Origin of the sequence: Marisediminitalea lipolytica (assembly GCF_001758465.1) — a bacterium.
In the GTDB taxonomy this organism is placed as follows: Bacteria; Pseudomonadota; Gammaproteobacteria; order Enterobacterales; family Alteromonadaceae; genus Alteromonas; species Alteromonas lipolytica.
The window spans coordinates 692058-807400 of the sequence record NZ_MJIC01000010.1; the positions used below are offsets into that span (position 1 = coordinate 692058).

96 protein-coding genes are annotated in these 115343 nt (G+C 48.2%); 73 read left to right on the forward strand and 23 right to left on the reverse strand.

Annotation, left to right across the window (positions count from 1 at the left end; translation table 11 throughout):
• Positions 1-630: 630 nt before the first annotated feature.
• From sohB to BFC17_RS08555, 4 genes are read left to right on the forward strand one after another with little or no spacing between them, the layout of a single operon-like run.
• Positions 631-1653, forward strand: coding sequence for a protease SohB (gene sohB, locus BFC17_RS08540; protein WP_070176290.1), 1023 nt, complete (start codon positions 631-633; stop codon positions 1651-1653).
• The gene (locus tag BFC17_RS08545; RefSeq protein ID WP_070176014.1) at positions 1654-2295 is read left to right on the forward strand and encodes a TetR/AcrR family transcriptional regulator; all 642 of its coding nucleotides are present in this window, start codon (positions 1654-1656) and stop codon (positions 2293-2295) included.
• Positions 2296-2298: 3 nt separating this feature from the next.
• Positions 2299-3051: a Nif3-like dinuclear metal center hexameric protein gene (locus tag BFC17_RS08550; RefSeq protein ID WP_070176015.1), complete on the forward strand. Its 753-nt coding sequence runs from the start codon at positions 2299-2301 to the stop codon at positions 3049-3051.
• Positions 3052-3055: 4 nt separating this feature from the next.
• A complete protein-coding gene (locus BFC17_RS08555; RefSeq protein ID WP_070176016.1) occupies positions 3056-3802 on the forward strand; it encodes a methyltransferase in 747 nt (248 codons plus the stop codon).
• Positions 3803-3810: 8 nt separating this feature from the next.
• On the opposite strand, the gene BFC17_RS08560 is transcribed toward BFC17_RS08555, so the two are convergent.
• A complete protein-coding gene (locus tag BFC17_RS08560; protein WP_070176017.1) occupies positions 3811-4818 on the reverse strand; it encodes a 2-hydroxyacid dehydrogenase in 1008 nt (335 codons plus the stop codon).
• Positions 4819-4940: 122 nt separating this feature from the next.
• Here BFC17_RS08560 and BFC17_RS08565 point away from each other — a divergent pair, with 122 nt between their 5' ends.
• A complete protein-coding gene (locus tag BFC17_RS08565; protein WP_070176018.1) occupies positions 4941-5822 on the forward strand; it encodes an NAD(P)-dependent oxidoreductase in 882 nt (293 codons plus the stop codon).
• A gap of 2 nt (positions 5823-5824) precedes the next feature.
• On the opposite strand, the gene BFC17_RS08570 is transcribed toward BFC17_RS08565, so the two are convergent.
• A complete protein-coding gene (locus BFC17_RS08570; protein ID WP_070176019.1) occupies positions 5825-7468 on the reverse strand; it encodes a response regulator in 1644 nt (547 codons plus the stop codon).
• Between the two features lie 211 nt (positions 7469-7679).
• Between BFC17_RS08570 and BFC17_RS08575 the strand changes: the two genes are divergently transcribed.
• The 4 genes from BFC17_RS08575 to mmsB are packed head-to-tail and all read left to right on the forward strand — an operon-like array spanning position 7680 to position 12354.
• Complete coding sequence (locus BFC17_RS08575; RefSeq protein ID WP_070176020.1) at positions 7680-9170, forward strand: CoA-acylating methylmalonate-semialdehyde dehydrogenase; 1491 nt, start codon at positions 7680-7682, stop codon at positions 9168-9170.
• Positions 9171-9178: 8 nt separating this feature from the next.
• A complete protein-coding gene (locus BFC17_RS08580) occupies positions 9179-10333 on the forward strand; it encodes an acyl-CoA dehydrogenase family protein (protein ID WP_070176021.1) in 1155 nt (384 codons plus the stop codon).
• A 9-nt stretch (positions 10334-10342) separates the two neighbouring features.
• Positions 10343-11461: an enoyl-CoA hydratase/isomerase family protein gene (locus tag BFC17_RS08585; RefSeq protein WP_070176022.1), complete on the forward strand. Its 1119-nt coding sequence runs from the start codon at positions 10343-10345 to the stop codon at positions 11459-11461.
• On the forward strand, positions 11461-12354 hold the full coding sequence (mmsB, locus tag BFC17_RS08590; RefSeq protein ID WP_070176023.1) for a 3-hydroxyisobutyrate dehydrogenase: 894 nt from the start codon (positions 11461-11463) through the stop codon (positions 12352-12354). The genes BFC17_RS08585 and mmsB overlap by 1 nt, the downstream gene beginning before the upstream one ends.
• A gap of 53 nt (positions 12355-12407) precedes the next feature.
• On the opposite strand, the gene BFC17_RS08595 is transcribed toward mmsB, so the two are convergent.
• Positions 12408-13922 (reverse strand): DUF3413 domain-containing protein, encoded by a 1515-nt coding sequence (locus tag BFC17_RS08595; protein ID WP_070176024.1) that lies wholly within the window; start codon positions 13920-13922, stop codon positions 12408-12410.
• A gap of 5 nt (positions 13923-13927) precedes the next feature.
• Positions 13928-14149: a YejL family protein gene (locus BFC17_RS08600; protein WP_070176025.1), complete on the reverse strand. Its 222-nt coding sequence runs from the start codon at positions 14147-14149 to the stop codon at positions 13928-13930.
• A gap of 137 nt (positions 14150-14286) precedes the next feature.
• Here BFC17_RS08600 and yejK point away from each other — a divergent pair, with 137 nt between their 5' ends.
• The 3 genes from yejK (at position 14287) to BFC17_RS08615 (ending at position 17104) form a co-directional block, all read left to right on the forward strand.
• Positions 14287-15327 (forward strand): nucleoid-associated protein YejK, encoded by a 1041-nt coding sequence (gene yejK / locus BFC17_RS08605; RefSeq protein ID WP_070176026.1) that lies wholly within the window; start codon positions 14287-14289, stop codon positions 15325-15327.
• Positions 15328-15432: 105 nt separating this feature from the next.
• Positions 15433-16308: a 6-carboxytetrahydropterin synthase gene (locus BFC17_RS08610; RefSeq protein WP_070176027.1), complete on the forward strand. Its 876-nt coding sequence runs from the start codon at positions 15433-15435 to the stop codon at positions 16306-16308.
• Entirely contained in the window at positions 16301-17104 is an 804-nt protein-coding gene (locus BFC17_RS08615) for a M23 family metallopeptidase (protein ID WP_175439550.1), read from the forward strand. Before BFC17_RS08610 ends, BFC17_RS08615 begins: the two co-directional genes overlap by 8 nt.
• A 27-nt stretch (positions 17105-17131) precedes the next feature.
• Here BFC17_RS08615 and BFC17_RS08620 read toward each other — a convergent pair whose 3' ends face one another.
• Positions 17132-18913: a M61 family metallopeptidase gene (locus BFC17_RS08620; protein ID WP_070176029.1), complete on the reverse strand. Its 1782-nt coding sequence runs from the start codon at positions 18911-18913 to the stop codon at positions 17132-17134.
• 125 nt (positions 18914-19038) lie between these two features.
• Between BFC17_RS08620 and BFC17_RS08625 the strand changes: the two genes are divergently transcribed.
• From BFC17_RS08625 to BFC17_RS08640, 4 genes are all read left to right on the forward strand, one after another.
• Positions 19039-19698, forward strand: a complete 660-nt coding sequence (locus BFC17_RS08625) for a flagellar brake domain-containing protein (protein WP_175439551.1) — start codon at positions 19039-19041, stop codon at positions 19696-19698.
• 93 nt (positions 19699-19791) lie between these two features.
• Positions 19792-20253: an Mpo1 family 2-hydroxy fatty acid dioxygenase gene (locus BFC17_RS08630; protein ID WP_070176031.1), complete on the forward strand. Its 462-nt coding sequence runs from the start codon at positions 19792-19794 to the stop codon at positions 20251-20253.
• 144 nt (positions 20254-20397) lie between these two features.
• A complete protein-coding gene (locus BFC17_RS08635) occupies positions 20398-21495 on the forward strand; it encodes a sensor histidine kinase (protein WP_070176032.1) in 1098 nt (365 codons plus the stop codon).
• A gap of 2 nt (positions 21496-21497) precedes the next feature.
• Complete coding sequence (locus BFC17_RS08640) at positions 21498-22325, forward strand: LytR/AlgR family response regulator transcription factor (protein WP_070176033.1); 828 nt, start codon at positions 21498-21500, stop codon at positions 22323-22325.
• A gap of 70 nt (positions 22326-22395) precedes the next feature.
• On the opposite strand, the gene BFC17_RS08645 is transcribed toward BFC17_RS08640, so the two are convergent.
• The gene (locus tag BFC17_RS08645) at positions 22396-23409 is read right to left on the reverse strand and encodes an ATP-dependent 6-phosphofructokinase (protein WP_070176034.1); all 1014 of its coding nucleotides are present in this window, start codon (positions 23407-23409) and stop codon (positions 22396-22398) included.
• Between the two features lie 224 nt (positions 23410-23633).
• On the opposite strand from BFC17_RS08645, the gene BFC17_RS08650 reads away from it, so the two are divergent.
• On the forward strand, positions 23634-24482 hold the full coding sequence (locus BFC17_RS08650) for a DUF6279 family lipoprotein (RefSeq protein WP_070176035.1): 849 nt from the start codon (positions 23634-23636) through the stop codon (positions 24480-24482).
• Complete coding sequence (locus BFC17_RS08655) at positions 24483-25400, forward strand: DMT family transporter (protein WP_070176036.1); 918 nt, start codon at positions 24483-24485, stop codon at positions 25398-25400.
• Here the strand turns inward: BFC17_RS08655 and BFC17_RS08660 are convergent.
• Both BFC17_RS08660 and BFC17_RS08665 read right to left on the reverse strand, forming a co-directional pair.
• Positions 25397-25702, reverse strand: a complete 306-nt coding sequence (locus tag BFC17_RS08660; protein WP_070176037.1) for a hypothetical protein — start codon at positions 25700-25702, stop codon at positions 25397-25399. The genes BFC17_RS08655 and BFC17_RS08660 overlap by 4 nt on opposite strands.
• Positions 25703-25732: 30 nt before the next feature.
• Positions 25733-27382: a response regulator gene (locus BFC17_RS08665; RefSeq protein WP_070176291.1), complete on the reverse strand. Its 1650-nt coding sequence runs from the start codon at positions 27380-27382 to the stop codon at positions 25733-25735.
• A gap of 99 nt (positions 27383-27481) precedes the next feature.
• Between BFC17_RS08665 and BFC17_RS08670 the strand changes: the two genes are divergently transcribed.
• From BFC17_RS08670 to BFC17_RS08680, 3 genes are all read left to right on the forward strand, one after another.
• Complete coding sequence (locus BFC17_RS08670; protein WP_070176038.1) at positions 27482-27982, forward strand: VC2046/SO_2500 family protein; 501 nt, start codon at positions 27482-27484, stop codon at positions 27980-27982.
• Positions 27983-28088: 106 nt separating this feature from the next.
• Positions 28089-29087, forward strand: coding sequence for an oxygen-dependent tRNA uridine(34) hydroxylase TrhO (gene trhO, locus BFC17_RS08675; RefSeq protein WP_070176039.1), 999 nt, complete (start codon positions 28089-28091; stop codon positions 29085-29087).
• A gap of 58 nt (positions 29088-29145) precedes the next feature.
• A complete protein-coding gene (locus tag BFC17_RS08680; RefSeq protein WP_070176040.1) occupies positions 29146-29388 on the forward strand; it encodes an EF-hand domain-containing protein in 243 nt (80 codons plus the stop codon).
• Positions 29389-29456: 68 nt separating this feature from the next.
• Here the strand turns inward: BFC17_RS08680 and BFC17_RS08685 are convergent, their stop codons facing one another.
• From BFC17_RS08685 to BFC17_RS08695, 3 genes are all read right to left on the reverse strand, one after another.
• On the reverse strand, positions 29457-30785 hold the full coding sequence (locus BFC17_RS08685) for a DEAD/DEAH box helicase (RefSeq protein ID WP_070176041.1): 1329 nt from the start codon (positions 30783-30785) through the stop codon (positions 29457-29459).
• Positions 30786-30910: 125 nt separating this feature from the next.
• Positions 30911-31570, reverse strand: a complete 660-nt coding sequence (locus BFC17_RS08690) for a CoA transferase subunit B (protein WP_070176042.1) — start codon at positions 31568-31570, stop codon at positions 30911-30913.
• A 9-nt stretch (positions 31571-31579) separates the two neighbouring features.
• A complete protein-coding gene (locus BFC17_RS08695; RefSeq protein ID WP_070176043.1) occupies positions 31580-32278 on the reverse strand; it encodes a CoA transferase subunit A in 699 nt (232 codons plus the stop codon).
• 101 nt (positions 32279-32379) lie between these two features.
• Here BFC17_RS08695 and BFC17_RS08700 point away from each other — a divergent pair, with 101 nt between their 5' ends.
• Positions 32380-33273, forward strand: coding sequence for a LysR family transcriptional regulator (locus tag BFC17_RS08700; protein ID WP_070176044.1), 894 nt, complete (start codon positions 32380-32382; stop codon positions 33271-33273).
• Between the two features lie 65 nt (positions 33274-33338).
• Positions 33339-33731, forward strand: a complete 393-nt coding sequence (locus BFC17_RS08705) for a GlcG/HbpS family heme-binding protein (protein ID WP_070176045.1) — start codon at positions 33339-33341, stop codon at positions 33729-33731.
• A 43-nt stretch (positions 33732-33774) separates the two neighbouring features.
• Here the strand turns inward: BFC17_RS08705 and BFC17_RS08710 are convergent, their stop codons facing one another.
• The 3 genes from BFC17_RS08710 to BFC17_RS08720 form a co-directional block, all read right to left on the reverse strand.
• Positions 33775-34731 carry a sugar phosphate isomerase/epimerase family protein gene (locus tag BFC17_RS08710; protein WP_070176046.1) on the reverse strand — a complete coding sequence of 319 codons (957 nt, stop codon included), beginning with the start codon at positions 34729-34731 and terminating at the stop codon, positions 33775-33777.
• 139 nt (positions 34732-34870) lie between these two features.
• Positions 34871-35629 (reverse strand): hypothetical protein, encoded by a 759-nt coding sequence (locus BFC17_RS08715; RefSeq protein WP_070176047.1) that lies wholly within the window; start codon positions 35627-35629, stop codon positions 34871-34873.
• A gap of 55 nt (positions 35630-35684) precedes the next feature.
• Positions 35685-36410, reverse strand: coding sequence for a sensor histidine kinase (locus BFC17_RS08720; RefSeq protein WP_070176048.1), 726 nt, complete (start codon positions 36408-36410; stop codon positions 35685-35687).
• Positions 36411-36586: 176 nt separating this feature from the next.
• On the opposite strand from BFC17_RS08720, the gene cysB reads away from it, so the two are divergent.
• Positions 36587-37561 carry an HTH-type transcriptional regulator CysB gene (gene cysB / locus BFC17_RS08725; protein ID WP_070176049.1) on the forward strand — a complete coding sequence of 325 codons (975 nt, stop codon included), beginning with the start codon at positions 36587-36589 and terminating at the stop codon, positions 37559-37561.
• Between the two features lie 19 nt (positions 37562-37580).
• Here the strand turns inward: cysB and BFC17_RS08730 are convergent, their stop codons facing one another.
• The 3 genes from BFC17_RS08730 to pabB all read right to left on the reverse strand — a co-directional run bounded on the left by BFC17_RS08730 (position 37581) and on the right by pabB (position 41069).
• Positions 37581-38951 carry an L-serine ammonia-lyase gene (locus tag BFC17_RS08730; protein WP_070176292.1) on the reverse strand — a complete coding sequence of 457 codons (1371 nt, stop codon included), beginning with the start codon at positions 38949-38951 and terminating at the stop codon, positions 37581-37583.
• A gap of 125 nt (positions 38952-39076) precedes the next feature.
• A complete protein-coding gene (locus BFC17_RS08735; RefSeq protein ID WP_070176050.1) occupies positions 39077-39655 on the reverse strand; it encodes a CoA pyrophosphatase in 579 nt (192 codons plus the stop codon).
• A complete protein-coding gene (gene pabB, locus BFC17_RS08740) occupies positions 39648-41069 on the reverse strand; it encodes an aminodeoxychorismate synthase component I (protein WP_070176051.1) in 1422 nt (473 codons plus the stop codon). Before pabB ends, BFC17_RS08735 begins: the two co-directional genes overlap by 8 nt.
• 173 nt (positions 41070-41242) lie before the next feature.
• On the opposite strand from pabB, the gene BFC17_RS08745 reads away from it, so the two are divergent.
• Together BFC17_RS08745 and BFC17_RS08750 are read left to right on the forward strand one after the other, a co-directional pair.
• The gene (locus BFC17_RS08745) at positions 41243-42772 is read left to right on the forward strand and encodes a fumarate hydratase (RefSeq protein ID WP_070176052.1); all 1530 of its coding nucleotides are present in this window, start codon (positions 41243-41245) and stop codon (positions 42770-42772) included.
• A 97-nt stretch (positions 42773-42869) separates the two neighbouring features.
• Positions 42870-44315 (forward strand): DNA recombination protein RmuC, encoded by a 1446-nt coding sequence (locus BFC17_RS08750; RefSeq protein ID WP_070176053.1) that lies wholly within the window; start codon positions 42870-42872, stop codon positions 44313-44315.
• Here BFC17_RS08750 and BFC17_RS08755 read toward each other — a convergent pair.
• The gene (locus tag BFC17_RS08755; protein ID WP_070176054.1) at positions 44312-45499 is read right to left on the reverse strand and encodes a GGDEF domain-containing protein; all 1188 of its coding nucleotides are present in this window, start codon (positions 45497-45499) and stop codon (positions 44312-44314) included. The two genes, BFC17_RS08750 and BFC17_RS08755, sit on opposite strands and share 4 nt — an antisense overlap.
• Positions 45500-45593: 94 nt before the next feature.
• Between BFC17_RS08755 and BFC17_RS08760 the strand changes: the two genes are divergently transcribed.
• The 4 genes from BFC17_RS08760 to BFC17_RS08775 all read left to right on the forward strand — a co-directional run bounded on the left by BFC17_RS08760 (position 45594) and on the right by BFC17_RS08775 (position 48512).
• Positions 45594-46499, forward strand: coding sequence for a prenyltransferase (locus BFC17_RS08760; protein ID WP_083271650.1), 906 nt, complete (start codon positions 45594-45596; stop codon positions 46497-46499).
• Positions 46484-47200: an SOS response-associated peptidase family protein gene (locus tag BFC17_RS08765; protein WP_070176055.1), complete on the forward strand. Its 717-nt coding sequence runs from the start codon at positions 46484-46486 to the stop codon at positions 47198-47200. The genes BFC17_RS08760 and BFC17_RS08765 overlap by 16 nt, the downstream gene beginning before the upstream one ends.
• A gap of 190 nt (positions 47201-47390) precedes the next feature.
• The gene (locus tag BFC17_RS08770; RefSeq protein ID WP_070176056.1) at positions 47391-47969 is read left to right on the forward strand and encodes a DUF6624 domain-containing protein; all 579 of its coding nucleotides are present in this window, start codon (positions 47391-47393) and stop codon (positions 47967-47969) included.
• 21 nt (positions 47970-47990) lie between these two features.
• Positions 47991-48512 carry a flavodoxin family protein gene (locus BFC17_RS08775; protein ID WP_070176057.1) on the forward strand — a complete coding sequence of 174 codons (522 nt, stop codon included), beginning with the start codon at positions 47991-47993 and terminating at the stop codon, positions 48510-48512.
• A gap of 56 nt (positions 48513-48568) precedes the next feature.
• On the opposite strand, the gene BFC17_RS22910 is transcribed toward BFC17_RS08775, so the two are convergent.
• The gene (locus tag BFC17_RS22910; protein ID WP_280513545.1) at positions 48569-53368 is read right to left on the reverse strand and encodes a S8 family serine peptidase; all 4800 of its coding nucleotides are present in this window, start codon (positions 53366-53368) and stop codon (positions 48569-48571) included.
• A 320-nt stretch (positions 53369-53688) separates the two neighbouring features.
• On the opposite strand from BFC17_RS22910, the gene BFC17_RS08785 reads away from it, so the two are divergent.
• From BFC17_RS08785 to rmf, 28 genes are all read left to right on the forward strand, one after another.
• A complete protein-coding gene (locus BFC17_RS08785; RefSeq protein WP_070176059.1) occupies positions 53689-54879 on the forward strand; it encodes a thiamine pyrophosphate-dependent dehydrogenase E1 component subunit alpha in 1191 nt (396 codons plus the stop codon).
• Positions 54879-55856, forward strand: a complete 978-nt coding sequence (locus BFC17_RS08790) for an alpha-ketoacid dehydrogenase subunit beta (RefSeq protein ID WP_070176060.1) — start codon at positions 54879-54881, stop codon at positions 55854-55856. The genes BFC17_RS08785 and BFC17_RS08790 overlap by 1 nt, the downstream gene beginning before the upstream one ends.
• Before the next feature lie 8 nt (positions 55857-55864).
• Entirely contained in the window at positions 55865-57439 is a 1575-nt protein-coding gene (locus BFC17_RS08795; RefSeq protein ID WP_070176061.1) for a dihydrolipoyllysine-residue acetyltransferase, read from the forward strand.
• 148 nt (positions 57440-57587) lie between these two features.
• The gene (locus BFC17_RS08800) at positions 57588-58445 is read left to right on the forward strand and encodes a 23S rRNA (adenine(2030)-N(6))-methyltransferase RlmJ (RefSeq protein WP_070176062.1); all 858 of its coding nucleotides are present in this window, start codon (positions 57588-57590) and stop codon (positions 58443-58445) included.
• The gene (locus BFC17_RS08805) at positions 58442-60286 is read left to right on the forward strand and encodes a protein kinase domain-containing protein (protein ID WP_070176063.1); all 1845 of its coding nucleotides are present in this window, start codon (positions 58442-58444) and stop codon (positions 60284-60286) included. The genes BFC17_RS08800 and BFC17_RS08805 overlap by 4 nt, the downstream gene beginning before the upstream one ends.
• A 58-nt stretch (positions 60287-60344) precedes the next feature.
• The gene (gene tesB, locus BFC17_RS08810; RefSeq protein WP_070176064.1) at positions 60345-61211 is read left to right on the forward strand and encodes an acyl-CoA thioesterase II; all 867 of its coding nucleotides are present in this window, start codon (positions 60345-60347) and stop codon (positions 61209-61211) included.
• Positions 61212-61714: 503 nt separating this feature from the next.
• On the forward strand, positions 61715-62836 hold the full coding sequence (locus tag BFC17_RS08815; protein ID WP_229680900.1) for a pyridoxal-phosphate-dependent aminotransferase family protein: 1122 nt from the start codon (positions 61715-61717) through the stop codon (positions 62834-62836).
• A gap of 217 nt (positions 62837-63053) precedes the next feature.
• Positions 63054-64283 (forward strand): nucleoside recognition domain-containing protein, encoded by a 1230-nt coding sequence (locus BFC17_RS08820; RefSeq protein ID WP_070176065.1) that lies wholly within the window; start codon positions 63054-63056, stop codon positions 64281-64283.
• A gap of 90 nt (positions 64284-64373) precedes the next feature.
• Positions 64374-65051: an SIMPL domain-containing protein gene (locus BFC17_RS08825; protein WP_070176066.1), complete on the forward strand. Its 678-nt coding sequence runs from the start codon at positions 64374-64376 to the stop codon at positions 65049-65051.
• 87 nt (positions 65052-65138) lie between these two features.
• Positions 65139-65597, forward strand: coding sequence for a GAF domain-containing protein (locus tag BFC17_RS08830; RefSeq protein ID WP_070176067.1), 459 nt, complete (start codon positions 65139-65141; stop codon positions 65595-65597).
• Complete coding sequence (locus BFC17_RS08835; protein WP_070176068.1) at positions 65594-65878, forward strand: hypothetical protein; 285 nt, start codon at positions 65594-65596, stop codon at positions 65876-65878. The genes BFC17_RS08830 and BFC17_RS08835 overlap by 4 nt, the downstream gene beginning before the upstream one ends.
• Positions 65879-65899: 21 nt before the next feature.
• Positions 65900-66562 (forward strand): RNA chaperone ProQ, encoded by a 663-nt coding sequence (gene proQ, locus BFC17_RS08840; RefSeq protein WP_070176069.1) that lies wholly within the window; start codon positions 65900-65902, stop codon positions 66560-66562.
• Between the two features lie 4 nt (positions 66563-66566).
• Positions 66567-68606, forward strand: a complete 2040-nt coding sequence (prc, locus tag BFC17_RS08845; RefSeq protein ID WP_070176070.1) for a carboxy terminal-processing peptidase — start codon at positions 66567-66569, stop codon at positions 68604-68606.
• A gap of 125 nt (positions 68607-68731) precedes the next feature.
• Positions 68732-70066 (forward strand): sodium-dependent transporter, encoded by a 1335-nt coding sequence (locus BFC17_RS08850; RefSeq protein WP_070176071.1) that lies wholly within the window; start codon positions 68732-68734, stop codon positions 70064-70066.
• Between the two features lie 10 nt (positions 70067-70076).
• Complete coding sequence (gene nhaC / locus BFC17_RS08855) at positions 70077-71540, forward strand: Na+/H+ antiporter NhaC (protein WP_070176072.1); 1464 nt, start codon at positions 70077-70079, stop codon at positions 71538-71540.
• A 20-nt stretch (positions 71541-71560) separates the two neighbouring features.
• Positions 71561-74161 (forward strand): aminopeptidase N, encoded by a 2601-nt coding sequence (pepN, locus tag BFC17_RS08860; protein ID WP_070176073.1) that lies wholly within the window; start codon positions 71561-71563, stop codon positions 74159-74161.
• Positions 74151-74387 carry a DUF2835 family protein gene (locus BFC17_RS08865; RefSeq protein WP_229680912.1) on the forward strand — a complete coding sequence of 79 codons (237 nt, stop codon included), beginning with the start codon at positions 74151-74153 and terminating at the stop codon, positions 74385-74387. Before pepN ends, BFC17_RS08865 begins: the two co-directional genes overlap by 11 nt.
• Positions 74388-74586: 199 nt before the next feature.
• Entirely contained in the window at positions 74587-76650 is a 2064-nt protein-coding gene (locus BFC17_RS08870) for a DUF1302 domain-containing protein (RefSeq protein WP_070176075.1), read from the forward strand.
• 18 nt (positions 76651-76668) lie between these two features.
• Complete coding sequence (locus BFC17_RS08875; protein ID WP_070176076.1) at positions 76669-78036, forward strand: DUF1329 domain-containing protein; 1368 nt, start codon at positions 76669-76671, stop codon at positions 78034-78036.
• A gap of 70 nt (positions 78037-78106) precedes the next feature.
• Positions 78107-79141, forward strand: coding sequence for a WD40/YVTN/BNR-like repeat-containing protein (locus BFC17_RS08880; protein WP_070176077.1), 1035 nt, complete (start codon positions 78107-78109; stop codon positions 79139-79141).
• A 9-nt stretch (positions 79142-79150) separates the two neighbouring features.
• Positions 79151-81472 carry an efflux RND transporter permease subunit gene (locus BFC17_RS08885; RefSeq protein ID WP_070176078.1) on the forward strand — a complete coding sequence of 774 codons (2322 nt, stop codon included), beginning with the start codon at positions 79151-79153 and terminating at the stop codon, positions 81470-81472.
• Between the two features lie 198 nt (positions 81473-81670).
• Positions 81671-86506, forward strand: coding sequence for an NAD-glutamate dehydrogenase (locus BFC17_RS08890; protein WP_070176079.1), 4836 nt, complete (start codon positions 81671-81673; stop codon positions 86504-86506).
• A 143-nt stretch (positions 86507-86649) separates the two neighbouring features.
• A complete protein-coding gene (gene pyrD, locus BFC17_RS08895) occupies positions 86650-87657 on the forward strand; it encodes a quinone-dependent dihydroorotate dehydrogenase (RefSeq protein ID WP_070176295.1) in 1008 nt (335 codons plus the stop codon).
• A complete protein-coding gene (gene rlmKL, locus BFC17_RS08900) occupies positions 87657-89774 on the forward strand; it encodes a bifunctional 23S rRNA (guanine(2069)-N(7))-methyltransferase RlmK/23S rRNA (guanine(2445)-N(2))-methyltransferase RlmL (protein ID WP_070176080.1) in 2118 nt (705 codons plus the stop codon). The genes pyrD and rlmKL overlap by 1 nt, the downstream gene beginning before the upstream one ends.
• On the forward strand, positions 89753-90007 hold the full coding sequence (locus BFC17_RS08905; RefSeq protein WP_373287123.1) for a glutaredoxin family protein: 255 nt from the start codon (positions 89753-89755) through the stop codon (positions 90005-90007). The genes rlmKL and BFC17_RS08905 overlap by 22 nt, the downstream gene beginning before the upstream one ends.
• Positions 90004-91929: an ATP-binding cassette ATPase Uup gene (uup, locus tag BFC17_RS08910; protein ID WP_070176081.1), complete on the forward strand. Its 1926-nt coding sequence runs from the start codon at positions 90004-90006 to the stop codon at positions 91927-91929. The genes BFC17_RS08905 and uup overlap by 4 nt, the downstream gene beginning before the upstream one ends.
• 21 nt (positions 91930-91950) lie before the next feature.
• A complete protein-coding gene (locus BFC17_RS08915; protein ID WP_070176082.1) occupies positions 91951-93672 on the forward strand; it encodes a DUF3466 family protein in 1722 nt (573 codons plus the stop codon).
• Positions 93673-94123: 451 nt separating this feature from the next.
• Positions 94124-94300 (forward strand): ribosome modulation factor, encoded by a 177-nt coding sequence (gene rmf / locus BFC17_RS22240; RefSeq protein WP_083271652.1) that lies wholly within the window; start codon positions 94124-94126, stop codon positions 94298-94300.
• A gap of 45 nt (positions 94301-94345) precedes the next feature.
• Here rmf and fabA read toward each other — a convergent pair whose 3' ends face one another.
• Complete coding sequence (gene fabA / locus BFC17_RS08920; RefSeq protein WP_070176083.1) at positions 94346-94864, reverse strand: 3-hydroxyacyl-[acyl-carrier-protein] dehydratase FabA; 519 nt, start codon at positions 94862-94864, stop codon at positions 94346-94348.
• Between the two features lie 223 nt (positions 94865-95087).
• Between fabA and BFC17_RS08925 the strand changes: the two genes are divergently transcribed.
• Positions 95088-95345 (forward strand): hypothetical protein, encoded by a 258-nt coding sequence (locus tag BFC17_RS08925; RefSeq protein ID WP_070176084.1) that lies wholly within the window; start codon positions 95088-95090, stop codon positions 95343-95345.
• A 9-nt stretch (positions 95346-95354) separates the two neighbouring features.
• On the opposite strand, the gene BFC17_RS08930 is transcribed toward BFC17_RS08925, so the two are convergent.
• A complete protein-coding gene (locus tag BFC17_RS08930) occupies positions 95355-96623 on the reverse strand; it encodes a DASH family cryptochrome (RefSeq protein ID WP_070176085.1) in 1269 nt (422 codons plus the stop codon).
• Positions 96624-96808: 185 nt separating this feature from the next.
• On the opposite strand from BFC17_RS08930, the gene BFC17_RS08935 reads away from it, so the two are divergent.
• The 4 genes from BFC17_RS08935 to BFC17_RS08945 all read left to right on the forward strand — a co-directional run bounded on the left by BFC17_RS08935 (position 96809) and on the right by BFC17_RS08945 (position 101086).
• Positions 96809-98236 carry a cryptochrome/photolyase family protein gene (locus BFC17_RS08935; RefSeq protein ID WP_070176086.1) on the forward strand — a complete coding sequence of 476 codons (1428 nt, stop codon included), beginning with the start codon at positions 96809-96811 and terminating at the stop codon, positions 98234-98236.
• A complete protein-coding gene (locus tag BFC17_RS08940; RefSeq protein ID WP_070176087.1) occupies positions 98236-99768 on the forward strand; it encodes a cryptochrome/photolyase family protein in 1533 nt (510 codons plus the stop codon). Before BFC17_RS08935 ends, BFC17_RS08940 begins: the two co-directional genes overlap by 1 nt.
• Positions 99761-99910 (forward strand): DUF2256 domain-containing protein, encoded by a 150-nt coding sequence (locus BFC17_RS22245; protein WP_083271653.1) that lies wholly within the window; start codon positions 99761-99763, stop codon positions 99908-99910. The genes BFC17_RS08940 and BFC17_RS22245 overlap by 8 nt, the downstream gene beginning before the upstream one ends.
• 99 nt (positions 99911-100009) lie before the next feature.
• On the forward strand, positions 100010-101086 hold the full coding sequence (locus BFC17_RS08945; RefSeq protein ID WP_070176088.1) for a zinc-binding metallopeptidase family protein: 1077 nt from the start codon (positions 100010-100012) through the stop codon (positions 101084-101086).
• On the opposite strand, the gene BFC17_RS08950 is transcribed toward BFC17_RS08945, so the two are convergent.
• Positions 101058-101819 (reverse strand): proteasome-type protease, encoded by a 762-nt coding sequence (locus BFC17_RS08950; RefSeq protein WP_070176089.1) that lies wholly within the window; start codon positions 101817-101819, stop codon positions 101058-101060. The genes BFC17_RS08945 and BFC17_RS08950 overlap by 29 nt on opposite strands.
• Before the next feature lie 167 nt (positions 101820-101986).
• On the opposite strand from BFC17_RS08950, the gene BFC17_RS08955 reads away from it, so the two are divergent.
• The 7 genes from BFC17_RS08955 to BFC17_RS08990 all read left to right on the forward strand — a co-directional run bounded on the left by BFC17_RS08955 (position 101987) and on the right by BFC17_RS08990 (position 110195).
• The gene (locus BFC17_RS08955) at positions 101987-103441 is read left to right on the forward strand and encodes a circularly permuted type 2 ATP-grasp protein (RefSeq protein ID WP_070176090.1); all 1455 of its coding nucleotides are present in this window, start codon (positions 101987-101989) and stop codon (positions 103439-103441) included.
• A gap of 2 nt (positions 103442-103443) precedes the next feature.
• A complete protein-coding gene (locus tag BFC17_RS08960; protein ID WP_070176091.1) occupies positions 103444-104364 on the forward strand; it encodes an alpha-E domain-containing protein in 921 nt (306 codons plus the stop codon).
• Between the two features lie 184 nt (positions 104365-104548).
• Positions 104549-105376, forward strand: coding sequence for a transporter substrate-binding domain-containing protein (locus BFC17_RS08965; RefSeq protein ID WP_175439552.1), 828 nt, complete (start codon positions 104549-104551; stop codon positions 105374-105376).
• A 128-nt stretch (positions 105377-105504) separates the two neighbouring features.
• A complete protein-coding gene (gene acuR, locus BFC17_RS08970) occupies positions 105505-106128 on the forward strand; it encodes an acrylate utilization transcriptional regulator AcuR (RefSeq protein ID WP_070176093.1) in 624 nt (207 codons plus the stop codon).
• 24 nt (positions 106129-106152) lie between these two features.
• Entirely contained in the window at positions 106153-107136 is a 984-nt protein-coding gene (gene acuI / locus BFC17_RS08975; RefSeq protein WP_070176094.1) for an acrylyl-CoA reductase (NADPH), read from the forward strand.
• 721 nt (positions 107137-107857) lie between these two features.
• Positions 107858-109306: a sensor domain-containing protein gene (locus BFC17_RS08985; RefSeq protein ID WP_139142031.1), complete on the forward strand. Its 1449-nt coding sequence runs from the start codon at positions 107858-107860 to the stop codon at positions 109304-109306.
• Between the two features lie 109 nt (positions 109307-109415).
• Complete coding sequence (locus BFC17_RS08990; RefSeq protein ID WP_070176097.1) at positions 109416-110195, forward strand: RMD1 family protein; 780 nt, start codon at positions 109416-109418, stop codon at positions 110193-110195.
• A 17-nt stretch (positions 110196-110212) separates the two neighbouring features.
• Here BFC17_RS08990 and BFC17_RS08995 read toward each other — a convergent pair whose 3' ends face one another.
• Complete coding sequence (locus BFC17_RS08995; protein ID WP_070176098.1) at positions 110213-111679, reverse strand: amidohydrolase family protein; 1467 nt, start codon at positions 111677-111679, stop codon at positions 110213-110215.
• 237 nt (positions 111680-111916) lie between these two features.
• Here BFC17_RS08995 and BFC17_RS09000 point away from each other — a divergent pair, with 237 nt between their 5' ends.
• The 3 genes from BFC17_RS09000 (at position 111917) to BFC17_RS09010 (ending at position 115222) form a co-directional block, all read left to right on the forward strand.
• Positions 111917-112792 (forward strand): DUF3737 family protein, encoded by an 876-nt coding sequence (locus BFC17_RS09000; RefSeq protein WP_070176099.1) that lies wholly within the window; start codon positions 111917-111919, stop codon positions 112790-112792.
• On the forward strand, positions 112792-113967 hold the full coding sequence (locus tag BFC17_RS09005; RefSeq protein WP_070176100.1) for a MalY/PatB family protein: 1176 nt from the start codon (positions 112792-112794) through the stop codon (positions 113965-113967). Before BFC17_RS09000 ends, BFC17_RS09005 begins: the two co-directional genes overlap by 1 nt.
• 328 nt (positions 113968-114295) lie before the next feature.
• Positions 114296-115222, forward strand: a complete 927-nt coding sequence (locus tag BFC17_RS09010) for a catechol 2,3-dioxygenase (RefSeq protein WP_070176101.1) — start codon at positions 114296-114298, stop codon at positions 115220-115222.
• The last annotated feature ends 121 nt before the right edge of the window (positions 115223-115343 follow it).

Here is a 115343-nt window from a genome sequence, read left to right on the forward strand (position 1 = left end):
GTGCTACAAGGAGTTTAACTAATGAAAAAGTTTTCGATAGTGTATTTCGTTACCCTTTCATCTGTAGCCCTATCGGGGTGCACTACGCTCGATAGTGAGTCTTTGGATTTAGAAAATATTGTTGTCAATTCTGTCTTGCCAATCATTACAGGTGTCAAAGTTTACAGAGGTAATCGGTCTCAGTGCAATCAGCTTAAGATGCAGTGTCCTGCATCAAGGTATAACGAGCACACTCTTAATGGCGAACTCAGATGTTCCTGCAGAAATTGAATTTTTGATTGGAGCAAGCATCTTTTTTTAAACTAATCGGCACAGAACAAATAAATTATGGCGTGAGCCAAAACACGCTTTGATGATAAAACGCACTCGAATTCGCCATTATTGACTTCGCTTTTGCGCCCCGTATTTGTGCCCTTTCTCTATTTCCGCTCGAAGGCTTCCGGGACACAACAGTCACCGCCGCCAATGATACCGCTCCTCAATTTGTTATCAGCCTAAGCCAGGCTGGCCATTTTTACATCTGCTTACGACACAACAGCCGGGGGAGTGGCATTGTGTGTCGTCACGGCAGGCGATCGCTGGTATGATTCAGCAAGAAAAATCAGACAGACCATAACACAAGAGGCATTTGTGGAATTCTTATACGAATACGGACTATTTTTAGCTAAAGCCGTCACCCTGGTAGCGGCAATTGTTATCATACTGGCGGTTGCGGCGGGCGCTGCGGCCAAACAAAAACAAGGTAAAGGCCAGTTAGAAATACACTCTATCAGTGAGCAGCTAAAAGATATCACCCATTATGCGCAGCAAGTTACCCTGGATAAAGCCAGTCTGAAAAAACTGGCTAAAGAACAGAAGAAAAAGCAAAAAGAGAAGAAAGAACCCGCTGATGATGCCGGTAAGCTTTTTGTTATCGATTTTAAAGGCTCCATGGACGCCCATGAAGTTGAAAAGTTACGCGAAGAAGTTACCGCTGTGCTGTGTATCGCTACGGACAAAGACGAAGTACTGGTAAAAATTGAGAGTGGCGGTGGCGTGGTACATGGTTACGGACTGGCCGCAGCGCAGTTACAGCGGATCCGTGATAAAGGCCTGAAACTAACCGTCGCCGTGGATAAAGTGGCGGCAAGTGGTGGTTACATGATGGCCTGCGTAGCAGACAAGCTGATTGCCAGTCAGTTTGCTATAATCGGCTCTATAGGCGTGCTGGCGCAGTTACCTAACTTCCATAAGCTGTTAAAGAAAAATGATATCGATTATGAGCAACACACCGCCGGTGAATACAAACGCACTCTGACGGTGTTTGGTGAAAATACCGATGAAGGCCGCGAAAAATTCCGGGAAGAACTGGAAGCCGTGCATGTGATGTTTAAGGACTGGGTCAGTACTAATCGTAAGGATCTGGATATCGCCAAGGTAGCCACGGGTGAATACTGGTATGGCAGTCAGGCCCTGGCCCTGGGCCTTGTAGACGGTATCAGTACCTCTGATGATTACATTATGGGCGTGTACCCTGAGCGGGATATTTTTGCTGTTAAGTTTATGCAAAAGAAAAACGTGGCAGAAAAATTAGGTATGTCCTTTGCGCAGGGGGCCGAGCGAGCGCTAATGCGTATGGTGAGTCAACTACCACAGTGGTTTAAAAAGTCGTAAATGAGCAAGCAAACCAAAACGCGAATTATTGAAGCCGCCGAGCAACTCTTTGCCTTGCAGGGATACGGCCAAACTTCAATGCGTGAAATCACCGCCAGAGCAGATGTTAATCTGGCGTCGGTTAATTATCATTTTGGCAGTAAGAAAAATCTGATCCAGGCATTACTCAAACGTTATTTTGATGTCATGATGCCGCAAATTGATACCGCCCTGGAAACCCTTATTCCCAGCGTTGGCCGTCGCGGTGTGGATCAGGTACTGCAGAGCCTGAAGGGGCCCTTGCTAAACCTCAACGAGGTTCAGCCCAATGGCACCGAAATGTTCGTGCAGTTACTGGGTAAGGGTTATACCGAGTCACAGGGCCATTTACGCCGGTTTATTATGGGTAATTACGGCGACACCGTGCATACCATTCTTGCCATGCTGCGTACCGCATTACCAGCAATCCCGGCCGATGAGCTGTTTTGGCGATTACACTTTGCTATTGGCAGTTTTGTCTTTTCCATGGCGTCAAGCCAGGCCTTAAAAGATATTGCCAAAGCGGATTATCAGCAGGACATTGACATTGCCGATGTTATCGAGCACTTGTTTCCCTTCGTCGCCAAGGGGATCAGTGGCGATGGCTACCAGAACGAGTTTTAAACCATGTTAACCAATCAGTTAGTCAGCTATCTTAATCAGGAGTTACAGGTAGCTGCCATCAAGGATTATTGCCCTAACGGCCTGCAAATCGAAGGACGGCCGGTTATCGAGCACCTGGTCACCGGTGTTACGGCCTCTCAGCAACTTATTGATGCGGCCATTGCGGTGAATGCGGATGCCATTCTGGTCCATCACGGCTATTTCTGGAAAGGGGAAAGTGAAGTCCTCACCGGCATGAAAAAACGTCGCATTGCTAGCCTGCTGAGCCATGATATCAACTTACTGGCCTACCATTTACCCATTGATGTGCACAGCCATTGGGGAAATAACGCGCAATTAGGCAAAGTATTTGAACTGGAAGACATCGAGCCGCTGGCTACGGTCAGCCCAGCCGGCATTGTCTATCAGGGTAGGACCAACACAACCCTGGGCGAGTTTGCTGCCTTGGTAAGCAATAAACTTGGCCGTGATTTGGTGGTTTGTGAAGGTGACACTCAAAAGTCAATTGGTCTGGTTGCCTGGTGTACCGGTGGTGGCCAGGGTTTTATTGAGCAGGCTGCTGCTGCCGGCTGTGATTTGTTTATTAGCGGTGAAGTATCTGAGCAAACTATTCATGTGGCCAGGGAAATGGGGATCGCGTTTATTGCCGCGGGTCATCATGCTACCGAGCGATATGGCGTTAAAGCCGTAGGCGAGCATCTTGCTGAAGAGTTCGATTTAACCGTTACCTTCATCGATATCGATAATCCGGCCTGAGGTCATGGCGTTGAAAGATCAGTCGTTTAACGGTCTGGCCCATAAGTTTAACCGTAACATTTACGGCACCACCAAGGGCCAGCTCAGGCACACACTGTTATGTGAAGTACTCAGCGAGTCGCTGTCAGGTTTACCACCGCAACGCATTATTGAACTGGGCGGCGGTACCGGCGTGATGTCTGCTTTTCTGGCCGCGCAGGGGCACCATCTTACCCTTACCGATATTTCTGAGGAGATCCTGGCTCTGGCCCGTGAGCAACTGGATAGCGCCATTGATATCCGTCAGGCCGATTTGTTCTCGGTCAATGAGCTTGGCGACTTTGATGTAGTGGTATGTCACGCGGTACTGGAATGGCTGGCACACCCCTTTGACGCACTGGCCCATCTTGGCACACAAATGGCCCCTGGGGCTAAACTCAGCCTGACGTTTTTTAATCGTGATGCGGCGCTTTTCAGTAATGCCATTTATGGCAACTTTGACTACATCGCCCGCGGTATGAAAGTAAAAAATCAGGTCCGTTTAAACCCCCAGCAACCGCTGTCACCGAAAGTGGTTATTGACCGGTTGGAGCAACTCGGGTTTAGCATTAAATCCATGCGAGGGATACGTTGCTTCCACGATTACCTCAGGGACAAGGACATGGCAGCCTCCCATTATGAAGAGCTACTGGCGTTAGAGCGACAGTACTGCACGCAGGAGCCGTATCTGTGGCTCGGCAAGTATTTTCATCTGTGGCTTGAAAAAAACTAAGGCCGCACTCAGGGTTTTACCACAAAGCGCTCTTTACTTACTTTACCCGTATGCCAGGAAACAATGTTATCCAGTGTCACACCGGCAATTTGGGTCAGGGCCTCAGCGGTAAAAAAGCCCTGATGCCCAGTGATCAGCACATTATGAAAGGTTTGCAGGCGTTCAAACACATCGTCCTGAATAATTTCACTGGAATGATCGTGAAAAAATAACTCTGATTCCATTTCGTAAACATCCAGCCCCAGATAGCCAATCTTATGTGTTTTTAGCCCTTTGATCACGGCATGAGTATCTATCAGGCCGCCACGAGAGGTGTTTATCAGCATCACGCCATCACGCATTATCGCCAGTGACTGCTCGTTGATAAGATGGTAGCTCTGTTCATTGAGCGGGCAGTGCAGGCTGATAATATGGCACTCAGATAACAGGGTGTTCAGTGAGGTGTAAGTAGCCCCTGTTTCTGTTAGCTTTTCGTCAGTGTAGGGGTCGTAACAATAAATTTCACAACCAAATCCACTGAGCAAACGGACCAGCGCGGCGCCAATATGACCGGTGCCAACCACACCGACCTTTTTACCATGTAAGGTGAAGCCCAGCAGACCATTGAGGTTAAAATTACCTTCTCTGACACGATTATAGGCTTTATGGGTTTTGCGATTGAGGGTCATAATTAACGCCAGCGCGTGTTCGGCCACGGCCTCGGGGGAATACGCCGGTACCCTTGATACGGCCAGCCCTAAGTCGTTTGCCGCGTCGGTATCAACATTATTAAAACCCGCGCATCGCAGCGCAACATGTGTAACGCCCTGAATTTTAAGGTGCTGTAGAATCGCTCTGTCCAGTTCATCGTTTACAAATGCGCATACCACATCGGCTTGTTGACACAGTGACACGGTTTTATGGTCCAGCTGCGTTGCAAACGTTGTCAGCTCAATTTGCTGACAAAGCGGGTGCTGTCTGAATGATTCAATATCATATTGCTGTGCGCTGAACATCGCTACGCGTGGAAGGGTCATAGGATTCTCAATCGGTAATCTGTGTATTTCTAATAGTATTATCCTGTCCAGAACCGTCAAGTTTAGGTTATTCGTGATAGCCGCGGGCATGTTACAATAAACGGCTAAAAGCAGTCATCGCAATGGAGAATAAAACAATGAAAGTCAGCTTTATCGGTTTGGGTGTCATGGGGTTTCCTATGGCCGGTCATCTGCAAACCAACGGCTACGATGTGTGTGTCTACAATCGCACCAGTGCCAAAGCGTCTGATTGGCAGGCTCAGTATCAGGGCCGTATGGCTGCAACACCGGCTGAGGCCGCCAGCGGGGCCGATATGGTGTTTGTTTGTGTGGGCAACGATGATGATGTGCGTCAGGTTGTTTATGGCGAAACCGGTATACTGGCCGGACTTGCTGCGGGTGCACTGGTGATTGACCATACTACGGCTTCGGCAGAACTGGCCAGGGAACTTGCAGAGGCCTGTAGTAAACAGGATATTGGCTTTCTGGATGCACCGGTATCCGGTGGACAGGCCGGCGCCGAAACTGGTCAGTTAACCATTATGGTGGGTGGTGAGGAAACCGACTACGCCCAGGCACAACCGGTAATGGATGCCTATGCCCGCCATAGTCAGTTACTTGGCAAGCATGGCAGTGGTCAGTTAGCTAAAATGATGAATCAGATCTGCATTGCCGGGATTGTTCAGGGTCTGTCAGAAGCACTACATTTTGGCCAGCAGGCGGGCTTGGACTGTGCTGCTGTGATTGATGTTATCAGTAAGGGCGCGGCCCAATCGTGGCAAATGGAAAACCGGGCTGCCACTATGATTGACGGCAAATACGAATTTGGTTTTGCTGTGGACTGGATGCGTAAAGACTTATCGATTGCGCTGAACGAAGCGCGCCGTAATGGTTCTACCTTAGCGTTAACAGCACTGGTTGATCAGTATTACGCCGATGTACAGAAGCTTGGTGGCGGACGCTGGGATACGTCCAGTTTATTAACCCGGCTACACCAGAAATAAGATTAACGCGGATGGGTGCTGTGGCTGGCCGCGTGCAGCACCTCGTTAATCTGAGCGTACTGCCTTTTCAGGCGGGCAAAGCGCTGTTGGTTACTTTCCGTTAGCTCACTCTGATTAATTTGCAGCACTAAATCCCGCAATAGCAGGTTGCGATAGCTGGTTTGTTTTTCTACCAACAGCGTTTGTAACATGTTCAGCGCTATGGCCGGCACCTCCGGCTGCAGTTGTAACGCATAGTAAAAAGCTGCCAGTGCTTCCTGATAGGCTTGCTGAATAAACAGCTTCTGACCTTTCTCGTTAAATACATCTGCCCGACTGGCAGCCAGTCCTGATTCTTGCTCAGCACTAACAAGCCGGCTTTGCAGGGTTTGTTGTTCGGTGGGCATTTCGCCGGTATCACTTTTTTGTTTGGCGAAATCCATAAGCTGAACAGCCAGGGTTTCATTGTCCAGCGCACTGTACACCCGCGCTGCGGTAATCAGCGTGTTGGCAGAGCTGCGGTTAAATACCTGCATATGTTCCCGTTGGGTAAGGCTTTCGGCTTTATCGGGTTGATCTTCCAGTATGTAGCTATAGGCCAGCAGATAATCGTGGCGTTGCCTTATCTGCGAATCGCCATTGCTGCGGGCGGCAACACCAGCCAGCTTTCGCGCCTGGCTTAAACTTTCAGTACGGTTACTGGCCGGACTGTTTTGTGCAATGCTCAGATAAAATTCCGCCAGTTCAAATGTAAACTCATCAAACCGTTCTTTGGTTGAGCGATTGTATTCACGCTTTTTTTGAAGCAAATCAATACTCTCTATTGCCCGGTTTTGCTTCTGATAAGTCATGGTTTTAAGGCGCGTGGCCGGTAAACTTAAATCGCTGTCCTGAATATGGTCCAGGTAATATTCGGTTTTTTCATAGGCGGCTTGTTCGAATGACAGACACGCCAGCCATTCAAATGCTTTATCCCGGGTAAGCAGGGTGTCGAGCATGGTATCCAGAGACGTCTGGCAATCTGGCCAGTTGCCCATCAAAAACTGACACTTCAATTTGCCCCATTGTGCCCATAATACTTTATCGGACTGTTGTAACACCTGCTGGTAAATTGTCAGTGCATCTGCATATTGATGTTGTTGAAGTAACAGGCGGGCCTGTAGTTTTTCCAGATCCGACTTTACCCTTGAAGACTGGGGCTGACTCAGTTGATTTTTCAGGTAGGCAATCGCTTTGTCGCACAAGCCATCATCAAGATACGTCAGCGCGCGTCCTGCCTGGCGCCGGTACTCCAGATAATGCTTTAATCCCCGTTGCAGAGAGTTAATGGTATAGGGTTTTAATAGCAGCAGATCAGGGTGGATATCGATTATCTGACCAATAGTTTGGGGCATACGATCGGCGGTTAAAAATATAATGCCGGTACTTGGCCGTAAAAAGTCAGATTGTCTTAATGATTGTACCCACTCCACGCCGTTGCGGCGCTGACCCAGATGAAAATCAAATATGAGCAGCTCGAAATGCTGCTTGCGCAACACATTTTTGAGTTCGCCGCCGGTACTGAAGCTGGCGACCTCTAAATTTCCCATGTTTATAAGATGACTACGAATGGTGGTTCTGGCAGTTGCATTATCCTCGATAATTGCAACTCTGAGCTTTTGTACCATTCGTGCACCGTTAAACCTGATTGTTCCCTGACTATTAGCATATTAGCAGGGTTCTGAAATTTAAAGGGCAAATTATCAAATAGGTATGTAATCGGATAATTTTGTCACAAATAATTTACATTTACTTTCGATTCTTTTACTTACCTTACGTTTACGTAAAGGGAGTCCTGTTATAGCGTTAGATCAAACAACGACAGAGAATCAGACGGTAATGCACAACGTTAAACTTTTCATTGATGGTGAATTTAAAAACTCAGCCAGCCTGAACCGGATACCAGTGACTAATCCGGCCAGCGCGGAGATTATTGCTTATGTCCCCGATGCCCTGGCAGAGGAAGCCGACCAGGCAGTAGCAGCGGCGAAAAAAGCGTTTCAGAGCTGGAAAGCGGTGCCGGTGACAGAACGTGCCCGGGTAATGATGCGCTACCAGGCAATTCTAAAACGTGAACAAACCCGGATTGCCAGCGTACTGGCGGCCGAAACCGGCAAGGTCTTCGATGATGCTATGGGCGACGCCTGGCGAGGGATTGAAGTGGTAGAACAGGCCATGAATGCACCGGGCATGATGATGGGTGAAACGGTGGAAAATGTCGCCCAGGGTATTGATACCTACAGTATGATCCAACCTTTAGGCGTGTGCGTGGGCATCACACCGTTTAATTTCCCGGCGATGATCCCGCTATGGATGTTCCCGCTTGCCATAGCGTGCGGCAATACTTTTGTCCTTAAGCCGTCAGAACAGGATCCGCAGACGCCTATGTTACTGGCCGAACTCTTTGTTGAAGCCGGTGCACCACCGGGTGTGCTCAATATCATTCATGGCGGACGGGAGCGGGTAGATCAACTTCTTCATCATGATGATGTGGCGGCAGTTTCGTTTGTCGGCTCAGTACCGGTAGGACAACATGTTTATCGTACGGCTACCGCCAATTTAAAACGCGCGCAGTGCTTTGCCGGCGCTAAAAATCATACGGTAGTCATGCCAGACGCCAGCAAAAACCACGTTATCAACAATCTCGTCGGCGCTTCAGTTGGAGCGGCTGGCCAGCGTTGTATGGCCATTTCTGTGGCGATTTTTGTTGGCGAGTCCCAGCAATGGATAGATGAACTGGCACAGGCTATCGCTGCGGTTAAACCGGGGCTGTGGAACGATAAAGAGGCAGGATTCGGCCCGCTGATCAGTGCGTCAGCAAAAGAGCGTGTTGTGGCGCTGATTGAGTCCGGCAAAGCGCAGGGGGCGACTTGTCTGGTTGATGGCAGCGATTTTACCGTAGCAGGCTATGAACAAGGACACTGGATAGGACCGACGGTATTTCGTGATGTCACCACAGATATGCGTATATACCAGGAAGAAATTTTTGGGCCGGTGCTGTGCTGTCTTTGTGTTGACTCTCTCGATGAAGCTCTCGCTATTGTAAACGCTAATCCGTACGGCAATGGCACATCAATCTTTACTGCCAGTGGCGCTGCTGCCCGTAAATATCAGTCTGAAGTGAGTGTGGGGCAGGTGGGTATAAATGTGCCTATTCCGGTTCCTTTGCCGTTTTTCTCTTTCACCGGCTGGAAAAATTCGTTCTTCGGTGATCTGCATGCCTATGGTAAGCAAGCGGTGCGTTTTTACACTGAAACCAAAACCATTACCTCGCGATGGCCGGAAGACAGCATTCCAGCCGGTCCAAACCTGACCATCAATTTACGTTAGGAGGCGTTGTGGATTTTAATTTAACTGAAGATCAGCAGGCATTTGCCGATGTGGCATCGCAGTTTGCCCGCCAGGCATTGGCCCCCTTTGCAGCAGAGTGGGACAAAAACCATATATTTCCCGTGGATACGTTAAGACAGGCAGGCGAGCTGGGCTTTTGCGGTTTGTATACACCACAGGCGGATGGCGGACTGGGCCTAAGCCGGTTAGATTCTTCAATTATTTTTGAGCAGCTTGCAATGGGTTGCACCGCTACTACGGCGATGTTAACTATTCATAATATGGCCACCTGGATGCTGGCAAGTTATGGTCGTGAATCGGTAAAAAACGCCTGGCTGCCTGATCTGGTGAGTGGTAATAAACTGGCATCTTACTGCCTGACCGAACCTGGTGCTGGCTCTGATGCTGCCAGCCTGATGACCCGGGCAGAAAAACAAGGCGAAACATATACGCTAACTGGCGCTAAAGTGTTTATTTCCGGCGCCGGCAGTACGGATGTGCTGATCGTGATGGCACGTACCACGAATGAAGGCGCTAAAGGGATCTCAGCGTTTGTGGTTCCTGCCAATGCGCCGGGCATTACATACGGTAAACCCGAAGAAAAGATGGGCTGGAATGCTCAGCCAACCCGCATGATCTCCTTTGACAATGTGGTTGTTCCGGCTGATCACCTGCTCGGCGAAGAAGGCCAGGGTTTTACTTTTGCCATGAAAGGGCTCGACGGCGGTCGTATTAATATTGCAACCTGTTCCATTGGCACTGCACAGCAAGCCCTGAATACGGCGCGCAACTATATGCATGAACGCCAGCAGTTTGGCAAGCCACTGGCTGCCTTTCAGGCCCTGCAGTTTAAACTGGCAGATATGACCACCGAATTAGTCGCCGCCCGCCAGTTAGTCAGGCTGGCCTCCTTTAAGCTGGATCAAAATGATCCGCAGGCTACCGCCTATTGTGCGATGGCCAAGCGATTAGCTACCGACGTGGGTTTTATGGTGTGTAACGAAGCGCTGCAAATCCACGGCGGTTACGGCTATATCAAAGAATATCCTCTTGAACGTCATGTCCGGGATGTCAGGGTGCATCAGATTCTTGAGGGGACTAATGAAATCATGCGGCTCATTATCAGCCGCAGCGCACTGCAGGAAGGCAGTGAACTTGTTTAGGAGTGAACCGTGACTGAAAAACTCAGGATAAATCTCATCCCGACACAATGCGGCCGTTTTGTTGGCCATGTTGAGCTGAATAAACCAAAAGCACTGAATGCACTGGATCTAGACATGGCCAGGGCTATGCAGGCGCAACTCGATAGCTGGCGTAATGACGAATCTGTGTTACTGGTCCTTATCAGTGGGACAGGAGAGAAAGCGTTTTGTGCCGGCGGAGATATTGTTTCGATGTATCAGTCGATGCAAACAAACAAACAGGAAATCCCGGATTTCATCAGCGAATTTTTTACCCGGGAATATCGCCTCGATTACACTATTCATAGCTATCCTAAACCTGTCATTGCCTGGGGTGAGGGTATTGTTATGGGCGGTGGTATTGGCTTGTTAGCCGGTGCCAGCCATCGCATTTTTACTCCGGCGACCCGCCTTGCCATGCCAGAAATTACCATTGGTTTGTATCCCGATGTCGGGGCCAGTTATTTTCTGCCACGCGCCCCCGGGCATACCGGACTATTTCTGGGCTTAACCGGTGCATCTGTGAATGCAAGCGATGGCTTGTTTGTGGGACTGGGTGATTATGTTGCTGCTTCGGGCGCTTTGCCCAACCTGATTAAAGCCCTTGGGGCAAGGTCCTGGCGAGATAGCGATATTGCCAGTCAGCTTAGTGAGCTTTGCCAGGCAATGAGCGTCGCCGAAGATGAGCTCCCTCCGATGGTATTAGCGGCTCATCAGTCAACCATAGATGAAAGCCTGGGGCCTTGTAACAGTGCGCCAGAGGCGGTAAAGGCTATTTTGTCCATGCCAAGTGCTGACGATGAGTGGCTGGCAAAAGTGCAGCACTCATTGCGTCAGGGCTCACCAATTACCATGCATCTGGTGTGGGAACAAATACAGCGTGGCCGGCATTTGTCGCTGGCAGAGTGTTTTAAAATGGAATTGATCATGTCCTGTCGGTGTGCTGAATCCGGCGAATTTGCTGAAGGCGTCAGGGCGTTACTTATTGATAAGGATAAAACGCCGCACTGGCAATTCAGCCGCGTTGAAGAAGTACCCGAGGCGGTAGTGAAGCGGCATTTTGCCAGCCCGTGGGAAACACATCCGTTAACACTAACCGGAGAAGAATAATGACACAGATCGCCTTTATCGGACTGGGTAATATGGGCGCACCAATGGCCCGTAACCTGTTAAAGCATCAGCAACAAGTCATCGTGTTTGACCTGGTTCCAGCCGCCGTAGATGCGCTGGTTAAAGCGGGAGCTACACGCGCAAATTCGCCGCAGCAGGCGGTAGCAACTGCCGATGTGGTGATTACCATGTTGCCCACGGCTAATCACGTTAAATCGCTGTATTTGGGGGATGAGGGATTACTGACCAACGTGCCCGCACACTGCCTGTTAATCGATTGCAGTACGATTGACTCAGGTAGTGCTATTGAAGTGGGCCAGCAAGCTCGGAAGATGGGACTGGCATTTATCGATGCGCCGGTTTCTGGTGGTGTCGGTGGCGCGGCGGCGGGCACCCTGACGTTTATTATGGGCGGCGATACCGCAGACGTTGAGCGAGCCAGACCGATTTTGGCGCTGATGGGCGCAAATCTCTTTCATGCTGGCGCACTTGGCGCAGGGCAGATTGCCAAGGTCTGCAACAACATGCTGTTGTCTGTGCTGATGGCTGGCACCTCAGAGGCTTTGCAACTGGCCATCGCTAATGGGCTTGATCCAAAAGTCATGTCGGACATTATGCTACAAAGTTCAGGCTGCAACTGGAGTCTGCAAAAGTACAATCCGTGCCCGGGCGTCATGGATAATGTGCCCTCCAGCAATGACTATAATGGTGGCTTTATGGTTAAGCTGATGAATAAGGATCTGACCCTTGCTATGGATACCGCGGCGAAAGTTGGTGCTGCTACGCCAATGGCGTCTGCAGCACAGGCTTTGTACCGGTTACATCAGGCTCAGCAAAGCGGCAATGGCGAAAAAGATTTTTCGAGTATTTTTACCTTGTTTGCGAAACACTGATTTAATGATAAAAGGCTTTGATACGAAAAAGGCAGCCTGAGCTGCCTTTTTTATTACTGAGAAAAACGGGTGAGGTGCTTTATGGCCCGGCTAAGCAAGTCCACATTGAGCGCATCGTCGCTGCGCATCTCGTTACTGATATGGGTAATATCGTAACTACCATTACTTAACACGTCGATTCGCTGATCGGCGTAAATCACCACAATTTTTTCACCCGAGGTACTCACCAGCCAGTCACGTTTCGGTGCCAGCAGGTTCTGACCCGTTGAGTAGTACTGGACCGGCGCACTGCATCCTAAAGCACTAAGCAGTGTCGGCACTAAATCTTCCGTACTGGCCAGTTCACTCGTTACCGGCAGGTTGGTGTATAAAATGCCTTTGGGCTGCTGATATCCGCTGGCAACCATAACCAGCGTGTTAGTTAAATCACTGCGCTGCATTAACTGGCTGATGGTGGCGCCGTTGGCGAAGGCTATCGTAATGTTAGCCGAACCAGTAATACGTTCACTTAGCTGAACATGAGTAAACTGACGTTGCAGCTGATTGTTAGCGCCGGCATAAATCTCGGTGCTCAGACCGTAAGCTTCACTGAGACCCGACAGCACCGGTTGCTTGCTCTTCAGGCTTTGTTGATACAGCTCTGGTACGGCATAGAGTGTACTTGTCAGCAGACCATCCAGTGAGGTAGAGGTAGTAAAGTAATTATCAATATGGCGCAGGTCGGCTTCTTTCATCAACTCACTGATATCACTATTGTCAGTTTGAATAAGCAGCATTGCCTGTTTATCTGACTCCAGTGCACAGTAAACCGGATCAGACGGGTAGTTAACCTGGTGAATGTCGGGGTCAAACTGCAATTGTTTACGCTGCTCGTAGCGTTCTATATCCAGTAAACCGTATCGCGACATAGTGGTTTTAGCGGTGGCCGGGTAGGACAGCGGGAACATATTATCCTGCTTGATGATCGGCTGATAAAGCTGGGCGTCGGCCCATACATGGATGGCGTGGCCAGCTACAAAGCACACCACAAAAAAGCTCACAACACGGCGTCCAATACGATAATTGATCAGACGGTCAATGCGTTTCCAGACCGCGTTAGCCAGAATTAACTGAAAACCAAACCACACAACAAACAATAACAGCAGATAAAGCGCCTGTTGCCAGCCAAACTGAAATAGCGGTGACTCAGCTTCATTTTTTATTAAAAATGCGGAGTTATGACTTAAGTGGAAACCGGTGCGGTTATACAGCAGCGCGTCAAAGGCCATTAACGCCAGCCCTAAGGCTGATACTACAGAGGCTATGGTTTTAATTACCCGTTGCGACACATCCAGATAACACAGTGGCAGGATAAATATTACAAAGCCGAAAAAGGTCAGAAAACTAATATGACCAAACCAGTTGGCGAACAGGTAAAACGTACCCAAAGCGGTCCCCGGTGCGGGTGACGAGATCACAAACACCGAAGCGATAATAATGGCAATAACAATGTTGGCCAGGGCAAACCAATGCCCCCAGTTAACCAGTTTGGTAACCCGTTGACGCCTGGGTGATTCAGCTAAAATCATGAGTGTCAGGCCGTTCCTTTCACACTTTTAACCAGTACACTGGCAAATTGCTCAGCCATCGCCTGGCGATTTGCCGGCGGTACCTGATGTTCAAAAATATGGGAAATCACATTTCCCAATACCATTAAAGAAAGATCACGACTTGCACCGTGTTTTTCGAGTACCATAATAACGTCGTTCATCAGACGTTCGAATTCAGCATCACTGTATCGGCTTTGTTGGGGCATTTTACGCCTCTTATCGTTAAATCGCTTGAAAAAGCAAAGTTTTTGGCAATAGAGCGATTATAATCGTTGTGCATCTGATAACAATCATTCATTCAAAAAACTGCATCATTCATCAACAAATTGGACACTGGTAATTCATGAGTATATTGATTCATCATTTTGTTGTGCATCAGCTTATCGTTAATAACGAAGGTAAAATGCAACTGATCCCACGGGAAGGCTGTCTGCCCGTTACCCCGGCGCTGGAACAACTAGGCCAGCAATTACATCACACCTTTGTGAGTAAACCGGGTAAGGGCGTTGGTCACTTTATCGAAGCAGAACAAGAAGATGGTAGCTTTGCTCAGTCCTTAAATGGTTATATTGCCCATCACGAAGCGTCGCCGTCAGACAGTGATACGGTATTTCTGCCGTTTACCAAAAGCGCGGGCGATCTGTTGTTAAAGTCGCTGGTGGATACCGGGCAGGTAGAAACCGGCTTTGTTTTGTTTGTGCATTATGAATATCTGGCTACCCAGTATTTGTTGGTTACCTTGTTAAACACCAAGGCGCACGTTGAAATTAATCAACAGCTGGAATTAAGTAGCCGCGAGCATCTGGATTTAGCCAAAATGCAGCTGGCAGTGCGGGTCGACCTCACCCAATACCGTATTCAGCCCGAGCAGGAACGCTACATCAGCTTTATCAAAGGTCGCATGGGCCGCAAAGTGTCTGACTTTTTTATGCAGTTTGTCAGCTGCGAAGAAAAAGTCGACGTGAAGCAACAGAATAAACAATTAATCAGTTCTGTTGAAACCTATCTGGCCAGCGAAGGACTTGATGCAGAAGAGAAAACGGCTCACCGCGACGAAGTGTCTAACTACTTTAAACAACAAATCGAAAGTGGTGACAGTATTAAAATCAGTGAATTGGCGGAAAAGCTCCCCCGTGACGAAGACAGTCAACGGGACTTTATGCAGTTTACCCAGGGGCTGGAAACGCCAATTGAGCCGGAAGTGCAGCCAGATCCGGCAGCTATTCGACAACTGGCCAAATTCAGCGGTCAGGGTGGTGGCGTTTCGTTAAGTTTTGATCGTAAATTACTCGGTGATCGCATTATTTATCACCCGGATTCCGATACGCTGACGATTAAAGGCATTCCGCCTAATTTAAAAGACCAGCTTAAACGAAATGGCTAAGCCAACTTAAGCGCTACAGTAAGCTTAAGCAGACTGTTATACTGACAGAAAGTAAGCAGCACAGCCGTTAATGTGCTGCCAGAATAAAAGATAAAACGAGAAACAATGCAATTATTTGTAAACGACCTGACCGTCATGGATTTCTCCTACCTGTGCCCGCAGCGTGGCATGGTAGGCGAGAGCTGGATTGTGGATGTGCTGCTCGACGGCACCTTAAATGAAGAAAGCATGATCCAGGACTTTGGCGTAGTAAAGAAAAACCTTAAACGCCTGATAGACGGTTATATCGACCATAAACTGCTGGTACCGGCAGAATGCGAAAGCGCGTTTATCCGCCACGATGAAAACACCGAGCAGGTGGAAGTGCGTTTTGATTTAGGCGCTGACAAGGCCATACAGATGTATTGTCCGGCGGAAGCCTACGCCTTTATTTACGCGCCTACCATTACCATGGAATCGGTGAGTGAATATTTGCGCGAGGTCATTGCCACCCATTTACCGGATAACGTGGATAACCTCACCATTAAACTGCGCACCGAGGTAATCACTACACCGTTTTACCACTACACCCACGGTTTAAAGAAGCACGATGGCAACTGTCAGCGAATTGCCCATGGTCATCGCTCGCGGGTAGATATTATTACCGATGGCAAGACCGATCTGGATAGCGAGGCTTATTGGGCAAACCGCTGGGAAGATATTTATATTGCCTCCAGGGAAGACCAAATTGAACCTGACGCATTACAGTGTCAGCATAAACTGGTCAGTTATGCAGACCATGTGTGCTTTGCCTATGAAGCGGCGCAGGGCTATTTTGAGATAGTGTTGCCAGCCAGCATCTGTGAAATTATTGACACTGACTCCACCGTAGAGTGTTTAGCGCAGCATATCTATAACGAGCAAAAACGCCGAATACCGGCGCAATCCTGCTGTGTGATGGCCTACGAAGGCGTGGGTAAAGGGGCCATGGTTGGTGATTAAGTTTTCCCGCTGGTTGCTTGCTGTTTTCTGCCTTACTACCACGGCTCAGGCACTGGAACTGCAAGGCGAACTGACACAGGGCAGTTTATTGCGTAGTGAAGTACCCGCCGGCGCCTCGGTGTGGCTCGATGACAAACCGGTAAAGGTGCTGGCTGACGGTAAATTTGTTATCGGTTTTGGCCGCGATGCCGAACTTACCCATGTTCTGCGCTGGCAGTTACCGGGCGAACCTGCACAAACCAAAACAATCACACTCAGTGCCCGTGAATACCCGACGCAGCGAATCGAAGGCGTGCCTCAGGCTATGGTCACACCGCCCGAAAGTGTGCTGGCAAGAATTAAAGATGACAACTGGCGGGTAGCGAAAGCCCGTAAAACCAGCAGCGAACTCAGCTACTTTGCCAATGAATTCAGGTGGCCGGCAGAAGGGCCGATCACCGGAGTTTACGGCAGTCAGCGTATATTTAACGGTGTGCCAAAGCGCCCGCATTATGGCGTAGATGTTGGTGCCCCTAAAGGAACAACGGTAGTTGCCCCGGTAGGCGGCATAGTCACCCTGGCAGAGCCGGACCTGTATTACTCTGGCGGTACGATTATTATCGACCATGGCCTTGGGGTAAATTCTACTTTTTTGCACCTGAGCAAACTCACGGTTAAAACCGGCGACAAAGTTACTCAGGGGCAGAAAATAGGGGAAATCGGTGCTACCGGCAGAGCGACCGGGCCCCATCTGGACTGGCGGATTAACTGGTTTAGTGAACGCCTGGATCCGGCACTGTTAGTACCGGCCCGGTAGATATCAGACTAAGCGCGGCTTAATGGCTTAACAGCCAAGCCACGTCGCTGCTTTGTTGTTGTCAGTAATTTGCAGCACACAGCTTTGTGGTGGCGCTGCCACCAATGGCATGGCCAGTTCCATGATTCGTCCATCACGGATAACCGTTAATAACATGGTCCCACTGCGCTCTACACTAAGCATGCGCTGTAGCAATTTTGTGTTAACCACGTATCCATCTGCTGCAATCAGTTTATCGTCAATTTGCAGGCCCGCTTGTGCGGCGGCAGAACCTTCCTGAACAGACTGAATAAGCAACCCGGTATCCAGGTCTTTACTGACTGCGCCAAAATCAAAGCGTGGAGCAACCTTACCGGAGGGTAAGGATTCGCCGCCTTTATCCTGCAGCGACAACGGCGCTTGCAAGCTATGGCTTACACCAATGGATTCAAGCAACGTAGTCAGATTAACGTCTTCGGTGCCGTACACCACGCTGGCCAGATAATCACTGACATCTACCTTAAGGTTTTCGCGACATAACCGGTCTATAACGTCGGCAGGTGTGCCACTCTCATCGCCAAATTCTGCCCACAGTAAACGCATTAAATCATCAAGGTTACAGGTGTTCCCGCTGCGTTGTCGTAACAGTAGATCCAGCCCCAGCGCCACAATGCCGCCTTTATTGTAGTAACTCACAATGTTATTGACTGAGCCCGCATCCTGCTTGTAAAACTTATTCCAGGCATAAAAGCTCGACTCGGCAATACTTTGTTTAAAACGACCGGCATTGCGATAAAGACGGGTCAGATTCTGCGCGACGATTTTAAAGTATCGCTCTGGTGGGATAACGCCGACGCGGGCGAGGGTGACGTCATCATAAAAGCTGGTAAATCCTTCATAAATCCACAGCTGGTCGGTATAGGTTTCCTGGCTTAAATCCGGCTTAACCATGACATCGGGCTTGATACGCTTAACATGCCAGGTGTGAAATAATTCATGGCTGCACAGGCTGATAAAATTAACATAGCTGTCGTTGAGTTCGTCTGGCTCGCCCTGTAGAGGTAATTCAAAGCGCGGAAACAGCAGGGCGGTGGAGCTGCGATGCTCAAGACCACCATAGCCTTGATCGGCAATCAAGGTCATAAACAGATAATGCTTAACCGGATAGGGTTTACCAAACAGATTAAGGTGATGGGCACAGACTTTTTCCAGATCGCTGCAAAGGCGTGGCATATCGTACTGCGTTTTACCACTGAACATCAGAGTGAAAGTTACACCGTCAACATCGAAATCGGCGCTGGTACACACCCCCATAAAGATGGGGTGGTCAATTAACTCGGCATAATCTTGGCTGCTAAACTGATTGTCTGCTACATGGGGCAGTGTCGTCTTTATTTGCCAGCCGTGCCGGTCTGCAGGCACATCAATAAAGACTTCACAGGGTAAGGATTCAAATCCTGATACGCTGACAAACACACTGGTCCCGTTACAAAACGCATATTCATCATTGATGTAGGCGCTTCGCACAGACAGGTCGAAGGCATACACCTGATAGTGAATTTCTACTGCTTGTCCCTGAGTATCAAGTTGCCATTGCTGCTTATCGAGTAAGGTTACTTTTATCGGGGCTCCGGTTTTATCCTTAGCTGAAAAATTTACCATGTTGCGGGAAAAATCCCTGACCATGTAGCTACCCGGGATCCAGGTTGGCAAACTTACAGTGAGCTGCTGCTCGTTATGCGCAGGTATTGACACGTTCACAGCAAACAAATGCTGACTGACTGAATCAATGGATAAACTGTATTGCAGGGCGGGTGATTGTTGCGCCATTCCAAGTACCTCTGACTTCATGTCGTTATGTGAATGCACATGAATAAGTTGTGAAATATTTAAAATATGATTATATAGCTATAGTGATTGCGATTCAGTTTTAAATGATGGCCGTAGCAAAAAACATGTCTCTAAACAGCGCCGATATCCATAGTTTACAGTCTCTTATGCCTGGCAGCGTGGTGGATTTACAGATCTCCACACCCACTGCGCCTAAACGTGTAAAAACGGGCTATATTGGCGGTGACTTTCCTCATTGCTTGCTTTTTCAGGTGCCTGCTGAATCTCGCTGGGGCTATCTCGGCGATGTGTTGGTGCCAGACAACGAAGTCGTGATCCGCTATGTGCTTGAGGGCGGCGAAGGCAAGGTGATTGCCTTTCGTTCCAAAGTCATCAAGGTCATCAAACACCCTGTTGCCATTCTTTTTGTCCAGTTGCCGACGATGTTGCAAACCCTGGCGTTACGTAAGCACAAGCGCTGGACACCGGGTATTCAGGCGCAAATCAATACGGTGGGCGAAAAAGATACCCTCAGCAGTGGATGTATGATTGTGGATGTGTCATTGCAAGGCTGTCGTTGTGTGTTGGAATCCAGAGATGATTTTCCGCTACTGGATAATGGTAAAACCATTCATTTAAGTCTGGCCAGCGAAACCGATCAGAATATAAAAGGGATTATCAAGAATAGCCGCTCCACTGAGGATAAGGCGTTTTACGGCGTTCAGTTTACGGCTAACGAAGAAGTTGTTAAAAAATTGTTGGATCGTTTCATCATTGACCTATAGGATAGTGCAGTGGCTGGTTGTACCAGCTGCCAACTGAGGGGCAGTCGGGCCTTCAAATTCCTTACGCTATTACGTCAGACAATGGTGAAGATAATGCGCGATATAGAAAGATTATTTAACGAATATTCAGAAAGCCATATGAATCCGACCAACAAACTTATTCATTCGCTTGCTGTACCTGCCATTTATTTCTCGGTCATCGGACTCATCTGGTCAATCCCGGTGCCTGACTTTGTTGCTCAGTACGATATCAATTTTGCTCACATTATCGCTGTACCGGTATTGTATTATTATTTTCTACTGTCTGGTCCTATTGGTGCAGCCATGACCTTACTGACCATAGCCTGCTTTCTGTTACTGGAACAAATAGCGGCTTCGACGGTGGCGGTCTGGCAGGTAAGTGTCGGTGTATTTATCATCATGTGGATCCTGCAATTTGTCGGCCACGCTATCGAGGGTAAACGCCCCTCGTTTTTTACTGATTTACGGTTTTTGCTGATTGGTCCGGCCTGGGTGTGGGGCGGCTGGCTTAAGCGATTTAACATCAATTATTAAAGCGGGCGGGTGTATGGCAATTGTTTAAAATATAGACGTCATAAACCACAACAACCTCTTACCAGCCACACAAGTGCGATAAATCGTAAGCCAATTACGACTAAGTCCTTATTCACTCGATGTTTTACACGTATAATGCGATAGATGAATAAACTATCTGGTACCTTTGTGCTGAAGTGGCAGCGACTTTTCGAAAATAATGAACGCCTGTTTTGGGTGCTGCATACCGCCGGTTGGGCAGGGTTTGCTGTTGTCTATTATATCGGGTCGTTTTTGCACGAAGTGCGTCCGATCTTTCTGTTTATTATCATCCTGAATTCCTATGCTGGCTGGATTTTAACCATTCCGCTGCGCTATGTGTATCGCTGGGCGCGAAATCAAAGTGCGGTCAGGCTGCTGGCGACTGTGCTGGTGTCATCGTACATTGTGGCGTTACTTTGGGCGGTTGTTAAAAACGTCAACTACTGGGAAATCTATAAACACGGGTTCCGTCCGGATGCCTGGTACATGTATTTCAGTAACACTATCGATTCAATGATCATGATTGGGTGCTGGAGCGGTCTGTATTTTGGCATTAAAAACTTTGAAATGTTGCAGCGCGAGAAGCAAAATGCGCTGAAAGCCAGCACTATGGCGCATCAGGCCCACCTCAAAATGCTGCGTTACCAGTTAAACCCGCATTTTTTGTTTAATACCCTCAATGCCATTTCTACTTTAATTTTGATGAAGAATAACGATACCGCTGAAGCTATGGTGTCGCGCCTGAGTGACTTTTTGCGTTATTCACTGGATAACGATCCCATAAAAAAAGTGGCATTGGGACAAGAAATCAAAGCCTTACGTTTATATCTTGAGATTGAAAAAGTTCGCTTCGGGGAACGCCTGGAAGTCATCTGGAACATTGAAGAAGATTGCGAAAGCGCAATGGTTCCCAGTATGATACTGCAACCTATCGTGGAAAATGCCATAAAGCATGCTATCTCTAAATTAGAGCACGCAGGCAGGCTGACTATTGATGCCCGGCGGTTCGGGAACGAGTTGTTGCTGGATGTGGCAGATAACGGTCCCGGAGCAGATATTGTCGATGGTCAGCTAAGCCGCACTGGTGGTGTAGGCTTACCCAATATCAAAGAGCGCCTGCATGCGCTGTATAACAGAAATTTTGCCTTTACTGTCGAGCACAATCAGCCCCAGGGCGTGCGGGTCAGTTTACGAATTCCTTATGATGTAAAGGATTGTTAATAATGAGTCAGTCAAAAATTAAAACTATCATCGTTGATGACGAACCTCTGGCCCGTGCCGGGTTGCGCATTCGTCTGGAAAAATTTGACGATGTTGAAGTGGTGGTAGAGTGTCAGAATGGCCTGGACGCCGTTAGCATGATTTCTCAGCACCGCCCAGATCTGGTTTTCCTGGATATCCAGATGCCCGGATTAAATGGTTTTCAGGTAATTAATAAGCTTAAAGAGCTTAAGCAACCAATTCCTATGATTATCTTCGTTACGGCCTACGACAGTTATGCCATCAAGGCCTTCGATGTTCATGCCCTGGATTATCTGTTAAAACCCGCTGATGATGAGCGCCTGAGCACGGCGATCAGCAAGGTTCGTGAGTATTTTTCAACCCAGAATCAGGATGAGCAGTCCCGCAAGCTGGTTAATCTGGTGGCAGAACTGACCGGCGATGATTGTGAAGAAATTTTACGCAAGCTGGCTAATGGTGAAGCCGTAGAGACCAATCCTTACCCGGATGTGCTGGCAATTAAAGATGGGTCTGAAGTGACCCGGGTGAATGTAGCGGATATCCAGTGGATTGACGCTGCCGGCGACTACATGTGCGTGCATGCACTGGATGGCATGCACATCATGCGTAAGACCATGAAAGAACTGGAACAGGAATTAAACCCACAGTTGTTTGTACGGGTCCACCGGTCGGCGATTGCCAATATTCGCTACGTTAAAAAGCTGGTCAGTCATATCAGTGGTGAATATCATCTGATCCTGAGTAATGACACCGAATTAAAAGTCAGTCGCAGTCATCGCGATAAAGTTAAAGCCGCGATGAAAATGTAACATCAGGCTTTTCAAAAGCTAACAAAACGGCGCTAAAATGAAGCGCCGTTTTTTATGCCCGGTTAAGTCTTCAGCCCAGGCCCCAGTGATGACGTTCGTTAAGCATGGTCAGCATGGTGTGGGTGAGGGGAGACGACAGTGCCTTTTTGTTTTCCCAGGTCTGTTCCAGCGGAATTTCTACCGGTTCGTTATTGTGCACGCCCACCATAATACCGCTCTTATCTTCTTCCACGCATTTTACCGCATGCACACCCAGCAACGTCGCCAGCATACGGTCCTGACTCACCGGTGAACCGCCCCGTTGAATATGCCCCAGGGTAACCGGGCGTACTTCGCCGCCGGTAAGGGTTTCCAGCTGCGTGGCTAAATCGCTGATGCCTGCTGGCCAGAGGTTTTCAGTTAGCACGATAATAAAGCTTTCATGTCCGTAACGCTGACGGTGAATAGCGAGCTGCTGATGGATGTTATCCAGCGTGGTTTGCGTATCCTTAAACAGCTCCGGCAAAATGACATAGTTTGCCGCACCGGCTATGGCTGCGCAGGCTCCCAGAAAACCGGCGTGACGGCCCATTACTTCCACCAGAAAGATACGTTCGAAGGCATCGGCAGTATCACGGACTTTATCTATGGAATCCATCGCGGTTTCGATAGCGGTGTAATAGCCAATGGTGGCATCAGTGCCGTAAATATCGTTATCAATAGTGCCCGGCAGACCAATTACATCACCGTTCCAGTAGTTGGCCAGATGCCTGGCCCCATGAAAAGAGCCATCGCCACCAATAACCAGCAAGGCGTCAATGGCCAGTTCATCGAGATGTTTGGCTGCCAGTCGGGCGGAGGCCTCTTCCTTGAACTCTTTACATCGGGCACTGCGTAAGATAGTGCCACCACGCTGAATAATGTTGTGCACTTTTTTGCTGTCCAGTTTTCGCCAGTCTGCACTGAGTAAGCCGTTGTAGCCATGCTCAAAGCCAATTACCGAATGGCCCTTACCCTCACTGGCAACCACTATGGCGCGAATACAGGCGTTCATGCCTGGCGCGTCGCCACCGGATGTCAGCACCGCTATTCTTTTGTTGGTCATAGGTGTTCCTTTTACAATTTGAAACAAATCCAACCGGGAGGTTGATTGAATTTGTTATCGCTTCTGGCGTCCAAGTTTGAGTATGATATTTAACGTTAATCTTCAGAATTGTGCTTTTGTGGTGTTTACAGGGTTACTGCGATCGTGAATAAACACTGGCACGTAAGTACATAGATTGTCAGTTAAATCACACGGTGCCAAGCGTATTTTGACAGGAAGTGATAATGAAAAAAAGTTTGTTGATTGCGATCATCTTTTTACTGGGCGGATGTTCGACAAAATTTACCTACAATAACCTTGATTGGATGGTCCACTGGTACATTGATGACTATGTTTCCTTGTCAGACAATCAGGAAGCGGTGTTTGATGAGTATTTTGCCAACTGGCAAAACTGGCATCGAAACGAGGAACTGGAAAAATACACTGCCCACCTCAAAGCCTTAAAAGCAGACCTTGAGCGTGACCAGTTAACCGCCGCTCAAATTGAAAAGCACTTAACCGACAGCCGTCAGCATTGGGAAAGAGTGCGCGACCATGTCAGCCCGGAGCTGGCCAGACTGGCCCTCGAGCTTACTGACAAGCAGGTTGATTCTTTGTTTGCCGAACTGGCAGAAGAAAATGACGAAATACGTGAATCCATCGAAAAATTCAGCGAGAAGTCTGCAGCAGAACAACTGGAACAGCGCTTAGATGATGCTGAAGACAGTGTCAGTGATTTTATTGGTCGTTTGAATGATGACCAGGTCACTATTATCGAGCGCTATGTAGGTGAATTTGGCAGTACTCGTAAGTTATGGCTGAAATACCGTGAAGAGTTTCAACAGGCTGCCAGAACCATGATTGACGGCCGGGCTTCTAATCCGAATTTTGTAGTCGATTTTGTGGCGTTAATGACACATCCTGACAAGTTTCGCAGTGAAGCCTACGTGCAGTTGCAACAGCAAAATACCAAGGTGTATTCGCGCATGGCAGAAGAACTGTTTTATACCCTGAACAACAAACAAAAAAGAAAGCTAATCAGTAAGATTGACGATATGATTGACGACTTTGAGTACCTCATGAGTAATGATTAGTTGGAAAGTAGTTACCGGCCTGTTCTGGGCTTTAGTTTATCGCTGATTACCGCCGTTCTGTGGGGCGTGTTACCGCTCTTTTTAAAAGTTTGCCTGGCGGTAATGGATAGCCAGACCATCACGTTATATCGTTTTGTTGCCGCCGCCGTTTTGGTGGGGGCAATGCTGTTTTATCGCCGTCAGTTACCGGCTTTTTTTAGCTATCCGAAAGCCGTTAAGCAATTAGCTGTTGCCTGTACCCTGATGCTGGTGATCAACTATGTGTTTAACGTGCTGGGGCTTAAATACCTGAGCCCGGGTAGTGTGCAGGTGTTTATGCAGCTCGCGCCATTTACCTTAATGATCGGCGGCATCGTGTTGTTTAAGGAAAAATTCAGTCGCTTACAGCTTTGGGGGGCCACTTCCTTGCTGATTGGTCTGGGGCTGTTCTTCAATCAACGCCTGCCGCAAATCATTGCCTCCGAAAGTGAAGATACCCTGGGTGTTGTGTTTATTGTTATTGCTGCGGTGACCTGGGCTGGTTATGCGCTTTGTCAGAAGCCGCTGATGAAAACCATGTCAGCTATGCAACTAACCCTTATAATCTACCTGATTGGCAGTGTAATGTTGCTACCTTTTACGCACCTTGGGGCAATTACACAAATGAATACGGTACAAGCGTGGTCTTTGGTCTTTTGCTGTTTTAACACCTTTATTGCTTATGGCGCGTTTACCGAAGCCATGCGGGTTTGGTCGGCATCGCGGGTCAGCGCTGTTATCGCTACTGCGCCTATTTTTACTTTTATTTCCATGGCCGTGGCTGAAGTGTTATTTCCTCACAGCTTTACCCAGCCAGAACTGGGTTTACTGGCAATTACTGGCGCTATTTTAGTGGTTAGTGGTTCTGTAATGGCGGCGCTCGGACGCGACGCCCGTTAGTTGTCCCTTGTTGGCGTTGACGGCACGGGTTGGCTGATGGGTTCTTCGCCTTTTTTACACACGGTGTCGTAATCATCGCGATAGAAGCGGAAATTCACACACTCATTTTCATATCGTTGACGGGCGGTCAGGGCCATTTGCGGATTTTTAGGATTCTGAATGGCCTTTTGTAATACCTTACATTGTTGGTTCTGCGCTTTTATCTCCAGGATATCCTCGCAAAGATTGGACTGACTGGCACAGCCTGTCAGTGCCTGCAGAGAAGTGGTAATAGTTGCCACTAACAGGGTGTGTTTTAGCATGATTGGCTTTCCTTACGGGACAATTAAAAATTATGCTGGCGCAGTGATGCCAACACGGGCCAGCTCGCCTTTTAAACCATCGAATTTGCTTTGATGCTGCTCTCGCATTGGCGCATTACTCAGTATCTTATACACCTGTCGCGCTTCTTTGATCAAAGCGGCATCATCTTCATCCGGATTGCCGACCAGTTTAATCAAACACTGAAGCAGGTTTAATGCAATCCCGGCATTAACCGGAGAAAGAGCCAGAGCGCTGTTAAACGCGGCTTTGGCGTCGGCAAACTTCTCTTGCTGGTAAAGCTGAATTCCACGGCGGTTAATGTGCGTGTATTGTTGTTCGCTTGCCTTAACCTGCTTAGTCATTTTACGCACCAGCAGGCGACTGCTGTCTTCCAGCTCTGTTTGTTGGTTAGCCAGGGTAGTGAGTAAGCGGTTTACCTCGTCAAATTCACCTAAATCGACCATTAACTGCAAACTGGAAGGCGCCAGGGATGCCGGGTAAAGCTCAAATTCCTTATCAATGGCATTCTGGCAATCCATTAGCGTGCGTTTAGCGTTTATTAACTTGCCATCAATAGCGTCCATTCGTGCGTGCACAATCTGATCAAAAATGTCCAGGCTAAAGGGTTCATCCAAACGGTTAAGCGCTTCATCCTGAGGCGCTCGCTGGAGCTGTAACAGGGCTTCCTGCTGATACCGGTGACGATGGTTTTTACTTTCTGCCGCTTCAGCTGCATCGAGTAAAGAGGAAATATGATTACACCAGTAATTGACGTTTTTAAAGATGGTATTTTTGGATAGCTGCCAGGTGGCCCTGGTGGCTTCGGTTAATAACTCATAATCGGCGCTATCCCGGGCAATGCGGGCGGCCAGCATTTGTCTTTGCAGGGAATAGGGCGAATTTTTAATGGCCTGTCGTATATGTTCCAGCGCTTCGTCAGGATGTTGTTGGGCCGATTTTGCCTGGGCCAGAATATCCAGCGCTTCGGGATCAAACTGATTGAGCAACAGCACTTTTTTGGCGCATTTAATGGCGTCATCAAATTGCTGCATCGCCAGGTACGTTTTACCCAGGGCCAGTTGTGCCCATTGCGAGGGAAGCTGTTCGGTTTGACCTTGCAGTAACGCCAGTGCTTGCTGATAACGCTGCTGGCGCCATAATATTTCAAGCCGGATTTCCAACGCAACACGTTGATATGGCGCAGGCATATTGTGCATTGCATCCAGTTCTGCCGTTGCACTGATATAGTCCTGTTTGCTTAACGCCAGCAGCACTTTTTTAAAGTACTGTTTGCGCTGCCATGAGCGATTGAGGCGGCTTTTAAGCTGGGCCTGAGAAAAAGGCTTGAGCAGGTAGTCGTCGGGTTTGTGCTCTATTGAGCCCAGCACTACAGGACGGGTCGCATCGGCACTGATCAGCAAAAACACGGTGCCGGGACTGATCAGTTTGCGGTGCATTAATTCTTGATAAAGTTCGAAACCGTTTTTTTTGTTATTACCCAGGTGTAAATCACACACCACAATGTCTACCTGGTGATTACGACAGAACCGAACCGCCTGTTCGGCCTGATTGGCGGTCATCACGTCCTTGGCACCGAGATTGGTTAACAACCCTTTTAACAAAATAAGAAAAGGACGCTGATCTTCTACGACGAGAATATTTACATCCGTATAGGGCACACCCAATGTTCGCTCCTGTCAATCGCGAATCAATTCGATAATAGACTAAAGGATAATGGGTATATGCCGATTAAGCTAGTAAGTCGTTAATACCTATGAATGAATTTGCAGTCAGATACGGTTTCACCTCATCAGTTTGATATCGCAGTCAATAGCTCAACACTGGCGTTAAATAAGGCAGCCGGTGCGGGAGCGGCTGTTTTTCAATTGTATCTGGCGTTTAGTGAGGCAAGGGGCGATACGCCGGTTAAGTGGCAGGAACCGATAACGGATGTGGTCGAGGATGATTTTCCTGCTCGCCTTAATCAGTACCGGCGAAGTCCACTGGCCAGCAGTGAGAGGGACATCAACACGTACCTGCACTGGCAACAGGGCCTGAATCAGGCTGCCAGTAATGAGCATATCCGGTTATGGCAGGCCATCAGCCCTGATCCGCTGAGTTTTTATAACGATAAAAAGCGCCTGCCGCCCGAGGTTAAACATAATTGTCCTTACCATACTCAACTGGGGTTGCTTGCACCCCGACCGGATCCCGTTAGGGAAGCGGATGCTACCTTACTGGCTGATATTATTCCGTCTGCCCGCTCAATGACGGTCTAGAAATCCTTCTTTAGCGTCTCATGGGTTTTCGCCCCGCGTTTTTTTTGCTATATTCCGCGCGCATTTTGCTCTGGTTTTACGTTCCAACTCGCAAAGGTGAAAAAATATGAGTCAGTACGTTGTATGCGCGCTATACAAATTTGTCGCGCTTGAAGATTACAAAGCTATCCGTCAACCGCTTACCGACGTGATGGAAGCGAATCAAATTAAAGGTACCTTACTGCTTGCCGCAGAAGGTATAAACGGCACCGTTTCAGGTACGCAGGAAGGTATTGATAACCTGCTGGCCTGGTTAAACAGCGATGAACGTTTTAACCCAATCTCTTATAAAGTGTCATATCACGACACCCAGCCGTTTTACCGCACAAAAGTAAAACTGAAAAAAGAAATCGTTACCATGGGTGTCGAGGGTATTGATCCACGCCGTACCGTAGGTACTTATGTTAAGCCTAAAGACTGGAATGCATTGATTAGCGATCCGGACGTGGTGTTAATTGATACCCGTAATGATTACGAAATCGAAATCGGTACGTTTAAACACGCGGTGAACCCAAACACCAAAACCTTCCGTGAATTTCCTGATTACGTTAAAGAGAATCTGGACCCGGCTAAAAACAAAAAGGTTGCGATGTTCTGCACCGGTGGTATCCGTTGCGAAAAATCTACCGCTTATTTAAAAGAGCAGGGTTTTGAAGAGGTGTATCACCTGGAAGGCGGCATTCTGCAATATCTGGAAGATGTGCCGAAAGAAGAAACCCTGTGGGAAGGCGATTGTTTTGTGTTTGATAACCGTGTGGCGGTGAATCATGACCTAGAAAAAAGCGCTTATGACCAGTGTTACGCCTGTCGTTTACCTATTACCGAAGCAGACAAGCAGAGTGACAAATACGAAAGCGGTGTAAGTTGCCCGCATTGTTTTGGTTCGCACAGCGAAGAGCAAATCGAACGATTCCGTGAGCGTGAAAAGCAAATTAACCTGGCCCGTGAGCGTAACGAAGAACACGTAGGCACCGAAGCTCGTGATGTCATGGAAGCACGTCGTAAAGCCAAGGCAGAAGAACAGCGTTTACGCGCATTGCAGGCGCAAAAACAGGCTAAGGCATAGACTTTCATTACGGCTGGGGTTAAACTCCGGCCATTAAGAACAGACAGGGAATCAGACAGTGTCTACTGAATTAACACCTGAAAAAGTAGCAGCGATTCAAAAAGACTTCAGCTTCTTTGACCGTGACGGTAACGGTCAGATCGATCTGCAGGAATTTATCGAATTACTGACAGTTATCTCGCCAAAAACCAAAGCCAGCCATGTGGAAGAAGGCTTTAAACTGATCGATGAAAACCAGGATGGCTTTATCGACTTCGAAGAGTTTCTGGCCTGGTGGCAGGAATGTTGGTGGGAATACTAAGTTTCTGCTGTACCTTGTACTGAAAAAGCCGCTGATATCAGCGGCTTTTTTGATCGCATAAACGCGGGTTAATCTTCACTCTCATCGGTATTTCGTGGTTTTTTTCGCATTGGCATATGGCCAATATCATCACCTGTCATGGTGCGCACTCGCTGCGTCTTTTTCACCGGCTTGTCGGCAGCATCCGCGTCACCTTTTTTGGCTTTAACGGCTTTTTTCGGTTTTACGGGTTTGTGCTTAATGCCCGTGAATTTAGACGCCAGCGTTTCGTGTTGTTGTGGTTCCAGCGGATAGGCCAGCTGCGCTTTTAATGCCGTAAAGCTCTGCCAGTCCCGTTTGCCCACAAAGGATACCGCAGCCCCCCGATTACCGGCGCGGCCTGTACGGCCAATGCGATGGATATATTCTTCCGGATGCTTCGGCATATCATAGTTGATAACCAGGCCAACTTTAGATAAATCCAATCCCCGTGAAGCTACATCAGTCGTTACCAGAATATCAAACTGGCCCCGGGCAAATTCATTCATTACCAGCGAGCGTTTAGATTGCGCGTAGTCACCACGCAGCGGCTTTGACGAGCGTTTGGGTAACGCAGTTTCCAGCAAGGTGCTGATGCGCTCTGCGTCATCGCGGGTGGCCGTAAACACAATGGCCTGATTGTAGGTGTTATTTTCCAGCTGATCGCAAAGCAGGGCGTCTTTGTGCTCAATGCTTTCTGCAAAATACAATGTCTGTGTGATATCAGTATGTTCTGCCGTGGCACTGCCAATGGCTACGCGAACGGGGGCTTTCAGCAATTTATCCAGCACCATGTTCAACTCAACGTGGTCCATAGTGGCAGAAAACAGCATGGTCTGGCGTTTGCGATGATCGGCTTTGTTATTAATCAGTGAAATCGCCTTGGCGAAACCTAAATCCAGCATGCGGTCGGCTTCGTCAAAAATCAGCATTTCAAGCCCGTTAATAAAGAAGCTTTTATCTTCCAGGTGGTCGGCAATACGGCCTGGTGTGCCAACAATGATATGCGGATTACGACGCAAGGCTTTGGCCTGGTCGTTATAGTTGTCACCACCCACAACCAGTGCGGTTGCCAGGTTTTTCTTTTGACACAGCCATTTGGCTTCGCCAAAGACCTGTTTGGCCAGTTCGCGGGTCGGGGCCAGAATTAACACTCTGGGATCTTGCCGACTAAGCGCTTTCTGCGTTAATAACCGGTGTACAACGGGGATTAAAAACGCCAGTGTTTTACCTGAACCTGTTTTTGATGAAGCAATAATATCTTTACCCAGCAGCGCCGGCAGAATGGTTTTTTCCTGAACTTCGGTTAATTCAGTAAAGCCTTTGTCCTGAATTCGGCTTACAAGGGTATGGTGAACAGGTAAATCAGTAATTAACAAGGTTGATGCGCTCCGCTTAAGATTCGCGCCTATTATCCCTGATTAATGACCTGAGTAAAGCGACAAGGAAAAAAGAAAGGGGCAATACGACACGACCGTATTGCCCCTTTGTGATGTATTAAACCTTAAGCGAAGGTCATTTCTGGTACATCGCCTTCAACTACCAGTTTACCAGCGGTTTTTTGCTGGATTTCTTCGACCGAAACGCCCGGTGCGCGTTCGCGCAGGTAGAACGCACCGTCTTTCACTTCCATTACCGCTAAATCAGTAATGATACGGGTAATGCAGTTAACACCGGTCAGCGGCAGGGTACATTCCTGCAACAGCTTGGAGTTTCCGTGCTTATCGGCGTGGGTCATGGTAACGATAATGTTTTTCGCACCTGCCACCAGGTCCATTGCGCCGCCCATACCTTTAATCAGTTTGCCGGGGATCATCCACGACGCAATATTGCCGTTAACGTCGACTTCAAAGGCACCTAATACCGTAAAGTCAACGTGACCACCACGGATCATGGCAAAGCTTTCTGCCGAACTGAAAATAGAAGCGCCGGTAATTGCGGTAACGGTTTCTTTACCCGCGTTAATCATGTCGGCGTCAATTTCATCCTCGGTTGGGTAGGGGCCCATGCCCAGCAAACCATTTTCAGACTGTAGCATTACGCTTATCCCTTGCGGCACATAGTTTGCCGCTAAGGTAGGAATACCGATACCCAGGTTTACGTAATTGCCGTCCTGAAATTCCTGCGCCACGCGCATTGCAATCTGATCTCTTGTTAATGCCATGACTGCCTCCTATTTAGCCGTTACGCGACGTTCGATACGTTTTTCAAACGTGCCCGGGATAACCCGATCCACATAAATACCCGGAGTATGAATGTGTGCTGGATCTAATGTACCCGGTTCTACGATTTCTTCCACTTCTACTACGGTAATTTTACCCGCAGTTGCCGCCATAGGGTTGAAGTTTTGCGCAGTATGGCGATAGATACAGTTACCATAGCGGTCTGCTTTCCAGGCTTTAACAATCGCGAAATCACCGGTGATAGACTCTTCCAGAATATACGGACGACCATTAAACTCTTTCACTTCTTTACCTTCGCCTACGGGGGTGCCGTAGCCGGTTGCGGTATAAAATGCCGGGATACCGGCACCACCAGCGCGCATTTTTTCGGCCAGTGTACCCTGTGGCGTTAATTCTACTTCCAGTTCGCCGTTCAGCAACTGTTGCTCGAACAGGGCGTTTTCACCCACGTAGGAAGAAATCATCTTTTTGACTTGTTTGTCTTCGAGCAGAATGCCCAGGCCAAAACCATCAACACCACAGTTATTCGATACGATTGTCAGCCCTTTGGTACCCATTTTTTTAATTTGGGCAATGCTGCCCTCAGGGATACCACAAAGGCCAAATCCACCAGCAATGACGGTCATATTATCTTCTAACCCTTCCATTGCGGCATCAAAACTGGATACGACTTTATCGAAACCAGACATAGCGTGCTCTCCTTTAATTAATGAACAAAACTAGTATTAATCAGCGTTAAAAATTTGTAAAATTGATTAAATATCACTTTTGATAAATAAAATTTATTAATATGAGTATCTCTTACCGCAATATGCAGGCATTTTTATGCGTGGCCGAGTCCAGTACCTTTGCCGAAGCCGCCGAAAAACTCTTTGTTACTCAGCCGGCACTGTCCAGTTCCATTAAAAAAATGGAAGAACAATTGGGCGGGCAGCTGTTCAGTCGCACCACCCGCCGGGTACAGCTCACGCCGGAAGGTGAAACCTTTCTGCCACAGGCGAAACGTTTAATGCACGAATGGGATGATGCCGTAGAAGGGGTACAAAATCTGTTTGCCATGGCCCAGGGGCGCTTATCCGTAGCAGCCATGCCATCTTTTGCTGAATCCAAGTTACCCGGTATTCTGGTGCAGTTTCATCAGCAGTTTCCTAATATCCGGGTGCGGGTACACGATGTCATCATGGAAGAGACGTTACAGGCTGTGCTCTCTGGCCGCGCTGATATCGGCTTTTGTTTTGAGCCGGAAAGCAAGGATAATCTGGAGTTTTTTCCCTTATTTAACGACAGGTTTGTTGCTGTGATGCCAGCCGATCATCCTCTGGGGGCCAGCCGCACGATTACGCTGGAAGACATTGTCAGCCAACCCTTTATCTCGCCGAACCGAGGCTCAAGCGTACGGCAGTGGACCGAAATACTCACCGCAGAGTACGGGCCGCTGAATATCGTGGCGGAAACCGGTCAGTACGGCACCATTGGCCAGTTAATTGCCCACGGGCTGGGCATTTCTGTAGTTCCTTCTTTATGTTTAGAACAAATGCTGCGCAAAGGGTTAATTTGTCGTGATATCGAAAACAGCCCCTTAGTGAAACGGGTAGGGATGGTAAGAGCGAATCGCGGTACGACCGCGGTGGCTGCACAAACCCTCTGGCAGCAGGTAGTATCCAATCACTCTACAAACTTGTAAGTTGAATCAGTAAGTTAATTTAGGCAAGGTTGAGAAAATTAAATCAGTCGTAAGGATTCAAGGCTATGACAACACAAATGACACTGGACAAAGCGAAACAATGTATCGCAAATGCTGTCATCGAGGCTGAGAAAACAGGGATTAAAGTGTGCATTGCCATTGTTGACAGTGGTGCACATCTGGTTGCCTTTGAACGCATGGATGGCGCTTTTCTGGGGTCGGTAGACATTGCCATCAAAAAAGCGCGGACATCAGCTCTGTTCCCTTTGGAATCGGGTAAGTTGGGTGCATTAATACGCAGCGAACAGCTAACGGGATTTGAGCTGTCTAACGAAAACCTGATGGCTTTTAATGGGGGCGTGCCGATTTTTGCCGGGCGAACTCAAATAGGGGCCATTGGCATTTCAGGCGGCAGTGCAGAGCAGGATTTGGCCATTGCTAAAGCGGGCCTGAAATAGCAATGCGAAAATGCCGGCGCGCTGTTTCACCGGCACTTAACTATCAACTACAGATTTGCTGTAAATGCGCTAAACCAAATTTAGCATCCTCAAATGGCGCCGCAGTCACATCTACTTCAACATAACGGTTTTGGATATTCTGCTTGTCCAGATAAGCAACAATGCTGGCAAAATCGAGGTCGCCCTGGCCCGGCGCTTTTACTTGCAGAGCTTCAGGCATTAGCTCATCGGTGTCCTGAGAATTTACCTTAATACTGTAGTCGCGGTCTTTCATATGGCAGCCTATCACGCGTTTACCATATTGTTTCAATACAGCGAGGGGATCGGCATCGGCGACAGCGACCCAGCCTAAATCCAGTTCCAGCTTGACATAATCAGGATCGGTATTTTCCATAATCAAATCCAGAATGGTGTTACCTTCTACCGTAGCAAACTCCATATGATGATTGTGATAAGCAAAACCATGGCCTGCATCATGAAATTTTTTGCCGCGTAAATTTATTCGCTCGGCCATGCGCATGATTTCATCTTGGCTTTGAGGAATGGAGATAGTCACACCCGTGTCAGTAACAGACAGTAATTCCCGGGCCAGTGGTTCGATAAAGTAATCGATATTCAGTTTACCGGCCAATGCATCAGTGTAGTGGGGATCATTCAATTCGCCGCTCACATGGGCGGTGGGGGTTTTTAAGTTTACCGCTTTTAAAGCTGCCGCCATTTGCTCCAATGACAACCCAAAAAAGGGGGCTTCAGGGATTCCTGGAAAGCCGCCGAGACCAAATGGCTCCACTGAGTTAAAGCCCATCGCCGCAATTTGTGCCAGTGTTTCCTGCGGGGCTTTGGCAAAGCTTTCCCTGAACATATACAACTGCACGCCATATTGCCCTGCGCCTGAGCAAGCTGCGGGTTTACGGCTGGCACAGGACCACAGTACAGGTGTGCCAGCCAGCAGGGCAAACGCGCTGGCTGATGTTAAAAACTGACGTCGGTTAATGGCCATTTACTACTCTGATCTACTTGTGTAAAACGCCGACCATACCACAAGAATAATGTTGCGAAAATGTAAATGTTAGGCGGGTTAACAAAAGGGCGGGAAATTACACGCCAACACCATAAGCAGGCGTGTAACTACAGGTGGATTACCATTTTTTCTTAGGCGCAAACAGTTCGTCGAGTTCGTCCCGTTCTTCCTCCCGGCGCTTAGCCCGGTCTTCAGCGTTGGCGTTTTTCAGGTTTTCCTGAATTTCTCTTAACTGTTGTTTTAACCAATCCAGTCGGGTTTGGATAAATTCATCGGGTTGAGTCTGAGCCTCGAGCGCCGTGATGGCTTTTTCAAAATACTGGCGCGCCGACCCTAACATGCTGGTTTGCTGCGCAGCGCGGCCCCGGCGGATCAGTGTCTCTACATTCACTTTTAACTGCAGACGTTCAAGTAATTTGTCCTGTTCTAAATAACTGCTGCCATCCACTTTGCCTTTACTGCGTTCTGAACGCAGCATAATGCGCAGCTTTTTTACCGCCTGAATATACTGAATAATCATTTTATCGGTTTCAGGCAGAGAAAACTGGTTGTTATTGTCGGGCTCAATATCAATGGATTTTATACGCGCGTTCATGTCTTCCAGGTTTTGTTTTATATCGGCGGTTGGATTGAGTTCGGCCGTCACCTGTAACGCCCGCTGAATTCGCTTGAGCAGTATTTTTATCAGGCCCTGGGAGAGTGGCATTTGTGAAGTCGCCATCAGGACATTTTCTGTTTCGTCAATGATGGTACGCTGTTTGGCTACTTCAGCCCGTCTTTCAGCATCCATTTTGGCTTTGTACTGTTGATAGGCGTTAACCACAATGGCTAATACTACCAGCACAACAATCAGTACAATGATGATTATAAATGTCATTCAGTGCTTCCCGTCATTCTTTTACTACTGTCGTTATCGTTTTATCGGCTAAAGTTCATGGGATTTTAACTTCAAACACGCCGCCGCCCAGCGCGCCGCCATTTGAGAGGCTGATAAATCCTTTTTTGTCATTCTGGGTATGAGCCCGGGCAATCAGATGCGCAAAATACAAACCCAATCCGGTGCGGCCCTGTGTCACGTTAAAATCGGATGGTTTCGTATCAACATTAACCAGCATGTGTTCTGGGTAACCAGCCCCATCGTCTTCGATTTTAACCACTAAAAGACCGTCTTGCTGATACGCGTTTATAATAATGTCTGATTTACCATATCGTAAGGCATTGATCAAAACATCATTAATTAACAAGTACATGAGGTCGGCATCGAGATACCAGGCCAGTTCCTCGTGACACTGATTATTAATGGCGATATTTTTTTGTGCAGCGTACATCTGATTGGATGCCACGATGTCTTCGAGCAGCTCGTCAATAAAGCACTGGTCTATCATCACCGGTAAATTATCGCGCTTGGCACGGTATAGCGAGAGTATTTGCACCAGCCCGGTATTCATACGGTTTGCTTCGTAGTGAAGGTCGACAATCTGATTACGGGTTTCGGTTAATTCTGGTGGCAGTGAAGCCACTATCTGTTCTACAGACTGCACTAATAAATTCAGTGAATTTTTCATGTCGTGCACGGCGGCAGCCAGCACGGTCGAAAAATCAAACTGCGCATCGTCAGAAAGTGCGATGTTAGAACTGTCTTCAGAACGAGTCGTCATTACTATAACTTCCAATTGTGATCAGACTTGCTTATGCTAGTATCCAACATAATAATAACTAATTCCTCTACTTTTGCATAAGCATGCGATTTAGTCTGCCTCTGTTAGCGTGATTTGGCGCGGCTGTATTGAATGAGTGTGCCCTGGCGGTTGTCAGGTTAACGCGTGGATATACAATGAAATTACAACAATTAAGATACATTGTCGAAGTACAGAACAATAACTTAAACGTATCGGCCACCGCTGAAAGCTTATACACCTCACAGCCGGGGATCAGTAAACAGGTTCGAATGCTCGAAGACGAACTTGGCGTGCAGATTTTTGGCCGCAGCGGCAAACATTTAACCCATGTGACCCCGGCCGGTAACGAAGTGATTAATATCGCGCGCGAAATTCTTAATAAAGTCGAAAGTATTAAAGCTGTCGCCCGCGAGCACAACCTGCCGGATCAGGGCAAACTGAACATTGCCACCACCCATACCCAGGCCCGGTACGCACTGCCGGATGTGATTAAAGGGTTTATGAACAAATATCCAAAGGTGTCTTTGCATATGCACCAGGGTACACCGTCGCAAATTAGCGATTTAGCGGCCAAGGGCGAGGCGGATTTTGCGATTGCCACTGAGTCGTTACATTTATACAACGATCTGGTGATGCTGCCGTGTTATCACTGGAATCGCAGCGTAATCGTCAATAAAGATCATCCGCTGGCTAAGAAAACCTCTATCACCATAGAAGATGTCGCTCAGTACCCACTGGTCACCTATGTATTTGGTTTTACCGGGCGCTCAGAGCTTGACCATGCGTTTGAAAAGGCCGGTCTTACGCCTAAAATTGTTTTTACCGCCACCGATGCGGATGTCATTAAAACCTATGTCCGGCTGGGCGTCGGCATTGGCGTAATTGCGTCTATGGCGGTGAGTGATGAACTGGATTCCGATTTAGTGAAAATCGATGCCAGTCACATGTTTGAATACAGCACCACCAAAATTGGTTTCCGCAAAGGCTCGTTCTTGCGTAGCTATATGTTTGATTTTATCGAGCGTTTTGCGCCGCATCTGACCAAGGATAAGGTCGAAAAAGCCATGATGCTGAAAAACAACGATGAAGTAGAGCGCATGTTTAAAGGGCATACGCTACCGGTTAAATAGCGCAGCCCGCAAATTCAGCTCAGCACTCAATAATATTTACTGCGAGACCGCCTCTGGCGGTTTCTTTGTATTTGGTTTTCATGTCGGCACCAGTCTCTCGCATGGTTTTAATAACTTTATCCAGCGAGACTTTCTGCTCACCGGTGCCGCGTAACGCCAGACGCGAAGCATTAATGGCTTTTACCGCCCCCATGGCATTACGTTCGATGCACGGCACCTGTACCAAACCGCCAACCGGGTCACAGGTGAGCCCTAGGTTATGTTCCATGCCAATCTCTGCCGCGCACTCTACGGCGTTAATGCTGCCGCCCAGAATTTCAGTTAGCGCGCCGGCGGCCATGGAACAGGCTACGCCAACTTCGCCCTGACAACCCACTTCAGCGCCAGAAATCGATGCATTCTCCTTATATAAAATACCAATAGCACCGGCGGTAAGTAAAAACCGGCTGGCCATATCCTGATCAACCGGTCGGACAAATTTATCCACGTATTTGAGCACCGCCGGAATAATCCCTGCTGCGCCATTCGTTGGCGCTGTAACCACCCGGCCACCGCCTGCGTTTTCTTCGTTTACCGCCAGAGCAAACAAATTAACCCAGTCAAGTGGTTGCATGGGGTCACCGCTGTACTCGGTCATCAGGCGATGGTGCAGGGCGGGCGCCCGACGCCTTACCTTAAGGCCGCCTGGCAGAATACCTTCACTTTCAATGCCCCGCGCTATACAGGCATCCATTACCTTCCACAGGTCATAAAGGTGTGCTTTGATATCTTTTGCGGGATGCAGTGCCTGTTCGTTTTTCAGCATCAGGCCGGAGATACTCAGCCCTTGCGCTTTACACAAATCTAAAAGTTTTTCGGCAATACGAAAGCTAAAAGGTACATTATCACTGATGGCTTTGGCTTCCTGTTTAACTTTATCCCACTGGTCATCGCGCACAATAAAGCCACCGCCAATAGAGTAGTAGGTTTGTTGTAGTAGCAGGTTGTCGTTAGCAAAAGCGTGTAAAGTCATGGCGTTGGCATGTCGTGCCAGGGTTTTGCGCCGATGAAAAACAATGGCTTTGGTGCGGGGAAATCTGACTGGCTGTTGGCCCCCCAGTAACAGGGTTTCGCTGGCTTCGATATCAGCCAGCCAGCTATCTATGTTATCCACATCGATGGTGTCAGGGCGTTGCCCCAGCAAACCCAGAATCACCGCTTTGCCACTACCGTGACCCACACCGGTTTGCCCCAGCGAGCCAAACAATTCAGCGGTGACATGGGTGACTTTATCGAGCATGTTCCGGGTCTTAAGCTCGTCAGCAAATTCGGCGGCGGCACGCATCGGGCCTACCGTATGGGAGCTGGACGGGCCAATACCAATGCTGAACATATCAAATACACTAATCATCAGAAGGGTAACCATTATTATTATTGACCCGTTATGGTGCCTGACCGTTTGGGTGCAAACAAACTAGTTAACCTAATGTTAACATGAGAAAATCTATTGAGATGGAGCAGGCGGATACTATGGCGTTACGGGGTGTCAGTAAAAATTGACGCAAGATTACGCAAAATGGCTGCGGTAGCGCCCCAAATCATGCGGTTATGCCAGGGAATAAAGTGAACCGGATTTACCAGCGTGCCGCGATGAAAATGCTCCGTTACGTAATTATTAGTATCCAGTAAAAATGCCAGCGGGACTTCAAAGGCGTCGCTGACTTCATTGGTGTCGTATTGCAGGGTAAAGTCTGGATCGACAATGGCGACCACTGCAGTAATACAAAAGCCGGTAATGGTTCGATGCTCTGGCAGAAGACCGATGACGTTGCAGTTTTGCCGGGGTAAATTAATTTCTTCCCAGGCCTCCCGCAACGCGGTATCAATGAGATCCTTGTCTTGTTCTTCCTGTTTACCGCCGGGAAAACTAATCTGACCGGGGTGGTGGGCCAGGTGTAATGCCCGTTGCGTTAATAACACGCTTAATCCTTCCGGCCGGTCTATCAATGGTACCAGCACACCGGCAGCGCGTCCGGCATGCTTCAGCGGGTAATCATCGCCTCCAGCGAGCGGTGGCGACGAATGAAAGCGCTGAAGAAAGGCGGTTTTATTCACGTACTGACCCCAGTACCGGCAGAATTCTGGCCACTTTATCAAAGGTTTCCTGGTATTCTTCTGCGGCATCAGAGTCCAGTACAATACCGCCCCCGGCCCAGCAATAGAGGGCGTTATGCTCACCCAGCAGGGTGCGGATGCAAATGCTTGAGTCCAGATCGTTTTTCAGGCCCAGGTATAAAAAACTACCACAGTAGATACTGCGCCGATTGGGCTCGAGCTCTTCAATAATTTCCATCGCGCGGATTTTTGGGGCTCCGGTGATCGATCCGCCGGGAAAACAACCCGCCAGTAAATCCAGAGGATGGCTGTGCGGGGCCAGCCGACTGGTGATTTTAGTTACCATATGATGTACCGCAGGATAACTTTCCAGCTTGAACAGCTCTGGTACCTGCACACTGCCAGGAACACTGTGTTTACTGATGTCGTTGCGTAATAAATCCACGATCATCAGGTTTTCCGCCCGATCTTTCTCTGCGCTCAGTAAGTTTTCGGCACTGGCTTTGTCCTGCTGAGGATCATCAAATCTTGGCCGGGTGCCCTTAATGGGTTTGGTTTCAATGATGCCATCACGACACTGGATAAAGCGTTCCGGCGATAAACTTAAAATATGGCTGTCATCTACCCGCATATAGGCTGAAAAAGGCACCCGGTTAGTGCGGGTCAGGGTTCGATAAGCTGTCCACAAACTCCCTTCGTAGCGGGTGTTGAAGCGCTGGGCAAAGTTAACCTGGTAACAGTCACCGGCAACCAGATAATTGTGTACCGCAGCCAGTGCGCTGACATATTGATCACGGCTCAAGTTACTTTGCCAGCTCTCTTTTACGGCAAAAGGCAGCGCGGACTGCTGTAACCACTGATTAAAATCCGGCACTGGCACATCATTGCGGTGGCAAAAGTACCAGCGCCCCTCCGTTACATCATGAATAAGTGCCTGAGCGTAAATCCCCAGTGCCATATCAGGACACTGATACTCATTCGGATTCACCGCGGGGAGTGTTTCATAGTCGCGACCGAGGTCGTAACTGCAAATGCCCGCCAGACCGACTACCAGTGGCAGGCGATTAAACAAGGTCTGGTCAACCGCTGAATAGTCGGTACTTTGCTGAAAGGCGGTCAGGTAGCGTCTGGCGGTAGCCAGGGGGCGTTCTTCGGCAGTGGTTATGGTTTCAATGCAGCTACTTTGGTTGTGCACGCTGGTAGTGCCATTTTTACTGCTGATCCTCAGCAGGGGAGCCCACAAGGCAATATCATACCGGCTGTTGCTTTGAGTTGAATTGGAAGAGTCATAGAGCAGGCTCCAGTTATCCTCGGCAACAGACTGAAAAACATCCTGAATGGTGGCATTGGCCGGTAACTCTACCGGTGTGATACACAATGCAGCAGGGGCAAATGAAAAACTCGGTTGTGGCATTAAATTGTTTCTTAAATTTAGTGTTATCACAGTACTGGCAGCAACAGGAGCAATAGTTTTTATTTACTCCACCAAAGTCGCAGATGGTTTTATATGGTGCCAGTTGTCGACATGCGTTAGTATACGGTTTCTTCGTCTAGATGACTATGTGAGCCTAAAAATAAGAGGACGCCATGACCGTAATTCGTCAACAAGACTTTATCGATAGCATCGAAGATGCGCTGCAGTTCATTTCTTACTATCACCCACTCGACTATGTGAAGGCCGTTGAACAAGCCTATCTCAAGGAAGAAAGCCAGGCGGCAAAAGATGCCATGGCACAAATCCTGATTAACTCACGTATGTCAGCAGAGGGTAAACGTCCACTGTGTCAGGATACGGGTATTGTTACCTGTTTCGTGAAAATCGGTATGGGCGTAAGCTGGGATAAAACCGACATGACCGTTCAGCAAATGGTTGATGAAGGTACCCGTCGTGCTTATCTGAATCCGGATAACCCGCTACGTGCGTCAATTGTAGAAGACCCGGCCGGTGCGCGTAAAAACACCAAGGACAATACGCCGGCGGTGGTGCATATCGACACCGTGCCCGGTGATAAGATTGAAGTGATGATCGCAGCGAAGGGCGGCGGCTCAGAGAACAAATCTAAAATGGTAATGTTAAACCCCAGCGACGATATTGTTGAATGGGTGCTGAAAACCTTACCCACCATGGGCGCTGGCTGGTGTCCGCCGGGCATGTTAGGCCTGGGTATTGGCGGTACTGCTGAAAAAGCTGCTGTTTTGGCCAAAGAAAGCCTGATGGATCCGGTGGATATTCAGGAACTGATTGAGCGTGGCCCGCAAACCACCGACGAAAAACTGCGTGTTGAAATTTACGAGCGGGTGAATAAATTAGGTATTGGTGCCCAGGGCCTGGGTGGTTTAACCACCGTGGTTGATGTAAAAATCAAATCCGTACCTACCCACGCAGCGTCTAAGCCAGTAGCGATGATCCCTAACTGTGCCGCTACCCGTCACGCCCACTTCTATTTAGATGGCAGTGGCCCGGCAGAGCTTAAAGCGCCTAAGCTGGAAGAATGGCCGCAGGTGACATGGGAAGTCAGTGAAAATACCCGTCGTGTTAATATGGACGAGGTAACCAAAGAAGATATCAAAGAATGGAAAGTGGGCGAAACCGTACTGCTGTCTGGTAAGATGCTTACTGGCCGTGATGCAGCGCACAAACGCATTCAAACCATGCTGGATAATGGCGAAGGCCTGCCAGAAGGGGTAGATTTTAACGGTAAGTTTATCTACTACGTTGGCCCGGTTGATGCTGTAGGTGACGAAGTAGTAGGCCCGGCAGGCCCGACAACAGCTACTCGTATGGATAAGTTCACCGACATGATGCTGGAAAAAACCGGTATCGCCGGCATGATTGGTAAAGCAGAACGTGGCCCGGCTACGGTTGAGTCTATTGCCAAACATCAGTCAGTGTACCTGATGGCAGTTGGTGGTGCGGCTTACCTGGTTTCTAAAGCTATTAAGAAAGCCCGCGTGGTGGCCTTTGAAGATTTAGGAATGGAAGCTATTTACGAATTTGAAGTAGAAGATATGCCGGTTACCGTTGCCGTAGATTCTACCGGCGCGAATGCTCACCAGACTGGCCCGGCTATCTGGAAAGCCAAAATTGCTGAACTGGACGAAGTACTGTCTAAATAAACAGCATTCAAACACGAAGAAACTAATCTTCACTTAAATTAATGCCAAAAACGGGTAACATGAGTTACCCGTTTTTTTTAAGTGACTTAGGTTGGTAATGGAACACCTGGATATCATTATTCCCAGTGCTACGGCAGTAGTCGCGCTGGCTGTTGGCCTTGCTATTGGCCGTAGCCAGGGCAAAATACAGGCACATAAAGCCGAAGCCGAACAACAGCTGCTGGCCCAGCAATTACAGCAAACGCAACAGTCGCTGGATGCCAGTGAGCAACGTGCCGCACACACCATCAGTGAACTCAAACAACAGTTAACGACTTTTCAGCAGTCACTACAGGAACAGGCAGCTAAAGCGGCTTTGTTGCCTGAAGCTCAGCAGCAGCGTCAACAGTTGCAGTCTGAGCTTAAATCGTTGCAGACAGAATATACTCAGCTAAAAGCTGCCAGTGACGCCCGACAGGCCGCCTTCGATGTGGCGCAGCAAGGACACGAAGAAAAACTGGCCAGTTTACAGCAAGCAGAAAAGCGTCTGCAGGAACAGTTTGAAAACCTCGCCAACCGTATCTTTCAGCAAAAGGCGGAAAGTTTTAGCAACGAAAGTAAGAATCGTCTTGATGCCTTGTTAAATCCCCTTAAAGATCAGATCGAAGGCTTTAAAAAGCAGGTTACTGATCAATACGTGAAGGAAGGGCAGGAGCGCGCATCGCTAAAAACCGAAATTCTTGGTTTAAAAGCATTAAACCAACAAATTACCGAAGACGCGGCGGCTTTAACCCGGGCCTTAAAGGGCGACAACAAACAACAGGGTAACTGGGGTGAAGTAGTACTTGAACGCATTCTGAAGGAGTCTGGTCTGCGCGAAGGACACGAATTTGAAACTCAGGTGTCGGCTCGTAATGAACAGGGCAAGTTACAGCAGCCCGATGTGGTGGTGCATTTGCCTAATGATAAAGATGTGATCATTGACTCAAAAGTAAGCCTGGCATCCTATGAGCGTTATTTTAACAGTGATAACGATGACGAGCGGGCGCGTTATCTGAAAGAGCATGTGAACTCCTTACGCAGCCATATAAAGGGCCTGGGAGCCAAGGATTATCACGAACTTGAAGCCATTCGGTCGCTGGACTATGTGCTTATGTTTATTCCGGTTGAACCGGCGTTTTTGCTGGCAGTAGAAAGCGATCCGGAACTGGTTACGCTGGCGCTGAATAATAACATTATGCTGGTATCACCCACTAATTTGTTAGTGGCATTGCGGACCATCAACAATATATGGCAATACGAATACCAGAATCAGAATGCACAGAAAATTGCCCAGCATGCCGCTAAGCTGTATGACAAGTTTGCTGGCTTTGTGGGCGACATGGAAAAAATTGGTAAGTCTATCGAAAGTACCCAAAAACACTACGATGCCGCGCTGAATAAGCTATCCAGTGGTCGTGGCAACCTGGTCAGACAGGTAGAACAGTTCAGAGCGCTTGGGGTGCAACCGAGTAAGCGACTGGCAGGCGATATTTCCGACGACGACAGCGACGAACAGGATTAAACCGGGAAGCTAAGCTGGCGGGTGGCGGAGACGGCCTGGTTCCTGCCATTAGCCTTTGCCTGATAGAGTGCATCGTCGGCCAGTTTAAGCAGATCATCGGCATTATTTGCCTGGCATACTTCAGCGCAGCCAATACTTATTGTGAGGGGATCGGCGCCCTCCCGCCAGGGGGAGGCAGAAAAGGCCCGGCATATCTTACTGGCAATAATAGCAGCCTCAGGAAGTGACTGGTCTGGCAATAAAACAATAAACTCCTCGCCACCAAACCGGGCAATCAGATCGGACAATCTTACCTGCTGTCGGAGTAATTCGGCAGTGTATTTTATTGCCTCATCACCGGCACTGTGTCCATAGGTATCGTTGATCGCTTTAAAATAGTCTATGTCCAGCATCAGAATACTGAACGATTGCTCATATCGACGGTAAACAGAAAACTGATAGGCCAGTCGCGACTGAAATGCCCGGCGATTCAGTAAGCCGGTAAGCTGATCATGCTCTGCCAGATATTTCATGCGGATAATTAAGCGTGAAATAGTGGTACCAACGGCAGTGGTGTTAATCAGGATTACAAGTACGATCTGCATCCACACTGACAGGGACGAGTTGTAATACAGCGACAATAATTCAGGCTCATTAGCACTGATAAGATGTAACCAGAACACAACTTTGCCGCCTACCATAAGCACTACCAGGCAATCCGCCAGGCTTAAGATGCCCGCAATACGGGCCGAAAACGCACTGTGCAGAGCCCGAAACTTCATGATGAGTGTTTTCATCATAACCAAAGTCACCAGGCACAAACTAATTATCGATACGAAGGTTGCGCTGGCTACGCCGAGCAGATGTAGCAGCACATTTACCACGATAGCCACTAATAACCAGCTAAACCAAATTGGATCCTGTGCAAGTTTAAATAAGTGGCGTAGGGCCAGGTTATAGATCATGAACGAAATCAGTAATATGATATCGGCTATCATCCCCAGAGAAAGTGTGGGATTATCTTCATTACGAAAATCCATCAGCAGGGCGAGGGCGAACAGCAGATTTGCCAGAGCGAAACGCAAACTGCTGCTGTGATAAAGTTGTAAGGGTTTGGCGATAACTAACCAGCCAATGCTGAAGAGTATCGCAATAAGAATGTTAACCTTGGATAGCTCAATGCTGGTTGAAAGGAAAATTTCCATAGGTGTATTTTCAGTTCGGCATAGTTAAAGCTAATGACAAGGCTTGCAGAAATTTAAACAGATCATTGAGCGACGGTCTCCAAAGGAACAGGGAATGAACACACTAGCTACTGTTGTAAAAACCATGCGCCCTCCATTTTTATTATTAGTGGTTAGCTGCCTGACATTAAGTTTTGGCTTTGTTAGTTATTTAAATATAGACGGTTCCTGGCTTTTATTCAGTTTAATCCTGGTTTGTGGATTATGTGCCCACATCGCGGTGAATATGCTGAATGAGTATGTGGATTGCACCAGCAAACTGGATTTTGCCACTAACCGCACGCCTTTTAGTGGCGGTAGCGGCGCGCTGGTTAGTCAGCCTGATGTAGCGCACTGGGTAAAATATATTGGCATTGGTTTTGTGGCGCTTACTATTGCCAGCGGCCTGCTGGTTATGCGCTATGCGCCTCAGGCCTGGCAGTCACTGTTTGCAATGGGCGTGCTAGGTATTGTTATCGTGATCAGCTATACACCCGTACTGAATCGTTTTCCCTGGTTGTGTCTGATTTCACCGGGACTGGGTTTTGGTGTGCTCATGTCTTATGGTAGCTATGTAGCCGTGAGCGGCGAACATAGTCTGACTATGCTGTTACTGGCATTAATTCCAACGTTGTTAACCAATAATTTATTGCTGCTTAATCAATTCCCGGATGCGGCCAGCGATGCCGACCATGGCCGCAATCATGTATTGATTCAGTACGGTTATCTATTTTCAGCCAGGTTGTATCTGGTGCAATGGTTACTGACTATCGCGGTAGTAGTGGCCACGGTGGCGGCATTTAATTTGCCTTTGTATGCATTAGTTTGTTTATTACCGATGGTGCCAGGCTGGAAAATTTACCAGCAGGCGAAGCACTTTAGCCAGCCCGACGAGGCATTTTTAGCCGCCATGGGACAAAACGTTATGATGACCCTGGCAACGCCGCTTTTACTGGGTGTAGCACTATGTGTGGCCGGTTAAACGTTACCGACAGTCCCGGCGTCAGGGCTTTATGTGAACAGTTGGAAATTGACTTCTGGCCAGATGAGGGAATGCGTTTTGCTCGCTTTGTCAGAGCGACAGAACGGGTAACGATCATATTAGAACACCAGGGCCGCCGGTTGGCTCGTAACGCGGTCTGGTGGCTGCTGCTGGAACCTGATCACAGCGCACCGGTCATGCGTTTTAAACCCTCTAGGTATACCTCATTTAATACCCGTTACGATAAGCTCAACGTACCACGAAGTGCGGGTTATCAAGCGTTTCGGCAACATCGCTGTATTATCCCGGTGGCCGGTTTTGGTGAGTCGCAAAAGACCGGGAGTCAAATGTGTTATCACGACATGACGGTAGAACCGGGACAACAACTCGCTATGGGCGGCCTTTACCGTGAATGGCACGGCCATGATAGCCACGGCAACGTTTTCGTAGAAACGTCCTGTTCGGTTGTGACATTACCGCCGCACCCAAAGTTACGACAAATTCATCAAAAATCCACGCCGCTGATGCTTTCGCCAGAGGATAACAGCTTACAGCGTTGGCTGGATGCCGGGATTACCGAACCCGCAGTCTTAGGCGACTTACTGATACCGGTGATCCGCCATGATTTATTGGTACAACCGATCAACAAACCCTCCTTGTACCAGCCTGTTGGTGAGTCCTTTGTTATCCATGCCGATTGAAACCCGGCCAGGGCAGCAGAAATCAACTGCCAAAGCGGTTATAAATTTCAAAAAAAATTAATTATTTTAGTTTCTTAGCTGGTCTTGTTAACCGTTACAATACAATCTGGCCAGATAATCAGTGGGTGAAACCAAGCGTCTCACTGGTCAGGCGGCAAAGGGTTAAGCCTGTTTTTTCAATGGAGTGTTTATGCGGTTTATTTTGTTGGTGTTGATTTTCTCTTTTCCCGTTGCTGCTGTGACGCAGCCTGATTTACAGCAAGAATTGCTTGCTATGACAGAGGCAGACCAGGCCATTCGACAACAAATCACCGAGGCAGGCTGGGATAATCCGCCGGCTGAGCTAATGACGCAAATGGCCGGTATCGACGCACAGAATACCGAGCGGCTAAAACAAATCATCGCGCAATATTCCTGGGTTACGCCGGAACTGGTGGGTAAAAAGGGCGTATCTTCTGCTTTTCTGATAATTCAGCACTCGCCCGATTATGCGTTTCAGGAAGCGATGCTGCCGATACTTAAGCAGGCATTTCTGCAAGGGGAAGGGATCGACGGTCAGGATTTTGCGTTACTGACTGACAGAGTGCTTGTTCATCGTGGAGAGCCGCAGATTTACGGCACGCAATTGAATATTATTGATGACGCTTTGGTGTTTGACCCCATTAAAGAACCGGCCAGTGTAGATGCTCGCCGGGCCGAAGTGGGTTTGCCACCGCTGGAAGAATATATCCGGCTGCTAGAGGACGCCTACGGCCTAAAGGTCAAATAAGGCAACTACAAGGAAGAAAGGATGAGTATTATTATCGTGCTGGCCAGTTCACGCCGAAATGGCAATACGGCAAAGCTGGCAGAGGTGGTGGCAGCGCCATTAAATGCAACCATCATGGATCTTAATGATTTTAATATAAGCTGTTTCGATTATGCGCATGATAACCGGGAGGATGATTTTATCGGCGTGATTGAAAAACTGGTGCAGGCGCGGCGGGTAATATTTGCCACTCCGGTTTACTGGTACGCGATGTCAGCACAGCTTAAGATCTTCTTTGACCGCTTTACCGATTTACTCACTATCAATAAATCCCTCGGACGAAAACTGCGTGGCCTGAATATCGCCGTGATGGCTACGGGTACTGACACTGAATTACCCGCCAGTTTTTCCCTGCAATTTGAACTGATTGCCCGCTACCTGGGATTGGAATTACAACAGCAACTTTACTGTTGTTGTCCGGCAGAGTTTGTTTTGCATGAGCATAAAACCAGTATTGATGATTTTATTCGTACAATTGTGTCACCGACCCATGAACTAGAGTAAAAAAGGGAAGCTTCGGGTTAGCTTCCCTTTTCATTCAATCACGGCCTGATTAACAATTAACTGCAACGCATCCGGCGAACACCAGCAAGCAACAACAGCGCCGCTAACCAAACCAGCGACAAACTACCGCCGCCTCCGCTGGGTCTGTCGGTTACCGTAACGGTAACCGTTTGAGTAACGGTATTGAGCCCGTCTGATGCGGTTACTGTAAAGGTAACGCTGGTTGAACTGTCAGTTTCAGGTGCCGTAGAACTGTAAGCAGCGCCGCTAATGCCATTTATTGTATAAACAATGTCGTCACCTTCTGGATCGGTAGCCGAAGCCCTGACGGTGATCGTAGCACCTTCCTGAACACTGGCTGGCGCACTGACGTTCAGTACCGGCGGTTGATTGGGCGTTACGGTAATTGTTACGGTCGCTGAATCACTGAAACCATAGGTATCCGTGGCGGTTATTTCTAACTGCACCGTCGTTCCTTCATTCACAGAAGCCGGTGTTACGCTCACCTCATTACCGGTTACTAAGAGGGTAGCGGCTGGTCCGCTTAACTGGGATACACTTAAGGTTACCGAATCGCCGTTCGCATCGGTTACGCTGAGCGGTAATACAGCTGTTTGAAATTCAGTGAGACTAATACTGGCTGATGCACTGCCATTAATGGTGATCTCTGGTGCTGCGTGTAGCTGAGCCTGCGTATTCACCTCGGCGATTTCTTCAGTTGTACCCGGAATATTGGTTACGCGGGATGTTAACGTGACCGGGATGGTGCCATTAAGTGCACTGCTATCATCAACCTGCAACGCAAAACTCAGTGCCGCAGGGCCAGTGGCTGCTATGTTATTTGCTGGCGTCAGGCACAGCACAGTGCCCGATTGGATCCGGGTTTCAACATCACCCATTGGCGTATTGCTTGTAGCGGCATTAAACGCCAGAGTTTGACCCGACTGCCCCGAACTGTTCTGCCAGCCAACGGTACCCGCCATCGACTCGCTAAGGCTAGTGGTAACGTTCTGATAGGTAAAGATGATTTGAGGCTCATTGGTGTCTGGAGCATGATTAATGATCATCTGAATATCCGCACCATATTCACCAGCTTGCAGCCCACGCCATTGTATTACCGTGATGCTGCCAGCAGCTAATGTTGCGACAGTTAGCCCGGAAGTGGCCTCATCATTAAATGACCAGTCGCGCCAAAGTGGCGCAAACAGAGCGGTAGATAACGTGCCGTCAGCCAGCATCCGGTTTACTCCGGGATAAGCAAGCGCGGGTGACGAAGATGGCATGATAAAACCATTAGAAGAAATGGTAATGCCGTGCCATTGCTCACCAAAGGCATTTACACTAACCGGGAAGGTTGCAATGACGTTGCCATCTTTTGTGTTTAAGGGCTGATAACCTAATCCGGATAAATCAACAAAACCGGCATCGGGTGCCAAGCACTGGCTATCGGATTGCGGCGTCGTCAGGTTATAGCCAGACAAACCGGCGGTAACACTTTGCGTAATCGACCAGCTGATAGTGTTGCCATTGATTACGCCGCCATCAGAGACACTGCCTGCAACCACACTGGTGCCGTCCGGCAGGCTGACTTCAATGTCGTAATCGCGGTCTTCATTGGTTGTGTTGGCAGCAACCTCAACGCTGTAAGTAACGCTTTCGCCGGGCGATACCCGACCATTACCGGCAACGGCCAGACCAACATCATTGTCACCCCGCACAATATCGACCGGGATAATGCCCAGGTTAACCGGGGTTTCTGCACTGGCGCCAAGGGTTACGCTGGCATAATACCTGTCACCGGTTAAGCTGCCGTCTAATGCCCACAACAGCCTGAGATCAAAGGGGTCGCGAAGGGCAACAGAGGAGGGCGCGTCAAGTGTCAGGGTACCATCCGTGGTACTACCAACCACTGCATATTCGACGGTAAAGTTGTCCTGCTGTAGGGCACTACCGGTATAATTATGGACATAAATCCGGTAGGTCCCGGCAGATGGCAGGAAAATATTGAGATACTCATCCCAACTGAACCCGGCGCTGATATCCAGTAATTCATCCTCACTAAAAAGACCGTCGCTATTAGCATCGTAGGCGATATACAAATCCAAATCCGGTGCACTGGATTGGGTAATCTCCACCACCAACCGAGGCGCATCATCTGTGACGACGATATCCAGACTGTACACGCCGTCAGTCAGATCATCGTAGATATCGTTAGGCGCTGAGTCTTCGGTCACGGCACCCGTTATTTTCGTAGCCAGGGTAAGTCCGGTGACATCATAGGTAAAATCGGTGATCTCGATAGCCAGCAGATCTTTAAGCAACAACGAATCGTTTGCCCGAGAGCTGGTTTGTTGAATTGCTTCCGGAAAATTACCGTTTGACGCAATTACCGCCACAGGCACATGGAGTGCGGTGGCATCATTACCGCTAATCAGGACGTTGGCGAAACTCCAGTCGGAATCAAGTGCGTTCCATGTATTAAGGGTAAAGGTAACGGTTTGTGACTGGCCTGCGGCCAGCGTCATGCTGGCAGGCTCGGCGGTCAGGCTTAAACCGCTGTCCATATCATCCAGCGCAAAAGACCAGCTGCCATCACGGGTGGCGGTAAACGTGCGTTGCCAGCGACATTCAATTAAACAGTTATTATCAACCAGTGCGGGCAGGTTAAGTGATTTCGGGTCGCCGCCACGCAAAGGATTTGCGGCGGTATAATTGGCTTCTGTTTCTTCCATAATCAGGCTGGCATCTGCCGCTGCATCTATCTGCATTCGGCCAGCGCCCATATCCAGCCAGTTGGCGGCTGTGCTGCTACCGTTAATGCCAACAGTTGTAGTTGCCGTCAGCATTATAGCCGAGCGAATAGCATCGGCGCTCCAGTCCGGGTGCAACTGACGTAACAGTAAGGCGGCTCCGGCAACGTGGGGCGATGCCATGGACGTACCGTCCAGATAGGCGTAATCTGCCGGCGCTGGCCCTGTTGTTTCGTGGCCGTAATGTTCATCGGCGTAAGCCGCATAAATATCGACACCGGGCGCAGTGATCATGGGCAGCAGGGTGCTTATTTCGGTATTCGGTCCGCGGGATGAAAATCCGGCGATATGGTCCGCCTGATCACTGTTAACGGAGCGAATTCCCGCAGTAGCAGAAATAGTCGCGCGGTGATCACTACCGCTGGCCAGCCAGGTTTTAAGCCGTTCACCATCCGCTGCGTTAATGTGGATCCCGGGAATGACGTACTCATCCGCCACCAGATTTTCAGCATCACCCGCAACATTAGCCAGAACATAGCCGCCGGCGCCGCCAGCTGCCACGTTGATGGCTTTTTGGATACGCGCGATATCGCCTCTGTCACAGACCACGATTTCGCCGTTAAAGCTCCCATCAGGATAAGGCTCCAGACACTGGGCCGGGTCGCCGGTTGGATCGTTAGGGTTGGCGTAATCCCCGGCATACACAATGGCGGCTGAGATGGCACCGGTATTACTTTGCCCACTGATACCGCCAGGGGGGGTAGTGCCACCGCTAAAACTGCCAATGGTTTTGGATAAATCCAGACTGCGTCCGTGAGTGCTGGCCGCTACCGGGGTTATCCAGGGCGCGTATTTATCACTGGTTGCCCGGTCCGGGCCGTCATTACCGGCTGAGTGGGCAACAAAAATGCCAGCGTTATTGGCTGATAGCCAGGCTTCGCTTAAGGTATCACCCCAAACGTCTTCACCACCAGAAATGGAATAGTTGATGGCATCAACAATGCCGGTGGCTATGGCGTCGTCGATGGCGGCTATGGCAACGTTTCCGTAACAACCATTGTACTGGTCATCATTCTCACCGGGTAAACATACCTGAAACGAAATGATATTGGCATGAGGCGCAACGCCACTGATCTGATCAAAGGTAAACGCGCCGGCATAACCATCACTTTGTTCCAGATCGTAGGCTAATCCTACCGCAGGAACGTCGTACAGGATGTTGCCAGCGGCAGTACTCGCCACGTGTGAACCATGACCGTTGTAATCTTCGCCATTACGCGGCAGTCCTGGCGGGAAAATACTGGTGTCACTGTAATCATTGGTAATTTGAGGATAACTGTAAACACCAATAAGTTTGTCATTACAAAGGGAAGGGTAAGCGACTTCACAATCGCCAAGATAATTACCACTGCCCAGCGGGTTAGTATGGATATAACCATCGCCGCCTGTTGCGGCAAAGGAAGGGTGATCAGTATTAATGCCAGTATCAAAAATGGCCACCACAGTACCTTCCCCAAGGGCATTGATACTTTGCTGTGTATTGCCTGCCCAGACAGCCGTAGCGCCTATCAGGGATGGGCTCGTATCGGTAGTCAGGTGAAACTTCTTATCTGCGGTTACCGCTTTTATGCCGCTCAGTTTTCTGATTTGTACCGCCTGCGCGGGTGTCAGCTCCACAACCATACCGTTAATGGCAAGCTGAAACTGGCGCTTAACCTTGGTATCGCCGGTTATTCGGGCAATGTCATTCAGCACAGATTGCTGACGCTGCTGTAAATACTTACGATAAGCTCTGACGTGATTAGCCTGCGTATCCAGCTTCCGCTTAGCCGCTTTACCCGGTGTTAATCCTGATGGCTCGGTCTTGGGATTGGTCGCCGAAAACCCTGTAATGCTGCCGTTATACTGGGCCACTGCAGGTTCATTCAACTGCACGATATAGGTTTGTTTACCCTTAACCTGACTATCTGCTTTAGCCGTGATTCGATTAACCGATGGCGTCGGTTTATTAACCGAATTCGGCAGAATCTGTTCTTCCTGCGCAACGCTGGTGTGAGTGAGCAATACAAGGCTTAACGCACTCGTAATTAATGATAAGGACTTCACATTCATACTCCGTAGTGAAAAGAACAGTGTCCTGTTACTTATAGTATTGTGGGTTTTAACACAGCCACAGCACAGATGTAATACCTGTTACGCAGGTTATGTGATTCTGGCTCTCAGGTGACTGCTATCCTAATAATTTAAGCTGAATCTAAGCTGACTTTGGCCAAACCGGCAAAGATTAAACAGAACGTCCCATTTTGGTCGAATCGATTAGGATGAATAGTTTAATAAAATGTAAACGCAATGTTATTTTGATAAGACGCTCCTGCCTGTCATGCTCTAAAGTATAAAGAAATAATAAGACAGTTTAGAGGCAGCTGATGAACGACAGAAATCACCTGGGGAATGTGTCGGTGACACATGAGGTCAGGATAATCGAAAACGGCTTACTGGATATTCCCATGCTGGCGATTCTTGATGCTGATGGCAATATCTATCCTGATGCCAGTGAGCCGGCATTACGCCAGGAACTGGCCGTTAAGATGTATCACACCATGTTGTACACCCGCATGCTGGATGAGCGCATGGTGGCTGCGCAACGTCAGGGCCGGATCAGTTTTTATCTTGCCAGCACGGGCGAAGAAGCGGCGGTAGTTGGCAGTGCGGCGGCGTTGTCTGATAAGGATATGATCATGAGTCAGTACCGTGAGCAGGGCGCCCTGGCATTTCGGGGCTATACCTCAGCCCAGTTTATGAACCAGATGTTTTCTAATCGCCTGGATCCCAACAAGGGGCGGCAAATGCCTATTCACTATGGTGATAAAACCCTCAATTTTATGACCATTTCATCGCCGCTGGGTACGCAAATTCCCCAGGCAGCTGGCTATGCCTATGGCCAGAAATTACAGGGCAATGACGCGCTGACCATTTGTTATTTTGGTGAAGGCGCCGCCTCAGAAGGGGATTTTCACGCTGGTTTAAATATGGCCGCCGTTCTTAACTGCCCGGTCATTTTCTTCTGCCGTAACAATGGTTATGCCATCTCCACCCCGGCAGAAGAACAGTTTGCCGGTGATGGTATCGCATCGAGAGGCATCGGCTATGGCGTGAGAACTATCCGCGTTGATGGCAACGATCCACTGGCGGTGTACAGTGCCACTGTTAAGGCGAGGGAGTTAGCGTTATCGAGTTTACAACCGGTATTGATAGAAGCCATGACCTATCGGCTGGCAGCGCATTCTACCTCAGATGATCCCAGTGGTTACCGTTCGAAAAAAGAAGAAGAAAAATGGCGTTTAAAAGATCCGCTGCAACGGTTCAAAGTCTGGCTGAGCAATAAAGGCTGGCTGGCCGAAGCGGATACCGAAGACTTCCTGAAAACGGTTCGCAGCGACATTCTGGACGCGCTGAAAACGGCGGAGAAGGTCCCGGTTAATCCCATCAGCGATATAGTGGAAGATGTTTACAGTGAAGTGCCGTGGCATCTGCAGGCACAGCGCGAAGCATTATTGGTCCACATCAAACGTTACCCGGATAAATATCCTAAAACAGCGGGTGAGGTGAACAAGTAATGGCAAAGTTAAATTTACTCCAGGCCATCAATCAGGCGCTGATCACCGCCATGAGTGAAGACGAAAAAGTTGTCGTATTTGGCGAAGATGTGGGTCACTTTGGTGGTGTGTTTCGGGCCACCAGTCATTTGCAGGAAAAGTTTGGTAAAGCCCGCTGCTTTAATACGCCGCTTACCGAGCAGGGCATTATCGGCTTTGCGAATGGCCTGGCAGCCCAGGGCAGTGTACCGGTGGCTGAAATTCAGTTTGGTGATTATATCTTTCCGGCCTTTGACCAAATCGTCAATGAAACCGCGAAATTTCGCTATCGCTCCGGAGGGCAATTCTCCTGTGGCTCGCTGACTATCCGTACTCCCTATGGCGGTGGTATTGCCGGCGGTCATTATCATTCGCAATCGCCGGAAGCTTTCTTCAGTCATGTCCCCGGGCTTAAGGTGGTGGTGCCGCGGGATCCTTATCAGGCAAAAGGCTTGTTACTGGGGGCTATCCGGGATGATAACCCGGTGTTATTCATGGAACCCAAACGACTTTACCGGGCCTCGGTCTGTGAAGTGCCGGAAGAAGACTATTCCATTGGTCTGGGCAAGGCTGAGGTTATTCAGGAAGGCAGTGATATTACGCTACTGGCCTGGGGCGCGCAGGTAGAGATTATTCAGAAAGCCGCCACGATGGCACTGGAAGATGGAGTGTCCTGTGAAATTATCGATTTACGCAGTATTTTGCCCTGGGATGCGCACACCGTTGCCGAATCGGTGATGAAAACCGGGCGCCTGTTAATCAACCATGAAGCGCCGGTAACCTCAGGTTTTGGCAGCGAAATCGCTGCGCACATTCAGGAACAGTGCTTTTTGTACCTCGAAGCGCCCATTACCCGGGTTTGCGGTCTGGACACGCCTTATCCTCTGGCGCATGAAAAAGAATACATGCCGGATGAGTTCAAGACCTACGAAGCCTTAAAACGCATGCTGAATTACTGAGGTTAAATATGACAGATTTTATTTTGCCTGATATTGGTGAAGGCGTAGTGGAGTGCGAGTTACTTGAGTGGCTGGTTAATGAAGGTGATACGGTAGCAGAAGACCAACCCGTTGCCGAGGTGATGACTGATAAAGCCACAGTGCAGATACCCGCTATGCATGGTGGCGTTATTACGCGGCTTTATTATCAGCCCGGGGATATTGCCAAGGTGCATGCGCCGCTGTTTGAGCTTAAACAGCATAGCGAGCAAAGCCAACCGGAGCAGTCGGAAATCGAAACGCCTAGGGGCAGCGATCCGGAACCAGAGCCGGTGAACACAGACCCGGTAGGAGCGGTCGAAACGTTTATCCTGCCTGATATTGGCGAGGGGATAGTAGAGTGTGAAATTGTTAAATGGCATGTCGATGAAGGGGATTTTGTAAAAGAAGATGACGTTGTCGTTGAGGTAATGACCGATAAAGCGGTGGTTGAGATCCCGGCTAAGCATGGCGGTACGCTGATCCGGCGCTACAATGAGGTGGGTCAGGTGGCGAAAGTGCATGAAGCTTTATTTGAGTTGTCGGCTACTGATGCTACTTCCTCGCAAACCATTAACAGTGCACCGGCTATTACTCAGACTTCACCACAAATTGCTGACAAACCCGCACATGGGTTTCAGGAAGGCAATGTTGAACCGCCCAAAGTCATCGCAGGAAAGGTGCCTGCAAGTCCGGCAGTAAGACGTCTGGCCAAAGAAAATAACCTCACCCTGGATAAGATCACCGCTACCGGTAAGAAAGGCCGGGTGCTTAAACAAGATGTCCTTAATGCGATGAATCAACCGGTACAGAAGGCAGAACAGCCTCCTGCCAGCAACACGATAGACCGGGGGCAAGGCGAGGGAAGAACCGTCGCTTTAACGCCTGTGCAAAAAGCCATGGCGAAACAAATGACCCGTTCAGTCAGCACTATCCCGCACTTTACCGTGTCTGATGAACTTAACATGGATGGATTAATTGATTTAAAAGCATCGCTTGCCGATCAGTTTGACAGTGCCGGGATAAAATTAACCTTTATGCCGTTCTTTATTAAAGCCTTGTCCTTGTGCTTAAGCGCCTATCCGCAATTTAATGCCCGTTTGAGTGAAGATGGCAACAGCATGACTTACCTGACAGACCATAACATCGGCTTTGCGGTAGACGGTGCAGCCGGTCTGCTCGTGCCTAACATTAAGCGGGTGCAATCCATGAGCCTGATGGACATTGGCCAGGAAATGCAGCGTATTGTGGCTGATGCCCGTGAGGGCAAAGTAACCGGTGCGGATCTCAGGGACGGCACCATTAGCATTTCCAATGTAGGCGTGCTGGGTGGTACTACGGCAACACCGATTATTAACCATCCGGAACTGGCGATTGTTGCGCTGGGTAAGATTCAGCAACTGCCGCGCTTTGATGCTCAGCAAAATGTAGTGAGTCAGTCGATTATGCAGGTCAGCTGGTCAGCCGATCACCGGGTAATTGATGGTGCCACCATGGTACGGTTTAACAATTTATGGCTGGATTACCTCACTAATCCGCTGAAAATGTTAAGTCAGTTGCATTGAAATCATTATAGCGTTGACACCTCAGGCACAAATCAATGTACTGGCAAGTTACCTTACTCAACGATAAACTTGCGCGATTCGCGCAAGTTTTGCCTGTACCAGACATAGCAATGCTATCCGGGTACCGGCCTCATGAGAGAACATCATTTTGCTAAGCTATCAACACGGCTATCATGCCGGAAACCACGCTGACATTCTTAAGCACTTATGTTGGCTGGCTGTCATTAACCGGCTCAAACAAAAAAATAAGCCGTTTAACCTGATTGATACCCATGGTGGATCGGGATGCTACCGACTGGATTCAGCACAAGCTAATAAAACCGGCGAGTATAAGGACGGTATTCTCAAGCTCGATCAGTTTTCCCCGCAGGATCCATTGCTCATAGATTATCTGTCTTCACTTGCCGTTTACCGTAATCACAACGAATACCCGGGGTCGCCGGTGCTGGCGGCTGACCTGTTGCGGGATAACGATTCACTGCATGTGATGGAGCTTCACCCCGGTGAGTTTGATAATTTAAAAGCTAACCTTAAACAGCATAACGGGGCAGGCCACGTACACAGTCATTTTCGTGATGGTCTTGAGGGTTTGGTGGCGTTATCACCGCCAAAGCCTAATCGCGGCGCTGTACTCATCGACCCGCCTTATGAGTCCCGTTCGGAATATCAGGCGGTTGTTAAAGCCGTTAAAGATTGTCTGAAACGCTGGCCTCAGGCGCAAATTCTTATCTGGTATCCGTTATTGTCTGACCGGGCCGGTGACAAACAGGGCGAGGCCGAAGCAATGTGTCAGAGGCTGGCTGAACTTAACCACGACGTTCTGCAAGTAGAATTACTGGCCGAAGATAAAGCAGCGGATACGGGCATGTATGGCTCAGGTGTGTGTTTTATCAATCCAGCCTGGCAAGTCGACAATATCCTTGATGCCAGTTTAACAGAGCTTAGCCCGCGACTTGGCACCCAGTGTCAGTACAACGTGGCGTGGTTAAATAAACTCGAGTCATGACCAGAAAAGGTATCCGCCATTTCTATATTCCGGAAGAGCAGTCGGTTTATCTGCTCTCCCATGCGGATGCCAAAAAGCTCAAAGACTGGATAGCACTCTGTGTGGCACAGCTACAGAGCCTGGGGTTTACCGATATCGGTCTTATAGGTAAGGGCGCTTATGGCTTTGCCTTTGGTGGCCGGGATAGCGCCGGGGCAGAAATGGTGTTTAAGTTTACCCGCATAACGCTGCCTGCCAGTATCCAGGACCGTCTTGAAGAAGAAGCCTTTATGCAGGGGCTGCTTGAGCACCCGCATATTCCCGCCGTTAAAGAGTTTTATCAGCGGGGGCGGCAATCTATTTTAATGATGACACGGGCACCGGGCGTCGATCTTGAGCAAATCAGCCTGCGCGACGGCCCAATCCCGCCCCGTTTAGTGGTTAAAATGGCAGTGCAATTAGGCAGAATATTGCTTTATCTGCGCCAGTTTACCCATGATGGCAGCCCGCGGCCCATCGTCCACGGCGATATCAAACCGTCAAACCTGGTGTGGGATGAACATACCGAAAGCCTCAGCCTGATTGACTGGGGCTCCAGCGTGTATGCGCAGCTCGATGAGCATTTGCAGCCGGTGCAGAATAATGTGCTGGATTTAATGTCCGGCGACATTCAGGAAACAAACGCACGCCTGGGGGATATCTATTTTATCGGTGATGCCCAGCTAAATGGCGAACGCTCCAGCCCGCGCTTTGATGAACAGGGGCTGGCAGGCACGCTCTACGCGCTAGCCTCAGGCCAATCTGCCCGCTTTGCCCATGAGGTAATTACGCCTTCCTCTTTGGGTTTACCTAAGCTCTTGTCGGACATTCTTACCCATATGCTGAGTGACGATGTGACCAGTCAGCATGGCGGCGGCGATTATTTACTGTCGCACCTTAATTTGTTGGAAAACATTGTGTTTGGTGATGATGTTCCGGCTCACTACGAGGCGTTGTTACCCGTATGGGTAGCTAAAGAACATAAGAATATAGAATCTGTGGTGTATAGCTCGCGTAAGTCCTTTTTACGCCAGCAAAGTGACTTAACCAGTGAACAGTCACAGGCGATGTCGCAACTTGGTTACCTGAACGATGCCCAGTTTGAACGCTATTATAAAAATTACCTTGATGGCATGGGCGCTACCGAGAAAGGCTTTCTTGCGGCGATCAGCCGCCTGGCGCGTTACCCGGTTCTGGGCGGGCTGGTGATCCACTGGCAACCGGAAGGGGTGTATATTGATTCAAGTTTGAATCTGCAGGACCCAACCAAAGAGCAGGCGTTTAAGCATGCCGTGAATACGGTGGTTATACTGGCCCGGGCGATCCATCGTCAGGGCGTGTTCAAATGTTGCTTATTTGACGCCAAAAATACCCTGCACATTGAACGGGACTCAGTTGACGCGCCCTTTGTGGCTGGTGCCGCGACGGCTATTCCTTATGAAAAGTCCAGTGTATCGTTAAGCGCATCGGAAAGCCGGGTGCATTCTTATTTTGAAGATGGCGATGATCCTGATGAGTTTCTCGCTCTGCCGCCACAAATCATGCAAGCCATTAAAGCGCTCAACGCTATTCATCATACTGGCTGCATTATTTTTGAAGCGCTGGAAAATCACCTTAAAATACATAGTTACTATCGTTTGCTTGATCATACGAAAGAAAATGAGTTTAATGCCTCATTAAATGAAATCATTGTTTCACTGCCGTTATTGTCTGGCGAGGGGACTTGTGGCTTTATGAAGTTACCTTATAAAGACACGCGTTTTTTTGAGCATCGTGTCCGGTGTGCCGATAAATTTTACCCCCGGAATCCCCGTACGCGTTGAATATCTGCATAATTCGCAGAGTGGGCAGTGATCGTCTCTAATGTTTTGGGAGTGAGTCGTGGAACAGGAAAACGAAGTTAAAGTATCTTCATTATTAGAACTGGAAACGCTGGAACAAGGTCTTTACCGTGGCCAGAGCTGGGATTTAGGCTTTCGCGCTCTGTTTGGCGGTCAAGTGTTGGGCCAGGCGTTAAAAGCCGCCTGGGAAAGTGTCCCCGAAGGCCGGGTTGCCCATTCTTTCCATAGCTACTTCTTATTGCCCGGCGATGCTTCTTTACCTGTGGTTTATGATGTAGAAACGGTGCGTGATGGTAAGAGTTTCTCGGCCAGACGAGTTAAGGCTATTCAGAACGGGCGTAATATCTTTTATATGACAGCGTCGTTCCAACTCCCAGAAGAGGGCATGCAGCATCAGTATGCTGCTATGCCTGACGTTCCTGCGCCACTGGAAGTGGAGCCGGATATAAGAATGTATGAGCGATACTTCGATAGCATGGGGCGCCGGATGCAAAAAGCATTAAGCTACCATCGCCCTATTGATATTCGCACCATCGACGCAGAAAATTCGATTTCGTCAAATACCAGTACGCCAGAACGCTATACCTGGCTACGCGCGAATGAAGAACTCGGGGACTCGCAGGCTATGCATCAGGCTGCGTTGGCCTACGCCAGTGATTACCACTTTTTAACAACCTCATTGCAACCTCACGGTGTCAAAATTACCGACCGAAACCTGAGAATAGCCACTATCGACCATGCCATGTGGTTTCACCGCCCGATTAATATGAATGACTGGTTACTCTATTCTATCGAAAGTCCGGTCAGTGGCGGTTCAAGAGGCTTAGTCAGAGGTCAGTTGTTTAATCAGCAGGGTGAGTTAGTTGCGTCTACCATGCAGGAAGGCCTGATGCGGATCACCGAGTGACCTGCCTCGCTTTACGTTTAGTCATAGCAGGGTGACAACAGAAAGTTTTCTTCCCAATAAAAAATGCCCAGAACTTAAAAAGCTCCGGGCCTAGGGGAATGGCTCATTGCTGAGCCGTGCGCTAACTTTTACAAAGGGAGGGTGAACAAATCATCTTTGTAGATTTGTAATCATAGCTCAAAATTGCTCACTTTATAAACAATTTTTTCAATCTGCCTTTATTTTGTTCAATTATAGATGCTAACCAAGGGTTTACGCCAGATTTTAGGTGATTGATTGACAACAAGTGCACAATTTATAAGCAGGTTGTGCAATATTTATCCACAACTTGATTTGTTCACACAAATCGTCCCCCACTATATAAATTGATGTGTCTCAACTCTCTTTATGCATTCACTCTGTGAATGATGATAATCGTTTTTCAGCCACAAACTGTGATTGTGGTTTAGCCTGTGAATTGCCAGAATACGCCCACATGTTTAATTAACCAAGCAGGTATCGCTATGAAATCATACAGCAGTCATATTCCACCGCAACGCACGCTGATGGGGCCGGGTCCTTCAGATGTCAGTCCTCGTGTGCTTAATGCTATGGCGCGCAGTACTGTGGGTCACCTTGATCCGGGTTTCATCGGGTTGATGGACGAAACCAAAGAATTATTACAATACGCGTTTAAAACCAATAACGCACTGACCATGCCCGTCTCTGCACCAGGCTCAGCCGGTATGGAAGCGGCTTTTGTAAACCTGATTGAGCCAGGCGACACTGTGATTGTTTGCATAAACGGCGTATTCGGCATGCGTATGCGCGAAAACGTAGTACGCAGCGGGGCCACTGCCGTTGTCATTGAAGATGAGTGGGGCACACAGACCGATCTGAATAAACTGGAAGAGGCCTTAAAAGCACACCCTGAAGCGAAAATTGTTGCCTTTGTACACGCAGAAACCTCTACAGGCGTTCGTAACGACGCGGAAAAAATGTGTGCGCTGGCCCGCCAGTATGATTGTCTGACAATCGTAGACGCCGTAACGTCATTGGGTGGTATTGAACTGGCCGTGGACGACTGGCAAATCGACGCGATTTACTCCGGTTCGCAAAAGTGCCTGAGCTGTGTACCCGGTATTTCACCGGTGTCTTTCAGTGACAAAGCACTGGAAGTGATTAAAAACCGTAAAACACCGGTACAAAGCTGGTTTTTAGATATGAATCTGATTGTGGGTTACTGGGGTCAGGGCGGTAAGCGCGCATATCACCACACAGCACCGGTAAACAGCATCTATGCGTTACATGAGTCACTGGTGATGCTGCACGAAGAAGGTTTGGAAAACGCCTGGGCCCGTCATGCGCGCCTGCACGACAAACTGGTTACCGGACTTGAAGAGCTCGGTATCGAAATGGCGGTAGATAAAGCCTATCGGTTACCACAGCTTAACGTAGTGCGTATTCCTGAAGGCGTTGATGATGCCGAAGTACGTGGTCGTCTGCTTAATGACTACAACCTGGAAATCGGTGCAGGCCTGGGGGCATTTGCCGGTAAGGTTTGGCGCATCGGTCTGATGGGCGCGGCATGTACCGACAAGAACGTTGATTTTTGTCTGGCGGCATTAAAAACCGTTTTGAAGTAAGCTCACCGTCGTGAATAATCACGACTAAATAATTCCTGAATTTAATGGCTGGTTAAATAAAAAATTGTTATTTGCCAGCCATTAACGCTACTATCGCAAACTGTCGTTGCTGGTTTACACCGATAAGTAAGTCTGACAGTTCAGCCTGCCCGTTACTTTTCTTTTGTCGCTCTGCAACGCTTTTCATTTTCTGTTATTAAGCGCGGGATTAACGTCTATGCTGCATCGAATCTGGCTCACTTTCATTGTTAGCGCTTTTCTGGCGACCTTATATCAGGCGTTTTGGGGCGACAATCCCGGTGGCTTTCAGGATGTCATGTCCATGGTCAGTAACATGGCCAGTCTGAGTGTGGAGATTGCTATTGGTCTGATAGGTGTACTGGCCTTCTGGCTGGGTATCTTTGAAGTTGCCGAAAAATCAGGATTGATTCAGAAATTCTCACGCATTCTGGCACCGTTTTTATGCCGCATTATGCCGGACATTCCTCGCGATCATCCCGCCCTTGGCAGTATTACCATGAATATGTCTGCGAATTTGCTGGGCCTGGATAACGCGGCAACGCCATTTGGTATCAAAGCCATGCAGGACATGCAAACCCTGGCGCCCCGCAAAGATACCCTGACCAACAGCCAGATATTATTTCTGGTACTTAATACTTCGTCTGTTACGTTGTTTCCCATTGCGGTGTTTTTGTATCGCGGTGAGCAGGGCGCGGCCCAACCTACCGATGTGTTTATTCCTATTTTACTGGCAACCAGCGCATCAACGCTGGCCGGCCTCATCGTGACCAGCCTGGTGCAACGCATTAACCTGTTTAATCGCGTTATATTACTTTATCTGGTTGGCGTATTTGGTTTGCTGGCGGCCGTTATCCTCTATTTTGCCCAGTTAGCCGCGACAGAATTAGCCAGTCAGTCTGCCATTGTAGCCAATAGTCTGCTGTTTACCTTTGTTGTGGGCGTATTGATTGCCGGTTGGCGAGTGGGTAATAACACCTACGAGCAATTTGTCGATGGTGCGAAAAAGGGATTTGAAGTAGCCGTGTCGTTAATCCCGTTCTTGCTGGCCATGCTGGTCGCCATTGGTATGCTGCGGGCCAGTGGCGTGATGGATATTCTGGTGCAAATGATTGCATCGGTAGCGGGCTGGTTGGGCTTTGACCCACGCTTTGTGGACGCTTTACCCACCGCCTTGATGAAACCGCTAAGCGGCAGCGGTGCCAGGGCACTGATGATAGAGACCATGCAGCACCATGGCGCGGATTCTTTTGCCGGGCGGTTAGCTTCGGTTATGCAAGGCTCTACCGAAACGACGTTTTATGTATTAGCAGTGTATCTTGGCGCAGTGGGCATAAAACACTCGCGCTATGCGGTAGCGTGCTGTTTAGCCGCTGATGCGGCCGGTATATTCACCGCAATAGTGGTAAGTTACTGGTTCTTTGGTTAAAGCAGAGTATCACCATGCCGCAGTGTTGGTTCAGTTTGAGTTAAGACAAAACCTGCCATAGTGCACGGGTCTCAGTTTCAGGAGTGTTTTATGAGTTGGAAAGTTGTTTTATTAGCTGCGGTTGGCCTGGTATTAAATTTTCAGACCCTGGCCGCAGAGCGGACCTTACAGGTGGCTGGTCAGGGAGTGATAAGTGCTGCGCCGGATGCCTACACGCTCACTATGGTAATTGAAGAGCGTGGCGCGGTGGTAAGTAAACTTAACGAACAGGCTAACCACAAACTCAATGCTGTCGTCAGTTTTTTACTGTCACAGGGGATTACCGAGGACGCTGTGCAGTCAATGTCTGTGAATTTATCGCCCTGGTACGAACACACATCAAATGGTAGGGAAAACAAAGGCTTTGTGCTTACCCGTCAGGTACGCGTAACCTCTAATCAGTTGCAAAACTACGATACGGTACTCGATGGTGCTATGAAACGCGGCATCAACCGCATTGACCAGTTCGAATTTATTAATACCCACCCTGATGAGGTATATCGCCAGGCTCTGATAGCCGCGGTAGAAGATGCCAAAGCACGCGCCAGTCTGATTGCCAAACAAATGGGCGTCAGTATTAGCGGTGTTATTGCCGTTACCGAAACCAGGGGCTATTCGCAACCGCCGGTAGGGGTTCGCATGCGCGTGCAGCAAGAGGCGGCGATAAGTTTACCGGGGCAAACCGATACTTCTGCCACAGTGAATGTCACTTTTGCTATCGAGAATTAATCTTTCCGGTTATTTCATGGATTAACCTTTGTTGAGGGAACTGCTAAACTTTGCCGGTCTAATTGTTTTTCACTAGAGAGTTGTACTTTGACCGACACCAGCAATTACCCTCAACTACTGGAACAAGCCAAAAGCCTGATCGCCGGCGAACCGGACCTGATAGCCAATCTGGCCAACATCAGTGCACTGCTTTATCACAATATGCAGGATGTGAACTGGGCTGGTTTTTATCTGTATAAAGATGACCAGTTAGTGCTGGGGCCGTTTCAGGGCCTGCCAGCCTGTATCCGTATTCCTATGGGCAAAGGCGTATGTGGTACAGCTGCGGCAACCAATACTATTCAGCGAATTGAAGATGTTCACCAGTTTGCTGGCCATATCGCCTGCGACGCTGCCTCTAATTCTGAAATTGTCATTCCGATTACCGTAAATGGGGCGCTGCTGGGCGTGCTTGATATCGACAGCCCGAAATTAGCCCGCTTTAGTGCTGAAGACGAAGCCGGGCTGGCGGCAATTGTGAACGCATTAGTGGCTGAGCTTGCATGAAGTACATGGTAGATATTCAGGTGGTTCTGGCGACCTGGGAAGATATGGAAGACGTGTTTGAAGAGCCGGATGAAGCGGCTGAGCGTCTCAATACCATTCTTCATATGGTTTATGATCGGGCCGATGATGATATTGAAACCGAGCGTTTAGAGAAGATTCTGGCTCACACCTGGTCAATTTGGCACCAGGATGACAATTTATTGTACGTAAATGATGATGATTTGCTTGATTGGGTTGACCATCTGTTAGCAACTTGGGATGATGCAGACAATCTGGACTAACACTAACATGCATTGACATTGATGGAATCATCACAGAAGTTTAGCAACAGCAAAGAGGTTATTACCTTTCTTGCCGAGACATTTCCAAATTGCTTCACCCTGGAAGGTGAAGCAAAACCCCTTAAAATTGGCATTTTTCAGGATTTAGCTGAGCGCCTGGCAGAAGAGGAGCGTGTCAGTAAAACACTGTTACGTTCGAGCTTACGTCATTACACCAATAGCTGGCGCTATCTTTACAGCATAAAGAAAGGCAATTTCCGCGTTGACCTGGATGGTAACCAGGATGCTGCCATTGAAGAAGAACACGAAGAGCACGCTAAAAAGCAGCTTGACGAGAGTAAAGCCAAAGCCGCTGAAAAGCGTAAGCAAACGGCTAAAGCTCAGCGCAAGAAAGAGCCACGCCCGGCTACCGCTAAAAACGGCGACCAACCAGGTAAATCTAGCCCTGGACGCTATAATAGTGGAACTAAATCAAAAACCAGCAGACCAATAAAGACGCCCCCGGAAAAACTGTCTGACGCTGACCTGACTGTAGGCACAGCAGTAACAGTAAAACTTGGTAAAGCACCCATGCCTGCGGTAATTACTGAAGTGGCAAAAGATGGCGTTCATGTGCAGTTAGACTCGGGGATGGTAGTAAAGGTTAATCCGCAGACTCTGCGTTTAGCACGTTCCAAGAGGTAGTAATATGAAAGATATACTTCGCATTTCCGTTGCCAGTGCCATTCTTGCGCTAAGCGTAGGGGCCGGAGCGGTCACATCTGGCAATAGTGTCGAAGATCTGCCCATTCTCCAGCAAGAGGCTCAGCATTCTTCTGCGGCCAAGCGTATCAGCACCTTGTTCACCCGTGAACATTACAAACTGATCAAAATGGATGATGAGTTATCTGAGAAAGTGTTTGATCGCTATCTCAAATCCCTCGACGGAAATCGAAATATCTTTCTGCAATCTGAGATTGACCAGTTCAGCAAGCACCGTGATGAATTCGATGAAGCTATCACGCGGGGTAACCTGCAGGTTGCCTACGACATTTTTAATCGTAGTCTGGAATCCCGCGTACATCGCTACGAATATGCATTAACCTTGCTGGGCGAAGATTTCGATTTCGAAAAAGCAGGCGATAAGTTTTATTACGACCGCGAAGATGCAGCCTGGCCGGCCAATCAGGCCGAGCTGGACGAATTATGGCGTCAACGGGTTAAATACGATGCGCTGAATTTAAAACTGGCGGGCAAAGAGCCGGAAAAAATCAAAGAGCTGCTAACCAAACGCTACGAACGCGCCATCAAGCGCCTTAAGCAAACCCAGAGTGAAGACGTTTTCCAAACGGTAATGAATTCCTTTGCGCGTAGCATCGAAGCCCATACCAGTTATTTGTCGCCCCGTAACGCTGAACGTTTCCAGATGGACATGAACCTGTCACTGGAAGGCATTGGCGCCGTTTTGCAAAGCGAAGATGACTTTACTGTCATCAAAAGCGTGGTAGCAGGCGGCCCGGCTGACAAATCCAAAGCCATTAAGCCAGAAGATAAAATCATTGGTGTTGCCCAGGGTGACGAGGATTTTGTTGATGTTATCGGCTGGCGTCTGGATGATGTGGTTGAGCTGATTAAAGGGCCGAAGGGCAGCGAAGTTCGTTTGCAGGTTCAAAAAGGCGCGTCTGATACTACTACCGTTTCTGTGGTCAGTATTGTACGGGACAAAATTAAGCTGGAAGATCGCGCAGCAAAATCTGAAGTGGTGATACCGGATACCGGCCCACATCAGGGTGAAAAAGTAGGGGTTATCAATATTCCTAGTTTTTACAACAACCTGCATGCCGATGTCTTAAAGCAGATTAATATTCTTAAAGCCGATGATGTTAAAGCCATTATCGTTGATTTACGCGGTAACGGCGGTGGTTCATTATCAGAAGCAACGCTGGTATCCGGCCTGTTTATCGAACAGGGCCCGGTGGTGCAGGTGCGTTACGAAGATGGCCACATGAGTGTGAATCAGGATACCGATGGTAAGGTAGCTTACCAGGGGCCGTTAACCGTACTGGTTGACCGCTACAGTGCCTCAGCGTCTGAAATCTTTGCTGCTGCCATGCAGGATTACAACCGCGCATTGATTATCGGTGAACAAACCTTTGGTAAGGGCACCGTTCAGCAGCATAAAGGCCTTGGCCGTATCTACGATCTTTACGATAATCCACTGGGCAGCGTGCAATATACCATTGCCAAGTTTTATCGGATTAACGGTGGGAGTACGCAGCATAAGGGTGTAGTGCCTGACATCAGCTTCCCGTCGCCAATCGATCCGGCTGATTGGGGTGAAAGCCAGGAAGAAAACGCGCTGCCATGGGACAGCATCAAACGCGCTAATTACACCACATTTGGTGATACCCAAAGTGCGCTGGATGTGCTGGCGGCCAAACATAATGCCCGTATTTTACAAGATCCTGAATTTGCCTACATTCAGCAGGATATTGAAAGATATAAGAAAAACAAAGATAAGAAGTTTATTTCTCTGGTTGAATCCGAACGTTTAGCCGAGAAAAAAGAAAACGAAGAACAAGCACTGACCCGTGCTAATGAACGCCTGACCCGCATGGGCCTGCCTTCCGTTGAAAATCTCGACGATCTGCCGGAAGCGCTTGAAGAGCTGGATCCGTACCTGACGGAAGCCGCCAACATTACCCTGGATATGGTAAACACGGGAAAATACGCGCTAACCCGTGGGTAACCTTCGCTTCATTAAAGGGCTGACAGCATTGTCGGCCCTTTTTTTCATTGCATCAGACACTCAAAAAACAAATACTAACGACAGTTAGAACTAACTATAAAACAATAATAAAGGGAACAATGTGTATGGCGGCTCGTGGTGAGTTTTCTTCTCGTATTGGCTTTATACTGGCAGCAGCCGGCTCAGCGGTGGGACTGGGCAATATCTGGGGATTTCCGACTCAGGTAGCCAGTAATGGTGGCGCGGCTTTTGTACTGGTCTATTTGGTACTGGCTTTCGCACTGGCTTATCCGGTGTTAATGGCGGAATTAATCATAGGTCGCGCTCACCGCGCTAATATGGTTGACTCGCTGGGTCAGATCACGCGCAATCCTTTAGGCCGGTTAACCGGTTTGTGGGGCTGTGTCACGGTATCACTCATCCTGGCATTTTATGCCATTGTCGGCGGTTGGATGATCGCGTTCTTTGCCGAATCAGCGACCCGCCCCGTGGTTTCTCAGTCGGTAAATGAATGGTTAACCAGTTACTCTCTTAGCAGTAACATGGTGTTTTGTGCGCTGTTTTTGGTGCTGACTTCCTACATCGTTCTTGGTGGTGTTAAAGCGGGCATCGAGCGCTGGTCAGTCCGTTTAATGCCTACGCTGTTTATCCTTATGGGCCTGTTGATTGTGTATGTCAGCTTTCAGCCGGGTGCCAGCGAAGGCTGGGCCGCCTATCTGGTCCCCGATTTTTCAGTTGTAATGAATCCCGATCTGTTAATTGATGCTATGGGTCAGGCCTTTTTCTCCATGTCGCTTGGGGTGGGGACTATGCTGGTATATGGCTCTTACATGGGAAAACACGAAGACCTGCCTTCAATTGGTGCTGCCGTTGCCCTGGTAGATATCGGTGTTGCCATTATTGCCGGGATGTTGATTATCCCAGCTATGTATGTGGCACTTAATAATGGTGTGGAAATCTTTTCATCTACCGGCGAACTGATAGCCGGTGATCAGCTGATTTTTACTGTTTTACCAGCGCTGTTTAATACTATTGGTCCCATTGGGCTGTTGGTGTCTGCGGTGTTTTTTGCGTTAATGGTGATTGCCGCCTTAACCAGTTCAATATCCATGTTGGAAGTGCCTGTTGCCTACTTATCAGAAAGCCGCAATATTTCCCGGCCCAAAGCGGTAGCCATTGTGACTTTGGTTATTTTTGCTGCAAGCACACTGATTATCTTTAATTTTTCCACGTTATTTGGTTTTGTAATAGCGCTGACTACCAAATACAGCCAGCCGTTACTGGGCTTTGCGCTATGTATTTTTGCCGGTTGGGTATGGAATCGTAATGAAGCCCTGGCTGAACTCAAGGTCAGTTCACCGGATATGGAACAGCGGCTGTTTTGGCGAATTTGGCCCTGGTACGTCAAATTTGTCTGTCCTTTAGTTATTCTGCTGATGTTCTATCGCTCGGTTGTATAAGGAAATCACCATGACTAAAGAAATCAAACAACCAACGCTACTGGATGCGTTTATTCCGGTGATCTCACTGGTTATTATGCTGGGTACGGCAGTGATTTTGTTTGCCGACAACTCTTCTTATGGACCTAACCAGGTTTCCTTACTAATCGGTACGGGCCTGGCAGCCATTATCGGTATGAAAAACGGCCATACCTGGCACGAGATTGAAAAGGGAATTATTCAGGGCATTTCAGTCTCTCTTGGCGCTTGCCTGATCTTGCTGGTTGTAGGTGCCCTCATTGGTACCTGGATGCTGGCTGGTACTGTACCAACACTGATTTACTATGGCCTGGAGCTACTTAACCCCAGTATGTTTTACGCCGCAACCTGTATCATTTGTGCCGTGGTGGCCATGAGCATTGGCAGTTCGTGGACGACAGCGGCCACCGTTGGTGTAGCTTTGATGGGTGTGTCTGCTGGTATGGACATGTCACCTGCTATTACCGCAGGGGCAGTGGTGTCCGGTGCTTATTTCGGCGATAAGATTTCGCCGTTGTCAGAAACCACTAACTTAGCACCAGCGGTAGCCGGTACGGATTTATTTGAGCATATCCGCTATATGCTGTGGACAACCATTCCCAGTTTTGTGCTGTCACTTATTCTGTTTTTAATTATCGGTTTAAGTGAGTCCGGCCAGCAGTCAGCAGAAAAGATCCAGCAAATGCAGGTGTTGTTGGATGATACCTTCAATATTAACGCTTTCATGCTGGTGCCATTGGTAGTGTTACTCACGCTGGCTGTGCGTAAAATGCCAGCATTTCCGGCCGTTGGTCTGGGGGCATTATTAGGCGGCGTCTGGGCACTGATTTTTCAGCCTGATGTGATCCAAAGCATGAAAGACAGTGCTGACTCTTTTTCTGTTGGTGCGCTCAAAGTAGTGTGGACGGCCCTGTTTGACGGCGTTAGTTTTAACACCAGCGATGAGAACCTTAACAGCCTGTTGAGCCGTGGTGGTATGTCGTCCATGCTCAATACTATCTGGCTGATTATGTGCGCCATGTCTTTTGGTGCGGTGCTGGAACGGGTAGGGCTGTTAACGCGTGCTGTGAGTGCTATTTTGCATGGCGCAAAAAGTGCCGGCGCCATGGTAAGCCGGACCATTCTTACCTGTATTGGTACCAATCTGATTACATCTGACCAGTACATGGCCATTGTTATGCCCGGTCGTATGTACAAAGAGGAATTCGCCAAGCGCGGATTACATCAGCTAAACTTATCCCGAAGCCTGGAAGACGGCGGAACCATAACATCACCATTGATCCCCTGGAATACCTGCGGAGCTTACATGCACGGTGTGTTAATGGTGCATCCGTTTGAGTATATCTTCTTTGCTTTCTTTAACTTAATCAGTCCGGTTCTGGCTGTCATTTATGCCTATCTGGGTATAAAGATTTTACGTCTTGACCCGCCAGAATCAGTGATTGCAGCAAAATAAACATCTTGTTAGGAGATGAAATGACGCTAGTGGCTAAACGCCGCGAAGATTATCGCGCGCCTGATTTTACAATTACCGATATCGCGCTGGATTTTACTCTGGATCCAGCGGCGACCCGGGTAGTTAGCGAACTTAAAGTGCAACGCCAGGGGGATGCTTGTGCGCCTCTGGAGCTCGATGGTGAGCATTTGCAGTTACTGGAAGTGGCTATTGATGGTCAGCCGGTAACTGATTACCAGCAAACGGATTCAGGTTTAACCCTGTCGTCGGTGCCGGATTCATTTTCCCTGCGCATCGTGACAGAAATTAACCCCGGCGAAAATAAAGCGCTGGAAGGGTTGTATTTGTCCAACGGGGTGTATTGCACCCAATGCGAGGCAGAAGGCTTCCGCCGTATTACCTATTATCTTGACCGACCCGATGTACTGGCCCGCTTTACGGTTAAAATTACCGGCGATAAAGCGAGCCTGCCAACCATGCTGGCAAACGGAAACCCGGTAGACAAAGGCACCAATGAAGACGGCAGCCACTGGATACAGTGGCAGGATCCGTTTCCAAAGCCGAGTTATTTGTTCGCTCTGGTCGCTGGCAGTTTTGATCAGCTCAGCGATACTTTTGTCACGCAAGGCGGTAAAACCGTTGCCCTTGAATTGTTTGTTGATAAAGGTAAGCGTCAGCGCGGTGTGTTTGCACTGGATGCGTTAAAACGCTCAATGAAGTGGGACGAAGAAGTCTTTGGTCTTGAATATGACCTCGATATTTACATGATTGTCGCCGTGGACTTCTTCAACATGGGGGCCATGGAAAACAAAGGCCTGAATGTTTTTAACAGCAAGTTTGTGCTGGCTGATCAGGCGTCTGCAACCGATGAAGACTTCTTTAATGTAGAGTCGGTGATTGCCCATGAATATTTCCATAACTGGACCGGTAATCGGGTAACCTGTCGGGACTGGTTCCAACTGAGCCTGAAAGAAGGCCTGACGGTATTTCGTGACCAGCAGTTCAGCAGCGACATGAGTTCGCCGCTGAGCAATCGTATTAAGCAGGTCAGGGTAATGCGCGAACATCAGTTTGCCGAAGACGCCAGTGCCATGAGCCATCCCATTCGCCCGGATGAAGTGATTGAGATGAACAACTTCTATACGGTCACCGTGTATGATAAAGGCGCAGAAGTGATCCGTATGATGCATACCTTACTGGGCGTTGACGGATTCAGGGCCGGCATGGACGAATATTTCCGTCGTCACGACGGTCAGGCCGTGACCTGCGATGACTTTGTCTCTGCCATGCAATCGGCCACTGATATTGATTTAACCCACTTTTCCCGTTGGTACAGTCAGTCAGGCACACCACGATTAGCGGTTAAACGCAGTTTTGACGAGGCGTCTGAAGTGCTGACGGTAACTATCACTCAGCAAAACCTGCCCACAGCCGAACAATCAGATAAACAGGATTTATTTATTCCTCTGCAGATAGAGTTTCTCGATGCTGATGGTCAGCACGTCTTGCCGGATAACGGCATGTATCGCGATAATCTGGTTATAGTGGATAAGGCCGAAATGACACTGACCTTTACCGGTAAAGGCCAGGCTGTCACGCCGGTTGCGCTGGGCAACTTCTCTGCACCAGTAAAACTGACTTCGGATTTAACGCCGTCTGAGTGGTTGCATGCGTTTCGCTTTGCTAACGATGCATTCAGCCGTTGGGATGCTATTCAGCAGCTGTATGACTGGTGCATTGAACAATATTATCGGGGCGCGCCGCATCAGGTGGATAACACTATCTGGCAGGGGCTGTATCAGGCTGTTGAAGCCAGTCAGGATAACCCTGAAATTCTGGGGGAGTGTTTAGTGATCCCCAGTTTTGAAACCCTGTGCCAAAGTCGCGACAACATTGACGTACATGGACTAAATAAAGCCAGACAAGCGTTTAGCCATGATTTAGCTAAATTTATGCAGGACCTGCTGCTGATTATATACCAGACTAATCAAACTGATTCCTATGCCTATGAGCCAGAGCAGGTTAGCTCTCGCCGGTGTAAAAATGTGGTGCTGGGTTTACTCGCTGAGTTACCTCTGGCAGAAACGTTTATCACTGAACAGTTTAATGGGTCGGACAATATGTCAGATACCTTAGGTGCACTGAAAGCTGCGCAGGTATTTGATCTGGTTCTGTTTAATAACCTGATGAACGCGTTTGAACAGCGCTGGCGTGATGATCCGCTGGTACTGGATAAATGGTTTGGGTTGCACGCCACTTGTGAACGCAGCGATATTCTGGCGCAACTGACTTTGCTGCGCCAGCATCCACAGTTCAGCCAGCAAAATCCAAATCGGGTCAGGGCAGTCATAGGCAGCTTTGCGTTTTACAACACGGCTGGTTTCCATGCTGATGATGGCAGCGGCTATCGTTTCCTCACCGATTACCTGTTTGAACTGGATAAAAGCAATCCTCAGGTGGCTTCCCGGTTGGTTACTCCACTGACTCAGTGGCAGCATTACGCGTCTGACCGCCAGGCACTGATGAAACAGCAATTGGCACGGTTACTTGACGATGCATCGTTAAGTAAGGATTTATACGAGAAAGTCAGTAAAGCACTGGCCTATGGTCATGATTCATAACACCGATCGAATTTATTATTTTTCGGTTAGTGAGCCATACCATCAGTGTCAGCTTCTTTACAGTGGTTCGGTACCCGTTGTGGTACTGACCGCTGACTCGGGTGAGCGGGTTCAGGTTCCTTCGGGCCGAATCCGCCAATTCATTGATAGTCGTGGCTTTTATGGTCGATTCAGACTTATTGTTTCAGCGCAAAATAAAATCAAATCTTTCGAGCGTATTGCTTAAATTTGAACTATAACTATCAAGCGGTTAAGAAACTCTTTACCAGACCTAATTTCTCTAACAGATTAAAAAATCTGCATTTTTTCAACTGGTACGATTAGTTCTTGCCATCTGTGTAAAATGATGTAATCATTTTGTTAAATAAACCGATGAGTTTGTCGTTTTATCAGCAGGTTACTGTTGAATCAGGAGTATTAAAAATATGATAACCAGGCTTAGCGCATTTAAAAAATCGCCTATCGCAGCTGGAGTTTTTGCCTTATTTGGTGCCGCGGCTATACCCGCAGGCGCAGCTTCATGGGACTTTGGTGACGTGTCAGTATCACTGGACACTAACCTTACACTAGCGACCAGTATCCGCGTCGAAGACCGCGACTATAAATTAATTGGTAACAGTAGCCATCCACAGTTCAACTGGTCTGGTTATAATGCCGCCACCAACATCATTTATCCCAGTGCCGACGTATGGGGCCTGGCTGACGGAGCCTATTCCTCTAATGGTGACTTAGGTAATCTGTCTTACGACTCAGGCGAAGCTTTCTCTACTCAGATTTCAGGTAACCATGAGCTCGATATACGTTACGGCGATGTTGGCTTTTTCGCCCGCGGTTTCTGGTTTTATGATTTTGAGCAAATGGACAATGATCGTCCATGGGCAAATGCCATTACCGGTCAAACTACAGAGCTGTGTGATGATTCCAAAGCTAAAGAACTGCTTTGTACCGATATTCGTTTACTGGACGCCTTCTTTTATGGTGACTGGTGGATTGGCGATAATCCGCTAACGGTGCGGGTTGGTCGTCAGGTAGTAAGCTGGGGTGAAAGTACGTTTATTCAGCATGGTATTAATACCACTAACCCGGTAGATGTGACACGTGCCCGTACTCCTGGTGCAGAGCTTAAAGAAGTCTTTATTCCGGTTGGAATGGTGTTTGCTCAACTTGGCATAACTGACAACGTTAGTATATCGGCCTATTACCAGTATGAGTGGGAACGCAGCTGGTTACCTGTGGCAGGCAGCTATTTTGCCACCAACGATTTTGCCGGTGAAGGCGGACAGGCCAATAACATTCAGCTGGGTTTTACCGGCAACCCGGATATCGATTTGAATTTCCTGATGTCATCACTCAATGGTATTGGTGACGCGTTAAGAGCAGGGGGTAATCCTGCCGCATTGGGTCAGGCATATCTGGCTTACCCAACCAAAGTTGCCATTCGTGGTTACAGCGATGCCGCACATGTTGATGCCGATGATCAGGGCCAGTACGGTGTGCGTCTGACCTGGTTTGCTGAGTCTCTCAACGAAACCGAGCTGAGCTTCTACCACATTAACTATCACAGCCAGCGTCCGCTGATTTCCGGTGAAACCTCTAATTTTACCGGAGCGGCCATTGCTGAAGATTTGGCGTTTATCGCTACGCACAACATTAACCGGGATAACATTACCGAGTTACAGGCCTTTACTGAAGCTAAGTTTTATTATCCGGAAGACATTAAGCTGTATGGCTTTAGTTTTAACACCAATATTGGTACCACGGCACTGGCCGGTGAATTTGCTTACCGTCAGGATGAGCCGTTACAAATTGACGACGTAGAACTGCTGTACATGGGTATGCCGGAGCAGCTGGCTAATGCCGGCCTGCGCCCGGATTTAGGCGGTATTTCTCAGCTTAATAATATTGGCAGAGCGGTAGGGCCGGGCGAGACAGCTCAGGGTTATGTATTTTCTGATACCTGGCAGGCACAGTTTACCGTGTCCCATGTATTTGGACCGGCGCTGGGTACCGATAACCTGATTTTGTTGGGTGAGGCTGGATATGTGAATATCGTTGACTTCCCGGATCCGTCTGTAGTGCGTTTAAATGCGCCGGGGACGGGGCGTACACCATCGCTTGAACCAACTGAAACGGGCAATCCGCGTACCGGCCTGCACACCGGTTTATCTAATGGCCCTGAAACTAACCCGTTTGCTACCGATGATGCCTGGGGTTACCGCTTACTGGCCGTTGCTGATCATAATAACGTGTTTGCCGGTATTAACTTACGGACACGTGTGACGTTCTCCCATGATGTTAAGGGCACAACACCGGATCCACTGTTTTTATTCACAGAGGATACTAAATCGGCCAATATTTCTTTCACATTTGATTACTTGAGTAAGTGGTCTGCGACAGCATCTTACAGTGCTTTCTGGGGTGGTATTGGTACCACCAACCTACTGTCTGATCGCGACTTCGTATCGTTCAACATCAAGTATGCAATTTAATAAAGAGTAGTATTTGTTATGATGAAAAAGTTTGGAATTATTGCAGCAGCCCTGACGGTTGCGCTGGCAACAGGACCTGTACAAGCCAAAGTCAGTGAGGCGGAAGCCGCGAAGCTTGGCACTGAACTGACCCCACTGGGTGGTGAAAAAGCGGCTAACGCTGATGGCTCAATTCCAGCCTGGACCGGTGGTATCACATCGGCACCAGCAGGGTATACCCCTGGTGATTTTCACCCGGATCCCTATGCCGGTGAAGCACCTGAGTTTGTTATTACCGCAGCAAATTATCAGCAGTATGCCGGGCAGCTATCCGAAGGTCTGAAAAAGATGTTCGAAACCTATCCGGACAGCTTTAAACTACCGGTTTATAAAACCCACCGTTCAGCATCAAACCCACAGTTTGTGTACGATGCGACAAAAGCAAATGCGACCCGTGCAACCTTACTGGATGATGGTAACGGTATGGAAGGTGCAGCGGTAGGTATTCCTTTCCCTATTCCTGCCAATGGTCTGGAAGCCATCTGGAACCATATCGCACGTTACCGTGGTCAGGCCGTACAGCGTAATGGTGGTCAGGCGGCAGTGACTGCCGGCGGCGATTACAACGTTATCGGTTTTGATGAACAGCTGCTGATTCAGTATTCGCAACAAAATGCCACGCCGGAGAGCCTGCTGGCTAATAACGTGTTGTTTATGTTTAAGCAAAAAGTCACTCAGCCAGCTCGTCTGGCGGGTACGGCTCTGTTAGTACATGAAACCTTGGACCAGGTTAAAGAGCCGCGTAAAGCCTGGACTTACAACACCGGTCAGCGCCGTGTGCGCCTGGCACCAAACATTGCTTATGATACGCCGGGAACGGCGGCTGACGGCTTGCGTACCACCGACGATTTTGACATGTTTAACGGTTCACCAAACCGGTACAACTGGGAGCTGAAAGGCAAGCAAGAGATGTACGTGGCTTATAACAACTATAAGTTACACAGTGATAGCGTTAGCTACGAAGACATCCTGAAACCTAACCATGTTAATCCAGATATAACCCGTTGGGAAAAGCACCGGGTATGGGTAGTAGAAGCCACCCTTAAGGAAGGCCTGCGCCATATTTATCAGAAGCGCGTGTTTTATATTGATGAAGACAGCTGGCAAATCCAGTTGGCCGATATGTACGATAACCGTGGTGAACTATACCGGGTTGCCGTGGCCTACGGGGTGAACTATTACGAAGTACCTACCCAATGGTCGACGCTGGATGTATACCACGACCTGAATTCACGTCGCTATCTGGCTATCGGTCTGGACAACGAGGAAAAGATGTATGATTTCTCAGTGCAGCCGAAAGAAGCCGAGTTCACGCCTCAGGCACTGCGCCGCGAAGGCATGAGATAAACAAAAAAACGGTTGGCCTGGCCAACCGTTTTGTTAACCAGACTTATATTTTTGGAGGCTAAACGTTTTAATGCGTATATCCATTTCTTCGGTGCTGCTGCTGTTGTTTTCGTTAAGTGTTAATGCTGAACAGTCTTATCAGGCACCCTTAGTAACAGAATCCTTATTACTGGATATTGCCAGTGGCGATATTACGGTCGCCGTGGGTGAACGGGGTCATGTATTGATCAAAAAGGGCGGTGGTGAGTTTACCCAGGTTACCGTGCCCACGCAGGCAACGCTGACTGCCGTTACCCTGGTTGGCTCGCATATCTGGGCAGTAGGCCATGATGCCGTAATTCTGCATTCTGCTGACGGCGGTCAGCAGTGGCAACTGCAAATGACCCAGCCCGAACTCGAGCGGCCTTTTCTTGACGTTTTATTTTTAGATGCTCAACACGGCATAGCTATTGGTGCCTATGGCCTGTTTTACCGCACCAATGACGGCGGAGCCAGTTGGACCAACGAACGCCATGCAGAATTATTAAATCCTTATGACCTGGAATATCTGGAAGAGATCCGCAAGGAAGACGAAGATTTCTATCAGCAGGAGCTGGATTCCATCCTGCCGCACCTGAACCGCATCGCCCGTGGCGCTGACAACAGTTTATTAATGGCGGGTGAGGCAGGCTTGCTGGCTATGAGTCACGATAACGGCCATAGCTGGCAGCGCCTGGAATCAGAGTACACCGGGTCTTTTTTTGATTTTGTTCAGCTTGATTCCGGCTTGCTGGTTGCAGCTGGCCTGCGGGGCAATATTTTTGTCAGCGAACAGGGTGAGCAGTGGGATTATCTGCAAACCTGTAGCACCGCTACACTCAATTCCATTCTGACCGGCGCTGATAAGCTCTCATTTATTGGAAATAACGGGGTGGTGGTAAAAGCAACGCTGCCATTATCCACTTCTGTATTTGATCCCTACGCCAATCCCGGCAACTGCGAACCAGCTATGGGCGTAACGGTTACGCAAACCGACAGTAAATCAGCACTTTTGAATGCGGTATCGTCAGACGGGAAAACTCTGGTGACCGCGGCTGACGGTATTCATACACTTTCTTTGGATTAACTTTTCGTTATGTCTTCTTTTAGTCAGTTTTTAGAGCGTTTGATTTTTAACAATCGACCGCTGGTTATTATTCTTTTTATTTTTGCCTCCCTGGTGCTGGCGTTCCAGGCATCGCGCATGCAGCTGGATGCGGGTTTTGAAAAAAACATCCCGTTAAATCATGAATACATGCAGACCTACATGGAACACCGCAAGGATTTTGGTGGCGCGAATAACGTGTTGGTGGCCGTGTGTGACAAAGACAGTGATATATTTAATCAGTACTTTTTCGATACGTTAAAAAAAGTCCATGACGAACTGTTCTTTATCAATGGCGTGAACCGCTCATTGGTGGTATCGCTGTTTTCACCGTCTACCCGGTTTACCGAAATCGTTGAAGGCGGTTTTGCCGGGGGCCCGGTGATCCCGGCCGATTTTGATTCTTCTAACCCTCGTGCCTTGCAAACCGTGGCTGCCAACATCGAGAAAGCAAAAATTATTGGTCGCCAGGTGTCCAATAATTACCAGTGTGCCATGGTTACGGCACAACTGTTAGAGTTGGACCCGGAAACGGGCAAACCGCTAAATACCCTGGCGCTGGCGGCAGAGCTGGAAAGTAAACTACGTGGCCAGTTCGAAGATGACCAGGTTAGCATCCATATCATTGGCTTTGCCAAAATGATTGGTGATGTGGCAGACGGCGCTAAGTTTGTTGTGCTGTTTTTCGCTATTGCTATCGTGATCACTGCACTGATGGTGTATTTCTTCTCGCGCAATATCATGCTCACACTACTACCGATTATGTGTTCAGTTATTGCTGTGGTGTGGCAAATGGGGCTGTTAACGACACTGGGCTTTGGTCTTGATCCTATGTCGATTCTGGTACCGTTTTTAGTCTTCGCCATTGGTGTGAGTCACGGCGTGCAAATGATCAATGCCGTTGAAAAAAATATTGTTAAGGGCAGTAACGCTAAACAGGCGGCAATGGCGGCTTTCCGGGCGTTATTGGTCCCCGGTGGTATTGCATTACTGTCAGATACCGTTGGCTTCTTAACGCTGCTGGTTATCGATATTGGTATCATCCGTGAACTGGCGATCACAGCGAGTTTAGGGGTAGCGGTAATCATTCTGACTAACCTGATTTTACTGCCGGTGTTAATGAGCTTTATTCGTTTTCCTGAGCATTATCTGGACAGGTTTGCCGGCAGAGAAGCCAAATCTGAGGGTATGTGGCACCTGCTGGACGTGTGTACCAGAAAAAATACCGCCATACTCATTGTTTTGGTAACAGGCATCCTGTTTGCCCTGGGTTTTGTTCAGTCAAAACAAATGCAGATAGGGGATATTCAGGCCGGCGCGGCTGTCCTGCATGAAGACTCCCGTTACAATCAGGATACCGCACTGATTACCGACCGTTTTGAAGTCACCGTGGATTATATCTCCGTATTGGTGGAATCTACCGCGGAAGCCTGTACCGATTACGACACCATGCGTGCCATTGATGATTTTCAGTGGAAGATGACCAACGTTGAGGGCGTGCAATCAGCAGTATCGCTGGCGTCGGTAGCAAAAGTCATTAACGCAGGCTATAACGAGGGCAACCCCAAATGGCAGGTACTTCCTCGCAACCAGCAAACCCTGGTGCAGGCCATTTCACGCGTGCCCACGTCTTCCGGTTTACTCAATGGTAACTGTTCGGTGATGCCGGTCATTCTGTTTATGGAAGATCACAAAGCACAGACTATCACGCGGGTAGTGGATGCGGTGAAAGCTTACCGTGATGAATATCAAACCGAGAATACCAGGTTCAGTCTGGCGTCTGGTCCGGTAGGGGTAATGGCGGCAACAAATGAAGCCGTTCAGGCAGCACAAACGCCGATGATGGTATACGTATTTGGTGCGGTGATTATTTTGTGCTTGCTGAGCTTCCGCTCACTGCGTGCCACGATTTCAGTTGTGTTGCCGCTTTATGTAGTATCGGTTCTGGCGCAGGCATTAATGACTTACCTTAGCATCGGTCTGACAGTTTACACATTACCGGTGATTGCACTTGGCGTCGGTATTGGCGTGGATTACGGTATTTATATCCTGTCGACCATGAATGGTCTGATTAAACAAGGCATGTCGGTAGAAAAGGCCTACCTTGAGGCGCTTAAAGAACGGGGCAGTGCGGTACTCTTTACCGGCATCACCCTGGCCATTGGAGTAAGTACCTGGGTATTCTCATCACTCAAGTTCCAGGTGGATATGGGTATCCTGTTAACCTTTATGTTCCTGGTAAATATGTTGGGGGCTATTGTGGTACTGCCGGCCCTGGCCAGACTCTTATGGTTCAGTCACTCTGACCGCTAAAATTTTTTTCGCATAACTACGCATAAAAGGAGCCGATAAGGCTCCTTTTTATTTGCATAATCTGAATACTTACCCAAAATGTAAATACAATGTAAAAAGTGGGGTTTAAATTACCTCATATTTTGGCGAAAATATGCTTGTACAATCTATACTTAACACCAATCTACACGTTACTAAAATTATTATTAGGTAAAGCACATGACGACTAACTCTCAGCGCTATTCAGTTTTGCTTGAGAATGTTTTTTCACTTATCGACAAAAAGGTTGATGCCAGGAGCCGTGAGCATATTCACACCTTTGGCCGGCATTTCTTTAAAAATATTTCTCTGGACGATCTTGAGAACCGCAACGACAGCGATTTATACGGCGCCACGCTAAGCTTGTGGAATGCATTTGCCAATTTTGATGCTACTACGCCGCACGTGCGCGTGTTTAATCCCGAGATCGAAAAGCATGGCTGGAAATCCAGTCACACCATTGTCGAACTGATCATTCGCGACGTACCGTTTTTAGTCGACTCCATTCGCATGGCACTTAATAGGCTGGGGATCACTGCGCACATGCTGATCCACAGTCCCATGAACATCGAGCGGGACAACAATCATAAACTCACGCAAATCCTCGATGCCAATCAATCGGGCACATTAAGACAGACCGTCGTCTTCATCGAAGTCGATCGGCAAACCAGTAAAGCGGATATTGATTCACTGACGTCAGAGTTACATTCCACTATCGATGAAGTGTCATTAGCGGTGGCTGACTGGCAGCCCATGCTGGACAAATTACTGGCCATCACCGAACAGGTAAGTAAAGCGAAAAAGCTCCCTATCGATAAAGATCGCAAGGACGTTGCCATACGCTTTCTGCAATGGTTAGGAGACCATAACTTTACCCTGATGGGCTATCGTTATTATTCGGTCAGCGCCATTGAAGGTGATCACCAGTGGACACCGGATAACAACAGCAGCCTTGGTTTAATGAAAAACTCGGTGAGTGATAAACCCCGCCTGTTATCCAACTTACCCGCCAGTGCCCGTGAGGAAGCGCTGAGCCAGCATTTGCTGCTGCTAACTAAAACCAACAGCCGCTCACGGGTGCATCGCCCGGCGTATATGGATTATGTTGGTATTAAAGAATTTAACGCCAAGGGGCAGGTTACCGGCGAACACCGTTTCCTTGGACTTTATTCTGCAAGTTTTTATAACAGCAGTACCAAGGATATCCCGTTACTATCAGACAAGATCCGCCGCATTTGTGAGTTGTCTGAATTTGACCCGGATACTCACGCCTTTAAAGCGTTTAACAATATTGTTGAAACCTATCCCCGGGATGAATTGCTGCAAACCCCGGAAGAGGAAATGGCCGAAATTATCCGCGGGATTTTCCAGATGCAGGAACGCGGTATCACGCGCATGTTCGTGCGTAAGGATACCTTTGGCCGCTTTTACTCCTGCATGGTTTACGTACCGCGGGAGCGATACAACACCCAGTTGCGTAAAGAAACCCAGGCACTGCTTAAACGCTCCATGGGAGCTACCGGCGAAGTGGAATTTACCACCTTTTTCTCTGAGTCGGTGTATGCCCGCACTCATTACATCGCCAGGGTTGAAAACAACAATGCGGAATTAGATGTGAAGGATATCGAGCACAACATTATTGAGTTAACCAAAACCTGGAACGACCGCTTATCTTCTGCCCTGACATCCGCCTACGGCGAAGCAGGGGCCAAGCGCCTGGAACGTAACTACCTCAACGCGTTTTCACCATCGTACACGGAGCACAATCTGCCCAGCGCTGCGCTGGTTGATATTGAAAAATTAGAGCTGCTCACTGCCGATGAAAATCTGGGCATGTTGTTCTATCGTCCACAGGAAGAACAAGCCGAAAGCCAGGTGGTAAAACTTAAGCTGTTCCATCTGTTCGAACCGATTCATTTGTCGGATGTATTACCGATCCTGGAAAACTTTGGTTTGCGGGTGATTGATGAGAGCCCGTATAAAATTCAGTGTGCAGACGGCACGGTAAAATGGGTGATGGACTTTACCATGCTGCATAAGAGCGGTAATGATCTGGACATGGTTAAGGCGCAGCAGCTGTTCCAGGACGCGTTTGCCAAAGTCTGGTACAACGAGCTGGAAGATGATGGCTTTAACCGCCTGGTGTTAAGTGCAGAACTGACTGGCCGCAACGTTACTATTTTACGTGCGTTTGCCAAGTATATGCGCCAGACAGGCAGCAGCTTCAGCCGCGACTACATTGCTAATACGCTGTCTAATTACCCGCATATTGCAGAAATGCTGATCAATTATTTTGACCTCATATTCAATCCTTCGCGCAAACCTAATAAAAAGCGTCAGCAAACCCTGCACGACAAAATCACCGACGCACTGGATCAGGTTAGCAACCTGGATGATGACCGTATTATTCGCCGTTATCTGGATATGATTAACGCCACGTTAAGAACTAACTTCTACCAGCCTGCCGAAGACGGCAGCGAGAAGCCGTATGTGTCGTTTAAGCTGTTGCCGGAAATGATTCCGGAAATGCCGCTGCCACTGCCTAAATACGAAATTTTTGTGTACAGCCCGAAAATCGAAGGTGTGCACTTACGTGGTGGCCGTGTGGCCCGCGGTGGTTTACGTTGGTCTGACCGTCAGGAAGATTTCCGTACAGAAATTCTTGGCCTGGTAAAAGCACAACAAGTAAAAAACACCGTGATTGTGCCTGTAGGTGCGAAAGGCGGGTTTGTATGCAAGCAGTTACCGGCCGGAGCCAGTCGCCAGGAAATTTTTGAAGAAGGTAAAGCGTGCTATCGCACCTTTATTCGCAGCTTACTGGATATCACCGACAATATTGTTGATGGCGCTATTGTGCCGCCGAAAAATGTGGTGCGCCTGGACGAGGATGACCCCTATCTGGTGGTGGCAGCAGATAAAGGAACGGCAACATTTTCTGATATCGCCAACGGTATTTCCGAAGAATATAACTTCTGGTTAGGCGACGCCTTTGCCTCAGGCGGCAGCATTGGTTATGACCATAAAAAAATGGGCATTACCGCACGTGGTGCCTGGGAATCGGTTAAACGCCATTTCCGTGAAATCGGCGTTGATTGCCAGACTACGGACTTTACCTGCGTGGGTATCGGCGACATGGGCGGCGACGTGTTTGGTAACGGCATGTTGTTATCTGAACATACCCGCCTGATTGTGGCGTTCAACCATCTGCACATCTTCTTCGACCCTGATCCGGATGCCGCTAAGAGTTATAAAGAGCGTCAGCGTTTGTTTGAAAACCCTAGCCTGACCTGGGATGACTACGACAAATCACTCATTTCCAAAGGCGGTGGTGTATTCAGCCGGGCGGCTAAGTCAATTACGCTGACACCGGAAATGAAAGCCTGGCTCGGCACCCGTCAGTCATCCATGACGCCAAGTGAGCTTATTCATAACTGCCTTAAAATGCCGGTCGATTTAATCTGGAACGGCGGTATTGGCACTTACCTGAAGAGCAAAAAAGAAAGCCACACTGATGTGGGCGACCGCGCCAATGATTCATTGCGCGTAAATGGTTGTGATATTAAAGCCAAAATTATTGGCGAAGGCGGCAACCTGGGTGCCACACAGCTGGGTCGTATGGAGTTTGCGGCCAATGGCGGCAGGGTGAATACCGACTTCATCGATAACGTTGGTGGGGTAGATTGCTCAGATAACGAAGTTAACATTAAGATCCTGCTTAATGCGCTGGTGAGCAATGGCGACCTGACCGTTAAGCAACGCAACAACCTGTTGTATGACATGACCGACGATGTCGCCAAAATCGTACTGCAGGACTGTTACCGCCAGACCCAGACTATTTCGGTTACTGAGATGACCGGTGTAGCCTCGCTGAAAGAACAATTACGTTTTATTCATGGTCTGGAACGGGATGGCGCGTTAAACCGGGAGTTAGAGTTTATCCCTAATGACGATGAAATCTCCGATCGAGCCGTGCAAAACCGTGGGCTGACCCGCCCGGAACTCAGTGTTATCACCGCGTACGGTAAAATGGTATTAAAAGACCAGCTGAATATTCCGGCACTGACGGACAACCCGTATCACGGTCAGCTACTGATTAGCGCCTTTCCACCGGTGCTGCGAGAGCGGTTTGCCGAACAGATGCAACAGCACCCGCTGCGCGCTGAGATTATAGCCACCAAGTTAACCAACAATATGGTTAACGATATGGGACCAAACTTTGTGTATCGCATGCAGGAAGAAACCGGTGCGGATATTGTGGAGATCACTAACGCTTACAGCATTGTTAAAGGCGTGTTTGATATCAGCCAGCTGTGGCAGGACATTGAAGCGCTGGACAATAAAGTAGATGCCAAGGTGCAGCTGGCGATGCTGGAATCAGCCCGCCGCCTGATGCGTCGCGGCACGCGCTGGTATATTCGCCATGGTGATAACTGTAATGATATTCAGCAGTCTGTTGAAAAATATCAGCCAGCGGTAAAAGACCTTTGTGCAAACCTGCCAAACTATCTGGTGAAAGACGAAATCAAACAACTGGAAAAAGCCACCCAGAACTGGATGGAAAAAGGTGTGCCTGAGGCCATCGCTGCGCGCGTTGCCGCCTTCAGCAACCTGTTCAGTGCCTTTGATTTAACCCAGGTGGTAGAGCAGGGATCCCACAGCATCGATGTGGTTGCCCGCCTGTATTATCAGTTGGGATCCACGCTGGAATTGCACTGGTTCCTTGAGCAAATCAACAGTCAGCCTGTGGGCAACCACTGGCAGGCGCTAGCCAGAGCATCCTACCGTGAAGAACTGGACTGGCAACAACGCTCAATCGTTGCCACCTTACTGGTTGGCAGCGGTAAATCAAAGGATGCAGATGGTATTTTAGAGAACTGGATGCAAAATAATGAAGCCTTGCTAAAACGTTGGTATCATATGATGAGTGAGTTTAAGACCAGCTCAAGCCACGATTTTGCTAAGTTTTCTGTTGCGCTGCGTGAATTGATGCTTTTAAGCATGAAGTCTAACCAGTAAACTACGCAATCATGGGTTGATACCTGCTGTTGCGCTGGCCCTGTTGCCAGCGCAATATTGTATACCGAATCTTCACAGCCCCGTTTGGTAATCCGCAAGGTCACTACCATACGGGGCTTTACTATATGGCGTTAAAACACTTCATGTACGAACTGATCCAAAAAATACTGCTTAATTGCGAACCCGAAAAAAGCCACGATTTTAGTATAAAGTGGTTGCACCGCACCCAGCGGACTCCGCTTAGCGCACTTTACAGTGAAAAGACACCGGATAAACCGGTGACTGTGGCTGGTGTTACCTTTCGCAATCCGGTTGGTTTAGCGGCTGGTCTGGATAAAAACGGTGAGTGTATCGACGCCTTTGCCGCCATGGGATTTGGTTTTATTGAAGTGGGCACGGTAACCCCTCGTCCGCAGCCGGGTAACCCCAAACCACGGTTATTCCGTCTGCCAGAGAAAAACGCCATCATTAACCGCATGGGCTTTAATAATAAAGGTGTGGATTATCTGGTAGAGCAGGTAAAAGCCAGCCGTTATGACGGTGCCCTGGGCATTAATATTGGTAAAAACAAAGACACCGAAGAAGCCAATGCGCTGGATGATTACCTGAAGTGTCTGAATAAAGTATATGAGCATGCCAGCTACGTAACCATTAATATTTCATCACCAAACACGCCGGGCTTACGCAACTTACAATACGGCGCAGCCCTTGAAGCTCTGCTGAGCGGGCTCAAAGAAGCGCAGGCGACGCTGGCTCAGGTACATGGTAAATACGTCCCGCTGTTTATTAAAATTGCGCCGGATTTAACCCCGGAAGAAGTTAACGGTATTGCCGAGTCGTTGATCAAATGCGAAATGGACGGCGTGATTGCAACCAACACAACGCTGGATCGCGCCGCAGTAGAAGGATTACCCCATGCTGGCGAGGCCGGCGGTTTGAGCGGTGAAGTACTGGTAAATCAAAGCCAGCTTATTACCGAGCAACTCTATGCTGCACTGGGTGATAAACTCCCTATTATCGGTGTTGGTGGCATCCATGATGTAGCCAGTGCAAAAGCCAGAATGAATGCCGGTGCGCAATTGATTCAGGTGTATTCCTCGTTTATCTATCAGGGGCCAGCGTTAGTAAAACGCCTGGTGGAAGGCCTGTAATGTCTGTAACACCATCACAGCTCGGCTTTTTAGTCACCACCAGTCGTGGTCTTGACGAGTTATTAAAACAAGAACTGACAGAACTTTGCCCGGATACTGAGCTGGCAATTGCCCGCGGCGGCGTACGGGTCAATGGCGATCTGACTGCCGCCTATAAAGTGTGCTTATGGTCACGGCTGGCTAACCGCGTTATCTGGATACTCAATGAGGGTAAAGCGGCTAACGCAGAAGAACTGTACGAATCAGCCCGGGATGTGGACTGGTCAATGCATTTTGCAGTGGCTAACACATTTTCGGTGCAGTTTAATGGCAGTAGCCAGGCCATCAATAACACCCAGTTTGGCGCGCTTAAAATTAAAGATGCCATTGTTGACCATTTTTACGACGAAGCGCAGTCACGCCCCAATGTAGACCGTGACTTTCCGGATATGGTGATCAGTGGCCGTCTGCATCGCGATAAAATTTTACTCGGCATTGAGTTATCCGGTGGTAGCCTGCACCAGCGTGCTTACCGTCAGGACACCGGTCTGGCACCGCTTAAAGAACATGTTGCGGCGGCTATGCTGATGCGCAGTGGTTGGGTTAACGATATGACCAAACCACTGGTCGACCCTATGTGCGGTTCCGGCACCCTGGCTATCGAAGCGGCCCTGATGGCAATGCACCGCGCGCCGGGACTTGGCCGCAAACGCTGGGGCTTCAGCAAATGGCTGGGCCACCGTGAGAGCATGTGGCAGGAGATTATAGACGACGCAAAAGCCAGCCAAATTTCGCCCGATGCACGCTTATTTGCCAGTGATATCGATCGTAAACTGGTGGCGATTGCCAAGCAAAATGCCAATGAAGCGGGTGTGTTTGAACTGATTGAATTTAACGTATCGGACGCCACCAAATTAACGCCGCCGCAGGCGGTAAAAGAGGCCGGTTATCTTGTCTGTAATCCGCCTTATGGTGAGCGCCTGGGTGAACTCACCGAGCTTATCCCGCTCTTTGCTGGCTGGGGCGAGCAGTTAAAGCAGCACTGGCAGGACTGGCATGTATCGTTACTCAGCAGTAATCGTGAGTTACTCCGTTTGTTAAAGTTACGGGGTAACAAAGAATACAGCCTGATGAACGGTAAACTTGAGTGTAAGCTGGTCAATTACGTGCTGGATGCCAATAACTGCCAGCAGTTTGGCGACAGCTGTGATAACGATTTTGCCAACCGCCTGAAGAAAAACCTTAAAAAGCTCAAACCCTGGTTAAAGCAACAGGATACTAACTGCTATCGGATTTATGATGCAGATTTGCCTGAATATAACGTGGCCATTGATGTTTACGATGACTGCCTGGTAGTGCAGGAATATGCGCCGCCAAAAACCATCGATGCCGAAAAAGCCCGCCGACGTTTACAGGAAGTCCTGTTGTATTTACCGGCGGTAACAGGCGTACCGGCTAAACAAATTATGCTTAAGGTACGTGAGCAGAAAAAAGGTAAACAGCAGTACGAAAAAATCAATACCGCAGGAAATCGTAAAGTCGTGTGGGAAAACGGTGCCAAGCTGTACGTTAACCTGACCGATTACCTGGATACCGGGCTGTTTCTTGATCACCGCACCACAAGGCAGAAAGTCCGCCAGATGGCGAAAAGCAAGGATGTACTGAATTTGTTTTCGTACACCGGCAGTGTGTCTGTTGCAGCGGCCCTCGGTGGCGCGCGTTCAGTAACCACCGTGGATATGTCCAATACCTACATAAACTGGGCGCGGGATAACTTTAAGCTTAATAAGCTCTCGGGCGCTTATCATTTTGTGCAGGCCGACTGTTTGCAGTGGCTGGTTGGCCATAATGGCAAATATGACCTGATCTTTATAGACCCGCCGTCGTTTTCCAATTCAAAGCGTATGGATACTACCTGGGATGTACAACGGGACCACGTGATGTTGCTAACGCAGGCAAAACGTTGTTTAAGCCCCGGTGGCACTATTGTGTTTTCGAATAACCGTCGCGGTTTTAAACTGGATAACGACGCTATGGCAGCGCTGGGCTTAACGCCGGAGAATATTTCGGCGCAAACTATCCCGCAGGATTTTGCCCGGCATAGCAATATCCACCAATGCTGGTTATTAAAATCCTGATGAATATCGCTTTTTTTACCGGCCCTAACTGCTGTTTATGCGATGATGCTGAGGCAATTTTGCGCCAGAGCAGTCATTATTCGCAGTTAACTGTTAATAAATATAATATTCGCGACAATACCGACCATTATCATCTGTACGCTGTGCGTATCCCGGTATTAAAACGTGAAGATAACGGCACCGAACTGGGCTGGCCGTTTACGCTCGATGAACTGGAGCTGTTTCTGAAGTGAGTGTGTTACAACTTAAAAATATTTCTGTGTTATTTGGTACACCGCCATTACTCGACGGTGTCGAACTGGTGGTCCAACCCGGCGAACGCGTGTGTATCGTGGGACGCAACGGCAGTGGTAAATCCACGCTGATGAAAGTGATCAGTGGCGATGTGGTGCCCGATGATGGCCAGCGGATTGTAGAACGCGATACTATTATCGCGCGCCTTGAGCAGGACCCGCCGCAAACCACCAACATTGCGCTGTTTGATTATGTAGCCGAAGGCCTTGCCGAAGTCGGCGATATCCTTAAAGGGTATTTCAAACAGATCCAACTGGTAGCTGAAGACCCCAGCGAGCAGAACCTGAATAAGCTGCAAACGCTACAGGAGCAACTGGAAACCCAAAACGCCTGGCAGTTTGAACAAAAAATCGAACAGACGCTCACCATGTTGCAATTAGATGGCAGTGCCTCACTGGCGTCGCTCTCTGGTGGCTGGCGGCGTAAAGCAGCATTAGCACGTTCACTGGTGCGATCACCCGACATTTTATTGCTCGATGAGCCAACCAACCACCTGGATGTACAAATGATCCGCTGGCTGGAACAAAGTCTTCAGCAGTATCAGGGCGCAATTGTGTTCATCAGCCACGACCGGGCATTTATCCGCGCCATGGCTACCCGTATTGTCGATTTAGACCGTGGCCAGCTGACCAGCTATCCGGGGAATTACCAAACGTATCTCGAGAAAAAAGAGCACGATTTGGAAGTACAAGCCAGTCAGCAGGCCGAATTTGATAAAAAGCTGGCTCAGGAAGAGGTCTGGATCCGCCAGGGTATTAAGGCACGCCGAACCCGCAATGAGGGCAGGGTACGCGCCCTTAAAAAGCTACGGGAAGAACGAGCAGCCCGCCGCGAATTATCCGGCAATGCCGCCATGGCACAGCACACTGCCGCACGTTCGGGCAAACTGGTGTTTGAAACCCAGGGCCTGAGTTACCAGATTGAAGGCAAAACCATCGTTGACGGGCTCGATCTTACTGTATTACGCGGCGATAAACTGGCGTTGATAGGCCCTAATGGCTGCGGTAAAAGTACCCTGATTAAATTGTTGTTAGGTGAACTGACGCCAACCGCAGGCAGTAGTCGCCAGGGCGCTAACCTGGAAGTAGCCTATTTCGACCAGCACCGTATGGGGCTGGATTTAGAGAAAAGCGTTATCGATGTGGTAGCCGACGGAAAACGGGATCTTATGGTCAATGGTCATCCCCGTCACGTAATGAGCTACCTGCAGGATTATCTGTTTACCCCGGAGCGGGTAAATGCGCCGGTGAAATCTTTGTCTGGTGGCGAGAAAAACCGCCTGATGATTGCCCGCTTAATGCTAAAACCCAGCAACGTGCTGATCCTCGATGAGCCCACCAACGATTTGGATGTGGAAACCCTCGAAATGCTAGAAACCCTGCTGATTAACTATACCGGCACGGTAATTCTGGTGAGTCACGATCGCGAATTCGTAGACAATGTGGTGAATTCCAGCTTGTTATTTACCGAGAACGGCAAAATTGAAGAATTTGTTGGTGGGTATTCTGATATCCAGAGTTGGTATGCCGGGCAGGGCAAATCGATTTATATTTCTGCGCCGGCTAAAGCAACAAAAAATGAAACTAAATCAGAAAAAGTCAGTCCCACTGCAAAGACTTCTCCCCGTAAGGCGAAAAAGTTATCATACAAAGATCAGCGGGAACTCGACAATTTACCAGCCTTAATTGAAAAGCTGGAACAACAGGTCGAAGAACAGCAATCGGTCGTTAACAGCCCTGAATTTTTTAAACAGGACAGCGAACAAACGACGGCCGTATTGAATGCATTAGCAAAAATCGAAGAAGAATTAACCCAGGCTTATGCGCGCTGGGACGAACTAGAAAGTATGCTGGAAGACTAACAGCTACAAACAGGATTTTGAATGAAACTAAAACAGCTTGCATCAGCAGTAATCCTTGCAACCTCAGGCGTTGCGATAGCGCCATTAGCGACTGCGGCCACTTACGATTTATCTTTGGTACCTGTACAGGACAAGGTGTTTCTGAACTTTGCCCAGTCAATCGACAATACCGGTACCATGGTGGTTACCGCTCAGGGTGGTTATAATCCGCCGATTGACCTGTCGTTACTCGATTTTGAAGATGAAACTTTTATCGCTCGCTTTGCCGATCCCGAAGCCGTGGAGCAGGGGATTTTTAGTAGCGCTGACTATCAGGAACTTTATGCCTACATTGTTAACGCTAGAGGCGCTGGCAATACCACCTTTCAGCCTATCGCGAGCTATCGGAGTTATAAAAGTGATACGGTAACAGCAGATCTTATCCCTGGCTTCGATGCCTTTAACGATGCCATAAACGACTATTGGCGTCAGAACTATACCTCGGTATATGACTCCGTTGGTGGTGATTATTTTGTGGGTATTGCCAATGCACCATTTTTTACGGTTGATTACACCAACGATGATGGCGACGAATTTACCTATATCATCAACAATGCCCAGACTCAGGGTTTCGTAGAAGTTAACGGCAACGCAACCCCACTACCGTCAGCCTTAGCGGACGCTCCCATTCCGGGCTACAGCGAACCCTTTGCCATTAACCAGTCTCTGCAGGTAGTAGGTTGGGCAAGCGTAGATGTGACGGATGATTTTCAGGAAGACATTGACGCGTGTCTTGATGATGAAACCCGCGGTTCACAGCCGTTTGATGTTTGTTTGTATAATTTAAGCCTTAACGTGACCACCGGGACTTATCGTCGTGCGGCGATCTGGCAACTGGATGCGCAGGGTAACGTGCTGTCGACAACGCCTTACGGTATGGCTTTTGAACCCGACGAGGATGAATACGTTACCGGCTATGTTAGCTCGGCCCGTGATATCAATGATAACGGTATTGCCGTGGGTTATGCGCACAACGGTGAGTTTGTGCTGTATACACTGCCAAGCGCACAACCACGTCGATTCACTTTTCCGCAGGAAGTTGCGACTACCTTTGTTGATGGCGTCGTCACTGAGATTTTACCCCGTGAAGACAGTTTGAGTAGTTATGCCCAGGGCATTAATAATGATAACTGGGTAATGGGCACAGTGCTTGAGGAAAATAACGGTTTTGCTCGTCAGCATTTATTTGTACATAACCTGGATAGTGGTGAGTCTATCTTCCCACAAGGCTTTTTCCAGACGGCAGGGGTAAGACCCAGAGCCATTAATAATAATGGTATCGTGGTCGGTGAAGGTGAATATGAGTCAGACGTGCAGTACGATCGCCAGGTACGTGCCTTTATGTACGATATTAACGTGGGCGACTTTATAGACCTGAATACGCTGTTGTCCTGTGAGCAGCGTGAACAGTACCGTTTAGTTAGCGCTGCGGATATCAACGATGACAATGAAATCATCGCTAACGCCCTGTATCTTGATACTCAGCGTTATATCGATGGTGAGGAAGTTCTGACTACTGCAGGTGACACTATTGATGCTAATCGCATTGTGGCCGTAAAACTTACGCCCAATGGCACTGGTTCAGTTGAGCAGTGTGATGCGGCGGAAGAACAAAACTATGAGCGTAAAGGGGCGACCGGCACCCTCTATGGATTACTTACTTTAGGTTTATTTGCGTTCCTGCGCAGACTCAGTTTCAGGTAATCCGTCACTATTGAGTTTGTTGATAAACCCGGTTTTTGCCGGGTTTTCTTTTATGGGTCTGTTTATCAGACAAAAAGCGATAAAAAGTGTCCTATACTAAAGGTTAAAAGCAAAAAACTTCCCTCAATTTCATCCACTAAATTGTTGTTCTTTCGGTTGAAATATTGCGTTTTAAGTGGTTTAAATTTGACCTGTACCAACTTGCACAGGTTTTTAGATCGATTACTTTTAACCGCCGACACAATTATGAAAAAAAAGTGTAACATAAAATGCCACGTAATTTCATAAAGTTACGATTTGTCAAGTGCTTAAAAAAATAAACACTCTTGAACCAAAACTGGCCTTGCACTATCTAATAGGTGTGTTCAGAAAAAGCCACACCGCCGCAAATTATGTATAGGGATGATGGCCGCTTCTGTTTCACAGTTAACCCAACGAAAGAGGCTATTCAATGAAAAGACAAAAAAGAGATAAACTGACTCGTGCTCATGCTAAAGGTTATCAGGCAGGGATTAGCGGTCGCTCTAAAGAAATATGTCCGTTTCAAACGAACGACGCACGTTCAGAATGGTTAGGCGGGTACAGAGAGGCCATGGAAGATCGCCAATTAGGAGTGGTGGTCCGTTAACATCTCTTGATGTCAAAGCCCCGAACGGGGCTTTTTTAATGACTTTTAAAAAGCACTGGTATCCTGGAATAAACCGACTTTCAGGTCTTTCGCAGAATAAATTTCACGGCCATCAACTTCGACCACACCATCGGCCAGACCCATAAACAAACGACGCTTCACAACGCGCTTCATATTAATTTTATAAGTCACTTTTTTCGCCGTAGGCAAAATCTGGCCAGTAAATTTAACTTCACCAACCCCCAATGCACGACCTTTACCCGGACCACCGCTCCAGCCCAGGAAGAAGCCAACTAATTGCCACATGGCATCTAAGCCAAGGCAGCCAGGCATTACCGGATCGCCCGGGAAGTGGCAATCAAAAAACCATAAATCAGGGGTGATATCTAATTCAGCTACAATCTGGCCTTTGCCATATTCACCACCTTCCTCAGAAATCAGGCTGATGCGATCCATCATCAGCATATTAGGCGCCGGAAGCTGGCTGTTACCAGGACCAAACATATCACCGCGACTACAGGCTAACAGGTCTTCTCTGTTAAAACTGGATTGTTTTGTTGTCATTTTATTCCCATCGATTATTTTTAACGTGCGTAATTTAGCGAACACTTGTAAGCTAAACAACTCTGAACAGTAATTTTTTTACCTGAAAGGGTCGTTAGTAGTATATTCTAGGCTAAGATTAGCCGGTCACTGGTTGCTTTCAAGCGCAATATTATCGATTTATGATTTCATTTCGTTGACCGAATCGAACGCATTTTTATTAAAAATCATCACATTGAATACTATGCCCGAATCTAAAAAGAACCCCAGAGCCAATGCCGACAAACAAAAACGCTTCAGAGAACGTCAAAAAGCGGCAGGAAAAAAGCAGGTAAGGGGCTATGTAACGCCGGAAGCATTGAATTGCTACGAAGAAATCCAACAAAAAACCGGTTGGAGTGACAGTGAAGTGCTGTCGAATTCGTTGCGCCTGATGTATGCCGCTTATCGCTGCGGTCAGGTAAAACTGTTAAATGAATGGCTGAAAGATCACAACCGGTAGGGCCATGGTTTAGCCCCACAGGTTGCGAAACGCTCCCGTCGGATCATACATTTGCGCTTGTTTTTCAATATTAAAATGGCGCAGTCCGCGTGGGTCGCTGCCCACGCCTGCCAGATACTGCCAGTTGCCCCAGTTAGCCCCAACATCATAATCAATCAGCTGTTGTTCAAAATACGCCGCACCGTAGCGCCAGTCCTGACCCAGTTCGTTAACCAGATAACTGGCCGCCCATTGTCTGGCCCGATTAGACATGTAGCCGGTGGCGTTCAGCTGGTGCATACAAGCATTAATGTAATCGTTGTCGGTCGTACCTGACTGCCAGCTGGCCAGGGTATCTTTTATCAGGCTTTTATCAGGCTGCTTGCGCTGGATACCGCCGGATAAAAACCAATGGTGCCCATGTTTGATTTGTAACCACCAGAAAAACTCTCGCCACAATAATTCAAAATACAACCAGTAGGTGGACTCGTTTGCGCCGTGCTGAGCTTCATAACGCTTGAGTTCAGCAAAAATACGTCGGGCAGACAGCGCGCCATTAGCCAGCCAGGCGGAAAATTTACTGGAATAATCCCAACCTTCCAGGCCGTTGCGGGTTTCTTTGTAGCGACTGATCAAATGGTTTTCAAAAAAATAGTATTTAAGCTGTTTTTGTCCGGCTTTCTCTCCGCCCTGATAATTAGTTGAGTTGCCATGATACAAGGGTAAAGCAGACCAGTCTGTTTGCAGGGCGACCGGTGGCGGTGGCAATAGCGCTACCGGCGCACAGGGTTGCGCTGGTGTAGCGTGTTTTTCCACTTTATGACGAAAAGGACTGAACTTATCCGGCATGTCATCCACACTGAATGGCAAAGAGCCGGGCGTAAAAAGACTGTTGTTGTGGCCGGTAAGTACCGGTAGTTGTAGATGCTGTTGACGCAGAGCCGATAGCTGGCAACGTTCGTCAAAGCCAGGATAATCTGCCACGCCCAGGACATCGACCTGATAGGCCCGGATAAGCTGGTCAATTTCGGTAACCGGATCGCCGGTAACGATTAATAAGGTTTGATGGTGGCGATCCAGCTGCTGATTTAAGGCTTGCAGGGACTCATATAAAAACTGCTGACGATGATGGCCCATTCGGGCTGTGCTTAAAGTGGTCGGCTTAAACCAGTCGTTATCAATACAAAAAACCAGCAACAGTTTGTCGCATCTGGTGGCCAGATTGCCAAGAACGGGCTGGTCATCCAAACGCAAATCGTGGCGAAACCAGTAAAGACCTGTAGATGATGATGTTTTCATAGCGATGAGTACGATATCCTTATCATTATGGATTTAAGCATAGTTAACAATTTTTAAAATACCCAGCCGCTAACCCGATTGGCCTGAAATAGTGAATATTTCCCTGTATTGAGGCGATCGTTTTTACTCTGCCAACGTACTAAGCAAAGCACATTTATAATAACGATTAAAAAAGGAACGCCTTTGTGAGTCAGCCTGTCAGTATTGTATGGTTTCGCCAGGATTTACGCGTCATTGATAATCCGGCACTCTTTGCCGCAGTAGAGCATGGCACCATCGTGCCGGTTTATATATTTGATTCCGAAATAGCAGAGGAAGAACAGCCAGGCGGCGCGTCCAACTGGTGGCTTCACCATTCGCTTGAATCTCTTAATAAACGATTAAACGGGCACCTGCAGTGTTTTAGTGGTGATCCGCAAACCATACTTTGTGACCTTGTCAGTAAATTTTCCGCCAACGCGGTTTTCTGGAATCGCTGTTATGAACCGACAGTGATTGAACGGGATAAAAAGATAAAACAAGCGCTGCGTGACAGCGGATGTTTGGTGAGCAGTTTTAATGGCTCACTGCTATGGGAACCCATGAGTATTCGCAAGCAGGATGGTGGCGTATACCGGGTGTTTACGCCGTATTATCGCAAGGGCTGTCTGCAAGCTTCTGCGCCGCGCTATCCATCACCAGCGCCCACCAGGATTACTTACGCTGATGTTTCTCGTGAGGGGCACACCATTCAGGATGCCGGTTTACTGCCTGATATAGACTGGGACAGTGCGTTTTACGATCACTGGAAACCCGGTGAAGAAGGGGCAGCTGATAAGCTGAGTGACTTTATCCGGCATGCGGCCAGAGGTTATCAGGAAGAACGTAATATCCCTTCTGTACGAGGGACTTCCAGACTCTCTCCGCATCTGCATTTTGGTGAAATCTCACCCAACCAGGCTTGGTATGCACTGCTGAATGCTTTCGACGACCAGGGTAACAGTGATTTGGATTGCTTTTTAAGCGAGCTGGGCTGGCGGGAATTCAGCTACTACCTGTTATTTCATTTTCCGACTATCACTGAGCAGAACTTTAACTATCAGTTCGACAAGTTTAAATGGCTTAACAGGCAAGACGATTTTATTGCCTGGTCCAAAGGACAAACCGGCATACCCATCGTTGATGCAGGTATGCGCGAACTCTGGCAAACCGGTTATATGCATAACCGGGTCAGGATGATTGTTGGTTCTTTCTTAGTTAAAAATCTGCTGATCGACTGGCGTAAAGGCGAGCGCTGGTTCTGGGATTGCCTGGTCGATGCTGACCGTGCCAGTAATGCTGCCAGCTGGCAGTGGGTGGCAGGTTCCGGGGCAGATGCCGCACCGTATTTTCGGATTTTTAATCCGGTATTGCAGGGCGAAAAGTTTGATAAGCAGGGCGCTTATGTCAAAACCTATTGTCCGGAGCTAAAACATATCCCCGACAAGTACCTTCACAAACCCTGGGAAGCGCCTAAAGAAGTGTTAAATAAAGCGGGAATTACGCTGGGCAAGGATTATCCGAAACCCATTGCAGACCTTAAGCAAACGCGCCAGCGGGCGTTGGATGCTTACGCGGATACCAAGGAAAACTAATGGCCGGTGTATTGCGATTAATTCTTGGCGATCAACTGTCAATGGACATTGCCAGTCTGCACAACTGTAATAAGTCTGAAGACCGGGTGTTACTGGCAGAAGTGAAAGAAGAAGCCACTTATGTAAAACACCATAAGAAAAAAATTGTGCTGCTGTTTTCTGCCATGCGCCATTTTGCCAGCAGCCTGAAAGACAGCGGCTATCAGGTGATTTATCGCCACTATGATGATGACGACAATCAGGGGTCATTACTGGCAGAAGTAAAAAAAGCCTGTACTGAACACCAGTTTGACAAAGTGGTAGTGACCCATCCGGGTGAATACCGTCTGCTAAAAAGCATGCAGCAATGGCAGCATCAACTCGGTGTGCCGGTAGAAATAGCCGACGATGACCGCTTTATCGCTACCATCACACAATTTAAGGAGTGGGTAGAGGGGCGTAAGCAATGGCGTATGGAATATTTTTATCGTGAAATGCGTAAGTTTACCGGTTTGTTAATGGAGGGAGATAAACCTGTTGGCGGTAAATGGAATTACGATCAGGATAATCGCAAATCACTCCCCGCCGACGTCAGTCCGCCTAAACCTTATACCGTGGCTCCGGATGATATTACGCAGGCGGTTATCGGGCTAGTCGAATCGAATTTTGCCGACCATATGGGTGATGCGAAGGATTTTAATTATGCAGTCACCCGAGCGCAGGCACTTGACGTGCTGGCACAGTTTATAAACGAGCGCTTGCCCGATTTTGGTGATTACCAGGATGCCATGCGGGAAGGCAATGTGTGGCTGTTTCATTCCCATCTTTCCTTTTATCTTAATTGTGGTTTATTACTTCCCATGGAAGTAATGCGAGCTGCTGAACAGGCGTATTTTGACGGTGATGCGCCGTTAAACGCCGTGGAAGGATTTATTCGTCAAATCCTCGGCTGGCGCGAGTATGTCCGGGGCTTTTACTGGCATTGCATGCCACAGTTACAACACGATAATTACTTTAATCATCAACGTAAATTGCCGGTGTTTTACTGGACCGGACATACCAATATGAACTGTATGCGCCAGTGTATTGGTGATACTAAGCGCCACGCCTATGCTCACCATATTCAGCGCCTGATGGTTATTGGCAATTTCAGCCTGCTTGCCGGCTTATCAGTAGAAGAGGTTAATGCCTGGTATCTGCTGGTGTATGCCGATGCGTATGAATGGGTGGAAATGCCCAATGTCAGCGGCATGATTTTATATGCCGACGGCGGCAATCTGGCCAGTAAACCCTATGTAGCAAGCGGCCAGTACATTAACCGCATGTCTGACTACTGTAAAAACTGCGGCTACGCCGTGAGCAAAAAAACCGGCCCTAAGGCGTGTCCGTTTAACTATCTGTACTGGGATTTTCTGATTAAGCATCGCCAGCAACTCGGCAACAATCCTCGCATGGGGCTTATATACAAGAGTCTGGACAGAATGTCCCAGGAAACCGTGGATGCCATGCAGCAACAGGCCAACGAATTGCTTTTGACAATTGATAATGCGTAAATCTGACTTGCCAAGCAAAATTTGTCCTGTTTGTCAGCGCCCCTTTAGCTGGCGCAAAAAGTGGGAAAAGAACTGGAGCGAGGTAAAATACTGCTCAAAACGCTGTAGTAGTGCCCGTTCCCGACAGAACGCAGTAATTTAACGGTGATGTCGTTAAACTGTCATTACTTTGCTGTGTTATCTTTTGCTACTATAATTTAGCGACGCTAATTACAGCAGTGCCTGAACAGAAGCGAATGATTTGAAAACGTATCCTTGTCAGTGTGGTAACACCTTATACTTTGCCAATAGCCTGTGCCTTAAATGTCAGCGCCCGGTCGGCTTTTTGTCTGATGCTCAGGTTCTTTCGTCCTGCGACATTGATGAACAGGGCCGCTGGATAGCAAACGTTAATGGCAACGCTTACCGCCCGTGTAGTAACTACACAGATAACAATATTTGTAACTGGCTGAACCCGGTGGACAGCAGCGAAGGCCTGTGTCCGTCATGCCAGCTAACCGATACGATCCCGGATTTGTCCAAGCCGGACAATCTCAAGCTGTGGTTTAACATGGAGCAGGCTAAACGGCATTTACTTTACACCCTGTACAAACTGGGTCTGCCGGTGATTGGTAAACGCCAGACGCCCCATGGAATGTCATTCCGTTTTCTGGAAGACGAGGTGGAAGAAGACCTGTACAACCACGAGCTTACCGTACAGAACACAGTGTTAACCGGCCACAGCAACGGGGTGATTACCATTAACCTCAAAGAGGCCGAAGAGTCCAAACGTATGGCCATGCGTGAACTGATGAACGAGCGCTACCGTACATTGATTGGCCACTTCCGCCATGAATCAGGCCACTATTACTGGGATGTACTGGTAAAAGACAGCACGCACCTGAACGCGTTCAGGGCACTGTTTGGCGATGAACGCCAGGATTACAAGCAAAGTCTGGAACGCTACTATGCTGAAGGGCCGGACCTTCAGTGGCAGCAGAACTGCATCAGTGCCTACGCCAGTATGCACCCCTGGGAAGACTGGGCTGAAACCTGGGCTCATTACCTGCACATGGTGGATACACTGGAAACGGCCAACGAATATGACACCAGCCTTGAGAACCGGTTGTTAACCAATCCACTGAGAACCGAACAACCGCATACGGCCAGCTACAACGAAAAAAGCTTCGATACGTTAATTGACGACTGGGACAAACTGACCAACCTGCTTAATGCGCTTAATCGCAGTATGGGGATGGACGATGCTTATCCCTTTGTCATTAACTCACGCACCCGTGAAAAGTTGCACTTTATCCATCTGTTGGTTCGTCAGGTTTAGTTTTTTCCCAATCAAACCGGGGCAATTGTTCAAAGGCCCGGTGCAGGCCATCAGTCCATTGCTTTTTCATCGACTTATACATGGGGCTGTTGAGTGTATAGGTATGATGAAAAGGCTCATTCAGAGAGTCATTCTGATACATGGCCAGTTCGATAGGCGGCCCCACCGAAATATTACTGCGGATCGTTGAGTCCAGAGATACCATAGCACAGCGGGCGGCATCCTCTAATGTGGTGCTCTTCGCAATTATACGGTCGAGAATAGGTTTGCCGTATTTGGTTTCGCCTATTTGCAGATAAGGGGTGTCTTCTGACGCGCTGATAAAATTGCCCTGGGGATAAATATGGAATATCTCCGCTGCCTTACCCTCTATCTGACCACCAACAATAAAATTTGACTCGGCACTGCTATTGGACTTTTCCATAGCGCGCTCATGCAGTGTTTGTTCCTGCTGACTCAGCTTGCCAATATACTGCGCTACTTCGTACAGTTGCTTGCCATGGCGCAAACTGAACTTGGCATCAGGATCTTCTAAATCACGGTTTATGGCATTCATTACCGCTTGCGATGTGGCCAGACTGCCGGAGGTCATCAACACGATAACCCGTTCTCCGGGCCAACAGTAGCGTCGCATCTTGCTATACGTCGCCACATAATCCACCCCGGCATTGGTCCGGGAATCCGAAGCAAACACTAATCCGCGATTGACTTTAACCGCTAAACAATAAGTCACAGGAATCTCTCTGAAAACACACAAAAATCGATAGCGATAGCATGGATGGAATCAGTCTGTTTTTCCAGATCAATTTGTCATCATTTTGTCATTATTTTAATTGCAATTTCATCTAAAAGTCGCTTAGATGGTATTTCTTATACCGAAATAAGCTCTAGGGATTGTAAATGGCCATTAGATGGGGAAATTATCGGGCAGGCGAGTTTTACGATGAGCTCATTCGCGCCGCAAACAAACCGCGCCCTGCCGCAGAAGAAATTTGTAAATACCTGCGAAATCTTTCCGATAAAGAATTAGAAGAATATAAAACAGCAGCAAACACCGCTATTCATGTCATGGGTATTACCTTTACGGTATACACCGAAGAAGAGGGCTCCATAGACAGGGCCTGGCCATTCGACATCATTCCTCGCATTATCGATAAAAAAGAATGGCAACAGATCGAAAAAGGTCTGAAACAGCGCGTTAAAGCGCTCAATATGTTTATTGACGACCTGTACAACGAACAACGTATTCTCGAAGCGGACATTGTGCCTAAAAGTCTGCTTGAAAACTCAAAAAACTTTTTACCTGAGTGTATGGGGATCAAACCTAAGCACGGCGTGTGGGCGCACATTTGCGGTTCAGATTTAGTCCGCGACCACCACGGTACGGTGTATGTACTGGAAGACAACCTGCGGGTGCCATCCGGTGTTTCCTACATGCTGGAAAACCGCCATGTAATGAAGCGGGTTTTCCCGGATATGTTTGAAAAGTATAATATTCTGCCGGTAGATGATTACCCCTCACAACTTTATGACATGTTGAGTCAGTTGTCACCACGGGACATTGAGCAGCCCGAAGTGGTGGTTTTAACCCCCGGTATTTATAACTCCGCGTACTTTGAACATGCCTATCTGGCGCAACAAATGGGTGCCGAACTGGTGGTGGGCAGCGATTTGGTAGTAGGCGATGACGACATTGTTTACATGCGAACCGTCGATGGACTTGCCAGGGTCGATGTTATTTATCGTCGAATTGACGATGCCTTCCTGGATCCGGAAGTCTTTCGCGAGGACTCCATGCTGGGTGTTCCCGGCTTAATGCGAGCCTGGAAAGCCGGTAACGTAGGTCTTGCCAACGCGCCGGGAGCCGGTGTGGCAGACGATAAGGTAGTCTACGCCTTCGTGCCAGAAATTATTAAATTCTATCTTAACGAAGAACCACTTCTCCCTAACGTGCCCACCTACAAATGTGTCAATAAAGATGAGCGTGATTACGTTATCGAAAATATTGATAAAATGGTGGTAAAACCGGCCAACGAATCCGGTGGTTATGGCATGTTAATCGGGCCACACGCGACCAAAGCCGAGCGTGAAAAATTTGTCCGCCTGATTCGTCGAGATCCGCGTAATTACGTGGCTCAGCCCATGTTGTTATTGTCTACCGCGCCAACCATCATTGGTACCAAAGCCGAACCAAGACATCTGGACTTACGTCCGTTTATATTAAGCGGCAGTGATATTTCAGTAACCACGGGGGGTCTGACCCGGGTAGCTATGCGTAAAGGCTCCACAGTGGTTAACTCATCGCAGGGCGGTGGTAGTAAGGATACTTGGATAGTTGACATGGAGGCCGAATAATCATGTTGTCGAGAGTAGCAAATCATATTTACTGGATGGAGCGTTATCTCGAACGCGCCGAAAATACGGCTCGGCTGATTCAGGTCAACACCCACTTGTTATTGGATTTACCCCGCGATGTCACACTGGGGTGGGAGCCGATTATCGACATGCTGTCTTTTCGTGACGTGTTTTACGATTTGTACAAAGAAGCCGATGAAAAAAGCGTTATCAAATTTATGGTGACGGATACCGCTAATCCGGGATCGATCATTAACTGTTTATCAGCCGTGCGGGAAAACGCTCGCATCATTCGTGAGATTATTCCTTCTGAAGCCTGGGAGCTTATTAACAACTTACATATGTCTGCCAAGGCTGATGGGCAGAGCGTACTGACCCGGCGGCACCGGTATAATTGTTTAAATCGGATTATCGTTGCTAATCAAACGATCACCGGCCTGCTTGGTGGCACCATGCTAAGAGGCGAGGGCTATGCCTTTTTACGTCTGGGAAGACACCTTGAACGCACCGATATGACCTCAAGAATAATCGATGTTCGTTCGGCCTCTTTATTGCCTGATTTATCGCCGGAACAATCAGCTTTTGAAAATATTCAGTGGATGGGCGTTTTAAAATCCCTGACGGCTTACCAGATGTATCGCCAGGAAATGCGTATTCGAATTAACCGCGCTGACGTATTGGAATTTTTAATTAAAAATCACCAATTCCCGCGCTCACTGGCCCATGGCTTGACGCAAATTAATAAATGCTTAGCTGAGCTACCTAATTCTGAGCCCATTGCCCGGGAACTCGGTGCGCTATCAGCTGAATTAGGACAACTCGATACCCACGAATTAACCCAGCAACGCTTGCATGAAGTGATAGACGACATTCAGCTTGGTGTAGTGAAAATGCATCAGGCAATTGATAAACAATATTTTTAATATCCATCAATTTTAGGACTGTGTGATTTAGCGCAGTCCTGTCACGCACAAAATAACCTGTAGCAAAACTGTTAATTTCCTTAAGCATTATCTAAGCTTAAAACTAAGTTTATTTAACTTGCTGGAGATTATTATTTCCCGTCGCTATTTATCCAAACTTATCTGCTCTCTTGGTGTGCTTGCTTTGGCAATACCATGTCATGGCGTGCCTGCACCACAACAAACCCTAAGAGTGCCTGCGCAGGTTTTTGAGGACAATTCAGTCCACCTGTATTTTGTTTCGGCGCTTAAACTGGCTTTAGCCAAAACCGAATCCACCTCCGGGCAAACGAAAATCATACCGGATCCGTTTAACGCCACTCAGGATCGTTTACTCAGACAGGTAAAAGAAGGCACCACCGATGTGACCTGGGCAGTGACTTCTGTTGAGCGGGAACGTGAACATCTGGCAGTTTACTTTCCGCTCGCAAGAGGTTTGCTGGGTTACCGGCTTATGTTGATCCATCCAAATCGTCAGGCCGAATTTAACGATATCACCACAGCACAGTTGAAAAAGTTAGTGGCGGTGCAGGGGATAGGCTGGCCTGATACTGATGTTTTACGCTTTAACGGTTACCGTGTAGAGGAAGAACCGTTCAGCATGTTGTTTAAGCTTATCCACAATAATATGGCTGACTTTTTTCCAAGATCAGCTATCGAAATCCAGAATGAAGTGGATAACCGGCCGCAATTTAATTTGTTAATCGAAAAGAGTACCGCCTTCTATTACCCCTCGCCGATGTATTTTTTTGTCAATAAGCAAAACGTCAGGCTGGCCGAACGTATTCACCGTGGCCTCGATATAGCGCTTAAGGATGGCTCGTTAATGGCACTTTACCAAGGTGCATCTTTCGCCAGTTCTGCTGAGCAACTACTAAATGCCCATCGCGTTATTGAGCTTAAAAACCCGGTACTTTCCAAGCGTTCCATATACATGCTGACTGAATACAAAGACTTCCTCATTTCTCACTAAATAAATCTTAATATCAATAACTTAAGTATTAATGCGCCTTTTCTTATCGCATTAGTAGACAATCGGTCTATAATAATTAGACGACCAGTCTAAATTATTTAGACCAATCAGTTTAAATTGAGGTGAAAATGACACAAATAAGGCGAGGCAGGCCACCGAAATCAGCCAGAAATTTTGATGATACAAAAGAGGCACTGTTACTGGCCGGCATGGCAATTCTCACCGAACAAGGATTTAACACCGTCGGTATCGACATGATCCTAAAGCGTGTGGGTGTGCCCAAAGGCTCTTTTTATCATTACTTTAAGAACAAGGATGATTTTGGCTTACAGGTCATCGAACGCTACGACCAGTATTTCTGTGCCAAACTTCGCCGGTGTCTGGCGTCATCGCCAGCTGACCCACTCAAAGGACTCAGTACCTTTGTTGATGAAGCAGTAGAAGGGATGGAGAAATACCGCTTTAGTCGCGGCTGTCTGATAGGTAATTTTGGACAGGAGATGGCAATTTTATCAGATGAATTTAAGCATCCTTTGGCGCAGTCCTTAAAAAACTGGTCTTTTATGCTGGCTCACAACCTGGAGCAAGCCAAAATGCTAAACCTGATCGCATCTGACACCGACTGTTTACAGCAGGCGGAGTTTTTTTGGATAGGCTGGGAAGGCGCTATCCTGACAGCAAAAGTGATGCAATCCAGCGAACCCATGCGCAAATTTGCCACCGGGTATCTTAATCAACTGACACGTTCCTAGTTTAAGCAAAGCGGAGATAACCTCATGTTTAATGCAATTTATATCAATAAAGACGAACAGCACTACAGTGCAGAAATTAAAGCCCTGGAAGAGAGTGCCTTGCCCGATGAAGATGTTCTGATTAATGTTGATTACAGTACGCTTAATTATAAGGATGCACTGGCCATAACCGGTAAAAGTCCGGTCGTTCGTCAGTTTCCGCTGGTAGCGGGTATTGATTTAGCCGGTACCGTAGCAGCAAGTCGCTCTGATAAGTTCAAGGCCGGCGATAAGGTGTTGGTTAATGGCTGGGGTCTTGGCGAGCAATACTGGGGTGGTCTGGCCCAGAAAGCCAGCATTAATGCTGATTTTGTTCAGTTGCGCCCACCAGCACTCAGCAGTAAACATGCCATGGCAGTGGGTACAGCGGGTTATACCGCGATGCTTTGCGTTATCGCACTTGAGTCTCAGGGCGTAACGCCGGATCACGGGGAAATCCTGGTGACCGGTGCGAACGGCGGCGTGGGAACAACTGCTATAGCGATACTCGCCAAGCTTGGTTACGACGTAGTCGCATCCACGGGACGTCTTGAGCAGGCTGAAACCTTAAAAGCTCTGGGCGCTAAAGAGGTGATCGACAGAGCCTTGCTAAGTGAGCCGGGCAGACCGCTGGCCAAAGAGCGTTGGGCGGGCGTTGTGGATTCTGTAGGCAGCCATACCCTGGCAAATGCCTGTGCAGCAACCAAATCTGAGGGGGCGGTAGCCGCTTGCGGCCTGGCGCAGGGCATGGATTTTCCGGCAACCGTTGCGCCCTTTATATTGCGCGGTGTTAAATTGCTGGGAATAAACAGCGTTACCCAAACTCTGGCGGTGCGGGAAAAAGCCTGGGCTCGCGTGGTTGAGGATTTACCAGAATCTGCTTTAGCCATTATTACCCGTCAGGTTACCCTGGCAGAAGCGCTTACCGTAGCACCACAGTTTTTATCCGGCCAGGTGCAGGGGCGGGTAGTTGTGGATGTTAATGCTTAAGTAGCGACTTTGAACTGACCGTTTAAAGCTGGCGGTCAGTTCAGTACCGTTTATTTCCTTATTCGCCTTAAATTATTCTTTATGAATACGTTTTGGCAGGCATAGCCAGCGACACTTATTTAACCCGAATAGCTCATCGCCCTGAAATGGTTTCCGGGCATACCCACCTCGATTTTCTACGTTTATATCATCTCATTGCCCGGACAGGAGCAGGCTCAAACTGGCCAAACAATCATCTAAAACAAGCGATAGCGGTTATGCGTAACCCAATTTAAATAGGTAAGTCATTGATTTTTAGTTTTAGCCTCATTTCATTATCGTCAGGATGCAAAGCAGCCGCCAGGTGATTCAAAAAAAGTGAAACGATTGTTTCACTGATGTGTGGCGACAAATAATGGCTATTAATTATGAATTTCACGAATGTCGCAGCTAAATTTTGGGGAGTGTAGTAAGTCTGCTTTAACAGCAACCCACTCAGAATAGAGGCGCCCATAGACTACCCGGTTTGCTCATCAATAACTGCTTGTTCACTGGTAAGGAGGGATTGCCTGTGCTCCATGAATTTTACGCTATACTTAACCCTTAAATTTGTTATTGATTACTCTTAAAAATAAAAATTCTCAGGTTTTAATTGGTGTCGTCCCCGAACTTAATACATAAAATAACAACCAGACTTTTTATTCAGATTTTATCTGTTGTTCTGGTTGTTGAGGGCATCATCATGTTCACTTTGCACATGCTGTTTAGTGGACTGTCCGTTTGGCAGTACACTGCCATCGATATCTTTTTTCTTACCCTGGTATCTACACCGGTGATTTATTGGCGGGTTATTAAGCCTTATGAACACAACTTAGCTGAAGTCAGACAAAACGAAGACGCCATAATGGCTCAGCTTAAAACGTTGAACAGAGATTTAAAATTTCAACAGGAGTCGCTTAATCAACATGCCATAGTAAGTATCACCGATAAGCGTGGGGATATCATTTACGTTAACGACAAATTCTGCCTAATCAGTGGGTTTGAGCGAGAGGAACTTATGGGCCAGAACCATCGAATGGTCAGCTCCGGTTATCATTCCCGTGATTTTTTCGATGAGCTTTGGTCTACCATAAGTCGGGGTAAGGTATGGCATGGCGACATTAAAAACCGCGCTAAAAACGGTATTTATTATTGGGTGAACGCGACCATTGTGCCGTTTCTTGATGATAACAATAAACCTTTTCAATACATTGCGATACGAACTGATATTACTCAGCAAAAACGTACTGAAGAAGCGCTAAATCAGGCACAGAAATTAGGTCACATAGGAAACTGGCGATATGACCTTACCAGCGATTCACTGACCTGGTCTGACGAAATCTATAATATTTGTGGTTTGCCAGACTCTTTGCGTTCTACCAGCAAAGAATTATTTTTTGAGATTATCCATCCGGCTGACCGCGATGAGGTAACCAGGCAGTATGAAAACTCGTTAACAAGCAATGAACCTTTCGATGTTGAGCATCGAATTGTTCGCCGTGATAACGGTGAACTGCGCTGGGTACATCAGAAGTGCCTACATGACCGTAATATTCAAGGGCATGTAGTGCAATCTGAAGGAATCGTGCAGGACATCACTCCGCAAAAAGTTGCCCAGGAACAAATAGAACGGCTGGCCATGACAGACCAACTGACCGGACTTGCCAATCGGAATCAGTTTTATGCCACCTTTCATAAATATATCGCCATGGCATCCCGCGACTCTGCAATGCTTGCGTTAATGCTGCTTGATTTGGATAAATTCAAGGCGGTTAATGACACCTATGGTCACAAAACGGGTGACGCGTTGCTGGTCCGTGTTGCTCAACTGTTTAAACAGTCTTGCCGTGAAATTGATTTAATTTCACGGCTCGGGGGTGACGAGTTTGCTATCATTTTGTATAAACCGCTTGATAAAGGGGCCATTCGCGATGTGGCTCAGCGCATAGTGGAGACGTTTAATACGCCGGTGGACCTTGACGGTACCGAGGTGTCAATTGGGGTGAGTATCGGTATTTCATTGTATCCACAGCAAGGCACGCAGCTCAATACACTTATCGAACAGGCTGATGCTGCTCTCTACGCGGTAAAACGTGCTGGTAGGAATAACTATCAGTTTTACCAGGCCGAAAAACCAGAAATGCTCCCCTGATAAAAACATTTTGTCCTCATAAGCAATATTTTACGTGCTGAATCTGATAGGTGCTTTAGCCTAAAGAGCGCATAATCGCCGCGATTTTATTATTCAGGTTTTTTCTTTTATGCAATTTTCTAATGATCGCGTGTCGGTGTTCTCCTTACCGGAAGGCCAACTTGCGGCTGATTTTTCAATCGACATTGGCACTCGCTATCGTGACGCGGTTTTAATTGAATTACCCGGTGGCGAAGCGTGGTTTTTTGACTACGGTGTGGTCGTGTTCTGGGGCATCGACGAAGACGAAAGGTTATCACTGTTACATCGCCTTAAAATTCATTCTGAGTTGCTCGCTGGCGAGCATCAGGAGCATTTCCGTTTTGTTTGCGAAGGTAACGAAGTCAAATTACAAAAAGACCTGATCACCTTATCTTCAGAAGATCCGCTGTTACGACTGGCAATCAGCCACGCGCTGGCACAATCGATCAAACTCAATGACTATGAATTACGTGCTCAGCATACCATTGCAGAGTACAGTCATTTACCTAAAGTGCTGGCAGAAACCGGCTCAATAAAGCTGGGACGGCGCAAGATTGCCAGTATCAGAGGACATTTGTTCAGTACCAAAAGTGACATATTTTTGCACTATAACTTGTTGGATACGCCTGAATTTTTTTGGGAATACCCGGTGTATGAGTCTGCCTATAATACGGCGGCAAAATATCTTGATATCAAACCAAGGGTAGAACTGTTATCCAACAAATTAAACGTTATTCATGAACTGTTTGATATGCTGGCCGATGAGCTTAAACACAAGCATTCTTCGTTTCTGGAATGGATTATTATCATCCTTATCGCATTTGAAATAGTGATGGTCGGCGCTGAAGGCTTGTTGTCCTTATTGTGATGTGGAGCTGTAAACCTTTACTCCGGGTTTACAGCCAGGGTTTCCCGCGCAATGACCTCACCATGTAATATGACTGTCTTAATGGATTGCCAGTGCTCTACTGCTTGCTGTGGGTTTTTATCCAGAATCAGTAAATTGGCTATTTTACCCGTTTCGATGGTGCCGTAACGGTCGGCCATATCAAACTGCAACGGGCCGTTAATGGTGGCGGCATCAAATATCTGCCCGGCAGTAATGCCGGCTTCTGCCATTTTTTGCATTTCATAATAGGTTGATAAACCAGGGGCGGCTGCGTAAGACGGACTGGATGGATAATCTGATCCCAGTATCAACGGATAGCCCTGATTAGCCACGTAAGCGGCAGCCCTTTGTGCCCGGGAGACGCCATAACCGGTTAACTCAAACACGGTGGCTTCGGGCAAGTCGCCAAAATCTCGGGTAATTTCACGCTTAAACCATTGACCTTCCTCCGTGGTATACCAGTTGAGTAACGAGTGGGGGAGTACTTGTTCGCGACGGGTATCGGTTAAGGTTTTGTCATCATACATACCCTGCAATGACAGCATGACCTGAATAGTTGGCATGTAAGCGGTGTGACTATTAATAAGTGTATCGAGGGTTTCGGTAACCGGCGGCTGGTCCGGATTAGCTGGCCACTGCCAGTTCCATAATCCGTGGGCCAGGCCGTCCACATGATGTGTCAGCGCAATCTGGAACATATCGATAGCATTGGCATGGGCCCATACCTGTATGTTATGAATGCTCGCTTCGTTTCGTATTGAATTAAGTGTTGCGCTGCTTTGCAATGGCCAGTGCGATGCCGCACCAAATCCATCTTCCACATAAATTTTAATGCAGGGCGCGCCCGCAGCGGCAATATCAGCAATCACCGCTTTTGCGGTATGACGTGATGGGTCAATGCCATCAGGCAGATCATAAGTCTGTTCAGCTTCCAGAATAAAATAGCGGGCATGTTTAAAGGTGTAGTCAGCGGAAAAGTGAGGGTAGCCGCCGATAACCGGAATAGGTTGACAGGTAAAATAGTCCGGATGCTGCGGGGCCTGTTTAAATTGCGCTTCGCCCTCGTTTCCTCCCATATTCAGTACTTGTGTAATCCCGTAATACAACAGACTTTTAGGTAACTGTGTAAGGTAGTCTGCAACCAGGTTGGCATGTTTATCTGCCTGTGGCGTCGCCAGATAACCTACGCCAGGGATCGTATTGGAATGGATGTGGCTATCCATAATCCCGGGGCTCAAAAACTGCCCGTCGCCCTGAATAACCACAGCGAAAGGCTCCCGGGGTTTAAGTGGTGCAGGGCTAATTTCGGTGATTAATCCATCGCTGACGCGAACCGAGTAGTGGGGTTTGGGCTCAGCTAAGTGCGCTGACACCAAAGTAATATTCTGCACTATCAGCTCTTTCGCAGTTACCGTGGCAGAAAAATACAGCACCAGACTGACCAGCAGAAATAACGATTTCATTGTGGTAACTCCCTTACTCATAACAAATCAACAGTAACCATTATTAAAAGCAATTTTGGTGCTAACAAGTCTATTTCTGTTACCAAACGTTAAGAGCTAGCAGTGTCTGAATATAAAAAGCGGGAGTTCCGGATTATCAGGCAAAGTTTCGACCGTATTGCTCTAACTCTGAAAGGTGATTTAAGTAGACACTGTGTAGTAAGACAACGCGTTATTTTATGAATATGCCGAGGATCCATGTCGCATACAACTGCACCAGCTCACCTCATCGAAAATTGTTTTTATGAGGGTGAACGCCCATTATTTGGTTTGAAAAATCACACCTTAGACAGAGTTAAAATTTATCCTGGCGAGTCCGCCCTTAAGCACAGTGAGGATCTTATTACCCGTAACTGTGAATACATGGGCAAATATCCTTACTGGCACAGCAATAATATTGTTATCGCCGATTCACTTTTTACCCCGTATGCTCGCGCAGCAATCTGGTATGCGCAGCACATCCACATGAAAAACTGTGTCGTTGATGCGCCCAAAATGTTTCGACGAGTAGCTTATTCAATCATCGAAAACACCCGATTTACCGATGCCGGGGAAACCTTCTGGAATTGTCACGACGTTTCATTACACAACGTTGAACTGGCTAAAGCAGACTACGTATTTATGAACGGCGAAGAGTTACAGATTGAAAATATGAAGCTACAAGGCAACTACTCTTTTCAGGATGCCCGTAACGTAGTGATCCGAAACTCGTATCTCAACTCCAAAGACGCATTATGGGGTACTGAAAACGTTACTGTGCACGACAGCATACTGGAAGGTGAATACCTGGGGTGGTATTCAAAAAATCTGAAGTTAGTTAACTGCACCATTCGCGGTGGTCAGCCTTTGTATTATGCTGAAGGTCTGGTGCTGGAAAATTGTAAAATGGAAAACACCGACCTGTGTTTTGAATACTCAGATGTTCAGGCTGACGTAATCAGCACTATAGACAGTGTAAGAAACCCAAAAGGCGGGTGGATCCATGCTCCCGAAATCAAGGAAATCATTATTGACGAACACTGTTTGTCGCCGGGTGCCTGCAAAATCGTGCAGACTAATCAGGTAAATGTGTAATGTCTGAATTCGATTTTGACCAGATTATTGGGCGCAGAGACACCGACTCCTGTAAATGGGATGCCCCAAAAGCCGCAGATAAGTTGCCAATGTGGGTTGCTGATATGGATTTTAAGACAGCGCCATGCGTAATTGAAGCGCTACAGGCACGGGTTGAGCATGGCATCTTTGGCTACGCTCAGGTGCCGTCATCTTATTACGATGCAGTCACTAACTGGTTTGCCACCCAACATCAGTTTACCTTTAAACCAGAGTGGATGCTGTATACCTCAGGCGTGGTACCGGCTATCTCGGCCATTTTAAAGGCTTTAATCGAGCCGGGTGATAAAGTCATTGTGCAGACGCCGGTTTATAATTGCTTTTTTTCCAGCATTCGCAACATGCAGGCACAATTAGTGGAAAATCCCCTGATTTGCCAACAAGGCTATTACCAAATGGACTTTGCCGACTTACAACAAAAAGCAGCAGATCCTAAAGTAAAGGCTTTACTCTTGTGCAACCCACATAACCCGGTGGGAAGAGCCTGGACCAAAGAGGAATTAACCCGGCTGGGCGACATTTGTCTGGCCCACGATGTCACTGTGATTTGCGATGAAATCCACTGTGACTTGGTTTTTCCTGGCGTGATACATCAGCCTTTTGCTGCCATTAACGAACGCTTCGCCCAATGCAGCGTGACAACGGTTGCAGCCAGTAAAACGTTTAATCTTGCCGGGCTGCAACTGGCCAATATCCTTGTGAAGGAGCCTGAGTTACGCCAAAAAATAGACAAGGCATTAAATGTTCATGAAGTTTGTGATGTGGGGCCCCTTGGCATTACTGCTGCCACCGCAGCTTATACTCACGGACAGGAATGGCTCGCCGCACTCAGGCAATATCTTTTTCAGAATTATCAGCATGTAGTGCATTTTTTCACGCAACATTGCCCCCAAATCACCGTTACCAAACAGCAAGCAACCTATCTGGTATGGCTTGATATCACGGAGACGGGTTTTTCATCGGATGAGCTTAGTCAGATGCTCGCCGAGCAGGGCAAACTGCTATTAAATTCCGGTACGGTGTATGGCAGCAAAACGGGTGAGGGCTATATCCGGGTAAACATTGCGTGCCCAAGAAGCATCCTGGAAGATGGTTTGCGTCGTATTGTAAAGGTAATTGCCAATAACCGCGTTTAATACTCCAATAACCCCAGTTTTATAAGGGAAGATACCTTTTGGGTATACTGTTAGAGTGCAAAAGGTATTTCCCTGATCTATCAAGCCCGTGTAAGTTTACACCTTGTTAACTTATGGCATGCAGAGTCGGTTGATTAACAGGTGCTTTTTATGGCATTTTTTCTTTTTCACCAATCAACTACCGCTGGCATAACAACCACATAGCGTCGATAAATGAGTAATATCTAACGTTAACAGCGCATTAGCTACAATAAAGAAGCTATTAACAACATTTATCGAACAGCACCGTGGTTGCCATAAAATTTGTAACAAATACAAGGTGGTAATTATGTCAATGCGTGGCGTATTGCGATTAGCAGAAGTACAAATGCGGGTGTTGGATATGGCAGAGTCCAAACAGCACTACGGGACCCGTATGGGCTTACACGAAATGATGACCGACGACAATGGGCTGGTGTATTTTAAAGCCTGGGCCGAACACGATCATCATAGTCTGGTGTTAAGGGAAACCGACAGAGCCGGCCTAGATCACATCGCGTTTAAAGTTTATGACGATGCGACCCTGGATGATCTGGAAAAGAAAATTATTGAATTTGGCATCAACGTTGAGCGGGTAGAGGCGGGCGTGTACCCAAAAAGCGGACGCCGTTTGAAATTTACCCTACCCACCGGCCACGAAATGCATTTGTTTGCCGAAAAACAACAGGTAGGTAATTCGCTGGGCACTTTCAATCCCGACGTGATCCCAGATGATGACGTGTGCCGTGGCTTTAGAATTAATGCGCTGGATCACGTCTTTATTGTTGGTCCTGATGCTGATCAAAACCTTAAATTGTTTACCGAAGTGTTTGATTTCAGCTATACCGAAAGAGTTATCGATGCGGATGGCAACACCGTTTTGTTTTTTGTGAGCTGTTCCAGCCGGGCCCATGACATTGCCTTTGGAATGAATCCCGAGCCAGGGCTAATCCATCACGTGTCTTTCAGGCTGGAAAATCCACAGGATCATATTCGCGCCGCAGATTTAATTGGCAAATATGAGATTCCGGTGGAAATGAACGACCGTCACGGCGTGACTCAGGTGAAAACCATTTATTATTTTGACCCATCCGGTAACCGCAATGAGGTATTTTGTGATGGCTATACCTATTATCCGGACATGCCGCTGCTGACCTGGACCATGGATGAGCTCGACCACGCCGCCTTTTCGCAGTCGTTACGGGTGCCAGAAAGTTTTCTTGGGGTTTACACTTAGCCTGCTAATCTCACAGAAAAAGCCGGACCAAGCAAGTGCTCCGGCTTTTTTGTAGTAAACGCCTCTTTTTTGCACCGTTTTAACCTTGTACACGTATTAACCGTTGTTAATAGCCATGAAA

Bases quoted from the DNA above. Each gene is read 5' to 3' on its own strand.
- BFC17_RS08890 (WP_070176079.1), top strand. From the start codon at position 81,671: ATGACGACTAACTCTCAGCGCTATTCAGTTTTGCTTGAGAATGTTTTT.
- trhO (WP_070176039.1), top strand. From the start codon at position 28,089: ATGAGTCAGTACGTTGTATGCGCGCTATACAAATTTGTCGCGCTTGAA.
- BFC17_RS08565 (WP_070176018.1), top strand. From the start codon at position 4,941: ATGGAGAATAAAACAATGAAAGTCAGCTTTATCGGTTTGGGTGTCATG.
- BFC17_RS08570 (WP_070176019.1), bottom strand. From the start codon at position 7,468: ATGGTACAAAAGCTCAGAGTTGCAATTATCGAGGATAATGCAACTGCC.
- BFC17_RS08600 (WP_070176025.1), bottom strand. From the start codon at position 14,149: ATGCCCCAACAAAGCCGATACAGTGATGCTGAATTCGAACGTCTGATG.
- mmsB (WP_070176023.1), top strand. From the start codon at position 11,461: ATGACACAGATCGCCTTTATCGGACTGGGTAATATGGGCGCACCAATG.
- pabB (WP_070176051.1), bottom strand. From the start codon at position 41,069: ATGCCACAACCGAGTTTTTCATTTGCCCCTGCTGCATTGTGTATCACA.
- BFC17_RS08990 (WP_070176097.1), top strand. From the start codon at position 109,416: ATGCAATTTTCTAATGATCGCGTGTCGGTGTTCTCCTTACCGGAAGGC.
- BFC17_RS08985 (WP_139142031.1), top strand. From the start codon at position 107,858: ATGTTCACTTTGCACATGCTGTTTAGTGGACTGTCCGTTTGGCAGTAC.
- BFC17_RS08610 (WP_070176027.1), top strand. From the start codon at position 15,433: ATGCAATTATTTGTAAACGACCTGACCGTCATGGATTTCTCCTACCTG.
- BFC17_RS08785 (WP_070176059.1), top strand. From the start codon at position 53,689: ATGAACGACAGAAATCACCTGGGGAATGTGTCGGTGACACATGAGGTC.
- BFC17_RS08850 (WP_070176071.1), top strand. From the start codon at position 68,732: ATGGCGGCTCGTGGTGAGTTTTCTTCTCGTATTGGCTTTATACTGGCA.
- acuI (WP_070176094.1), top strand. From the start codon at position 106,153: ATGTTTAATGCAATTTATATCAATAAAGACGAACAGCACTACAGTGCA.
- BFC17_RS08545 (WP_070176014.1), top strand. From the start codon at position 1,654: ATGAGCAAGCAAACCAAAACGCGAATTATTGAAGCCGCCGAGCAACTC.
- BFC17_RS08730 (WP_070176292.1), bottom strand. From the start codon at position 38,951: ATGATTAGTGTATTTGATATGTTCAGCATTGGTATTGGCCCGTCCAGC.
- BFC17_RS08760 (WP_083271650.1), top strand. From the start codon at position 45,594: ATGAACACACTAGCTACTGTTGTAAAAACCATGCGCCCTCCATTTTTA.
- BFC17_RS08885 (WP_070176078.1), top strand. From the start codon at position 79,151: ATGTCTTCTTTTAGTCAGTTTTTAGAGCGTTTGATTTTTAACAATCGA.
- BFC17_RS09005 (WP_070176100.1), top strand. From the start codon at position 112,792: ATGTCTGAATTCGATTTTGACCAGATTATTGGGCGCAGAGACACCGAC.
- BFC17_RS08825 (WP_070176066.1), top strand. From the start codon at position 64,374: ATGAGTTGGAAAGTTGTTTTATTAGCTGCGGTTGGCCTGGTATTAAAT.
- BFC17_RS08630 (WP_070176031.1), top strand. From the start codon at position 19,792: ATGCGCGATATAGAAAGATTATTTAACGAATATTCAGAAAGCCATATG.
- nhaC (WP_070176072.1), top strand. From the start codon at position 70,077: ATGACTAAAGAAATCAAACAACCAACGCTACTGGATGCGTTTATTCCG.
- BFC17_RS08575 (WP_070176020.1), top strand. From the start codon at position 7,680: ATGCACAACGTTAAACTTTTCATTGATGGTGAATTTAAAAACTCAGCC.
- BFC17_RS08625 (WP_175439551.1), top strand. From the start codon at position 19,039: ATGTCTCTAAACAGCGCCGATATCCATAGTTTACAGTCTCTTATGCCT.
- BFC17_RS08755 (WP_070176054.1), bottom strand. From the start codon at position 45,499: ATGGAAATTTTCCTTTCAACCAGCATTGAGCTATCCAAGGTTAACATT.
- BFC17_RS08635 (WP_070176032.1), top strand. From the start codon at position 20,398: ATGAATAAACTATCTGGTACCTTTGTGCTGAAGTGGCAGCGACTTTTC.
- BFC17_RS08555 (WP_070176016.1), top strand. From the start codon at position 3,056: ATGGCGTTGAAAGATCAGTCGTTTAACGGTCTGGCCCATAAGTTTAAC.
- BFC17_RS08705 (WP_070176045.1), top strand. From the start codon at position 33,339: ATGACAACACAAATGACACTGGACAAAGCGAAACAATGTATCGCAAAT.
- BFC17_RS08815 (WP_229680900.1), top strand. From the start codon at position 61,715: ATGAAATCATACAGCAGTCATATTCCACCGCAACGCACGCTGATGGGG.
- BFC17_RS08925 (WP_070176084.1), top strand. From the start codon at position 95,088: ATGCCCGAATCTAAAAAGAACCCCAGAGCCAATGCCGACAAACAAAAA.
- BFC17_RS08835 (WP_070176068.1), top strand. From the start codon at position 65,594: ATGAAGTACATGGTAGATATTCAGGTGGTTCTGGCGACCTGGGAAGAT.
- BFC17_RS08720 (WP_070176048.1), bottom strand. From the start codon at position 36,410: ATGACGACTCGTTCTGAAGACAGTTCTAACATCGCACTTTCTGACGAT.
- BFC17_RS08765 (WP_070176055.1), top strand. From the start codon at position 46,484: ATGTGTGGCCGGTTAAACGTTACCGACAGTCCCGGCGTCAGGGCTTTA.
- BFC17_RS08770 (WP_070176056.1), top strand. From the start codon at position 47,391: ATGCGGTTTATTTTGTTGGTGTTGATTTTCTCTTTTCCCGTTGCTGCT.
- BFC17_RS08775 (WP_070176057.1), top strand. From the start codon at position 47,991: ATGAGTATTATTATCGTGCTGGCCAGTTCACGCCGAAATGGCAATACG.
- BFC17_RS08865 (WP_229680912.1), top strand. From the start codon at position 74,151: ATGATTCATAACACCGATCGAATTTATTATTTTTCGGTTAGTGAGCCA.
- rmf (WP_083271652.1), top strand. From the start codon at position 94,124: ATGAAAAGACAAAAAAGAGATAAACTGACTCGTGCTCATGCTAAAGGT.
- BFC17_RS08660 (WP_070176037.1), bottom strand. From the start codon at position 25,702: ATGCTAAAACACACCCTGTTAGTGGCAACTATTACCACTTCTCTGCAG.
- BFC17_RS08650 (WP_070176035.1), top strand. From the start codon at position 23,634: ATGAAAAAAAGTTTGTTGATTGCGATCATCTTTTTACTGGGCGGATGT.
- BFC17_RS22245 (WP_083271653.1), top strand. From the start codon at position 99,761: ATGCGTAAATCTGACTTGCCAAGCAAAATTTGTCCTGTTTGTCAGCGC.
- BFC17_RS09000 (WP_070176099.1), top strand. From the start codon at position 111,917: ATGTCGCATACAACTGCACCAGCTCACCTCATCGAAAATTGTTTTTAT.
- BFC17_RS08695 (WP_070176043.1), bottom strand. From the start codon at position 32,278: ATGTCTGGTTTCGATAAAGTCGTATCCAGTTTTGATGCCGCAATGGAA.
- BFC17_RS08620 (WP_070176029.1), bottom strand. From the start codon at position 18,913: ATGGCGCAACAATCACCCGCCCTGCAATACAGTTTATCCATTGATTCA.
- yejK (WP_070176026.1), top strand. From the start codon at position 14,287: ATGAGTATATTGATTCATCATTTTGTTGTGCATCAGCTTATCGTTAAT.
- pyrD (WP_070176295.1), top strand. From the start codon at position 86,650: ATGTACGAACTGATCCAAAAAATACTGCTTAATTGCGAACCCGAAAAA.
- prc (WP_070176070.1), top strand. From the start codon at position 66,567: ATGAAAGATATACTTCGCATTTCCGTTGCCAGTGCCATTCTTGCGCTA.
- BFC17_RS08690 (WP_070176042.1), bottom strand. From the start codon at position 31,570: ATGGCATTAACAAGAGATCAGATTGCAATGCGCGTGGCGCAGGAATTT.
- BFC17_RS08670 (WP_070176038.1), top strand. From the start codon at position 27,482: ATGAATTTGCAGTCAGATACGGTTTCACCTCATCAGTTTGATATCGCA.
- BFC17_RS08805 (WP_070176063.1), top strand. From the start codon at position 58,442: ATGACCAGAAAAGGTATCCGCCATTTCTATATTCCGGAAGAGCAGTCG.
- BFC17_RS08795 (WP_070176061.1), top strand. From the start codon at position 55,865: ATGACAGATTTTATTTTGCCTGATATTGGTGAAGGCGTAGTGGAGTGC.
- BFC17_RS08645 (WP_070176034.1), bottom strand. From the start codon at position 23,409: ATGACCAACAAAAGAATAGCGGTGCTGACATCCGGTGGCGACGCGCCA.
- BFC17_RS08870 (WP_070176075.1), top strand. From the start codon at position 74,587: ATGATAACCAGGCTTAGCGCATTTAAAAAATCGCCTATCGCAGCTGGA.
- BFC17_RS08960 (WP_070176091.1), top strand. From the start codon at position 103,444: ATGTTGTCGAGAGTAGCAAATCATATTTACTGGATGGAGCGTTATCTC.
- BFC17_RS08880 (WP_070176077.1), top strand. From the start codon at position 78,107: ATGCGTATATCCATTTCTTCGGTGCTGCTGCTGTTGTTTTCGTTAAGT.
- BFC17_RS08820 (WP_070176065.1), top strand. From the start codon at position 63,054: ATGCTGCATCGAATCTGGCTCACTTTCATTGTTAGCGCTTTTCTGGCG.
- BFC17_RS08940 (WP_070176087.1), top strand. From the start codon at position 98,236: ATGGCCGGTGTATTGCGATTAATTCTTGGCGATCAACTGTCAATGGAC.
- BFC17_RS08750 (WP_070176053.1), top strand. From the start codon at position 42,870: ATGGAACACCTGGATATCATTATTCCCAGTGCTACGGCAGTAGTCGCG.
- cysB (WP_070176049.1), top strand. From the start codon at position 36,587: ATGAAATTACAACAATTAAGATACATTGTCGAAGTACAGAACAATAAC.
- BFC17_RS08710 (WP_070176046.1), bottom strand. From the start codon at position 34,731: ATGGCCATTAACCGACGTCAGTTTTTAACATCAGCCAGCGCGTTTGCC.
- BFC17_RS08905 (WP_373287123.1), top strand. From the start codon at position 89,753: ATGCTGGTTATTAAAATCCTGATGAATATCGCTTTTTTTACCGGCCCT.
- BFC17_RS08930 (WP_070176085.1), bottom strand. From the start codon at position 96,623: ATGAAAACATCATCATCTACAGGTCTTTACTGGTTTCGCCACGATTTG.
- BFC17_RS08715 (WP_070176047.1), bottom strand. From the start codon at position 35,629: ATGACATTTATAATCATCATTGTACTGATTGTTGTGCTGGTAGTATTA.
- BFC17_RS08550 (WP_070176015.1), top strand. From the start codon at position 2,299: ATGTTAACCAATCAGTTAGTCAGCTATCTTAATCAGGAGTTACAGGTA.
- BFC17_RS08560 (WP_070176017.1), bottom strand. From the start codon at position 4,818: ATGACCCTTCCACGCGTAGCGATGTTCAGCGCACAGCAATATGATATT.
- fabA (WP_070176083.1), bottom strand. From the start codon at position 94,864: ATGACAACAAAACAATCCAGTTTTAACAGAGAAGACCTGTTAGCCTGT.
- BFC17_RS08745 (WP_070176052.1), top strand. From the start codon at position 41,243: ATGACCGTAATTCGTCAACAAGACTTTATCGATAGCATCGAAGATGCG.
- rlmKL (WP_070176080.1), top strand. From the start codon at position 87,657: ATGTCTGTAACACCATCACAGCTCGGCTTTTTAGTCACCACCAGTCGT.
- BFC17_RS08955 (WP_070176090.1), top strand. From the start codon at position 101,987: ATGGCCATTAGATGGGGAAATTATCGGGCAGGCGAGTTTTACGATGAG.
- BFC17_RS08995 (WP_070176098.1), bottom strand. From the start codon at position 111,679: ATGAAATCGTTATTTCTGCTGGTCAGTCTGGTGCTGTATTTTTCTGCC.
- BFC17_RS09010 (WP_070176101.1), top strand. From the start codon at position 114,296: ATGTCAATGCGTGGCGTATTGCGATTAGCAGAAGTACAAATGCGGGTG.
- acuR (WP_070176093.1), top strand. From the start codon at position 105,505: ATGACACAAATAAGGCGAGGCAGGCCACCGAAATCAGCCAGAAATTTT.
- BFC17_RS08790 (WP_070176060.1), top strand. From the start codon at position 54,879: ATGGCAAAGTTAAATTTACTCCAGGCCATCAATCAGGCGCTGATCACC.
- BFC17_RS08915 (WP_070176082.1), top strand. From the start codon at position 91,951: ATGAAACTAAAACAGCTTGCATCAGCAGTAATCCTTGCAACCTCAGGC.
- BFC17_RS08875 (WP_070176076.1), top strand. From the start codon at position 76,669: ATGATGAAAAAGTTTGGAATTATTGCAGCAGCCCTGACGGTTGCGCTG.
- BFC17_RS08595 (WP_070176024.1), bottom strand. From the start codon at position 13,922: ATGATTTTAGCTGAATCACCCAGGCGTCAACGGGTTACCAAACTGGTT.
- BFC17_RS08640 (WP_070176033.1), top strand. From the start codon at position 21,498: ATGAGTCAGTCAAAAATTAAAACTATCATCGTTGATGACGAACCTCTG.
- pepN (WP_070176073.1), top strand. From the start codon at position 71,561: ATGACGCTAGTGGCTAAACGCCGCGAAGATTATCGCGCGCCTGATTTT.
- proQ (WP_070176069.1), top strand. From the start codon at position 65,900: ATGGAATCATCACAGAAGTTTAGCAACAGCAAAGAGGTTATTACCTTT.
- BFC17_RS08700 (WP_070176044.1), top strand. From the start codon at position 32,380: ATGAGTATCTCTTACCGCAATATGCAGGCATTTTTATGCGTGGCCGAG.